General features: G+C 37.3%; 88 protein-coding genes and 1 tRNA gene. 48 read left to right on the forward strand and 41 right to left on the reverse strand.

Annotated features, from left to right (window positions below):
• Positions 1 to 279: 279 nt before the first annotated feature.
• From FNW21_RS13000 to FNW21_RS13010, 3 genes are read right to left on the reverse strand one after another with little or no spacing between them, the layout of a single operon-like run.
• Positions 280 to 1,872, reverse strand: a complete 1,593-nt coding sequence (locus FNW21_RS13000; protein ID WP_144257190.1) for a L,D-transpeptidase family protein — start codon at positions 1,870 to 1,872, stop codon at positions 280 to 282.
• A 57-nt stretch (positions 1,873 to 1,929) separates the two neighbouring features.
• Positions 1,930 to 2,199: a hypothetical protein gene (locus FNW21_RS13005; protein ID WP_144257191.1), complete on the reverse strand. Its 270-nt coding sequence runs from the start codon at positions 2,197 to 2,199 to the stop codon at positions 1,930 to 1,932.
• Positions 2,196 to 2,981, reverse strand: coding sequence for an HNH endonuclease (locus FNW21_RS13010; protein WP_144257192.1), 786 nt, complete (start codon positions 2,979 to 2,981; stop codon positions 2,196 to 2,198). The genes FNW21_RS13005 and FNW21_RS13010 overlap by 4 nt, the downstream gene beginning before the upstream one ends.
• Positions 2,982 to 3,110: 129 nt before the next feature.
• Here FNW21_RS13010 and trpS point away from each other — a divergent pair, with 129 nt between their 5' ends.
• The 6 genes from trpS (at position 3,111) to FNW21_RS13040 (ending at position 11,795) form a co-directional block, all read left to right on the forward strand.
• Positions 3,111 to 4,088 (forward strand): tryptophan--tRNA ligase, encoded by a 978-nt coding sequence (trpS, locus tag FNW21_RS13015; RefSeq protein WP_144257193.1) that lies wholly within the window; start codon positions 3,111 to 3,113, stop codon positions 4,086 to 4,088.
• A 319-nt stretch (positions 4,089 to 4,407) separates the two neighbouring features.
• Positions 4,408 to 4,740: a type II toxin-antitoxin system RelE/ParE family toxin gene (locus FNW21_RS13020; protein ID WP_144257194.1), complete on the forward strand. Its 333-nt coding sequence runs from the start codon at positions 4,408 to 4,410 to the stop codon at positions 4,738 to 4,740.
• An 11-nt stretch (positions 4,741 to 4,751) separates the two neighbouring features.
• Positions 4,752 to 5,843, forward strand: a complete 1,092-nt coding sequence (locus FNW21_RS13025; RefSeq protein WP_144257195.1) for an ImmA/IrrE family metallo-endopeptidase — start codon at positions 4,752 to 4,754, stop codon at positions 5,841 to 5,843.
• A 154-nt stretch (positions 5,844 to 5,997) separates the two neighbouring features.
• A complete protein-coding gene (locus FNW21_RS13030) occupies positions 5,998 to 7,215 on the forward strand; it encodes an MFS transporter (protein ID WP_144257196.1) in 1,218 nt (405 codons plus the stop codon).
• A 359-nt stretch (positions 7,216 to 7,574) separates the two neighbouring features.
• Complete coding sequence (locus FNW21_RS13035) at positions 7,575 to 10,412, forward strand: peptidase associated domain and porin domain-containing protein (RefSeq protein WP_144257197.1); 2,838 nt, start codon at positions 7,575 to 7,577, stop codon at positions 10,410 to 10,412.
• A gap of 27 nt (positions 10,413 to 10,439) precedes the next feature.
• Positions 10,440 to 11,795: a DUF5689 domain-containing protein gene (locus FNW21_RS13040; RefSeq protein WP_144257198.1), complete on the forward strand. Its 1,356-nt coding sequence runs from the start codon at positions 10,440 to 10,442 to the stop codon at positions 11,793 to 11,795.
• 65 nt (positions 11,796 to 11,860) lie between these two features.
• Here the strand turns inward: FNW21_RS13040 and FNW21_RS13045 are convergent, their stop codons facing one another.
• Both FNW21_RS13045 and FNW21_RS13050 read right to left on the reverse strand, forming a co-directional pair.
• Positions 11,861 to 12,145, reverse strand: a complete 285-nt coding sequence (locus FNW21_RS13045; protein WP_144257199.1) for a DUF2442 domain-containing protein — start codon at positions 12,143 to 12,145, stop codon at positions 11,861 to 11,863.
• 8 nt (positions 12,146 to 12,153) lie between these two features.
• The gene (locus tag FNW21_RS13050) at positions 12,154 to 12,402 is read right to left on the reverse strand and encodes a DUF4160 domain-containing protein (protein ID WP_144257200.1); all 249 of its coding nucleotides are present in this window, start codon (positions 12,400 to 12,402) and stop codon (positions 12,154 to 12,156) included.
• Between the two features lie 278 nt (positions 12,403 to 12,680).
• Here FNW21_RS13050 and hflX point away from each other — a divergent pair, with 278 nt between their 5' ends.
• Positions 12,681 to 13,907 (forward strand): GTPase HflX, encoded by a 1,227-nt coding sequence (gene hflX, locus FNW21_RS13055; protein ID WP_144257201.1) that lies wholly within the window; start codon positions 12,681 to 12,683, stop codon positions 13,905 to 13,907.
• Between the two features lie 82 nt (positions 13,908 to 13,989).
• Here the strand turns inward: hflX and FNW21_RS13060 are convergent, their stop codons facing one another.
• Together FNW21_RS13060 and gnd are read right to left on the reverse strand one after the other, a co-directional pair.
• Complete coding sequence (locus FNW21_RS13060) at positions 13,990 to 15,309, reverse strand: gluconate:H+ symporter (RefSeq protein WP_144257202.1); 1,320 nt, start codon at positions 15,307 to 15,309, stop codon at positions 13,990 to 13,992.
• Between the two features lie 33 nt (positions 15,310 to 15,342).
• A complete protein-coding gene (gnd, locus tag FNW21_RS13065; protein WP_144257203.1) occupies positions 15,343 to 16,245 on the reverse strand; it encodes a phosphogluconate dehydrogenase (NAD(+)-dependent, decarboxylating) in 903 nt (300 codons plus the stop codon).
• 565 nt (positions 16,246 to 16,810) lie between these two features.
• Between gnd and FNW21_RS13070 the strand changes: the two genes are divergently transcribed.
• The 5 genes from FNW21_RS13070 to FNW21_RS13090 all read left to right on the forward strand — a co-directional run bounded on the left by FNW21_RS13070 (position 16,811) and on the right by FNW21_RS13090 (position 20,408).
• A complete protein-coding gene (locus tag FNW21_RS13070; RefSeq protein WP_144257204.1) occupies positions 16,811 to 17,641 on the forward strand; it encodes a hypothetical protein in 831 nt (276 codons plus the stop codon).
• A gap of 161 nt (positions 17,642 to 17,802) precedes the next feature.
• The gene (locus FNW21_RS13075) at positions 17,803 to 18,732 is read left to right on the forward strand and encodes a hypothetical protein (protein ID WP_144257205.1); all 930 of its coding nucleotides are present in this window, start codon (positions 17,803 to 17,805) and stop codon (positions 18,730 to 18,732) included.
• Positions 18,733 to 18,937: 205 nt separating this feature from the next.
• Entirely contained in the window at positions 18,938 to 19,183 is a 246-nt protein-coding gene (locus tag FNW21_RS13080) for an AbrB/MazE/SpoVT family DNA-binding domain-containing protein (RefSeq protein ID WP_144257206.1), read from the forward strand.
• Positions 19,174 to 19,497, forward strand: coding sequence for a type II toxin-antitoxin system PemK/MazF family toxin (locus FNW21_RS13085; protein WP_144257207.1), 324 nt, complete (start codon positions 19,174 to 19,176; stop codon positions 19,495 to 19,497). Before FNW21_RS13080 ends, FNW21_RS13085 begins: the two co-directional genes overlap by 10 nt.
• Positions 19,498 to 19,700: 203 nt before the next feature.
• Positions 19,701 to 20,408, forward strand: coding sequence for a porin family protein (locus FNW21_RS13090; RefSeq protein WP_144257208.1), 708 nt, complete (start codon positions 19,701 to 19,703; stop codon positions 20,406 to 20,408).
• On the opposite strand, the gene FNW21_RS13095 is transcribed toward FNW21_RS13090, so the two are convergent.
• Positions 20,403 to 21,008, reverse strand: a complete 606-nt coding sequence (locus tag FNW21_RS13095; RefSeq protein ID WP_144257272.1) for a hypothetical protein — start codon at positions 21,006 to 21,008, stop codon at positions 20,403 to 20,405. The genes FNW21_RS13090 and FNW21_RS13095 overlap by 6 nt on opposite strands.
• 228 nt (positions 21,009 to 21,236) lie before the next feature.
• Between FNW21_RS13095 and FNW21_RS13100 the strand changes: the two genes are divergently transcribed.
• The 5 genes from FNW21_RS13100 (at position 21,237) to FNW21_RS13120 (ending at position 28,172) form a co-directional block, all read left to right on the forward strand.
• Positions 21,237 to 23,678, forward strand: a complete 2,442-nt coding sequence (locus FNW21_RS13100; protein WP_144257209.1) for a bifunctional UDP-N-acetylmuramoyl-tripeptide:D-alanyl-D-alanine ligase/alanine racemase — start codon at positions 21,237 to 21,239, stop codon at positions 23,676 to 23,678.
• A gap of 78 nt (positions 23,679 to 23,756) precedes the next feature.
• Positions 23,757 to 24,185: a large-conductance mechanosensitive channel protein MscL gene (gene mscL, locus FNW21_RS13105; protein ID WP_144257210.1), complete on the forward strand. Its 429-nt coding sequence runs from the start codon at positions 23,757 to 23,759 to the stop codon at positions 24,183 to 24,185.
• A 179-nt stretch (positions 24,186 to 24,364) separates the two neighbouring features.
• Positions 24,365 to 25,354: an aspartate-semialdehyde dehydrogenase gene (locus tag FNW21_RS13110; RefSeq protein ID WP_144257211.1), complete on the forward strand. Its 990-nt coding sequence runs from the start codon at positions 24,365 to 24,367 to the stop codon at positions 25,352 to 25,354.
• 101 nt (positions 25,355 to 25,455) lie between these two features.
• Positions 25,456 to 25,803, forward strand: coding sequence for a hypothetical protein (locus FNW21_RS13115; RefSeq protein WP_144257273.1), 348 nt, complete (start codon positions 25,456 to 25,458; stop codon positions 25,801 to 25,803).
• A gap of 161 nt (positions 25,804 to 25,964) precedes the next feature.
• Positions 25,965 to 28,172: a TonB-dependent receptor gene (locus FNW21_RS13120; protein ID WP_144257274.1), complete on the forward strand. Its 2,208-nt coding sequence runs from the start codon at positions 25,965 to 25,967 to the stop codon at positions 28,170 to 28,172.
• Between the two features lie 234 nt (positions 28,173 to 28,406).
• Here FNW21_RS13120 and FNW21_RS13125 read toward each other — a convergent pair whose 3' ends face one another.
• Positions 28,407 to 28,949 (reverse strand): porin family protein, encoded by a 543-nt coding sequence (locus FNW21_RS13125; RefSeq protein WP_185963933.1) that lies wholly within the window; start codon positions 28,947 to 28,949, stop codon positions 28,407 to 28,409.
• Positions 28,950 to 29,186: 237 nt separating this feature from the next.
• On the opposite strand from FNW21_RS13125, the gene FNW21_RS13130 reads away from it, so the two are divergent.
• The 6 genes from FNW21_RS13130 (at position 29,187) to FNW21_RS13155 (ending at position 35,094) form a co-directional block, all read left to right on the forward strand.
• Entirely contained in the window at positions 29,187 to 31,649 is a 2,463-nt protein-coding gene (locus tag FNW21_RS13130) for an AsmA family protein (protein WP_144257213.1), read from the forward strand.
• Between the two features lie 106 nt (positions 31,650 to 31,755).
• Positions 31,756 to 32,433, forward strand: coding sequence for a tRNA (guanosine(46)-N7)-methyltransferase TrmB (trmB, locus tag FNW21_RS13135; RefSeq protein WP_144257214.1), 678 nt, complete (start codon positions 31,756 to 31,758; stop codon positions 32,431 to 32,433).
• A gap of 31 nt (positions 32,434 to 32,464) precedes the next feature.
• Positions 32,465 to 33,100, forward strand: coding sequence for a LysE family transporter (locus FNW21_RS13140; protein ID WP_144257215.1), 636 nt, complete (start codon positions 32,465 to 32,467; stop codon positions 33,098 to 33,100).
• Between the two features lie 29 nt (positions 33,101 to 33,129).
• Entirely contained in the window at positions 33,130 to 33,456 is a 327-nt protein-coding gene (locus FNW21_RS13145; protein ID WP_144257216.1) for an MGMT family protein, read from the forward strand.
• A 237-nt stretch (positions 33,457 to 33,693) separates the two neighbouring features.
• Positions 33,694 to 34,821 (forward strand): Mrp/NBP35 family ATP-binding protein, encoded by a 1,128-nt coding sequence (locus tag FNW21_RS13150; protein WP_144257217.1) that lies wholly within the window; start codon positions 33,694 to 33,696, stop codon positions 34,819 to 34,821.
• 33 nt (positions 34,822 to 34,854) lie between these two features.
• Complete coding sequence (locus FNW21_RS13155) at positions 34,855 to 35,094, forward strand: NifU family protein (RefSeq protein WP_144257218.1); 240 nt, start codon at positions 34,855 to 34,857, stop codon at positions 35,092 to 35,094.
• Between the two features lie 17 nt (positions 35,095 to 35,111).
• Here the strand turns inward: FNW21_RS13155 and FNW21_RS13160 are convergent, their stop codons facing one another.
• Positions 35,112 to 35,294 (reverse strand): hypothetical protein, encoded by a 183-nt coding sequence (locus tag FNW21_RS13160; RefSeq protein ID WP_144257219.1) that lies wholly within the window; start codon positions 35,292 to 35,294, stop codon positions 35,112 to 35,114.
• On the opposite strand from FNW21_RS13160, the gene FNW21_RS13165 reads away from it, so the two are divergent.
• Entirely contained in the window at positions 35,281 to 35,598 is a 318-nt protein-coding gene (locus FNW21_RS13165; protein WP_144257220.1) for a 2Fe-2S iron-sulfur cluster-binding family protein, read from the forward strand. The genes FNW21_RS13160 and FNW21_RS13165 overlap by 14 nt on opposite strands.
• A 285-nt stretch (positions 35,599 to 35,883) precedes the next feature.
• Here the strand turns inward: FNW21_RS13165 and FNW21_RS13170 are convergent, their stop codons facing one another.
• The 6 genes from FNW21_RS13170 to FNW21_RS13195 all read right to left on the reverse strand — a co-directional run bounded on the left by FNW21_RS13170 (position 35,884) and on the right by FNW21_RS13195 (position 41,529).
• Positions 35,884 to 36,921, reverse strand: coding sequence for an aldo/keto reductase (locus FNW21_RS13170; RefSeq protein WP_144257221.1), 1,038 nt, complete (start codon positions 36,919 to 36,921; stop codon positions 35,884 to 35,886).
• A 142-nt stretch (positions 36,922 to 37,063) separates the two neighbouring features.
• Positions 37,064 to 38,494 carry a pyruvate kinase gene (gene pyk, locus FNW21_RS13175; RefSeq protein ID WP_144257222.1) on the reverse strand — a complete coding sequence of 477 codons (1,431 nt, stop codon included), beginning with the start codon at positions 38,492 to 38,494 and terminating at the stop codon, positions 37,064 to 37,066.
• 5 nt (positions 38,495 to 38,499) lie between these two features.
• Positions 38,500 to 38,988: an IPExxxVDY family protein gene (locus FNW21_RS13180; protein WP_144257223.1), complete on the reverse strand. Its 489-nt coding sequence runs from the start codon at positions 38,986 to 38,988 to the stop codon at positions 38,500 to 38,502.
• A gap of 113 nt (positions 38,989 to 39,101) precedes the next feature.
• The gene (locus FNW21_RS13185) at positions 39,102 to 39,842 is read right to left on the reverse strand and encodes a ribonuclease III family protein (RefSeq protein ID WP_144257224.1); all 741 of its coding nucleotides are present in this window, start codon (positions 39,840 to 39,842) and stop codon (positions 39,102 to 39,104) included.
• Positions 39,843 to 39,846: 4 nt separating this feature from the next.
• Positions 39,847 to 41,100 (reverse strand): beta-ketoacyl-ACP synthase II, encoded by a 1,254-nt coding sequence (gene fabF, locus FNW21_RS13190; protein WP_144257225.1) that lies wholly within the window; start codon positions 41,098 to 41,100, stop codon positions 39,847 to 39,849.
• Positions 41,101 to 41,292: 192 nt separating this feature from the next.
• Positions 41,293 to 41,529, reverse strand: coding sequence for an acyl carrier protein (locus FNW21_RS13195; protein WP_007137004.1), 237 nt, complete (start codon positions 41,527 to 41,529; stop codon positions 41,293 to 41,295).
• 176 nt (positions 41,530 to 41,705) lie between these two features.
• Between FNW21_RS13195 and purN the strand changes: the two genes are divergently transcribed.
• The 5 genes from purN to FNW21_RS13220 all read left to right on the forward strand — a co-directional run bounded on the left by purN (position 41,706) and on the right by FNW21_RS13220 (position 46,340).
• Positions 41,706 to 42,266 (forward strand): phosphoribosylglycinamide formyltransferase, encoded by a 561-nt coding sequence (purN, locus tag FNW21_RS13200; RefSeq protein WP_144257226.1) that lies wholly within the window; start codon positions 41,706 to 41,708, stop codon positions 42,264 to 42,266.
• Between the two features lie 4 nt (positions 42,267 to 42,270).
• Complete coding sequence (locus FNW21_RS13205; RefSeq protein ID WP_144257227.1) at positions 42,271 to 42,873, forward strand: hypothetical protein; 603 nt, start codon at positions 42,271 to 42,273, stop codon at positions 42,871 to 42,873.
• 5 nt (positions 42,874 to 42,878) lie between these two features.
• Positions 42,879 to 43,361 (forward strand): ribonuclease HI, encoded by a 483-nt coding sequence (gene rnhA / locus FNW21_RS13210; protein WP_144257228.1) that lies wholly within the window; start codon positions 42,879 to 42,881, stop codon positions 43,359 to 43,361.
• Between the two features lie 75 nt (positions 43,362 to 43,436).
• Positions 43,437 to 44,360 (forward strand): PfkB family carbohydrate kinase, encoded by a 924-nt coding sequence (locus FNW21_RS13215; protein ID WP_144257229.1) that lies wholly within the window; start codon positions 43,437 to 43,439, stop codon positions 44,358 to 44,360.
• Positions 44,361 to 44,441: 81 nt separating this feature from the next.
• A complete protein-coding gene (locus tag FNW21_RS13220; protein ID WP_144257230.1) occupies positions 44,442 to 46,340 on the forward strand; it encodes an amidophosphoribosyltransferase in 1,899 nt (632 codons plus the stop codon).
• A 236-nt stretch (positions 46,341 to 46,576) separates the two neighbouring features.
• Here FNW21_RS13220 and FNW21_RS13225 read toward each other — a convergent pair whose 3' ends face one another.
• Both FNW21_RS13225 and FNW21_RS13230 read right to left on the reverse strand, forming a co-directional pair.
• Entirely contained in the window at positions 46,577 to 47,185 is a 609-nt protein-coding gene (locus FNW21_RS13225; RefSeq protein ID WP_144257231.1) for a superoxide dismutase, read from the reverse strand.
• A gap of 113 nt (positions 47,186 to 47,298) precedes the next feature.
• Positions 47,299 to 47,982: a ComF family protein gene (locus tag FNW21_RS13230; RefSeq protein WP_144257232.1), complete on the reverse strand. Its 684-nt coding sequence runs from the start codon at positions 47,980 to 47,982 to the stop codon at positions 47,299 to 47,301.
• A gap of 97 nt (positions 47,983 to 48,079) precedes the next feature.
• Between FNW21_RS13230 and FNW21_RS13235 the strand changes: the two genes are divergently transcribed.
• Positions 48,080 to 49,621 (forward strand): glycine--tRNA ligase, encoded by a 1,542-nt coding sequence (locus FNW21_RS13235; RefSeq protein ID WP_144257233.1) that lies wholly within the window; start codon positions 48,080 to 48,082, stop codon positions 49,619 to 49,621.
• Between the two features lie 57 nt (positions 49,622 to 49,678).
• On the opposite strand, the gene FNW21_RS13240 is transcribed toward FNW21_RS13235, so the two are convergent.
• The 10 genes from FNW21_RS13240 to FNW21_RS13285 all read right to left on the reverse strand — a co-directional run bounded on the left by FNW21_RS13240 (position 49,679) and on the right by FNW21_RS13285 (position 57,198).
• Entirely contained in the window at positions 49,679 to 50,209 is a 531-nt protein-coding gene (locus tag FNW21_RS13240; RefSeq protein WP_144257234.1) for a DUF3575 domain-containing protein, read from the reverse strand.
• Positions 50,210 to 50,288: 79 nt separating this feature from the next.
• Positions 50,289 to 51,602 carry a Fe-S cluster assembly protein SufD gene (gene sufD, locus FNW21_RS13245; RefSeq protein WP_144257235.1) on the reverse strand — a complete coding sequence of 438 codons (1,314 nt, stop codon included), beginning with the start codon at positions 51,600 to 51,602 and terminating at the stop codon, positions 50,289 to 50,291.
• Between the two features lie 6 nt (positions 51,603 to 51,608).
• A complete protein-coding gene (locus tag FNW21_RS13250) occupies positions 51,609 to 52,481 on the reverse strand; it encodes a Bpu10I family restriction endonuclease (RefSeq protein ID WP_144257236.1) in 873 nt (290 codons plus the stop codon).
• Positions 52,474 to 53,667 (reverse strand): DNA cytosine methyltransferase, encoded by a 1,194-nt coding sequence (locus tag FNW21_RS13255; RefSeq protein WP_144257237.1) that lies wholly within the window; start codon positions 53,665 to 53,667, stop codon positions 52,474 to 52,476. The genes FNW21_RS13250 and FNW21_RS13255 overlap by 8 nt, the downstream gene beginning before the upstream one ends.
• Before the next feature lie 18 nt (positions 53,668 to 53,685).
• On the reverse strand, positions 53,686 to 54,432 hold the full coding sequence (gene sufC, locus FNW21_RS13260; RefSeq protein WP_144257238.1) for a Fe-S cluster assembly ATPase SufC: 747 nt from the start codon (positions 54,430 to 54,432) through the stop codon (positions 53,686 to 53,688).
• A gap of 13 nt (positions 54,433 to 54,445) precedes the next feature.
• Positions 54,446 to 54,718, reverse strand: coding sequence for a Txe/YoeB family addiction module toxin (locus FNW21_RS13265; RefSeq protein WP_144257239.1), 273 nt, complete (start codon positions 54,716 to 54,718; stop codon positions 54,446 to 54,448).
• Complete coding sequence (locus FNW21_RS13270) at positions 54,709 to 54,912, reverse strand: DUF2683 family protein (protein ID WP_144257240.1); 204 nt, start codon at positions 54,910 to 54,912, stop codon at positions 54,709 to 54,711. The genes FNW21_RS13265 and FNW21_RS13270 overlap by 10 nt, the downstream gene beginning before the upstream one ends.
• 41 nt (positions 54,913 to 54,953) lie before the next feature.
• On the reverse strand, positions 54,954 to 56,402 hold the full coding sequence (gene sufB, locus FNW21_RS13275) for a Fe-S cluster assembly protein SufB (RefSeq protein WP_144257241.1): 1,449 nt from the start codon (positions 56,400 to 56,402) through the stop codon (positions 54,954 to 54,956).
• A gap of 213 nt (positions 56,403 to 56,615) precedes the next feature.
• Complete coding sequence (locus FNW21_RS13280; RefSeq protein ID WP_144257242.1) at positions 56,616 to 56,831, reverse strand: four helix bundle protein; 216 nt, start codon at positions 56,829 to 56,831, stop codon at positions 56,616 to 56,618.
• A gap of 37 nt (positions 56,832 to 56,868) precedes the next feature.
• Positions 56,869 to 57,198: a HesB/IscA family protein gene (locus tag FNW21_RS13285; RefSeq protein ID WP_144257243.1), complete on the reverse strand. Its 330-nt coding sequence runs from the start codon at positions 57,196 to 57,198 to the stop codon at positions 56,869 to 56,871.
• A 161-nt stretch (positions 57,199 to 57,359) separates the two neighbouring features.
• On the opposite strand from FNW21_RS13285, the gene FNW21_RS13290 reads away from it, so the two are divergent.
• Entirely contained in the window at positions 57,360 to 58,226 is an 867-nt protein-coding gene (locus FNW21_RS13290; protein WP_144257244.1) for an MBL fold metallo-hydrolase, read from the forward strand.
• Between the two features lie 116 nt (positions 58,227 to 58,342).
• A complete protein-coding gene (locus tag FNW21_RS13295) occupies positions 58,343 to 60,214 on the forward strand; it encodes a M1 family metallopeptidase (RefSeq protein ID WP_144257245.1) in 1,872 nt (623 codons plus the stop codon).
• A 107-nt stretch (positions 60,215 to 60,321) separates the two neighbouring features.
• Here the strand turns inward: FNW21_RS13295 and FNW21_RS13300 are convergent, their stop codons facing one another.
• Both FNW21_RS13300 and FNW21_RS13305 read right to left on the reverse strand, forming a co-directional pair.
• Positions 60,322 to 61,485 carry an iron-containing alcohol dehydrogenase gene (locus FNW21_RS13300; RefSeq protein ID WP_144257246.1) on the reverse strand — a complete coding sequence of 388 codons (1,164 nt, stop codon included), beginning with the start codon at positions 61,483 to 61,485 and terminating at the stop codon, positions 60,322 to 60,324.
• 4 nt (positions 61,486 to 61,489) lie between these two features.
• Positions 61,490 to 62,176: a type 1 glutamine amidotransferase domain-containing protein gene (locus FNW21_RS13305; RefSeq protein ID WP_144257247.1), complete on the reverse strand. Its 687-nt coding sequence runs from the start codon at positions 62,174 to 62,176 to the stop codon at positions 61,490 to 61,492.
• A gap of 160 nt (positions 62,177 to 62,336) precedes the next feature.
• On the opposite strand from FNW21_RS13305, the gene FNW21_RS13310 reads away from it, so the two are divergent.
• Positions 62,337 to 63,233, forward strand: coding sequence for a LysR family transcriptional regulator (locus FNW21_RS13310; protein WP_144257248.1), 897 nt, complete (start codon positions 62,337 to 62,339; stop codon positions 63,231 to 63,233).
• A gap of 126 nt (positions 63,234 to 63,359) precedes the next feature.
• Here FNW21_RS13310 and nadD read toward each other — a convergent pair whose 3' ends face one another.
• From nadD to FNW21_RS13335, 5 genes are all read right to left on the reverse strand, one after another.
• Positions 63,360 to 63,959 (reverse strand): nicotinate (nicotinamide) nucleotide adenylyltransferase, encoded by a 600-nt coding sequence (nadD, locus tag FNW21_RS13315; RefSeq protein WP_144257249.1) that lies wholly within the window; start codon positions 63,957 to 63,959, stop codon positions 63,360 to 63,362.
• A 61-nt stretch (positions 63,960 to 64,020) separates the two neighbouring features.
• The gene (gmk, locus tag FNW21_RS13320) at positions 64,021 to 64,593 is read right to left on the reverse strand and encodes a guanylate kinase (RefSeq protein WP_144257250.1); all 573 of its coding nucleotides are present in this window, start codon (positions 64,591 to 64,593) and stop codon (positions 64,021 to 64,023) included.
• Positions 64,590 to 65,105: a MepB family protein gene (locus tag FNW21_RS13325; RefSeq protein ID WP_144257251.1), complete on the reverse strand. Its 516-nt coding sequence runs from the start codon at positions 65,103 to 65,105 to the stop codon at positions 64,590 to 64,592. The genes gmk and FNW21_RS13325 overlap by 4 nt, the downstream gene beginning before the upstream one ends.
• Before the next feature lie 27 nt (positions 65,106 to 65,132).
• Complete coding sequence (locus FNW21_RS13330) at positions 65,133 to 65,993, reverse strand: YicC/YloC family endoribonuclease (protein ID WP_144257252.1); 861 nt, start codon at positions 65,991 to 65,993, stop codon at positions 65,133 to 65,135.
• Between the two features lie 62 nt (positions 65,994 to 66,055).
• Entirely contained in the window at positions 66,056 to 66,412 is a 357-nt protein-coding gene (locus FNW21_RS13335; protein WP_144257253.1) for an arsenate reductase family protein, read from the reverse strand.
• Positions 66,413 to 66,485: 73 nt separating this feature from the next.
• On the opposite strand from FNW21_RS13335, the gene FNW21_RS13340 reads away from it, so the two are divergent.
• On the forward strand, positions 66,486 to 66,941 hold the full coding sequence (locus FNW21_RS13340; RefSeq protein ID WP_144257254.1) for a DinB family protein: 456 nt from the start codon (positions 66,486 to 66,488) through the stop codon (positions 66,939 to 66,941).
• A 105-nt stretch (positions 66,942 to 67,046) separates the two neighbouring features.
• Here FNW21_RS13340 and FNW21_RS13345 read toward each other — a convergent pair whose 3' ends face one another.
• Positions 67,047 to 71,834: a T9SS sorting signal type C domain-containing protein gene (locus FNW21_RS13345; RefSeq protein ID WP_144257255.1), complete on the reverse strand. Its 4,788-nt coding sequence runs from the start codon at positions 71,832 to 71,834 to the stop codon at positions 67,047 to 67,049.
• Positions 71,835 to 72,280: 446 nt separating this feature from the next.
• Between FNW21_RS13345 and metG the strand changes: the two genes are divergently transcribed.
• The 4 genes from metG to FNW21_RS13365 all read left to right on the forward strand — a co-directional run bounded on the left by metG (position 72,281) and on the right by FNW21_RS13365 (position 76,429).
• Positions 72,281 to 74,365, forward strand: coding sequence for a methionine--tRNA ligase (metG, locus tag FNW21_RS13350; protein ID WP_144257256.1), 2,085 nt, complete (start codon positions 72,281 to 72,283; stop codon positions 74,363 to 74,365).
• Between the two features lie 93 nt (positions 74,366 to 74,458).
• On the forward strand, positions 74,459 to 75,073 hold the full coding sequence (locus FNW21_RS13355; protein ID WP_144257257.1) for a transposase: 615 nt from the start codon (positions 74,459 to 74,461) through the stop codon (positions 75,071 to 75,073).
• 40 nt (positions 75,074 to 75,113) lie between these two features.
• The gene (locus FNW21_RS13360) at positions 75,114 to 75,803 is read left to right on the forward strand and encodes an HAD family hydrolase (RefSeq protein WP_144257258.1); all 690 of its coding nucleotides are present in this window, start codon (positions 75,114 to 75,116) and stop codon (positions 75,801 to 75,803) included.
• Entirely contained in the window at positions 75,800 to 76,429 is a 630-nt protein-coding gene (locus FNW21_RS13365) for a chloramphenicol acetyltransferase (protein ID WP_144257259.1), read from the forward strand. The genes FNW21_RS13360 and FNW21_RS13365 overlap by 4 nt, the downstream gene beginning before the upstream one ends.
• Positions 76,430 to 76,617: 188 nt before the next feature.
• Here FNW21_RS13365 and FNW21_RS13370 read toward each other — a convergent pair whose 3' ends face one another.
• Positions 76,618 to 76,950 (reverse strand): single-stranded DNA-binding protein, encoded by a 333-nt coding sequence (locus FNW21_RS13370; protein ID WP_144257260.1) that lies wholly within the window; start codon positions 76,948 to 76,950, stop codon positions 76,618 to 76,620.
• 341 nt (positions 76,951 to 77,291) lie between these two features.
• Between FNW21_RS13370 and FNW21_RS13375 the strand changes: the two genes are divergently transcribed.
• The 6 genes from FNW21_RS13375 to FNW21_RS13400 all read left to right on the forward strand — a co-directional run bounded on the left by FNW21_RS13375 (position 77,292) and on the right by FNW21_RS13400 (position 83,849).
• Entirely contained in the window at positions 77,292 to 77,972 is a 681-nt protein-coding gene (locus tag FNW21_RS13375) for a 2'-5' RNA ligase family protein (RefSeq protein WP_144257261.1), read from the forward strand.
• 294 nt (positions 77,973 to 78,266) lie between these two features.
• Complete coding sequence (locus FNW21_RS13380) at positions 78,267 to 78,614, forward strand: hypothetical protein (RefSeq protein ID WP_144257275.1); 348 nt, start codon at positions 78,267 to 78,269, stop codon at positions 78,612 to 78,614.
• 24 nt (positions 78,615 to 78,638) lie between these two features.
• Entirely contained in the window at positions 78,639 to 81,008 is a 2,370-nt protein-coding gene (locus tag FNW21_RS13385; RefSeq protein ID WP_144257262.1) for a M28 family peptidase, read from the forward strand.
• Positions 81,009 to 81,130: 122 nt separating this feature from the next.
• The gene (locus tag FNW21_RS13390) at positions 81,131 to 81,991 is read left to right on the forward strand and encodes a L,D-transpeptidase (RefSeq protein ID WP_144257263.1); all 861 of its coding nucleotides are present in this window, start codon (positions 81,131 to 81,133) and stop codon (positions 81,989 to 81,991) included.
• A gap of 105 nt (positions 81,992 to 82,096) precedes the next feature.
• A complete protein-coding gene (locus FNW21_RS13395) occupies positions 82,097 to 82,924 on the forward strand; it encodes a Rossmann-fold NAD(P)-binding domain-containing protein (protein ID WP_144257276.1) in 828 nt (275 codons plus the stop codon).
• Between the two features lies 1 nt (position 82,925).
• A complete protein-coding gene (locus tag FNW21_RS13400; protein WP_144257264.1) occupies positions 82,926 to 83,849 on the forward strand; it encodes a DMT family transporter in 924 nt (307 codons plus the stop codon).
• Between the two features lie 463 nt (positions 83,850 to 84,312).
• Here the strand turns inward: FNW21_RS13400 and FNW21_RS13405 are convergent, their stop codons facing one another.
• Positions 84,313 to 86,376: a M13 family metallopeptidase gene (locus FNW21_RS13405; protein WP_144257265.1), complete on the reverse strand. Its 2,064-nt coding sequence runs from the start codon at positions 86,374 to 86,376 to the stop codon at positions 84,313 to 84,315.
• A gap of 221 nt (positions 86,377 to 86,597) precedes the next feature.
• On the opposite strand from FNW21_RS13405, the gene FNW21_RS13410 reads away from it, so the two are divergent.
• From FNW21_RS13410 to FNW21_RS13425, 4 genes are all read left to right on the forward strand, one after another.
• Positions 86,598 to 87,263, forward strand: a complete 666-nt coding sequence (locus FNW21_RS13410; RefSeq protein ID WP_144257266.1) for an SCO family protein — start codon at positions 86,598 to 86,600, stop codon at positions 87,261 to 87,263.
• A 121-nt stretch (positions 87,264 to 87,384) separates the two neighbouring features.
• Positions 87,385 to 87,618 carry a FeoA family protein gene (locus FNW21_RS13415; protein ID WP_144257267.1) on the forward strand — a complete coding sequence of 78 codons (234 nt, stop codon included), beginning with the start codon at positions 87,385 to 87,387 and terminating at the stop codon, positions 87,616 to 87,618.
• Between the two features lie 6 nt (positions 87,619 to 87,624).
• Entirely contained in the window at positions 87,625 to 89,724 is a 2,100-nt protein-coding gene (feoB, locus tag FNW21_RS13420; RefSeq protein ID WP_144257268.1) for a ferrous iron transport protein B, read from the forward strand.
• 6 nt (positions 89,725 to 89,730) lie between these two features.
• Entirely contained in the window at positions 89,731 to 89,856 is a 126-nt protein-coding gene (locus FNW21_RS13425; RefSeq protein WP_144257269.1) for a FeoB-associated Cys-rich membrane protein, read from the forward strand.
• Between the two features lie 331 nt (positions 89,857 to 90,187).
• On the opposite strand, the gene FNW21_RS13430 is transcribed toward FNW21_RS13425, so the two are convergent.
• From FNW21_RS13430 to trxA, 3 genes are all read right to left on the reverse strand, one after another.
• Positions 90,188 to 90,261, reverse strand: a tRNA-Asp gene (locus FNW21_RS13430).
• A 131-nt stretch (positions 90,262 to 90,392) separates the two neighbouring features.
• Positions 90,393 to 91,319 (reverse strand): DUF58 domain-containing protein, encoded by a 927-nt coding sequence (locus tag FNW21_RS13435; RefSeq protein ID WP_144257270.1) that lies wholly within the window; start codon positions 91,317 to 91,319, stop codon positions 90,393 to 90,395.
• Positions 91,320 to 91,459: 140 nt separating this feature from the next.
• Positions 91,460 to 91,777 carry a thioredoxin gene (trxA, locus tag FNW21_RS13440; protein ID WP_144257271.1) on the reverse strand — a complete coding sequence of 106 codons (318 nt, stop codon included), beginning with the start codon at positions 91,775 to 91,777 and terminating at the stop codon, positions 91,460 to 91,462.
• Positions 91,778 to 92,370: the final 593 nt, after the last annotated feature.

A 92,370-nucleotide genomic window follows, 5' to 3' on the forward strand; every position in this document is an offset into this window, starting at 1 on the left:
AACCAAAGTAAAAAATCTGTTTTTGTCCGTGTTTTTGCCAAAGCAAATCCGTTTCATCAGCGTCCCATTTTACCGCAGATTCGCTAATTTTTTTTCAACCAAAGTAAAAAATCCGTTTTTATTCGTGTTTTTGCCAAAGCAAATCCGTTTCATCAGCGTCCTATTTTACCGCAGATTCGCTAATTTTTTTTCAACCAAAGTAAAAAATCTGTTTTTGTCCGTGTTTTTGCCAAAGCAAATCCGTTTCATCAGCGTCCCATTTGAAGGCATAAAAACGATTTAATTGGGAAGAAACAGTAGTTTAGCCAAGCGTTCGTCCCGGTTGTACACATCATCATAAAAATGAATCCCATCATTTTCGTCTACCCAAGTGGTAAAATACCCAATGTAAACTGGGATTTTGTTTTGTAGCGAGGCGGTCGTTTCTTTGCCCGCATTCATCGCAGCAAGAATTTTGGCTTGAGGCCATTTTTTGTCATTTTTCAAAATTTCAAAAGCCAATTCCTTGGGTTTCTCCACCCGAATACAGCCATGACTAAAAGCCCTGTTTTCGCGGTCAAACAAACTTTTTGAAGGCGTGTCGTGCAAATAAATGCTATGCGAATTGGGAAACATAAACTTGACCAAACCTAACGAATTGTTTTTGCCAGGTTTCTGGCGGACTTGACCATTATTCCATTCCATATGGTGCGAATCGAGGTAGTTTTTGTTCTTTGCCATCCCCGGTTTCACCTCTTTATTGATGATGCTTGTGGGCACATTCCAATACGGACTAAACACAATGTAACTCATTTTACCACTAAAAATAACCGTTTTGGTCATTGCAGTTCCCACCACCACATTCGATCGCAACACCGTTTGGTTGTTCTTGACAAAATACAACTGATACGACGGAATATTGATCATAATATAAGCTGGTGCGTCAAGAACACTGGGCGAAATCCAGCGGCAACGTTCCATATTGACCATGATTTGTTTGATGCGAGCTGCAACAGGAATATTGAGATTTTTGATGAGTTTAGGCGTAATAACCGCCTCGGGTTTATTGCCGTTTCGGACTTGGTATTTTTGAACAGCTTGTTCCAAAACAGCGTCGTAAACGGTACTTTTGGAATCTGTTGGGAGGTCGTTTGTGGCAAAAAGCCGACTTCTAATTTGTGCAATCGCTTGTGCCGAATCGCCTCGTTTATAGGTTCTAAAATAAGGGGCAAGCTCAATCGTTTTCCAACCACCTTGTTGCTCAATGGCACGGTATTTTGCCAGTACGGCTCGCAATTTATAATACTGCTTGAGGACTACTTTTTCGTTTTTTTCCACGGCTTTTGGTTGCGTCATGATGGAGTCGAGTACGCTTGCATACGAGATCGCTTTGCGTGGTAGGAGCCACCCTATTCCTTTGGTAGTTGCCTCGTCAATTCCCTTGTAGACTTTGGCGGCATAGAACAAATAGAGGTTGGTTATCATCAATTCCGTATCGGTTGTGGATAAGTTGTTGTCTTGCGTTTCCAGAAAAATCGCGTCCAACTCCTGCTCGTACGGAAAGGATACCAAAACGCCTTCTTTATCCAAGTCTTTGCTTTTACTGTACAGTGTATTTCCAAATTCAATGATTCCTTTTTCGTCCATCCAAATGGCGTCAAAATGCTGTTTTTGGTACAGTTTTGTCGCCTCCTTTTGGTACACTGCTAATTTAGGATACTGCGCATAAAACTGTTGTAAAGCCAAACTGTCTATCGTAATTTTTGGAGTTGCTTGCGGTGCTACAACGGCAATTTTTGCTTCAACAGGAGCTGTTTTGTCTTTAGAGTTACACGAACTCGTTGCCAACGGCAATCCCAGTAAAATGAGAAGCAGGAGAATATAATTTTTCATGGGAGGTGAGGGTTTTTATGGACTAAAATGCAGTCCCATTGGGGGGGGTGGTTTTTATTAATTGGGATTCAGATAATAATGAATAAAATCACTTTCTGTTTCTGATTGGGAATCGAATTTTAAAACGAAATGAGAAAGCAAATTATCAATAAAATCCTGAATTTGCTCCTCGGATTCCAATGGCTTTAAAAACTCGAATTGTGTATTTTGAATCGAAAAATCTTCATCAAAAAACATACTAATATCCGCTTTAAATATATCCGAATAGTTTGTTTCAGGTTGATTGAGAACATTTTCCAAAAATTTTATTTTTTGGTGTAAAGTCATAACTGTTGTTGTTTATCAAAAATAGTGTCCAAATGATATTCTAAAAACTCTTTTCTGGGCAAATATTTTATGGCAGCTACAATTTTTTGATTCTCGATCGAACCAAAATGATTGCTATAAAAAGCGGTGTCTTTTTTACTTTTTATAGCGCAAGAAAGTACGACTTGATAGTTTGGACTAATACCAATTAATCCTTTATCAAAAGCTTTGTCATATAGAGCCGAAAGGCACTGACCGTTTTCTGGATTTAATCTTTCTTTTTCGTTTTTTGACCACGGAATAATGTGGCTTGCAATTAATAATTCAGGAATATCAATACCTGTTATACTGCATTTTGAAGCATAATTGGTTAAGACCATCTGTCTAAAAACAGACTGATTTACTCTCGCTTTTATTTCTCGGATAACTGTTTCTCCTTTTAAATCCTTTAAATCAAAAAGAATATTCTGATATTTATTTGCAATAGAAGTGTTTTCTTTTTCTGCTAAAATTTGTTCACTCAAAAAAACTAATTCTTCTTGATTGTCAAAGAATTCGTCCCAAATGGGTTGTACCGTTTTTTTGCCCGCATCCATTCCTTTGACACCTCTTGCGGTTAAAGCAGGGTCGACACTCGCAAAGTTTACTAATCTAATAGCAATTGAACTGGGTGTTCTGCCAACTAGATTTGCCAAACGAATAACGTCTTTATTTGTACTGTGCATTTTTACAAGAGGAATTTTTAAGTACAAATTAAAGGCAACAATTAATTCTTCTCGTGTCCAAAGATTTCTTGGAGGCATAATTTTAGCTAAAATTTTCAACTAAAATAAACATTTAAACACAAATAATTCCTCCTTACCAAAAAACTTCAAAAACCTTGCAATAAACAAGTCGAACTTTGCGAACTTTGCGGTTCAGAAAAAAACACAATGGCAAAAATACTTACAGGTGTACAAAGCACCGGAACTCCACATTTAGGCAACTTATTAGGTGCTATTATTCCTGCAATTGCATTATCGAACCAACCCGAAAACGAATCCTTTCTTTTCATCGCCGATTTGCATTCGATCACTCAAATAAAAAATGGGGAAACCTTAAGAGCCAACACCTACAGCACCGCTGCCGCCTGGTTAGCCTGCGGTCTTGATGTAAACAAAGTGGTTTTTTACCGCCAGTCCGATGTGCCTCAAACTGCCGAATTATCCTGGTATTTGAGCTGTTTTTTTCCGTTTCAACGCTTGACTTTGGCGCATTCCTTCAAGGATAAAGCCGATAGATTGGAGGATGTAAATGCAGGCTTGTTTTCCTATCCCATGCTCATGGCCGCCGATATTTTATTGTACGACGCCGAGTTTGTGCCCGTAGGCAAGGATCAATTGCAACACCTTGAAATTACCCGTGATGTTGCCTCTCGTTTCAACCATCAAATGGGCGAAACCTTTGTAATCCCCGAAGCAAGAATCCAACAAGACAGCATGCTTATTCCAGGAACCAATGGCGGTAAAATGAGCAAATCTGCCAATAATTTTATCAATATCTTCCTAGATGACAAAGCCTTGCGCAAGCAAATCATGAGCATTGAAACCGATAGCACACCACTCGAAGAGCCTAAAAATCCTGCTACCTGCAACGCCTTTGCACTCTATAAATTACTCGCTTCCGAAAGTCAATTAGCCACAATGACTGCCAATTATCTTGGCGGAAATTATGGCTACGGTCATGCCAAACAAGCCTTGTTTGAACTCATCCTAGAAAATTTTAAAACCGAAAGAGAAAAATACAAGTACTACATGAATAACCTCCCAGAAGTAGATGCTTTATTAAAAATTGGAGCGGCAAAAGCTACTGGAATTGCCACAGGTGTACTAGCGAGAGTACGTGAGAAATTAGGTTTTGAAGTGGCATAAATAGGTTTGTAATACCAACTCTAGGGTAGTTGCATTTTAAAAGTTTATCAAAAAATTGTACCTAGACCAAAGGTTCTATTACAAAAGGAACTTGGTGTCGGGTTTTATTGAAATAGTCAGCGGTGTTGGTGCTATAGATTAGCACAGATACTGTTTTTGATATAAAATATTTCAGCTATTAATTTAGGGATAAGCTGGACATTCTTTGTAAAATCAATATTTTATCTAACTTAAATCAATATTTTTTTTAAAGGATTGAATCAGCATCAAAAAAAATAATTTTAATTAACACTAGGTATTAATAAAAACATATCTTTGCATGAAAATTACGTTTGATGATAACAAGTTACGAAAGTATGCTAATGATGATCGATTAGCAGAAAATAAACTTGGAAAACGAGAAGCTGGACTCTTTAAACAGCGACTTGATGATTTAACAGCAGCGCAAACTTTAGAAGATGTTAGATATTTACCGGGCAATTACCATGAATTAGTTGGGAACAGAAAAGGACAATGGGCTTGTAATTTAGTTCATCCTTATCGATTGATCTTTGAGCCTCACGAAGACCCAATCCCTACCAATATGGACGGTCAATATCTCTGGATAGCCATAATAGGTGTTGAAATAATTGAAATTGAAGATTATCACTAACAAAAAAACAAATGGCAACAATTACCCAATATTACCCTCAAACAGTTTCACATCCCGGTACTACTTTAGCTGAAATTTTAGCCGAAAAAGAAATGGGATCAAAAGAATTTGCCGTGAGAACTGGAAAACCTGAAAAAACAATTTCAGATGTTTTGAATGGAAAAAGTGGAATTACTCCCGAAATGGGAATTTTATTTGAACAAGTATTAAAAATCCCATCCCATTTCTGGGTTAATAGACAAACTACTTACGATGAATATTTAGCAAGAGTTGAATATCAAAAAACAATAGAAGAAGGAATTGAATGGTCAAAAATTTTTCCTTTTGCCAAAATGGCTTCGTTGGGCTGGGTTGCGCCAACCACAAAAAAAGAGGAAAAGGTTACTTATTTATTTGAATATTTTGAAGTTGCCAATACTAAAGGATATTACGATTTTTATCACAATCAAAAACTTTTAGTCAACTTTAGAATTTCATTAAAAAAGAATGAAAATGCTGGAGCTATTGCCGCTTGGTTAAGACAAGGTGAAATTCAAGCAAATGCTTTTACTATTCCTGAATTTGACAAAAAAAAATTGAATAAAATTTTACCAAAGTTAAAAACGATTATGGCATTGCAACCCAATGATTTTTTTAGTCAGATACAAACGTTATGCAATTATGCAGGCGTAAAGGTTGTGCATACACCTTGTTTGCCCAAAGCACCAATTCACGGCTCTACAAGATGGTTAAACGACGTGCCATTGGTACAGTTAAGTGGCCGTTATAAGAGAAATGATATATTTTGGTTTACCTTTTTTCACGAAATTGGACATATTTTACTACACGGTAAAAAATACATTTCAATTGAAAATATGGAATATGATGGTGAAAATCAAGTCTATGAAAATGAAGCGAATGAATTTTCTGCAGAGCTGTTGTTGAATAAAGAACAAGAACAAGAAATTACTAATAATCACACCTTAACAGAAATAGATGTTGTTAAGTATGCCAATAAATTCAAAACTCACCCAGCTGTTATAATTGGAAGATTACAACATTTAAAACTCCTACCTTTTGGAATGGGCAATAGTTTATGTAAACCAATTGATTTTTGCTCTTAATTGAAATTATTTTTTCAAATCAAATCACTCTAGATTCCACCATTTTTTTCCAATTCATAAGGCAGTACTTATGAACAATAACGTTGTAATTGCATTTCTATCAAGTATTTAAAAAACCTTTTGTATTTTTGCATTCAATCCTAAACTATTCCTTTTGATAGATCTACACTTTTTAGGCCGTTTTAGAGCCAAAGGAAAATACAAGAAAACCTATCGTGATGCCAAAGCGTCTTATTTAATCCGGATACGTTGGGCGGTATCGTTCTTTTATTTCGGGATGGGATTGTGTTTTGCCACTTGGGCAAGCCGCATTCCTGATATCAAAACAGCCTTGCAGTTAACGGACGGTCATTTAGGAACCATATTATTTGCCGTTCCTATGGGACAACTCGTGATTATGCCTTTTTCGGGAAAATTAGTTACCAAGTACGGCAGCCATCGCGTGCTAATAATTGCCTTGTTGTGCTACATAGTGAGTTTGACCAATCTGGGTTTGGCGACCAAGGCGTGGGAATTGTCACTAGGATTGTTCGTTTTTGGAATTTTTGGAAATTTGGCTAACATAGCCGTAAACACACAAGGCGTTTACACCGAAGTGCTTTTCAAAAAAACAATTATGTCCTCCTTTCACGGCATGTGGAGTTTGGCAGGATTCACGGGCGCGCTAGTAGGATTGGGCATGCTCGCCTTGAAGCTCACGCCTTATGAACATTTTCTTGTGGTGGCGGTTATCGTTGTATTGATGCTTGTATTCAATTATAAATTATTGATCAAAGCCAAAGAAAAAGTCCAAACCGAAAACAAAAAATTATTTACAAAACCAGACAGCGCCTTAATTTGGCTTGGAGTTATAGGTTTTTGCTGCATGGCCAGCGAGGGTGTTATGTTCGATTGGAGCGGCGTCTATTTCAAGGATGTCATTCAGGCGCCGGGATCATTAGTCATTTTGGGCTACACTTCCTTTATGATTATGATGGCGGGCGGTCGTTTTTTTGGCGACAGTCTCGTGCATAAATTTGGTATGAAATCCGTCCTTAAAATAGGAGGCATTCTCATTTCGATGGGATTGTTTACAGCCGTATTTTTTCCGTATATTATTCCGGCTACTATCGCTTTTATGTTTGTTGGTCTAGGTGTTTCGACCATTGTGCCAACTTTGTATAGTATCGCCGGCAAAAACCCAACCGTTCCTCCCGGCGAAGCTCTGACAATAGTTTCCAGTGTTAGTTTCCTAGGTTTTTTGATGGGACCACCCGTGATTGGATACATTGCAGAACTGTCGAGTTTGCGATTTTCGTTTGCTTTTATAGGTATTTTTGGATTCATGATAGTCTTTATGGTATCCCGAATCAAAGTTGGTGTACAAAATTAAAAAATCAGTGCAAATTAGCTAAAATCCGTATCATTCGTGGCGTAATTAAGCCCTTTTGCAAAAAATAATCCCCTTGTCAACCCAGCTTTTACGCCAAATTTCACAGGCGATGATAATTCTTCCAAAAAAAGCGCAATAAAAAAATCGACTTAATAGTTTTTTTATTACATTTATAAAACAAAAATCAAACCCCGCTAGCATTATAATTCCAAATACCACATTAGGAACAGCAATTTTTGATTTTGTACTACTTTTCCAAAAACAAGTTTAATTTTTTTTAGCTGGATTCCACCTCAAGTTTCTGCGAGTGGAGTACAATTCGTTGTCTTTTCTTTTCCTATAAAAAACATCAATTGCTTATGAGAATTATCATTACTTTGTTTTTATTGCTAGTACAAAACTCCCTTTCTTTGGCACAAAATCAAGCTGCGCTTTATGGTAAAGTCATCGATTCCAAAAGTCAAATTCCCCTAGAGCATGTTGTCATTAGCATTCAAAATAGCTCCTTGATGCAACTCACTTCTCGTGACGGCACCTTTCGTTTTGATGTGATAAAACTGGGCAAAAACTTGGTTTTAATCCACAGCCAAGGCTACAAAGATCAATTAATTCCCATTGAAATACGAGAAGGAATTTTTCTAGATTTAGGCACCATCGCATTAGAAGAAGCTCAAACTTTCGAACAAGAATCAGGCGTAATCCTACTATCCGAAAGCGATTTGAGCGACGATAACAGCAACTCCGAAAGCACCTCTGGATTGTTGCAGTCCGCCAAAGATGCTTTTCAGCAAGCAGCCGCATTCAATTGGGGACAAGCTAGATTTAGAATTCGAGGATTAGACAGCGAGAACGCTACCACACTCATTAATGGTGTTGCCATGAACAAAGTGTATGATGGGCGACCACAATGGGGCGATTGGGGTGGCCTCAATGACGCCACTAGAAATCAGGAGTTTTCTATAGGAACTGCTCCTTCGGATTATACTTTTGGAGGCATTCTAGGAACACAGGAAATCAACACCCGAGCCTCGGCTTATAGAACGGGAACCCGAATCACTTTTTCAGGAACTAATACCAATTATAACTGGCGTATGATGGCAACGTATGCTTCTGGAAGGAATGCTCAAGGCTGGTCTTACGTTGTTTCGGCTGGAAAACGATTGGGTCTCGACGGCTATTTTGACGGAACAACTTATGATGGGAATTCCGCTTTCATTAGTGTTGAAAAGAAAATAAACGAACAGCATTCGCTTAATTTTACAGGGTTTTATACCCCAAATACACGAGGGAAAAATTCCCCAAACACCACCGAAGTAACACAATTAACTAACGCTACATACAATTCCTACTGGGGTTTTCAAGAGGGTAAAAAACGAAACGCACGAACCAAAACCGTTGATGAACCTATAATAATGCTCAATCATTATTTCAAAATCAATGACAAAACTACGTTGAATTCCAGCGTCATGTATCAATTTGGTAAAATTGCCAACACCAACATCGATTATCAAAACGCCAACAGTCCAGATCCCACCTATTACCGCAAAATGCCTAGTTATTACAGTGCGCTTTATGCCAGTGATAACGGCGAATTTTCAGGCGCATTTACCCCAGATTTTGACAACGCCGAGAAAAGTAAACAAGCTTTTTTGACGCATTTTCAGATAGATTGGAACGCTTTGTATGCTGCCAACCAGCATGCTATTGTGGATGCGAACGGGATTATTTCGGGCTATGAACCTGCCAAAAGTAACTACGTTTTGTACGAAGATCGTACGGATGACCAAACGCTGTCTCTGGCTTCTACCTTCAATACGCAACTTACAGAGCACGTGATGTTGACAGCGGGTGGGGCTTTCAAGAAATTGAAATCGCATAATTATCAAAATCTTTTGGACTTGCTTGGTGGTACTTATTTTGATGATATTGATGTTTATTATAACGGCAATCAAGCCCAATCGGATTTGAATAATCCCAACCGTCAAGTAAAAGTAGGCGAGCAGTATGGGTACAATTACAACTATTTTGTCACAACACTTGACGCTTTTACACAATTCAAATTTACGTACAACAAAGTCGATTTTTACTTGGCTCAAAGCTTTGCAAGTGCCACTTATCAGCGAGAAGGATTATACAAAAATGGGATTTATGAAACCAATTCTTTCGGGAAAAGCAACCCGATTACATTCGAGAACTTTGGTTTCAAAGGCGGTTTAACCTATAAAATATCTGGAAAACAAGCCTTGCTTTTTAATGCCGCACATTTGACCAAAGCACCCACCTTGCGCAACACTTTCCCAAATGCTCGATTGAATAATGCGGTTGTTGAAGGGATTCAAAATGAAAACATAAGCAGTTTGGACGCAAGTTATGTTTTTCGTTCGCCAAAACTAAAAGCGAGGATCACAGGATATTATACGCTCATAAAGGACGCTACCCAAACGTCTTTTTTCTACGCCGAAGGCATTTTTGACGATGGTGCTGGCTATGCCAAAACCGATGCTTTTGTGAGTCAAACGCTCACCCATTTGAACAAGAAAAATGTAGGTGGAGAATTGAGTCTAGAATACCCAATTAACCCAACACTCAAAACTACAGTAGCTGTCGCTTTGGGGAACTACACTTATGCTAGCAATCCCAATGTGTCGATTACCAATGATGCCAATGCCTCGCTAGAAAATCCCAATCCTGTCTTTGATTTTGGCACTGCAACTCTAAAAAACTATAAGCAACCTGGTTCACCGCAACAGGCTTTTGCCCTTGGACTCGAATATCGGGATCCTAAATATTGGTGGATTGGAGCCAATATCAACTACCTCACGAATGCGTATATCGATGTGTCGCCTATTGCCAGAACAGCTATTTTTTATAAAAATCCGGCCAGCGGTTTCGCCTTCCCCGAAGCGACCGAGGAACGGGCAAACGTACTCCTACAGCAAGAAAAATTTGACCCAACAACGTTGCTAAACCTCACTGGCGGAAAATCATGGCGCGTTTATGGGAAAAATGTTGCCGTGTTCATCAGTGTCAATAATGTGCTGGATGCCACCTATAAAACGGGTGGTTATGAGCAAGCCCGAAATGCCAATTTTAGGCAACGAGATCAAGATGTATCTAGCGGAACGCCCAATTTTGACAACAAATATTTTTACGGATATGGGAGAACCTATTTTGTGAATATATCCTTCAATTTATAAAAAGTCTAACCGTATAAAAAGTGCATTATGAAATCTATTTTTAACCAATTCCTTTTATTCACCTTAATCGCAACCCTATTTTCTAGTTGTGTAAAGGACGATTTTGCTATTCCTAAACTCACTTGTACCCAACCAGATTTGACGGTAAATCGTTCCGTTGCCGAGGTGCGTGCCAATGCCAACGCCATTGTAGCGCAATACACCTTTGACGATATTATCGAAGCGTATGTGGTTTCGAGCGATGAATCGGGTAATTTTTTCAAGACGATTTCCTTTCAAACTTTGGCCACAGCCACAACGCCAGCCATAGGTTTTAGCGTTCCTGTAGATGCCAGCAATTTGTATATTGATTATCGATTGGGTAATAAAGTGTATCTCAAGCTCAAAAACCAGTACACGGATATTAATTCTGGAAGCCTTCGTATTGGGAGTATTTATGTCAACTCTTACAACGAAGGTGGCGTGGGACGGCTTTCGCAAAATGACTACAAGAATGTCCTTAACGCTTCTTGTACAACACTCGACGAATCGTTGCTCACCAAATCCGTTTCCTTGCCTGATTTGTTGCACGATACTCATTTGAATACACTCGTTGAAATAGCCGATGTACAATTTACACCAGCCGCAAACGGGCGGCATTACTACGAAGCTACCAAGGATATTGGTGGCGGAACCAACTGGAATTTGATCGATAAATTGGGCAATCAAGTCATTTTTAGAACGAGTAGTTATGCTGACTTTGCTAGTAATGTAGTTCCCAACGGCAGCGGAAAAGTAAAAGGAATTCTAACTAAATTTGGCTCCGATTATCAACTGGTTGCCCGATCAGAAAAGGATGTTTCCTTAACGGGAATAAGAACGGAGCCGTTTTTTTCGCAAGACTTTGAAACCGTTGTTGACAAAACTAATTTGAGTCTTCCGGGTTGGACAAATGTGGCTCAAAAAGGCACGCCAGTCTGGAAAGGTACCGTATATTCTGGAAATGGTTATGCCGAATTTGCCATATCAGGGACTAAAGTTCTCTCGAATATTGCGTGGTTGATTTCGCCAAAAATCGATATGGATGTCCATAAAAACGAAGTCCTCACCTTTAGAACAGCCCAACACCATCTGGATGTGGATTCGCCTTTGAACGCACTAGAAGTTTATGTTTCCAATGATTTTGATGGCTTAAATGTTACCAAAGCGACTTGGATACCGCTACATGTAATTTTGCCTACACAAGCCACGCCTTGGTATCAATTTGTGGGGTCTGGCGGGGTGGATTTATCTGGATTTACTGGAAAAATCAATATTGGTTTTAAGTACATTGGTTCTGGCAAAAATGCTGCTTTGGACGGTGCTTTTCAAGTAGATGATGTGCAGGTTTTTGGAGAAAAATAAATCTTTAATATAGGTTTAAAAAAGGAAGATGTAGTACATTTTGTTTTAGCTAAAAATCAGGGAAACTAGGAATCGATTGTAATTCCGTTGTGGAAAATAAACTCTGGCGAAATATCATAATCCCATTTTTCATTATTTGAAGTCGTGATTATATTTTTCCAAAAAAGCTCTCCCATATCACCAATTGCAACACTTTCGAAAGTAGCTTTGTTTTTTAATTGATCAATGCCCTGAAAATTAGCATGTTTTTCTAGGAGAGGTAAAATGTCTAATTTCTTTAAAATACCATTATTCAATTCACAAACGATTGAATAGGGTGTTACTGTTATTATTTTTTTTACTTTGAACATATCTTAATCTATTTTAGAGGGGCAACTTTATGAAATTCTTTAGAATTCCACATTTTCAAAAGTTCGTCTTTATGAATTTCAGCCCAAGCTTGAACTAATTTCAATTTGCTTATTGGTAAATCACCATTCAATAAATTACCACTTTCTATTAAAATATTAGCTTCAAATTCTCCGTATTTTACTTTAAAATGAGGAGGGTTATGGTCGTTAAAAAACATGTAAATTATTATTCCATAAAAACGACTTATTTCGGGCATATCTTTTTATTTTTCACAAAGTTAGGAATATTTATGTTGCGTTGCGTTTATAATGAAACTAACTTGACGAATAGGCTCTTTTATTTTCGTTAAAGTGTAAAACCCTCATTAAAAGCAACGTAATTTTAACACCTTGAATTTCCTAGTTGATCACCCAGGTAAAAGATAGTATTGGTTAAAGTGTCAAAGTTATTTGTACTGCTTTTAATTCTAATTTATAAAGCCATAACTCCATAAGTACAAAGCAAATCAGTAAATTTGTAGTCTTATTTAAAGACATGTTAGAAAAAGAAGTACTAAATTTCGAAAAAACAGCTATTGTTGGGATTGTAACCCAAAATCAAAGCGAAGAGAAATTAAATGAATACCTAGACGAATTAGAATTTTTGACTTTTACTGCAGGTGGTCAAGTGGTCAAACGCTTTTCGCAAAAAATGGAACGCCCCAATCCCAAAACGTTTGTTGGGACAGGAAAAATTGAAGAAATTAATCTTTTTGTAAAAGAAAATGACATTTCAACCTTGGTGTTCGATGATGAATTATCGCCTTCACAGCAAAAAAATATTTCTAAAATAATCGATTGCAAAATTCTCGATAGAACCCATTTAATTCTTGATATTTTTGCCCAACGCGCCGAAACTTCTTATGCAAGAACGCAAGTAGAATTAGCACAATGCCAGTATTTATTACCGCGACTTTCTGGAATGTGGACCCACTTGGAACGTCAAAAAGGAGGTATTGGGATGCGTGGCCCAGGGGAAACCGAAATCGAAACAGACAGGCGTATCGTGCGAGATAGAATCGCTTTGTTAAAAGAAAAAATAAAAACCATCGACAAGCAAATGGGCGTGCAACGCAGCAATCGTGGGGCAATGGTTCGAGTAGCTCTAGTAGGATATACCAATGTGGGTAAATCGACCTTGATGAATGCCGTGGGCAAAAGCGATGTTTTTGTCGAGAACAAACTCTTTGCAACCCTTGACACGACCGTACGTAAAGTAGTGATTAAAAACTTACCGTTTTTACTTTCGGATACGGTTGGTTTCATCCGAAAATTGCCAACACAATTGGTCGATTCGTTCAAAAGCACCCTTGATGAGGTTCGCGAGGCGGATTTATTACTGCACGTTGTAGACATTTCGCATCCTGAATTCGAGAGTCATATAGAGTCCGTGAATCAAACATTGCTGGACATTAAAGCCAATGACAAACCCGTAATAATGGTTTTTAATAAAATCGATGCTTACCAACATTTAACCATCGACGAGGATGATTTAATGACCGAAAAAACACCGAGACATTTCACACTAGAGGAATGGAAACAAACATGGATGAGTAGAGTTGGGGAGCAAAACGCATTGTTTATTTCGGCTACAAATAAAGAAAATTTCGAAGAGTTTAGAGAGCGTGTGTACGAATCCGTTCGTCAAATTCACATTACGCGTTTCCCCTACAATAAGTTTTTGTATCCAGATTATAAAGACGCTATCGAGAAAGAAGAATAATTTTGAATGACCCGCTGTTGCGGGTCTTTTTTATGCATAACTATTGAATTCAAAACGTATTGGTATCAAGAATTAAAAGGCGTTATCGCACCACTACATTTAGGATTAAAACCCCAATCAATCCCATAATTCCAATAATGGTCTCCATGAGTGTCCAAGTCTTAAAAGTGTCTTTTAGGCTGGTGCCAAAGTATTCTTTAAACATCCAAAACCCTGTATCATTGACATGCGAGCACATTAAGCTTCCTGCACCAATAGAAAGCACCATTAATTCTGGACTTATTCCTGAACGTACAACAAGTGGTTGAACGATTCCTGCCGCAGTCAATCCAGCCACAGTTGCTGATCCCAAAGCAATCCGGATAATAGTGGCAATTAACCAGCCTAAAAACAAGGGCGAAAGTGTGGAATTCTCGAAAAAAACGGCCAAATCTGACCCAATACCACTATCCACAAGTACCTGTTTGAAGGCGCCACCAGCTGCTATAATTAGAATAATCATGGTAACCGCTCCAAGTGCGCTGCTGGATTGATCCATAAGTTCTTGCATTTTTTTACCTCGTTTTAAGCCTAAAAACACCATGGCAAACAGCACCGCAACTAGCATGGATGTGGTTGGATTGCCAATGAATCCCAGTAGGTTTCGCAGCGTTGTGCCCTCGGTCAAGGTCAATTCGCTAATGGTTGCTACCGCCATTAACGAAACGGGAATCATGGCCGTAAGCAAACTAATTGCGAACGAGGGCATTTCGGATTCAGGAAGCGAGCTGCTTTCAAACAATCCTTTGGGCGGATTTGCTTGTATTTTTTTCAAAAATTCAGGAAAAATAATCCCGGCAACAAGTAACGCTGGAATTGCAACCAGAAGTCCATACAGTAATGTTTTGCCAATATCGGCTTTGAAAATCACAGCAATTGCGGTAGGTCCAGGATGAGGTGGCAAAAAACCATGCGCAATAGAAAGTGCCGACGCCATGGCAATTCCCAAATAAATAAGCGGTTGTTGCGTGCTTCTAGAAACGGCAAAAACCATGGGAATTAAAATAATAAATCCTGCATTATAAAACATCGAAATCCCTACAGCAAAAGCCGTTATAGCCATTGCCCATTTTATGTTTTTGACACCAAAAGAGCGAATCATAACCATACTTATGCGTTGCGCCGCACCACTTTGCGAAAGAAGGCTTCCTAGAATCACTCCAAAAGCCACAATCAAAAGCAGGGATCCTAGCGTGCTCCCAATGCCTTGTTGCATGGAATTGAGCACCTCTGACAGCGGCATCCCTTTGGTAATACCAACAAATAAAGCCGCCAAAACCAAGGCGATAAACGCATTTAATTTGGCAGCAGCTATCAAAACAAGGAGTAGTAAAATACTCAAAACTAAAATCAGTATGGACATAGTAGGAAACGAGATAAGGTCAGGAATTAGTTTTTAGTCGTCGCTTTTTTCAACGGCGTGTCCGCCAAATTCATTCCGAAGTGCCGCCACCACTTTTCCAGAAAACGTATCTTGCATTTGCGAACGGTAGCGCATCATGATCGAAAGGGCAATTACGGGAGTGGGAACGCCTAAATCCAGAGCGGTTTCGAGTGTCCATTTCCCTTCGCCAGAGGAGTGCATGATGCCTTTGATGCTGTCTAGTTTTGGGTCTTTGGCAAAAGCATTTTCGGTTAATTCCATCAGCCAACTGCGCACTACGGAACCGTGATTGAATAATTTAGCCGTTTTTTGGAAATCAATAGCATAACCTGATTGCTCAAAAACCTCAAAGCCCTCCGCAATGGATTGCATCATTCCGTATTCGATGCCGTTATGAACCATTTTGGTAAAATGTCCGCTTCCTGCTGCGCCAGTGTACAAACAGCCGTTTTCGACCGAAATACTTTTGAAAACAGCCGCAACCACCTCAAAAACGTCTGGATCACCACCAATCATAGTGCAAGCCCCATCCAAGGCACCCGATGTCCCGCCCGATGTCCCGCAGTCCAAAAACCCAATGCCTACTGCTTTTAGTGCTTCGTACCTGCGTTTAGAATCTTTATAATTCGAATTTCCGCCATCAATCAGGATGGTATCTTTGGGCAAAAAAGGAAGTAAGGAGTCAATAACTCCATCTACAATTTCGCCAGCGGGAACCATTAACCAAATCACTTTTTGGTCTTCTAATTGCTCACATAATGCCTCTATCGTGTGCGCTGTGCGAATGCCTTCGTTGCTTATTTGTGCCACAAAATCAGCATTTATATCATGTGCAATGACTTCGTAACCGTTGCGTTTTAAATTCAAGGCCAAGTTGTAGCCCATTTTTCCTAATCCTATAATTCCAATTTGCATTTTTGATTTTTTTTAAGAGAGGTGGTAAGTAACAATCATCGTATGATGTCGTGTTTTAAAAATTAGACAAAATGGAGTAATAGATTGATTTTGAACTAGTATTCACAATATTGCTTCTTTTGACTTTACAACATTAAAACTTTCGACTTACTTATTTATTCGTTTTCAAAGTAAAAATATTGTTTTTAATGATTCAAAATGAATTTTTGAATATAAAATGCAGTTATTCGTAGTGAGGCACTATTCTATAGGGATAATTTTAGGGTTATAAAGAATAAGCAATTGGATAAAATGGAGACCGCATACAAACAAGCGCACCACCGCACAAGATACAATAACGGAACTCTTTTTTTTGGGATTCGATAGGATGCAGCGCAGTCTTATACACGACAAAGTACGAAAAGGTTGTAATTTAGAAAACCCTTTTCGGATGATTTATGAAATAAATATCCTATATTTGAAAAGAAATAAAGGCTTATGCTTGTCAGGTAAAGCCACTCTGTTTGGGATTGATAAGTAGGATAGGGTAAGGGATATATACAAGTTGTGCGATATTTTAGAAAAAATGACGGAAATAGAAGAAAAATTTAATTTAGAAATTTTAAAAAGGGATTTATTTACTTGCGTTTTTTGCGGTGTAAAATCTCCTGAAAATCTTCTGTTTGTCTTTAGAATTAGTGAAAACAAAAATAATCTTCCAGTATTTGTAACAAGTTGTTATTCTTGTAGTGAAATTGAAAATAACAAAATAATTTACAACGATTTAATTTTTGAAAAGCACATAAAAAAATCTGAAAGAGTAAAAGAATCTAGAAAACAATTAGAACAACAATTAGAATGGATAAAAGATTTACCAAACTTTGAAACCGAGAAAATTGAGTTAATTGTTAATTATGTAAACGGAAAAATAAAACCTGTTTTTTTACAAGATGATGGAAAAAAAATTATTGCAGAATGGGAAACAAAATATGGAATTGAAAAATTAATTAACGCCATCGATATTTCTACAAAGTCATACTTATTTGATAGTTTAAGCGAGCATAGATTGAATGTTGTCGCACTCTTTTTTGATAAAATTGGAGGAATTCTTTATAATATGAGCCTTGCTCCTATCCAAAATAAAATAGCAAATATTAGAGCTATTGGGAGAAATAAACACTCATCTTGGGATAACAGAATTGCAAACATTATTTTAAAAAATTATGTTGGTGAATTAGAGAAGCATCTAACTGAAAATGAAATTATAGAAGATTTAGAAACAGAAGTTATGCAAATAACAAAAAAAGCAAAAAATTGGTTTGATTGGAAAAACATATTAGAAAAATGGACAACCGACATTCAAGATTGGAAAAAAGAAGGAGTTACTGAAATTGTTAAAAAAAGTAGAAAAAAATAAAAACATCGCACAACACACGTTTTGCGAGATTGCGAATTATGTGGTAAATTCACGTTTATCTTTCGCAAGAAATTTAGTAGTAACCGAAAATACTCGGTTACGAAGCTCGCAACCTCGCAAAGCGCGGGAACGTTGGCAGTAATTATCCAAAACAGAACAAAATGTATCTCGAAGATTATAGACATAATGATTATCAACTACTGTTTTTAAGAGTTTTAAGTTATTCTGATAAACCACAAATTGAGTTAACATACAACGAATATTCAAATCACGGTTTTTCGAATACAATGTTTGACATTAAAGATTTAGAAAATCAAGATAATTTTATAAACAATGGACGAAGAAATACACTAAGTATTTCTATGTGGTTTTTAGCTCTAGAAGCTTATATCAATGCTTTATGTAAAGTTACCGCCATTATTAAACAAATTAGCGTAGATGAAATAATTAAAAAAGAAATTTCAGGCCGAATTGCTTTTCTTATCGAAGAACTCGGATACAATAAAATGAAGATTAAAAAAACTGGAGTTTTTAATAGAGTTAATGAATTTCGTAGATTTAGAAATGAGATTTTTCACGATCGACATTCGGGAGAAGAACTCAAATTTGAAAAGACTTTATTTTCGTCAATACCAATTAGAAGCGGTCAAGTTGATGTATTTCAATCTTTACAAATATTTCTCGAAGTCACATCATTATTTCGATTTGCTATTCCAGGATTGGATTTAATGCCAAACATTGCAGTCGGTAATGAAGCTGAATTGAAGTTCGAAAAATTAGATACGATTTATAGTAGATTTCTTGCTCCATTCTTTCAAAGAGTTTTAATTAAAAGAAAATTGGAAATTGAATTAGAACTTTCATTTACTCTCTATCAATTAGATCCAAGCGCAATTTTTAAAGTTGGTGAGATAATTCCAATTACAAAAATCCTCCAAGATGAAAAATATAATATTTCAAACTTACCAAAAACTAACTTAGGAGAAGAATTATACAATTTAATTCTAAATTCCAACGAAAGCACGACTGGACTGAACTTTATAAAAGACTTTGAAGATTTAAGATTGTCCAAATTAGAAATGAGAGGATAATAATAACTACTGCCAAACACGCTACAAGCAATTTGGGTATTTGGCTTAATTGAAAAATGGTCTTGTATTTGGGATGATTTGGCTTAATTTAGTCCCAAACTGCTTGTAGCGCAAGAACGCTACCAGCCATTGATAAAAAAATCTGCTGAAAATTAGACTTTCTTAAAAATTGTAATAACTTTGTACATACAAAAAAATAAAAGTTATGGACATTTCAGTTATTCCAATTGGAAATTCAAAAGGAATTCGTTTATCGAAAACCTTACTCGAAAAATATAATATCACAGATAAAGTTGAACTCATTCTTGAAAAAGACTATATAATTTTAAAACCCAAATCTGAACCAAGAAATGGCTGGGAAAAATCATTTAAAAAAATGCACGAAAACGGCGAAGACAAATTGCTGATTAACGATATGTTTGAAGATGAAAATTTTGAAGAATGGAGTTAAGACAATATCAAATCGTTTTAGTCAATCTTGATCCAACGATTGGAAGTGAAATCAAAAAAACACGACCTTGTGTTATCATTTCTCCTAACGAAATGAATAAATATTTACAGACAATCGTTGTCGCTCCAATGACTAGTAGTTCAGAATCTTATCCTACAAGAGTTGAAATTTCACACAACGATACCAAAGGTCAAATTGCATTGGACCAAATCAGAACTGTTGACAGACAAAGAATAACAAAAGTATTTGGGAATTTGGCTGAAAAAGAAGTTTCAAAAGTAAAAGAAGTTCTTAAAGAAACTTATGTAGATTAAAGTCAACGGCTACCAACACTTGCAACAAGCAATTTAGGCATTTGGCTTTTTGTATTTGGGATGATTTACTTCGTCTGTTCGCTTGGATGGCAAATCCAAAAACACTTGTTTTCAGAATTTGCAAACGGCTAGAAGCGAAAGAATGGTATATTTGTAAATCATAATACAAATCTAAACTAGGGATTACGCTAAAAACAACAAAAATGAATAGACAAATACTACGGGCTTGTTTTTTTATGCTAACGGCGTGTACTGCTTTTTCGCAAGAAAAAATAGTGTCAGAAACAGACACAAAAGTCAAAATTGATTCGTTGTATCGGGAAGATCAGTTTTATTTTAGCTTTACCTATAACAGCCTAAAAAATACGCCAAAAGACTATTCTAAAAATAAATTTTCAACCGGTTTTTCGGGTGGATTTCTTCGTGATATGCCTATTAATAAAAAACGCACATTCGCTTTTGCCACAGGAATTGGCTTGACATACAACAATTATGTTCAAAATATGGCGATTACCGGAACGAGCAATTTGCCTAGTTATGCTATAATCGAGTCGACTACTAGTTATAGCAAAAATCAGTTTTCGCAACTTTTGATCGACCTGCCGCTGGAGTTAAGATGGCGAACATCTACGTATGAAAGCACTAAATTTTGGCGTATTTATGGCGGTATTAAATGCAGTTATTTGGTTAGTGATAAATCCATTTACAAAAGCGATTTGGTCAATACCACCATAAAAAACAATAAAGATTTCAACCCATTTCAATACGGTGTTTATCTCGCGTCTGGCTACAATACCTTGAATGTGTATGCCTATTATGGTTTGAATTCACTGTTTAAATCGGGGCAAATTGCTGGCGAATCGCTTCAAATGAAGGCGTTTAATCTAGGAGTTGTTTTTTATATTTTATAGCCAGAGACGCAACAGCAACAACTGCGGAATCATTCCCAAAAGCAATCCAATACCCAATTCTTTTGGCGTGTGGGCTTCCATTTCGAGACGAGAAGAGGCCACAAAACCATTGATAAGCACCAAAAAAATCAGCACATAAATCCCACCTATTTGATGGTACACGCTTAACCCAAAAGCAAAAACCGTTAGCGAACTAATGGCGAGTTGGTGCAAACTGGCTTTTACTTTAAAAAAAACCAACACAAGAGCCAATAGCGTGCTCATAAGTGCTCCCAAAAAGAAAAAATGGAGTTCAAAATACCGCTCGATGGTAATGTTTTGACGCAGTAAAACAATAAGCAAAAAGGATTGCAGCAACAGTGGGACTTTGCGTTGCGAAACTTCAAAGGCCATTACCGAATCTATTTTTTTTAAGGAACGCAGCAATAAGTAGAACAAAACGGGAAGGCAAACGGTCATAATGGTAATTTGCAAGAGCACAAAAAACTGTTCTTTGCTCGAAAAATAATTCCCATTAAAATAAAGGTATAACATTCCCGCATACACCGAAATAAAAACAGGATGAAACAGGTACGAGAATAAAGGCAGGATTTTTTTCAAGGCATCGGGTGTTAATGTGGAATTTCCGCTCTTTTGCCGCAAAGGCGCAAAGCTGTTTTAAGGTGCTAATTTATTGAAAAAAGTGGCACGGCAAATGCAATTTATTATTCTTTGTGACTTTGTGTATTGGTGGCTATTAAGTTTGCCTTTTTATTTGAAAAGAAGTGCTATTTTTGATGTGGCTTTTCGAAACGTATTCGATTAACGCCAGCAAACGGATTTTACACCATGAAATTAAACATACACACTATTTCGGAGCAGTTACAGGCTGATTTTTCGGGCAATACAACTGCCGAAATCGAAACCGTTTCCATCGACAGTCGTTCGTTACAAAACGGTGTTTCGACCTTATTTTTTGCTTTGGTTGGTCCTAACAACGATGCTCACAGTTATATTAATGAACTGATTGTAAATGGAGTACGTAATTTTGTGGTCGCCCATATTCCCGAAAACTGTGTAGGGAAAGCCACTTTCTTGGTGGTACAAAACACTACTGTTGCCTTGCAACACTTGGCGCAGTATTACCGCAGCCTTTTTGTTTTTCCTGTCATAGGAATTACCGGCAGCAACGGCAAAACCATTGTAAAAGAATGGCTTAATTTCCTCTTAAGTCCCGAGTTTACCATTATCCGTAGTCCTAAAAGTTACAATTCGCAAGTGGGCGTTCCGCTGTCGATTTTGTCCATAAATGAGCAACACAATCTTGGAATTTTTGAAGCGGGAATTTCAACCGTAGCCGAAATGGTTCATCTCGAACGCATTATGAAACCCACGATTGGTATCCTAACCAACATTGGTTCTGCACACGATGAGGGTTTTGCTACTATTGGCGAAAAAATAAAAGAAAAATTAGTGCTTTTTAAAGAAGCCCAAATCATCATTTACCATAAGAACAAAACTATAGACACGTTTTTGAATCCCAACATAAAAACCTTTTCTTGGAGTTGCAAAGACCCCAATGCCGATGTTTTTATTGTCAAGAAAACGGTTTTAGACAAAACCCTTTTAACCCTCAAAAAAGGCACAACCACTTTTGACCTTAAAATCCCTTTTCAAGACGACGCCTCTATAGAAAATGCCATTCAGTGCCTCATGGTACTCTTGCATTTTGGGTACGATCAGGACACGATCGAACATCGAATGGAGTTATTATATCCGGTTGAAATGCGGTTGAAAGTCAAAAACGGGATTCATAATTCGAGTTTGATTGATGATAGTTACAGCTCTGATTTTCAATCGTTAAAAATTGCATTGGATTTTTTAGAAAGTCAAAAACAGTACCCCAAGAAAACGGTCATACTGTCTGATATTTTTCAAAGTGGTTTGTCTAATGAGGAATTGTATTCCAAAGTTTCGCAACTCATTACCTCTAACAAAATCAACCGTGTTATTGGGATTGGCGCAACGATTTCGGAATTCAAAAACAAGTTTATCAATTGCAGTACCTTCCCGGATACCGATGCTTTTTTGGCACAAATAGACCATTTGCATTTTGGGAACGAAACCATTTTGATCAAAGGTGCACGAACCTTTCAATTTGAGCAAATTGTAGCTACATTGGCCGAGAAAACCCATGAAACGGTTCTCGAAATTAATTTGAATGCCATAAGTCATAATTTTAATTTCTTTAAATCCAAACTCAAACCAACTACCAAAATGATGGTTATGGTCAAAGCTTTTGGGTATGGAAATGGCGGTTTCGAAATCGCTAAATTACTCGAACACCACAAAGCCGATTATCTAGGTGTGGCTTTCGCCGATGAAGGAATGGCGTTAAAAAATGCGGGAATCAAACTCCCAATTATGGTTTTGAATCCAGAAACAACCAGTTTTTTGGCCATTATTCAAAACCAATTGGAACCTGAAATCTACAGTTTAAAAGGCTTACACGCTTTTTTGAAAATTGCCAAACAAAAAAATTTAAAACAATTCCCCATTCACATCAAACTCGATACGGGCATGCACCGCTTGGGTTTTGAAGAAAATACCCTAACGGATTTGATTGCTGTTTTAAAAGGCAATACGACCGTTTTTATAAAAAGTATTTTGTCGCACATGGCCACCAGCGATGCGCCAGAACACCAAGAATTTGCAGCGGAACAAATTCAGTTATTCGAAAAATTAAGCACCAAACTCATGATGGAGTTGAGTATAAAACCCATTCGGCATATTTTGAATACGTCTGGAATTAGCAATTTTCCTAGCGCACAATACGACATGGTTCGTTTGGGAATAGGACTTTACGGTGTTTCTAATGATTATGAAGAACAAAAAAACCTGGAAAACGTGAGTACACTCAAATCGATAATTTCGCAAATTAGAACGATATCGGCTGGCGAAAGTGTGGGCTACGGCAGAAGATTTATAGCGACAAAACCCACCAAGATTGCAACAATTCCTATTGGGTACGCTGACGGAATTTCGAGACATTGGGGAAATGGAGTGGGTTATGTTATGATAAAAAACAAAAAAGCAGCTATTGTAGGCAGCGTTTGCATGGATATGTTGATGGTAGACTGCAGCGAAATCGAGTGTTCCGAAGGGGACTCGGTAATTATTTTTGGTACCACTCCAACTGTTTCTGAAATTGCCAAAAAATTAGACACGATTTCCTATGAAATTCTAACTAGTGTTTCGCAGCGGGTAAAAAGAGTTTTTTATCGAGAATAATTTTTTTTAACATAAAATAAAGAATATCGCAATTTTTTTATAAATTCGTCTTCTTAATTAATTTAAAAAGTACAAAATATGGGATTTGTAAGTGATTTTAAAGCCTTTTTGATGAAAGGCGAAATTGTAAATTTGGCTACAGCCGTAATAGTAGGTGGTGCTTTTGGCAAAATTGTAACTTCTTTTACAAATGATGTTTTGATGCCACCAATAGGATTATTACTAGGAAAAGTAGATTTCAAAAACTTAAAAGTGGTACTCCAAGACGGAATTCCTGCTGTAATGGAAAACGGTACCGAAAAAGTGCCTGCAGTTGCAGAAGTAGCGCTAAACTATGGAGCGTTTATTCAAACTATTTTTGATTTTGTAATCATTGGTTTTTGTATTTTCATGGTTTTAAAAGCCTACGAAAAAACCAAGAAAAAAGAAATTGAGGCTCCTGCCGCTCCCGCTGGACCAACACAAGAGGAATTGTTGATTCAAATCAGGGATTTACTAAAAAAATAACACCGCTGCATTTATATATTCTAACCAAACCGCTTCTGTCAAGAAGCGGTTTTTCTTTAGAAAACGACATTTTGTTATAAATATAACATTTTGTTATTTTTTGTGAACACCCTTGTTTTAATTTGAATATTACTTACTTTTGTGCTTCAAATAGAAAGTCAATACAAAAAAAATATACAATGAGAATAGCAGTAGTAGGCGCTACCGGAATGGTTGGCGAAATCATGTTGAAAGTATTAGCAGAACGAAATTTCCCTGTAACCGAATTAATTCCTGTAGCATCAGAGAAATCTATTGGAAAAGAAATCGAATTCAACGGAAAAAAATACAAAGTAGTAGGCTTGCAAACGGCTGTAGATAGTAAAGCGGATATTGCTTTGTTCTCGGCAGGTGGCGAAACATCATTAGAATGGGCACCCAAATTTGCTGCTGCTGGAACAACCGTTATCGATAATTCTTCGGCTTGGAGAATGGATCCTACCAAAAAATTAGTAGTTCCTGAAATCAATGCCGGTGAATTAACCGCTGCCGATAAAATTATTGCCAACCCAAACTGTTCGACTATTCAAATGGTATTGGCTTTGGCACCTTTACATAAAAAATACACGATCAAACGAGTGATTGTTTCTACCTACCAATCGATCACAGGAACTGGGGTAAAGGCAGTGCAACAATTTGAAAATGAATGTGCTGGCATCGAAGGTGATATGGTTTATAAATATAAAATAAACCGCAATTGTATTCCACAATGTGATAGTTTTGAGGCAAACGGATACACCAAAGAAGAAATGAAATTGGTAAACGAAACCAAAAAAATATTGAGTGATAACAGCATAAAAGTTACCGCAACAGCCGTTCGTGTTCCCGTTGTAGGCGGCCATAGCGAAGCCGTTAATGTGGAATTTGCCCATGATTTTGACGTGAGTGAGGTGCGAAATATTTTACATCATACTGACGGCATCACTGTTCAAGACAACTTGGACACTTATACATACCCAATGCCACGCTATGCCGAAGGTAAAAACGATGTTTTTGTAGGTAGAATTCGTAGAGACGAGAGCCAACAGAACACTTTAAATATGTGGATTGTAGCGGATAATTTGCGAAAAGGAGCAGCAACAAACACGATTCAAATTGCCGAATATCTTATTGAAGCAAAATTGGTGTAAATCAGATTTGTTTTGATTAAAAAAAAACCATTTGTTTTGGCAAAATAATTTTGCTGTAACAAATGGTTTTCTTTTTTCAAGAAGCCTTACCTTTGGCATTCATGAAAAAGAAACAACTCATAGCGAATCTTTTCTTTGCGATTATACTATTGTTTTCGATAGTGTTTCAATCGTTTCATGGTTATGAGCACCACGAAAAACAGCTTTCGCAAAAAATATGCTACCATAAACAGTCTCAAAAAGCGGAGCTAACCCACCAACACAAAGGATTTGACCATTGTTTTGTTTGCGAATTCACTTTTGGAAGCTACCTTTTGCCCGATGTTTTTTCATACCCAGTTGCCACAACATCCCATAAAACTCCTTATTTTTTTGCCACCAAGGAAGCGGTTCTTTCGTTTTCGGGCAGTTTATATTCCCTTCGTGGACCACCAGAAAGTAGTATTTAACAAACACTCCACACTCTTTGCGAAGTATTAGGACAAATTGAAAGTTGCAAAATACAATTTGTCAGGAACGCATTTTGAGTCTTCCCTTTATTCAAAAAACAATTCCACTTGGACTTTTTTCTAAAAAGAAAATGGCAAGTTGGACTACTACTTTTTACACCATGAAAAAAATAATTATAGCCCTATTTTTAGGAATTTCTGCATTGGTTCAGGCACAAAATACGGTTTCGGGAATCGTAACCAATTTAAAAAATGAACCACTCAAAGGCGTTTCGGTATATGTACCCGAACTGCATAAAAGCACCGTTACTGACGAGAATGGTGCCTATAATCTAACTAATTTACCACAAGGAAATTTAAAAGTGCAGTTTGTTTTTGTAGGCTTTGCTACCCAAAACAAACTCGTTTCGTCGCTCGCAAAAACAACAACGCTACACATCGTTCTTGAAGAAACCATTTTTCAAATGGATGAGGTAATTGTATCTACGGCTTTCAACAAAATACAATCGCAAAACGTAATGAAAGTCGAGCACGAAAGCATTAAAAGCCTGCAACGAAAAGGTACCGCAACACTCATCGAAGGATTGGCAACCATTCCTGGTGTAGCACAAATCTCGACAGGAACATCCATAGGAAAACCCGTGATTAGAGGGTTAAGTGGGAATCGAGTTTTAGTGTATTCGCAAGGTGTTCGTATGGAAAACCAACAGTTTGGCGACGAGCACGGATTGGGTTTGAATGATGCCGGAATAGAAAGTGTAGAGGTAATCAAAGGCCCCGCTTCGTTACTGTATGGCTCGGATGCCTTGGGCGGCGTTTTGTATTTTAACCCCGAAAAGTTCGCCGAAGCCCATGCGTTCAAAACTAATTTTAGTCAAAAATATTTTAGCAATACACAAGGAAGCAATACCAGTTTGGGCGTTAAAACATCAACCGAAAATTGGAAATTTCTCGCTCGTGGAAGCTACAACACCCATGCTGATTATAGTATTTCGGGTGGCGATCGTGTAACCAATACGCGCTACAACGAAACCGATTTTAAAACTGGAATTGGATACAGCAATGCGACATTTTCGAGTGTTTTGCGCTACAATTATAACAAACTGGATTTAGGAATACCCGAGGAAGGCATTGCAAATCAAACTATAAGCAAACATACGGCGTTTCCTAAACAAGGTGTTTTTAATCATTTGTTGAGTTTAAATACCGTTTTCTTTTTCGAAAAATCAAAACTCGATGTAGACCTAGGCTATATTGCCAATGACCGAAGTGAATTTCCTGAAACCACCATTGCAGGCTTGCACATGAAACTAAAAACGGTTAATTACGATGTCAAATACCACTTGCCTACCATTGGTAAATTGGAATCTATTTTTGGCATTCAAGGCATGCACCAAACCAATCGCAACTCTGGAACCGAGTACTTAATTCCAGATGCGACCACTACAGATTTTGGCGTTTTTGGAACAATTAATCACGAATGGAAATCCAGTGTTTTGCAAGCAGGTTTGCGTTTTGATAACCGTAAAATAACCACAACCGCACAAGGAATTTCAGGCGAAGAAGGTTCTTTTCAAGCTATTGATAAATCCTTTGACAGCTTTAATGCTTCTTTGGGTTACAAAACCAATTTGGCAACCAATATGACTTTGCGACTGAATCTTGCTTCGGGTTTTAGAGCTCCCAATTTAGCCGAGTTAACCTCAAACGGTGTTCATGAAGGCACCAATCGCTATGAAGTGGGAAACAGCAATTTGAAAACCGAGCAAAACATACAAACCGATTTGAATTTAGAATATAAAAACGGTCATTTTGAGTTTTTTGCCAATGGTTTTTACAACCACATCAATCATTATATTTACACTTCGCCTACAGGAACTGTAATTGCTGACAATGCTGTTTTTGACTATATTCAAAACAACGCCAAGTTGTACGGCGGCGAAATTGGACTGCATTTTCATCCGCATCCGCTAGATTGGTTGCATTATGAAACCAGTTTTGAAAGCGTAACAGGTCAAAAACAAAATGGGGATTACTTGCCCTTAATTCCAGCAAACAATTGGAATAATACGCTTCGTGGCGAGTTTAAGATCAAGAATTGGTTAGCAGATGGATTTGCAGCCTTAACGGTTTCAACCACTTTTAATCAAAAAAAGGTAAGCGGTTTCGAAACCCAATCTAATGGTTATACGCTGCTGAATTTGGGTCTTGGTGGCAATGTAAAACTGGGCAAAACCGCATTTGATGTGAGTCTAAATGGCAACAACCTTTTGGACAAAAAATACATAGCACACCTTTCTAGATTAAAAACGGATGGAATCCCAAACATAGGTCGGAATATTATTTTGGGAGTGAATTTCAATTTGTAAAAACCCCGTTAAAAAACAAAAACTACCAAAAAGTTCGTCTTCTTGGTAGTTTTTTTATGAAGTGATTTAGACTTTTTGCATTTAAGCGAAAATTTAGGATTTTGTGCCCAATTTTAGTCTTTTTTAAGATGCATAGCTGGGCTACGGAACGAAAAAAAGGCTGAAATTGGGTGCAAAAGACAAATTTTTTAGCAAATGGAAAAAGTCTAAATCACTTCTATGAAAAAAAGGAGCTTAAAATGTAAAACTAGCGCCTAATTGAATAACTTGACTTTTATGACTATCGTATTTTATCACATCTGTAAAACTGGTAATGTATCGTGCATTTATAGCTAATCCCATAGGAAAGTTAAATGAAAAGCCACCAGCCCAAGCGGTATCAAAGGTGTTAAAATCAGGATTATTATTAGAGCCACTAACTTTATCACTGATTTTAAATCCAAATTGGGGTCCCGTTTCAAAGCTTACCACTTTGGCTAAATACACCTTGGCCAAAACAGGAACTTGGATGTAATCGAGATCAAAATCAGTCGTTTTGGTATTAAATCCTTGTTTAGAAAATTGGACTTCGGGTTGAATAAACAATAGTTTTGAGATAATGGTCATTTCTTTGTAAACACCAAGATACCCTCCAGTGCGTATGTCGGTTTTTCCAAAACTTCCATTGGATGCCGAGGCTAAATTTACACCCGCTCGTACGCCCCAACCTTGGGCAGTAGCCACATTAGCAGCTAATAAAAAAAGGATTGCAATCAAAAATGGTTTTGCTAGTTTCATAATCTTCATTTTTAGAATTAATAATTCGCTTGAGTTAAAATTGCTTTGTAAAAATACTAATTATAGCCGTTCGATTCAAAAATCATTTCAATAAAACAACGATGGGATCTTCCTGTATTAGTAACGTCGATATTTCAAAAATAGTTTCTTTCACTCCAGTTTAATGCTAAATCCAATAAAAAAAGCAGTAAATTCTTTTGTTTTAACTATCTTTATTTCAAACTAAAAGCAAAGAGAATGAGTCAATTTTATGCTACTATTAAAAAAAAATTAAGTGGGCTACAGGTAAAAAAAATTGCCAAAAAAATTGCTTTTTTCGCATTAGGAATACTTGCGCTAGTACTTGTTATTGCCGGAGGTTTGGCGGTTTATGTGAACCAAAATAAGCCTAAAATAATGGCGGCATTGCATGCACAAATCAATGATAATATTATAGGGAAAGTGAGTATTGGCGACATTCAATATAAGTTTTTGGTTGGTTTTCCTAATGTTACCATCGCTATCAAGGACGTTGCTATCAAGGACAGTTTGTGGGCGCAACATCATCATACTTTTTTTAAAGCCAAAGAAATCGAGGTGCGATTGAATGTTTTGAAATTAATAGATCATCAAGTAATCATTCATAAAATTGTAATGAATCAAGCTACGGTTGACATTTTTAAAGCTAAAAACGGACTTACCAATACCGCTATTTTCAAACCAAAATCAAGTCAAATCAAACCCAAAAGTGATACGAAAATCGAAATTAACGAAATCAGTTGCAACGAAGTAGTTTTTATTTCCGAAAACCAACAACGGCACAAGCTTTTTCATTTTGAAGTCGCTTCCTTGTACGCCAAGATGGACTATTTGCAGGATCACATCAAAACCAATTTGTCCCTGACTACTTTGGCCAAACAAATGGCATTCAACCAACTGCATGGAAGCTTTATAAAAGATAAAATTGTACAAGGAAACTTACTGGTTGATTACGCCAAAAAGGAAGATCTAATAAGCGTTTTGTCCCAAAATTTCACCATTGGAAATAATCCTTTTGACATTTCAGGACATTTTAATTTGGGCAAAAAAAATGCCAACTACGACCTCGATATCAAGACCAAAATCCTGTGGCGAGAAGCTTCGGGATTACTGGCAAACAACATTAGCTCTAGACTCAATCTTTTTGATTTCAAAGCACCGCTTCAAGCGCGATGCACCATAAAAGGCGACATGAACGCAGAGGGTGATCCTGAAATTATTGCCACCGCTCTCCTTCGGGACAACGAACTCAAAGCGCCAGATGGTACCATAACCAATTGCAATTTTGACGGCAAATACACGAATAACTTTGTAAATGGAAAAGGCAATGACGATGCCAATTCGGCTATTGTTATCAACGCTTTTTCAGGGAAATTTCAAGGTATTCCGGTTGCCATTCCGCTAGCCAGAATCACTAATTTTGATAAACCATTGGCAACGGGAAAATTTACTGCTGCTTTTAAAATGGCACAATTGAACGAATTTGTCAACAAAGATTTTGTGCTTTTTTCTAACGGAAATGCAAAAGTAAACCTAGATTTTGCGGTAGATATTGTAAATTATAAAATCAATAAACCTCATTTTACTGGAAATGTTACGGTCAATGATGCCACCATAAAATACGTGAACAAAAACATTACGCTAACCCGCACAGCGATTCAAATGGATTTTACGGATACCGCTTTGCACATTCAAAAAATAATTTTCAAAGACCGGTACAATACCGTTTTTATGAAATGTGACATTGCTAATTTCCTGAATCTGTATTACAATGATCCCGAAAAAATGATCATCAATTGGAGAATTTATGCACCTTATATCAACGCAAAACAATTTCTTGCCATTTTATCGAGCAAGCAACAAGCCCGAACAGCTCCAGCCAAAAAAGCAGGTAGTTTTTCTAACTCTCTTCGGGAGGTGTTAGGAAAATGCAAAGTTACAGTCGACTTGAAAGCCGATAAAATAAAATATGAAAAATTGCTTGCAACCCATGCCAAAGCGACTATTGTAATAAACAACAGCCATCTAGACATTAACAACGGATTTTTGCAAACTGCAGGAGGAACAATAGCGTATAATGCCCAGCTTACGCCAAAAAATGCCAACTACTATGTCCAATCACAAGCCAAAGTCAACCAGGTCGAAATAGGGCCTTTCCTTGCTTATTTTGATAATTTTGGGGTTACCTCCTTCAATCCCAAAAGTATTAAAGGGCGTTTAAACCTAACAGCAAATTTAGCCGTAGCACTTAATCCTGCTGGGGATTTAATCAAAAACTCGTTGAACGGAACGGTAAATTTCAAAGTCAATAATGGTGCTTTGGTGGATTTTGCACCTATCAAAAAAGGCTGGAAATTCCTTTTTCCGTTTAGAGATTTGGATAACATTACTTTTAGCGATTTATCTGCCAACTTAAACGTCAACAACCGCAAAGTGTTCATCAACGATTTTAAAATTAGTTCTAGCGTACTCAATTTTGATGTTAACGGAGTGTATGCTTTGGAAAAAGGTACTAATTTAAAAATGGATATTCCACTCCGAAATCCCAAAGATGACCTTAAAATCACGGACAAAAAGGAAAGAGCCGAAAAAAGGAACAGAGGAATTGTTTTGCATCTATTAGCCACCGATGATGATCAAGGCGGTGTAAAAATAAAGCTAATAAAGGGCGACAAAAACTAAAAATAATGGAATGAACTTGTAACGAGAAGGATAATTTTCATTTTTTGTTTACCAAAGCCTCCGTTTGTTTATAATTGTTTAATTTTGCCCTAAATTCAATACTATCGTGGGAAGCAAAAATAAATTAAAAAGATTCAAAGAAAACGAAACATTCAACAATGTTTTTCAACCAACAAGAGAGGAAGTCGTGGGGGATTTATTTCCGTTAAAAGGGAAATGGAACACTGATTTTTTTAAAAATGAAAATCCTTTGGTTCTAGAACTAGGCTGTGGAAAAGGAGAATATTCCGTAGGTTTAGCCGAAAAATATCCCAATAAAAATTTTGTAGGTATCGATATTAAGGGCGCTCGTTTTTGGCGCGGAGCCAAGACTGCTGTAGAAACAGGATTGCATAACGTAGCCTTTATCCGGACTCAAATCGAGTTAATTAACCATATTTTTGCCCAAAACGAAGTAGACGAAATTTGGATTACTTTTCCAGATCCGCAAATTAAATACAAGCGTACCAAACACCGCATGACGAATTCGGAGTTTTTGCAATTGTATAAAAAAATCCTCAAAAAAGACGGTGTTGTCAATCTAAAAACCGATTCGGAGTTCATGCACGGTTATACTTTAGGGCTTTTGCATGGCGAAGGGCACGAGGTTTTATATGCCAATCATAATGTGTACGTAAACGAAGGAAGTCCCGAGGAAGTAACTGCTTTTCAAACTTTTTACGAAAAACAATATTTAGAAATAAACAAAGCAATTACATACATTCGATTTAAGATTAAAGAATAAATTTGCGCCCAAAAAACGGTTTTACAACGATATGACATTTATTTTATCCTTTTTACTAGGTTTTGCAACCGCTTTTATAGGTATTTCTCCGCCAGGATTAATCAATATGACTGCAGTGAAAATAAATTTGAAAGAAGGAAAACGAACCGCATTGTGGTTTGTTCTAGGTGCTGTTCTAGTTATTTTTTTTCAAACCACGGTAGCTATTTTTTTTGCCCGAGTAATCGATGGAAAACCAGCTTTAATCCTTTTACTTCGTGAAATAGGTTGTGTTGTTTTTGCTTTTTTGACCGTTTATTTCCTGTGGATTGCCAAAAAACCAAAACGAAAAAAAGGAAAAATAAAAAAATACAGCAAAAGTTCTCGCTTTTTTCTGGGCATGCTCTTGTCAACACTCAATTTGTTTCCCATTCCTTATTATGTTTTGGTAAGCATTACTTTGGCTTCTTACAGCTTATTTTCGTTTGATTTATTTTCAATTCTAATCTTTGTAAGCGGTGTGGTAACAGGTTCTTTTTTAGTGTTTTATTGCTACGTCTCTTTTTTTGAAAGAATAGAATCCAAAGCCGATTATATCGTTCGCAACATGAATACCATAATAGGAAGCATAACGGGAATCATTACGCTGATAACACTTTGGAACATTAGCACCTATTATCTAGGGTAATTCTCGTTACTTTAATTTAAAAAACAAAGATGTCAAACGACAATTTTTTTGAGCGTGTGTACGCCATTGCAAGGCAAATTCCTTACGGAAAGGTGACTTCGTACGGAGCCATCGCAAAAGCATTGGGAACGGCTCGATCAGCCCGAATGGTGGGCTGGGCAATGAATGCTTCACATGCCATGGAGGATGTACCTGCACATAGAGTGGTCAACCGTAAGGGATTATTGACGGGTAAACTTCATTTTGACGGCAGCAATCTCATGCAGCAATTACTAGAAAACGAAGGAATTACCGTTGTAGATAACCAAATTATAGATTTCGAAAACCATTTTTGGCAACCAGAAATTACAGTTTAGGGCTTTGCTTTTTTCGTTCTAAAAAGCAAAAATTACGAATAAAAAACACTTTTTTGCATTCGCAATACAACCCAATGCAATAGGAGTTTGCCAATAATTTACAGCAATCCCAAAATCAATAAATCCAATCCAAATCCTTTATAATAAGAACTTAATCCGTTATCTTTGCAATCTAAATTTAGTTTAAATAAACAGCGTCTTTTGCGAAAGCGAGACCCATTACTGCAAACTCTTACAATGAAATTAGATAGAAAAGAAATCCTCAAAGCATTAGAAACAATTACTATTGCCGGCGAAGGAAAAAATATGGTCGAAAGTGGTGCTATTGCTAATGTAGTCACTTTTGGCGACGAAGTAGTAGTCGATTTGCTCTTGCATACACCTGCCATGCACATCAAAAAAAGAGCCGAAGACGACATTAGAAAAACGATTTTAGAACTCGTTTCGCCCGAGGCAAAAATCAAAATCAACAGCAAAGTCGAGGTGCCAGACAAGCCCGAAATAAAAGGAAAATCAATACCTGGAATCAAAAACATCATTGCCGTCGCATCTGGAAAAGGAGGCGTAGGCAAGTCAACAGTTACCGCTAACCTAGCCGTAACACTAGCCAAAATGGGATTTAATGTAGGCGTTCTCGATGCCGATATTTACGGTCCATCCATGCCTATCATGTTTGATGTAGAAAACGAAAAACCAATCTCGGTACTCGTTGACGGAAAATCAAAAATGAAACCCGTAGAAAGTTATGAAGTAAAAATGCTTTCTATAGGATTTTTTACCTCACCCAGTCAAGCCGTAATTTGGCGTGGTCCAATGGCCTCAAAAGCCTTAAACCAAATGATTTTTGATGCGGATTGGGGCGAACTCGATTTCATGCTTATCGATTTGCCACCTGGAACGGGAGATATCCACCTTTCGATCATGCAATCGCTACCCGTAACCGGTGCCGTTGTAGTGAGTACACCACAAGCCGTTGCCCTTGCCGATGCCAAAAAAGGCGTTTCCATGTTCTTGTCAGATGCTATTAATGTTCCCGTACTCGGAATTATTGAGAATATGGCCTATTTTACCCCCGAAGAACTGCCTGAAAACAAATACTATATCTTTGGCAAAGAAGGCGCAAGAGATTTAGCAGCTGATTTGCAAGTACCCTTTCTAGGCGAAGTACCTATTGTACAATCCATTCGCGAAGCAGGAGATTACGGTCGCCCAGCAGCCTTGCAAACAGGATCCGTTATCGAAACCGTTTTTCAAGAAATAACCCGCAACGTCGTGCAAGAAGTAGTGAACCGAAACCAAAGTTTACCCGCTACCGAAGCCATAAAAATTACAACAATGGCAGGATGTTCTGCCGTCAAAAAATAAGCAACTCACCCGAGTAACAAAGCCATAAGCAGTATGACAACAGAAGAATTAACCACCAACGTCCTTAAAGCACTAGAGGAAATAAGACCATTCTTGAATTCCGATGGCGGCGACATCACGCTCATCTCCATCGAGGAGGACAAACACGTCAAAGTACGTCTCGAAGGCGCATGCACCAGTTGCAGCGTCAACCAAATGACCTTGAGAGCAGGCGTAGAAACCACCATCAAAAAATTCGCTCCACAAATCGAAACCGTTGTCAACATTCTATAAAGGACACTATGCTTGATTCAAGGCAACAGTATTTGGGCGTGACCACCTATAGAAAAAAGGCTATTCTCGTAACTGTTGAGTCGCCTTTTTTCTATAAGCGGTCGGGCACTACGCGCTACTTCGGTAGCTAGCTTCGATCCCTCACGCAAAACCATAAACACAAAAACACTTTCCAAAACGCAAACAATGGATGTACTCATAAAAATCAAAGACCGTGAAGGAATCGTTCACGAACTACAAGCCCCAACGGATATGGCCATGAACATCATGGAATTATGCAAAGCCTACGAACTTCCTGTAGAAGGAACCTGTGGCGGTATGGCCATGTGCGCCTCCTGTCAATGTTATGTTCTTAACGACGTAGCCCTACCAGAAATGGGAGATGACGAAGAGGCTATGCTATCCGAAGCTTTCTATGTCAAACCAAACAGCCGTTTAGGCTGCCAAATTCCCATCACCGAGAGCCTTGAAGGACTAGAACTTGAACTCGCTCCAGAGAATTAAGTGCCATTTGAGTTTCAAACAAAAAAAGAGGCTGTTCAATAGGAACAGCCTCTTTTTTTGGTCTAATCTGCTAATACAATTAAGGTATTGTTTTTGACTTCAAAAGCTCATGAAGTATTGGTAATTCTGTATTTGATAAACATTTTGTAACAGTTGTAATTTTGTATAACGGTCAAAAATAGTTGGTAAAACGTTGATTAGATTGATAAATACACTTTTTTATTTTATCAAAAACTAAAAAATCTGCGATACAACTCGAATCCTTTTAACAAAACAAACTTAAAATCAGGGTGCTGGATCAGGAATGCGGGCATGAACGGCATCGATAGCTTGCAGGACATCGTCAGTAAGAGTTGTTTTGATAGTGGCTATGTTCTCTTGGAGCTGTTCCTGCGTAGTTGCGCCAATGATAGTGCTGGTAACAAAGGATTGCTGCTCTACAAAAGCCAATGCCAGTTGTGTTAAAGTCAAGCCGTTTTGAGTAGCAATTTCTTGGTACAAACGGGTGGCTTCTGTTGATTGTGGGCTGTTGTATCTTGAGAATTGTGGAAACAAAGTAATGCGCGCTTTTGGATGGCTTTCGCCAGTTAAAAACTTACCGGATAATACCCCAAAAGCCATTGGGGAATACGCCAATAAACCCACGTTTTCACGCAAACAAACTTCGGAAGAACCATTCTCGAAGAGTCTATTGAGTAACGAATAAGGATTTTGAATGGTTTTTATTAACGGCAAATTGTGGTATTTGCTTTCTTCCAAAAAACGCATCATCCCCCAAGGTGTCTCGTTCGAAAGACCTATGTGTTTTATTTTTCCCTGTTGGATACAGTTTTGTAACGTTTCTAGGACCGCTTGGATATTGTCCTCCCAAGCATCATCTTGCATTTTGAAACCACGTTGTCCAAAAAAATTAGTTTTGCGTTCTGGCCAATGCAGTTGATACAAATCGATATAATCAGTTTGAAGGCGTTGTAAGCTTTGGTCCAATGCGTATTGTATGCTTGATGGTGAGAAATCGTTTTTCTCTCTCATGTAGGTGAAATTGGGGTTGGGTCCAGCAATTTTGGAAGCCAAAACAATTTGGTCTCTCTTGCCTGTTTCTTGCAACCAAGTTCCAATTATTTTTTCGGTACTTCCGTAGGTGTCTTTATTGGCTGGAACCGAATACATCTCGGCAGTATCAAAAAAATTAACGCCTTGTTCGAGGGCATAATTCATTTGAGCATGTCCTTCGGCTTGCGTGTTTTGTTGTCCAAAAGTCATCGTGCCAAGGCAAATTTTGCTGACTTTTATAGTTGTATTGGGGAGTGTAGTATACTTCATAAGGGTTTTTTATATAAACAAAGATAGCGGGAGTTGCTTATTTATGAAAGAGGTTAACAAAAAATTTCGAACTGTTTATGCTAAACCAAAAAATCCGCCTTGCACTGCAAGACGGATTTGATTATTTTTAGACAGTCAAAAACTATTCTATTTCCGAAACTCTTAAGGTGTTTACCATTCCTTTATCTTTAATTGGCATAGCCGCAAGATTGATAAGGAAATCTCCTTTTTTGACAAATCCTTTTTGTTTTACAATTTCGTTGACATCTGTAACGGTATCATCCGTACTTTCTTCTTTGTCGTATAGGAATGATTTTACTCCCCACAATAAATTAAGTTGAGTAAGGATTCTTTTATTAGAAGTAAATACCAAAATGTGTGCGTTAGGTCTCCAAGCCGAAATTTGAAAAGCAGTATACCCACTATTAGTCAAGGTACAAATTGCTTTTGCTTTGATCACATTGGCCATCATAGCAGCGTGATGACAAATAGTTTTGGTAATAAAACGATTGGTCTTGATTTGTGGTGAGTTTTGTGGCACTTGAATAAGCGGAGAATCCTCAACTGCTTCAATAATTTGAGTCATTTTTTGAATAACTTGTACTGGGTAATTTCCAGTAGCCGTTTCTCCAGAAAGCATCACGGCATCTGCACCATCCATTACCGAGTTGGCAACGTCATTTACTTCGGCACGAGTTGGCGTTAAACTTGTAATCATGGTTTCCATCATTTGAGTGGCAACAATTACAGGAATACGAGCCGTTTTAGCTCTGCGAATCAATTCTTTTTGAACCAATGGTACTTCATGAGCAGGAAGTTCTACACCCAAGTCACCACGAGCAACCATTAAAGCATCACAGAAAGCAACGATTTTGTCAATGTTTTCTAATGCTTCTGGCATTTCGATTTTGGCGATAATTGGAATTTTAAATTCAGAGTGTTTTGCAATTAATTCTTGCAAATCTTGCAAATCTCTTGGTGTTTTTACAAAGGATAATGCAATCCAATCTAGTTTTTGTTCGATAGCAAAAATTGCATCGGCAATATCTTTCTCGGTCATTGCGGGTAAAGATATTTTGGTATTAGGAAGGTTTACTCCTTTTTTAGATTTTAGTTCACCACCTTGAATAACTCTAGCAATAACTTCTGTTTTTTTGTCAGTTTCAACAATTTCAAAAAGTAGTTTTCCGTCGTCAAGAAGGATTCTTTCGCCAGGATTTACATCATTTGGAAAGTTTTGGTACTTCATAAAAACTTTTTGAGCAGTTCCTATGATGTCTTCGGCTGTTGTAAATGTAATTAAATCACCATCGTTTACCACTACGCCATCTTGCATAACTCCAACACGAAGTTTAGGGCCTTGTAAATCTCCAAGGATTGCAGTTGTGTAGCCAAACTCTTCGTTTAGTCCACGGATAATGCTAATTTTTTCTTTTACATCATTGTAATCGGCATGAGAGAAATTTACTCTAAACACATTTACACCTGCGTCAATCATGTCCTTGATGATCGCTCTTGTACTACATGCAGGCCCAAGTGTGGCTACAATTTTGGTTTTTTTGTTTGTAAGCATTTGTATTAAAAAATTAAATTGTTTTTAGATTTTATTTTGTCCTTGTCAACTGCATAAACGGTCGAAATACTTTCTATCGTATTTAATAAGGATTGTATTTTTGACATTTTTATCGTGTCGTGACTATTTTCTATTTTCAAAAAATAATCGGTTTTTTTAAATTCTGGAAGCAAATATACTTTTGTTGCTACTTCCATTAGTATGTTCGAAAAAAGGTTTTGATTGCCTCCTTTTTGATTTTGAATTACTTCATTTTTATTTTGAATCAAATGCCAAGTGGTTTCTTTTTTTAAATCGTTATAAAAAAATCTAGAAAAATAACCTTCGCCTTCTTTTATATTTATTTGAATAGCTGTTTGATTTTTATTCAAATTTATACCCAGCCTTTGGTTGATAAAATACGCTAATCGGTAATCTTCTAATGAGGTATGAATAGCAATAAGCAAATAATCTATTTCTTCAAATTCGTCAAGACTCAATTTATGAATAGCCATTTCCAAAAAAATAAGTTGTAAATATAGTATTTCTATTGGTGTATAAATATCCGTCTAGAGTATGTTTTTGTTAAATTATGAACGAAAACGATATAGTTTTAGGAATTTTGGTGTTATTTTTTGTCCATTTTTTCCTGAAAAGCAAAATAAGCTCTTTGCGAGGCTTTTTCTTCGGCTTTCTTCTTTGAGGTGGCTCTTGCTTTTGCAATTACTTTGTCGTCAATACTCAATCGAACACCAAATAATCGTTGCCCATCAATGCCGTTATCGTCAAAAATATCGTAATGAAATAGCCTCTTTTCTTTTTGACACCATTCGATGACCAAACTTTTATAACTAATTACCTTTCCTTCCAGTCGCGCAATATCTACGTAAGGGACAATAACTCTTTTTTGAATGAATTTTTCGCAATAAACATAGCCTCTGTCGAGGTAAATCGCTCCTACTAATGATTCAAAAACGTTTCCGTGAATGTTATCCCCAAAATGGTGCACGGGAACTTTGCTTTCTATAAATTGTATTAAGTTTAAATCTTTTCCTAATTCATTTAAGTGTTCGCGGCTCACAATTTTAGAACGCATTTTGGTCAAATACCCTTCGTCGCCATAAGGGGCTTTCCCAAATAAATACCCAGCAATTACGGCACTCAACATGGCATCGCCAAGGAATTCTAAACGTTCGTAATTAATAGAATTTCCGTTTTCATCCGTCTTGTTTGAGGAGCGGTGCGTAAAGGCTTTTCTATAAATGTCTAGTGTAATGGGTGCAAAACCAAGGATTTTTTCGATAGTATCAAAAAAAATCCCGTCTTCTGGAGAACGGGATTTTGTAAATATTTTTCTAATTAGACGCATGCAATTACAACTCTAATTTTTTTACCAAAACACAGGCATTGTGTCCACCAAAACCAAAGGTGTTGCTCATTAATACTTTTACATCTCTCTTTTGAGCCACATTAAAAGTAAAATTAAGTTTTGGATCAATGTTTTCATCGTCCGTAAAATGGTTAATAGTAGGAGGGATAATTCCGTATTGTAAGGATAATATAGACGAAATAGTTTCAATTGCACCTGCAGCTCCCAGTAAGTGACCGGTCATGGACTTGGTAGAATTCAAATTCATGGTGTAGGCGTGGGCACCAAAAACATGTTCAATCGCTTTAGATTCGGCTAAATCACCCAGCGGTGTCGAAGTTCCGTGCATATTTACCCCGTCAACATCAGTAGGTTTTAAACCAGCATCGCGCAAACAATTCAACATTACATTTTTAGCTCCCAATCCTTCTGGATGAGGTGCCGTAATATGATGTGCATCTGCGGACATACCGCCACCCCCAATTTCGCAATAAATTTTGGCACCACGAGAAATAGCATGTTCGTATTCTTCTAGGATTAAAGCTCCTGCTCCTTCGCCAAGTACAAACCCATCACGGTCTTTGTCCATAGGTCTTGAAGCTGTTTTTGGGTCATCATTTCTGGTTGATAAAGCGTGCATGGCATTAAATCCGCCCATGCCAGCAATGGTTACAGCGGCTTCGGAACCACCAGTCACCATAATATCAGCATGCCCTAAACGAATGTAATTGAAGGCATCAATAATAGCATTAGTAGAGGAAGCACAAGCAGAAACGGTACCAAAATTAGGACCTCTAAAACCATATTTTATAGAAATATGACCACAAGCAATATCGCCAATCATTTTAGGAATAAAAAAAGGATTGAATTTTGGGGTTCCATCGCCTGCGGCAAAATTTAAAACCTCGATTTGAAACGTTTCTAAACCTCCAATTCCAGATCCCCAAATCACACCAGCTCGATCTTTGTCAATTGTTTCCAAGTCAAAGTTGGCATCGTTCATTGCTTCTTCAGAGGAAACCATGGCATATTGTGCATAGCGATCCATTTTTCGGGCTTCTTTACGGTCAAGAAAATTTTCGACATTAAAATTTTTCAATTCGCAAGCAAATTGCGTTTTAAACTTTGAAGCATCAAAATAGGTTATTGGAGCAGCTCCACTAACTCCTGTAATGAGTCCATTCCAATATTCTTGAATGTTATTTCCAATAGGAGTAAGAGCACCTAAACCTGTTACAACAACTCGCCTTAATTCCATAACGTATACTTTTATCTTTAAACAAATAAAACCCACGCTTTTTTTACTGTAAAAAATAGTACAAAAGAGACATGGGTATTAAATTATAAATATCTTTTGGATTGAAAATCAACCGCTAATTTAATTTTTTAAAAAAAATAATAACACCCGATTTTAAAGAAATTATTTTCTAAAAAATCGGGTGTGAATTTATTATTTTTTTGCTTCCTCGATGTAAGAGATAGCTTGACCTACAGTAGCAATATTTTCTGCTTGATCGTCTGGAATTTGAATATCGAATTCTTTTTCGAATTCCATAATAAGCTCAACAGTGTCTAATGAGTCAGCTCCTAAATCATTAGTGAAGCTCGCTTCTGTTACAACTTCGTTTTCGTCAACGCCTAATTTGTCTACGATAATCGCTTTTACTCTTGATGCAATGTCTGACATAATCTTTAATTTTAGAATTTAATTTGATGGCAAAAATAAAAAACTTTATTTTAAAACCACTATTTAGTTAATAAATGTGACAACTAAATTATGACTTTTATTTTAATAAAGCGGCTTGAATGTTATTTATTTTCATTTTTTATCCCTTTTTTTGCAAAATCAAAACCCTGTACATTATGAAAAAAATTGTAATTTTTGCCTCTGGATCGGGTACAAATGCTGAAAATATTATAAAATATTTTCAATCTTCGAGTCTTGGAACCGTTGTAAGCGTGTTTACCAATAACGCAAATGCCAAAGTTATTGATAAGGCGAAAAATCTTTTGGTACCCGTTGAAATTTTTTCAAAACAAGAATTAAATGAAAGCAAAGTATTACATTCAATTCAAGATTTGCAACCCGATCTCATCGTTTTAGCTGGTTTTTTGTTGAAATTCCCCGATAATTTGACAGCTGCGTATCCTAATAAAATTATAAACATACATCCAGCACTATTACCTAAATATGGAGGAAAAGGAATGTATGGCATGAATATTCATCAAGAAATTATCAAAAATCAGGAAAATGAAACGGGGATTACCATTCATTATGTCAACGAAAATTATGATGAAGGCGAAATTATTTTTCAACAAAGCGTATCCGTTTTGGACTGTCAAAGTGCCGAAGACGTAGCGGTAAAAATTCACGAATTGGAACAAAAACATTTTCCAGAAGTGATTGAGCAACTTTTAACTTAAAAAAATGAAAAAATATTTGCTTGTTTCTCTGATGGTACTGGGTTTTTTTGAAGGATTTTGTCAAGATAGATTTGAAGTTAAAAAAATGGGTTTTTCTATTGCAGTACCAAAAAATTGGATTCCAATGGAGAATGAAGCTGTTTTGAAAAATATAAGGGAATACGACTTTACAGAAAAGCAACTCAAAGAGCTATTAAAATCTAATAATTCTTCGGTAAATCTTGTTTCCTTTTCTAAATATGACCCCAAAAAAGTGAGTGGAATAATACCAACCATTAAAATCAGGACATACGATAATGAAACGAATACTATTACAGATTTTTTGAATCAAGTTAATAAATCTACTACAAATTTAAAAAAAGCTTTAACAGATTTTAATTTTATTGATTATCCAGTTATCACAGAAATTTCAAATCAAAAAGTCATTAAGTTTACTGCACAATTTACTCTTAAAAATGAAGACGTTGCATATAAAATTAGAAGCAGTAGTTATTATATTCCAAAAAAAGGGTATTTTATCTCTTTAAATTTTATTGAGGAAATAGGGAAAGAAGACAATACTTTATTATTTGAAGAATTAGTAAAAAGCATACAATTAACATTATAATTATTTTGAAAACACACCAAGTTCACATTTATACGGATGGCGCTGCCAAAGGAAACCCCGGCAATGGCGGCTATGGTGTAGTAATGGAGTTAGTGGGAACCCCACACAAAAAAGAGTTTTACGAAGGGTTCCGGCACACAACGAACAACAGAATGGAATTGTTGGGCGTGATTGTAGGTTTAGAAAAATTAAAAAATCCCAAAATGAGCGTGCTGGTCATTTCCGATTCGAAATATGTGGTCGACTCGGTGGTAAAAAAATGGGTTTTTGGCTGGGAAAAAAAAGGATTTGCAGGCAAGAAAAACCCCGATTTATGGAAACGTTTTTTGATCATTTACAGGCAACACCAAGTCGATTTTAAATGGATAAAAGGCCATAACAATCATCCTCAAAACGAACGTTGCGATGAATTGGCGGTGTATGCCTCTGGTTTGAAAAATCTCTCGATTGATACTTTTTATGAAAAGGAAGAAGGGAAACTTTTGTGAAAACTTTGAGACAAGCAAACTTTGCAACTATAAAACTTATAAACTATCTTTGCACCTTAATTCGAAACTCACAAAATGAATAAACTATTAATAGTAGGAAGTGTCGCTTTCGATGCCATTGAAACTCCTTTTGGTAAAACTGATAAAATATTAGGTGGTGCTGCGCCTTACATAGGACTTTCGGCATCCCATTTTGACATTCAAACCGCTATTGTTTCGGTAGTTGGCGAAGATTTTCCTCAAGACTATTTGGATTTATTGACAGCAAGAAATATCGATATTTCGGCACTTGAAATCGTAAAGGGTGGCAAAACATTTTTTTGGAGTGGTTTGTACCACAATGACTTGAATTCTAGAGATACTCTGGCTACGGAGCTTAATGTATTGGGCGATTTTCAGCCTAAAGTTCCCGAAAATTTTAAAGATGCTGATGTGGTAATGCTTGGCAATTTGCACCCTTTGGTACAAAATAGCGTTATTGATCAAATGGCGGTACAACCCAAACTAATCGTTCTAGATACGATGAATTTTTGGATGGATTGTGCCTTGCCAGAATTACTTGCGGTGATGAAAAAAATAGACGTGATTACCATCAATGATGAAGAAGCAAGACAACTTTCGGGGGAGTATTCCTTGGTAAAAGCTGCCGCCAAAATTCAAACTATGGGTCCTAAATACGTGGTGATTAAAAAAGGAGAACACGGGGCTTTATTGTTTCATAATACAGAAGTTTTCTTTGCCCCAGCCTTACCATTAGAAGAAGTTTTTGATCCAACAGGAGCTGGAGATACTTTTGCAGGAGGCTTTGCTGGATTTATAACACAAAGCGAAAACATTTCTTTCGAGAATATGAAAAATGCAGTGATTTATGGTTCTAATTTGGCTTCGTTTTCTGTAGAAAAATTTGGAACCGAAAGAATGGTCAGTCTTACTCAAGAAGAAGTAAAAGCGAGATTAAAACAATTCAAATTGTTAACCCAATTTGATATAGAAATATAATGTCTTGAAGCCTCGGAAACGGGGCTTTTTTGATAAAAAAATGACACGCACAACAACAATAACACAACAAACAACAATACCATGAGCGACGCTTTGCAACACGAATGTGGAATAGCTTTAATTAGACTTTTGAAACCGCTTGAATTCTATAAAGAGAAATATGGAACGGCTTTTTATGGCATCCAAAAAATGTATCTCCTTATGGAAAAGCAGCACAATCGCGGTCAAGATGGTGCTGGTTTTGCCAGTATAAAAATGGATGTTGAACCCGGGGAACGCTACATTAGCAGGGTGCGCTCCAATCATGCGCAACCCATTCAAGACGTTTTTGCCCAGATCAACGATCGTATCAACGAGGAAATGACGGCTCATCCTGAATATGCTGATGATGTCGCTTCGCAAAAAAAGAACATTCCCTATTTAGGTGAATTGTTTTTGGGTCATGTGCGTTACGGAACCTTTGGAAAAAACAGCATCGAAAGTGTACACCCATTTTTGCGTCAAAGCAATTGGATGCACCGCAATTTGATATTGGCTGGAAATTTTAATATGACCAATGTAAAAGAACTTTTTCAAAACCTTGTGGAGCTTGGACAACACCCAAAAGAAATGGCCGATACCGTTACAGTAATGGAAAAAATAGGTCATTTTCTAGACAAAGAAGTCATGCAGTTGTACCAAGATTGCAAAATCGAAGGGTACTCCAAGCGAGAAGCTTCTCCCGTAATTGCGGAACGATTGGATATTGCCAAAATCCTAACCCGTTCCTCTAAAAATTTAGATGGTGGGTATGCTATGGCAGGACTTTTAGGCCACGGTGACGCATTTGTATTTAGAGATCCTGCAGGAATTAGACCCGCTTATTTTTATCAAGATGATGAGATTGTCGTAGTAGCCTCGGAACGTCCCGTGATTCAAACGGTCTTTAATGTTCCCTTTGATAAAGTGCAAGAAGTGGAACCAGGTTGTGCTTTGATAATAAAGAAAAACGGAACGGTTTCTATGCAAGAAATCTTGCCGCCAACGGTAAAAAAAGCCTGTTCCTTTGAACGAATTTATTTTTCAAGAGGAAGTGATGCCGAAATTTATCAAGAACGAAAAATGCTAGGAAAGCTTATTTTACCTGCAGTTTTAGAATCAATAGACGAAGATACGGACAATACTGTTTTCTCATATATTCCCAATACGGCCGAAACTTCTTTTTATGGATTGGTCGAAGCGGCTCAAGATTTTTTGAACCAAAGAAAAAACAACTACATCCTAGAAAACCGAAATACCCTGACCAAGGATTCCTTGCAAGAACTATTAGCAGTTAAAATACGTACCGAAAAAGTAGCCATAAAAGATGCCAAACTCCGCACCTTTATTACCGAGGATAGCAGCCGAGACGATTTAGTAGCGCACGTATATGATGTGACTTATGGGGTGATTAAACCAACGGATAATTTGGTGATTATTGACGATAGTATCGTTCGGGGTACAACACTCAAAATGAGTATTATCAAAATGATGGATCGTTTGAATCCAAAGCGAATTGTAATCGTTTCTTCGGCACCACAAATTAGATATCCGGATTGTTACGGAATTGATATGGCTAAACTTGAGGGTTTGGTAGCCTTTAGAGCAGCATTAGAACTTTTAAAAGAGAGAGATTTATACCACATAGTTGATGAGGTGTATGCCAAATGTAAAGCGCAAGAAAGCTATATAGACAGTAAAGTTATCAATTATGTTACGGCTATTTACGAGCCATTTTCGCCACAAGAAATTTCAGATAAAATTGCCGAAATGTTAAGCTCTCCACAAATAAAAGCCGAGGTGAAAATCATTTTTCAAACCGTAGCCGATTTGCATATTGCGTGTCCTAAAAATTTAGGCGATTGGTATTTTACGGGTGATTATCCTACTCCTGGAGGAAATCGTGTAGTCAATCGTGCCTTTATGAATTTCTACGAAGGAAAAGATGCCAGAGCCTATTAATTTAGAATAGGTATTTTGTCGGTTTTATTGGTTAGTTGTCTTTAAAATTTGGCAACAAGATACAACTAGTATACATTAGTGCCACCATAATATTAGTAGGTTAAGTTTATGGTAGATTTGGGGCAAAAAGGGTGGAAGTGATTCCACCTTTTTTATTGGAATAATGTGAAAGCAAAAAAAGAGACGAATGAACCCATAGGTTATTCGTCTCTTTTTTATTTAAAGCGGATTCCGTTTTATTTCTCTAAAGCGAATCGTCTGCTTACTTCTGTCCAGTTAATTACACTAAAAAAAGCTTCAATATAATCAGGCCTTCTGTTTTGATAATGAAGATAATAAGCGTGTTCCCAAACATCCATTCCTAAAATTGGAGTTCCCCCACAACCTATTTCTGGCATTAACGGATTGTCTTGGTTTGGAGTACCGCAAACGTCTAATTTGCCTCCTTTATGAACGCACAACCAAGCCCAACCGGATCCAAATTGAGTGGCTCCTGCTTTGGCAAATTTAGCTTTAAATTCTTCAAAAGTTCCAAAAGCAGCTTCGATAGCGTCTAGCAAATCGCCACTTGGCAATCCACCACCATCAGGAGACATTACTGTCCAGAATAAATTATGATTGTAATACCCGCCACCATTGTTGCGAACTGCAGCATTGGTTTTGTCAAGATTTATCAAAATATTTTCGATTGTTTTTCCTTCCAAATCCGTTCCTGCGATAGCCGCATTTAGGTTTGTAGTGTAGGCGTTATGATGTTTAGAATGGTGAATTTCCATTGTGCGCGCATCAATATATGGTTCTAATGCGTCGTACGCATACGGTAATTGTGGTAATTCAAAAGCCATAATAGTTTTTTTTAATGATTTATAATTAGTCAAATTTATACATTTAACTTTATACTTGGAAACACTATTTTGTTATAATTTCAATAAAGGTGTAAATTTTATAATTTTTCGTTTTAGGAATGTGCCATTGCCATACAAACAATACTGATTTTGGCGCCCGGAATTTTGAGTAAGGCTTTGGAACACACTTCGAGAGTGGCTCCTGTAGTAATCACATCGTCGATTAACAAGAAATGTTTGTTGTGGTCTTTTTCGGTGTACGAAACATCAAAAACGGCATCGATTCCTTCGGTTCTTCCCAGCAGATTTTTTTTGGATTGGGTTTTCGAATAGATTTTTCGGTGCAAAAGGGTTGGATTGTAGGGGATTTCTAAATTTTGTGACAATGCGAGACCAAAAGTCGTCACTTGATTATAGCCTCTTTCTCGCCATCTTTTTTTGTGAATAGGCACAGGAATAACCTCCTGTACGGTTTGCAAGGTGTTGCTATTTTTTAAATCTTGGGCAAACCATTCGCCTAAAATAGTTCCAATTTCTTCATGCCCACGGTATTTTAAACTGTGAATCATTTCTTGAACAATTCCTTTTTTATGAAAATACGCCAAAGCCGAAACATGCTCCACAGGAATCCGACCGTAAAATTTTTTGAAAGCTTCGTTCTCCCGATTCAAATGGTGGTTGGTTAGTGGCATTTCGTGTCGGCAAACGGTACAAATTACCATTTCGTTAGACCCTAAAAAGGCTTTGCAACCCGAACAAACAGGTGGGAAAAAGAGATTGATAAGGCTTTTAATCATCTAATCAGGGATTTATTTATAAAAATAAGGAAATCATTGCTTCAAACTTCAAAAATGTTTCTTTTTTTAAGTTCACTTTTTATATTTTTGCACCACTATGGCAAAACAAGAAGATTTATTTAAGAATGTAATTTCGCACGCAAAGGAATACGGATATATTTTTCCGTCAAGCGAAATTTACGATGGTTTAAGTGCAGTCTATGATTATGCACAAAACGGAGTAGAATTAAAAAAGAACATACGCGAATATTGGTGGAAAGCAATGGTTCAAATGAACGATAATATCGTTGGATTGGATGCGGCAATATTGATGCACCCAACTACTTGGAAAGCATCGGGTCACGTTGATGCTTTCAACGATCCATTAATTGACAACAAAGATTCTAAAAAAAGATACCGAGCTGACGTTTTGATTGAAGATTATGCCGAAAAGCTAAATCTAAAAGCCAAAAAAGAAATCGAAAAAGCAAAAGCTCGTTTTGGTGATGCTTTTAACGAGCAAGAATTTATTACAACCAACGCTAGAGTGGTCGAATATTTGGCCAAAGAAAGAGAAATTCTAGAAAGAATGGCTCGTTCTTTAGGTTCAGGCGATTTAGAAGATGTAAAAGCATTAATCGAAGAACTGGAAATTGCTTGTCCCGATTCGGGTTCTCGTAATTGGACCGAAGTGCGTCAATTCAACTTGATGTTCGGCACCAAATTAGGAGCTTCTGCGGATACAGCAATGGATTTATATTTGCGTCCAGAAACGGCTCAAGGTATTTTTGTCAACTTCTTGAATGTTCAAAAATCAGGAAGAATGAAAGTTCCTTTTGGAATTGCCCAAACCGGAAAAGCGTTTAGAAATGAAATCGTTGCCAGACAGTTCATCTTCCGTATGCGTGAATTCGAACAAATGGAAATGCAGTTTTTTGTACGTCCGGGAGAAGAAATGCAATGGTACGAACATTGGAAATCAGCTCGTTTGAATTGGCATTTGTCTTTAGGTTTAGGAAAGGAAAATTACCGTTTTCACGATCACGAAAAATTAGCACATTATGCTAATGCTGCTGCCGATATTGAGTTTAATTTCCCTTTTGGATTCAAAGAATTAGAAGGAATTCACTCTAGAACTGATTTCGATTTGAAAGCACATGAACAATTTTCGGGTAGAAAATTACAGTATTTTGATGCGGAACTGAATCAAAATTATGTTCCTTATGTGGTAGAAACTTCGGTAGGTTTAGACAGAATGTTCTTGGCAGTTTTTGCAACTTCTTTGAAAGAAGAAACGTTAGAAGACGGCTCAACCAGAACAGTTCTAAAATTGCCTTCAGTTTTAGCTCCAACAAAAGCAGCTATTTTACCATTAGTTAAAAAGGACGGATTACCAGAAATCGCACATAAAATCATCGAAGATTTACGTTGGGATTTCAATGTAGCTTATGATGAAAAAGATGCTGTAGGAAGACGTTATAGAAGACAAGATGCGTTGGGAACTCCGTTCTGTATCACAGTGGATCACCAAACTATCGAAGACCAAACGGTAACCATTCGTCATAGAGATACGATGAAACAAGATCGTGTAGCGATTGCAGATTTGAAATCAATTATCGAAAATGAGGTTTCGATGAAAAATTGGTTGATGAAAATGTAATCACACATTCATTTATACGATAAAGGCTTCTCAATTGAGAAGCCTTTATTATTTGATTTAAAACCGATATCCTAATGTTATTCCGCCACGTCCCACTACTTCGGGGCTATTGCTACTGAATAAATTACGACCTATTCCTGCGTTGATTTCAAAAACGAATCCTCTTTTATGCACCCATTTTGAACCTATACCAAAACCTAGTGCCAAATCCGAATATTTTTTTCCTGCTACATCATAATCCGAATTTGTGGTCGAATTATACTCTGAATAACTACCGTTTTTACCTGTACTAATCATACTGAAACCTTCAACAAAGAAACCTGCTGCTGGTTTTTTTCCAAAATAAGCGCGATAATAAGGGCTTAAACTAAAATTGGTGTCAAAGTCTTCCTCGTTTATAAAAAACATAGAAATACCCAATCCAGAATCGTCATTGATGAGTCTTTCATAACTGATTTCGCCAGCTCCAAGTACTAGGAATAAGGCATTGCCTTTTAATTCATTTTTTTTGGATAGTGCTGTTTCGTTTTCTTGAGAAAAAGCATGTGAACCAACAACAAATAATGTGAGTAGAATTATTTTTTTCATAAGTTTTTTTTCAAATGTAGGAAAAAACTATTCAGATAAAAACAAAAAAGCTGTCAATTTTTTTGACATACTTTTTTATTTACAAATCAAATCCTATTTTAACGCCTAATTTAGTGGCGATAATAGCTGTAATTCGTTGTTTCAATTCTGGTATTTTGATGCTTTCGATTACGGCATTCGAGAAGGCGTACATCAATAAAGCTTTGGCTTCTTTTTGTGGGATTCCGCGTTGTTGCATGTAGAACATGGCGCTGTCGTCGAGTTGTCCTATGGTGCAGCCGTGCGAACATTTTACGTCATCGGCAAAAATTTCTAATTGCGGTTTGGCGTTTATAGTGGCTTTGTCACTCAATAGAATGTTATTGCTTTTTTGGAAAGCATTGGTTTTTTGGGCTTCTTTTTCTACAAAAATCTTCCCATTAAAAACACCTGTTGAACGATCCGTAAAGATGCCTTTGTAATCTTGGTGACTCTCGCAATTGGGCGTGGCATGATGTACCAACGTATAATGATCTACGTGTTGTTTCTCGCCAATGATCGTAATTCCGTTGAGGTTGCTTACAATTCTTTCGCCAAAATGATAAAAGTTCAAGTTGTTGCGGGTAAGGTTTCCACCAAAACAAAAAGTGTTTACAGATACGATACTTTCTTGTTTTTGAGAAACAAAAGTATTGTCGATAAGATTGGCTTCGAGGTTGTCGTTTTGAATTTTATAGTAATCAACAATAGCGCGTTTTTGAGCAAAAATCTCGGTAACCGAATTGGTTAAAACAGGGTTTTCGTTCAAACTTTGATGGCGTTCTATAATTTGCACATGTGAATTTTCGCCCACTATAACAAGGTTTCTGGGTTGCACCAGGAGAGCGGCTTCGCTTCCTGTAGAGAAATACATGATTTCGATAGGCTTATCGGCCACTTTGCTTTTTGGTATGTTGATGTACGCTCCTTCATTGGCAAAAGCCGTATTCAAGGAAGTTAAACTCTCGTCTTTACTGGCAATTTGGTTAAAATGGCTATCCATAACCATTTTGTATTTGGGCTTATTCAATGCCGATGACATCAAGCAAACATCGATTCCATCGTGTGTAGTTGATGACAAATGCGAACTAAAAACACCGTCTACAAAAACGACTTTGTAAGTGTCGATTTCATGTAAAAAGTATTTTTTAACATCCGAATATTGTACTACGCTTTCGTTTTTAGGAAAAACGGTAAAGTCATTTTTCAAGATGGCGTTCAACGAAGTATACTTCCAGGCTTCTTCTTTTTTGGTAGGAAAGCCTTTGTTTTCAAAGTTTTTAAGAGCCGAGGTTCTTAATTTATGTAAATCCGTGTCTATTTCTACTTGGTTTTCAAGTATCATAAACGATGATATGAGTTTTTCTATTAACATTTGTAATTATATAATTTTGCCGTGATTACTTAATTTATTTTGTATATCGCTCCAATCTCTTTCTAAATGATTTTTAATTAAATTTACTAAATCTATTAAAACATCTGTATATATTGGTTGATTTGCATCTTTTCTTTTGGTTTTTCTTAAAACATAAATTTGATTTATTCTAGAATAAACAGGGTCAACTTTCAAATCTACTTCATAAGTTTCAGTAATTATTATGAAAAGAGAATATGGATTTCCAGATTTTATTTTTTCAGCAGTTGCAATCGAACCTTCTAGCATTGTTTTGTCAATATATGTTTTACATTCTATTGAAACTACCGGAATGTTAGTTGAATATGTGCCAATATCCTGTATTGAAAGATTTAAAGGTCTGTAAATTGCAAAATCTTGATCTTTTGTATTTATCCCAACACTTGGTCCGTTAATAAAATTGTTAAGATTTTTTGCGGTAAAATATAAATTTGAATATGCTTTTATTGTCCCAACTTTTAAAACATCTTTTTCGTCTTTATTTTTTATTTTTAATTCTTCAATCAAATCATTAAATAATAAATATAAAAATTCTTCAATAATTGTAGGTCTAAATTTAGATTGTGATTTAAATATATTATCATAATTATTTTCAAAAATAAAACTATAATAATTATTTAATAGAACTGTTCTTTGTTCTATAATTTCATTTGAAAATCCTTTTAATTTCAGATTTTCTTGGAGGTAATTATAGTAAATTGGTAATAAATCATCAAAAGCTTTTTTCTGTTCTGATGAAGAAGAATCATAAACTTTTAATTTTGCTAAAAAATTTGATGCGTGAATTAATTTTTTTGGATCTAATGATTTCAAAAATTCAATTATTTTTTCTCTAGTCATGATGAATTATTCTAGGCTCATTAAATTGTAAAAATGGTTCTTTTTCAAGCCCGTTTTCTATATTTCCATTCTCGAGAACTTCTTTTATTTTAAGAGCAATTTCATAAGCCAAAAGCGGCGGAACTGCATTGCCTATTTGCTGGTACTGACTCAATCCTTTTTCCCAGCTCATTTTGGTGCGCATTCCTTCAAATAGGAAATCGTCTGGAAAAGATTGCAATCGTGCGCCTTCTCGTGCTGTAAAATTGCGGTCTAAATACGGATGAATAAAATTACTTTGAAAGGAAGCCGCCACAGTTGGTGCCGGTTTATTGCCATGCAAACGCAAATTATTTTGGCTGAATTTCACCACTGATTTCACCGCGGGATTGCCTCTTTGCACAGCTCCGTGTGTGTCCCAAACATCCAACAGGTTTTTGCCCGGTTGAATGGCTTGAAAACGGGCAATTAGCCTTTCGGTATGCTTCATCGCAATATGATTGGAAACGCTTTTGGAGTTCTTTCTCATAAAGGATTGATAGGCATTTTGTTCTTTCTTGCCGTATTTTTGTTTTTCGGTGCCTTGACCGGCGGCTATAATGGGCAAATCCGAAATGGCTTCGTCCACCGTAACTTCCTTGGCGTATTTTTTTTCTGGAAATTCGGGAATCACATTCAAATCATTCCTTATCCCAATCACAATCACTCTTTCTCGGGATTGTGGTACTCCAAAATCCGACGCTTTTAGCACTTTTAACCGAACCGTATAACCTGAATTTCCTGCTTCTTCAAACTCTTTTATAATTTGTTTGATAACTTCGCCAGCTTGCATAGAAAGCAATCCTTTGACGTTTTCCATGACAAATGCTTTGGGATTGTACCAGTTTATGGTTTTTATAAACTCATAAAACAACCTATTTCTAGGATCTTCGGCAACTTTATTTCGTAATTTATTGGCAAGGCTAAATCCTTGACAAGGTGGGCCACCTATAATAATATCGACATTTTGACCGTTGACATGTTGGTCAAAATCTTCCTTCTTGAAAGTGGATAAATCGCCACATAAAAAAGGAACATTCGGGAAATTAGTGTCAAATGTTTTTTCGCAATTTTCATCAATATCCGAAGCCAAAACCGATTTAAATCCTGCCCACGTAAACCCTAGAGTCATACCGCCACAGCCAGAAAATAAGTCTAATGTATTCATTTATTGTTGTTTGTGTTTTTAGTTTTCGGCTTTAATCCAGTCGTATCCTTTTTCTTCTAGTTCCAAGGCTAGGGAAGCATCGCCTGATTTTACAATTTTACCATTGTACAATACGTGAACAAAATCAGGAACGATATAATCCAACAATCGTTGGTAATGCGTGATAACGATGATGGCATTTTTGTCGCTTTTCAATTTGTTTACGCCGTTGGCCACAATACGCAAAGCATCGATATCCAATCCCGAATCGGTTTCGTCCAGAATGGCTAGTTTAGGCTCGAGCATGGCCATTTGAAAAATCTCATTTCGTTTTTTCTCGCCACCCGAAAATCCTTCGTTTAGGGAACGAGATAAAAATTTGCGATCGATTTCTAGCAATTCGGATTTTTCACGAATTAATTTCAACATTTCGTTGGCAGGCATTTCGTCTTTTCCTTGTGCTTTTCGAGATTCGTTGATGGCGGTACGCATAAAATTGGTTACCGAAACCCCTGGAATTTCTACAGGATATTGAAACGACAAGAAAACACCTTTGTGGGCTCGTTCTTCTGGTGCCAAATCGGATAGGTCTTCGCCGTCCAAAAAGAGTTCATCCTCCGTTACTTCATAATTTTCGTTTCCAGCAATAATGGCCGAAAGGGTACTTTTTCCAGCACCGTTTGGTCCCATAATGGCGTGTATTTCTCCCGCTTTTACTTCAAGGTTGATTCCTTTAAGGATTTCTTTGTCTCCAATGGAGGCGTGTAAATTTTTTATTGATAACATTTTGTTTATTTGTTTATTCGTAATGACCTTTTAGGGAAATAATATTTAAGATTTCGATTGTGCTCTCATCAATAATTTGATAAATAATTCTATGTTCTGCATCAATTCGTCTAGCCCAGTATCCAATTAGGTCGTGTTTTAACGCTTCTGGTTTTCCAATGCCTTCAAATGGATTTATTTGAATTGCTTTAATCAATTCGGAAATCTTTTTAATAATAATTTTATTTCCTGATTTTGACCAAAAGGCTAAATCTTTTTCGGCTTTTTTAGAATATCTTACTTCCATAGATTATCTAATTCTTCCATTGAAATTTTTACGTATTTTCCTTCTCTAACTTCTTTTGCCGCCTCCAAAATCTCTTTTACAAATTCTGGGTTATACGGTTTGTGTTCTTTTTCGATTTCAAAACCCAGTGATTTTGCTAATGATTTTAAAACGGGTAAATCTTTTTTCTTAACGTTTTTTAAAATAACATCCATAACAATTTGAATTTGATATTGTTCCTCTAAATTACAAAAAATTAACCTACCGAACCTTCCAAAGAAATCTCCAACAATTTCTGTGCTTCTACCGCAAATTCCATAGGCAATTTATTCAAAACATCTTTGCTAAAACCATTTACAATCAAGGCTATCGCTTTTTCGGTTGGAATGCCTCGTTGGTTGCAATAAAAAACTTGGTCTTCGCCAATTTTACTCGTTGTGGCCTCGTGTTCTATTTTGGCCGATGGATTTTTGCTTTCGATATACGGAAAAGTATGTGCCCCACAATTGTTGCCCATTAACAAACTATCGCATTGCGAAAAATTGCGTGCATTTTCGGCATTGGGACTGATTTTTACTAGTCCTCTATAACTATTTTGCGATTTTCCTGCCGAAATTCCTTTGGATATTATGGTTGACTTCGTGTTTTTTCCCAAATGTACCATCTTGGTTCCGGTATCGGCTTGCTGGTAATTGTTGGTTACGGCTATGGAATAAAATTCGCCTACCGAGTTATCGCCTTTCAAAACCACCGATGGGTATTTCCAGGTCACGGCCGAACCTGTTTCTACTTGTGTCCACGAGATTTTGGCGTTTTTTTCGCAAATGCCACGTTTGGTTACAAAGTTAAAAACCCCTCCTTTTCCTTCCTTATTTCCTGGATACCAGTTTTGTACGGTCGAGTATTTTATTTCGGCATTGTCCATAGCTATCAGTTCTACTACAGCGGCGTGCAATTGGTTTTCGTCACGACTTGGAGCGGTACATCCCTCAAGATAAGATACATAACTGCCTTCGTCGGCAATCAAAAGGGTTCTTTCAAATTGTCCGGTTCCGGCTTGATTGATTCGGAAATAGGTTGAAAGTTCCATCGGGCAACGAACGCCTTTTGGGATATAACAAAAACTGCCATCGGAAAAAACTGCCGAATTCAAGGCGGCATAAAAGTTGTCTTTTTGAGGCACAACGGTTCCCAAATGTTTCCGAACCAGCTCGGGATGTTCCTTAATGGCTTCGGAAATACTCATAAAAATAATGCCTTTTTCGCCCAATGTTTTCTTGAAAGTGGTGGCTACCGAAACCGAATCGACCACAATATCCATCGCTACATTGTTCATCATTTTTTGCTCATCTACAGAGATGCCCAGTTTTTTGTACATTTCCAAAAGTTCAGGATCCACATCGTCCAAGGTTTTGTTGGGATCGATTGTTTTGGGTGCCGAATAATAGGATATGGCCTGAAAATCGGGTTTGGTATACTGTACATTGGCCCATTCGGGTTCAATCATTTGTTCCCAAGCTCTAAAGGCTTCGATACGCCAATCGGTCATCCATTGGGGTTCGTCTTTCTTTTTGGAAATGGCACGCACAATATCCTCGTTTAACCCAATAGGAAAGGTTTCCGATTCCAGTTCAGTATAAAATCCGTATTCATACTCTTTATTTTCTAGTTCGATTTTTAAATCGTCTTCGGTGTATTTTGACATATTTTTAATTTAAAGATTAAAAATTTAAAGATTAAAAAACCTTAAAATCTCAAATCATTTACTTATTTCTAATTTAGAATTCAAATTTTTAATAAAATTTGATATGTTTTGCGAAATTTCAATACTCATGTTATAACTTATTTGAATATTTTCTTGCTCACAAAAACCTAACTCTTTTGACAATAGCAACATGTTTCTAACTTCCGCGCAACTTCATTTGGCATATTTTAAAAATCTAATAAATTGTCGATTGTTATTATATTCTGAACCTTCAGCAATGTTATTTGTTATGGAAACAACAGCTCTTTTGATTTGATCTTTGAAACCAAATTCTGTATCAAAATTTTTACTATTTAATAATTCGAAAACTAATTTTGTTAAAAGAATATATTTTTTACAAACTTCAAATTCTTCAAACGATTTAGTCATAATCTTTCAATTATTAAATTTTTCAATCTTTAAATGATTAAAGTGAAAACGATTCCCCACACCCGCAGGTTCTACTAGCGTTTGGATTGTTGAACACAAATCCTTTTCCGTTCAATCCGCCCGAAAACTCTAGAATTGTTCCTGCGAGATAGAGGAACGATTTTTTTTCGACTGCAATTTTTATATTATTATCTTCAAAAATTTTGTCATTTTCGCCTATGGTTTTGTCAAAAGTCAAATCATACGACAACCCAGAACATCCGCCTGATTTTACGCCTACTCGAACGTAATCTTTGGCGGAATCAAAACCGTCGTCTTTCATCATGTCGACAATTTTTTTGCTTGCTGATTCAGAAACTTGTATCATTGTTATATTGATTTTGTCTAAATTAACCGCAAAGATAGTGCATAAAAATGTTTTTCCATAACGGATAACATTTTTATAAGCAATCATAAAATAGAAAAAGTCTATCTGTTTTTGATTAAAGCAAATCGATTTTCCTAAATTGCGTTTATAAAAGTATAAAAATGAAACTCTACCCAATAGAAACTGGAAATTTCAAACTCGATGGCGGTGCTATGTTTGGCGTGGTGCCAAAGACAATTTGGAACAAAACCAATCCAGCCGACCAAAACAACTTGATAGATCTCGCAGCACGATGTCTTTTGATTGAAGACGGGAATCGCTTGATTTTGATTGATACTGGAATGGGCAACAAGCAATCCGAGAAATTTTTTGGGTATTATTCCCTTTGGGGATCACATTCCTTGGACAAATCCTTGGCACAATATGGTTTCCACCGGGTGGATATTACGGATGTTTTTTTGACGCATCTGCATTTTGATCATTGTGGCGGAAGCGTGCAATGGAATGCTAATAAAACAGGGTACGAACCCGCTTTTAAAAACGCCAAATTCTGGTCCAACCAAAACCATTGGGAATGGGCAACTATGCCTAATGCTCGGGAGAAAGCTTCATTCTTGTCCGAAAACATTTTGCCCATGCAAGAAAGCGGACAGTTGCATTTTATAGAAAGAAAAAACGGGGATTTTCAAGCGGATTCAGAGTTGGGATTTGGGATTTTTTTTGCCGATGGTCACACCGAAAAAATGATGATTCCGCACATTCAATATCAAGATAAAACAATTGTTTTTTGTGCCGATTTGCTGCCTACAGCGGGTCATATTCCGTTGCCATACGTTATGGGCTATGATACAAGACCCTTATTAACCATGCCCGAAAAAGCTAAATTTCTAGATACCGCCGCCGAAAAAAGTTATTATTTGTTCTTGGAACATGACGCCTACAACGAAATTATTACAGTCGAAAAAACCGAGAAAGGGATTTGGTTAAAAGAAGTATTTACGGCAAATGAAATTATAGCAGCACGTTAAAATTTTTATTTTTATAACAAAAAAACCTAATTTAGGCGCATATTTAACTTTGTATTTTGATTTTCAAACCAATAGTCATCGTGGTATTGGAATCAAAAAACAAATAATAACTTCTTATGAAAAAAAGTATTCTTTTGGCTTGGTTGGTTTTTCCTTTGAGTAGCCTTTTGGCGCAAAGCAACACGTACTGGCAACAGCACGTGGATTATAAAATGGATGTGGTAATGAATGTAAAAACCTATCAGTACAAAGGCAAGCAGGAGTTAGTGTACACGAACAATTCCTTGGATACTTTGCGAAAGGTTTTTTACCATTTGTATCCCAATGCTTTTCAGCCGGGAAGTGAGATGGATGCCCGAATTCAAAGCATTAAAGATCCAGATGCCCGAATGATTACCAAAACCAAAGTGAATGGTGTTGATGTCAAAGAAAGTAGGATAAAAAATTTAAAACCCAATGAAATGGGGTTTTTGAAAATTCAAAATTTCCAGCAAGACGGTGTTTCTGCCACTGCCAAAGAAGTAGGAACGATTCTCGAAGTGACTTTGGCAAAGCCATTATTACCGCATGCTACGACTACTTTTACACTTGATTTTGAAGGGCAAGTTCCTATTCAAATCAGGCGTTCAGGACGAAATAATGCCGAAGGTGTCGAATTATCAATGACGCAATGGTATCCTAAAATAGCCGAATTTGATTTTGAAGGCTGGCATGCCGATCCTTATATTGCTCGGGAATTCCATGGCGTTTGGGGCAATTTTGATGTCAATATTACCATCGATAAAGACTATATTTTGGGTGGTTCAGGGTATTTGTTAAACAAAAATGAAATAGGGTATGGCTATCAAGATGCGGGTGTTGTGGTTGCAATTCCTAAAAAAACCAAAACGCTAACTTGGCATTTTAATGCGCCAATGGTTCACGATTTTGCTTGGGCTGCTGATAAAAATTACATTCATGATGTGCTAAAAGCACCCAATAATGTCGATTTGCATTTTTTATATAAAAATGACGAAAAAGTGGTGGCAACCTGGAAACAAGCCGAACCCAAAATTGTACAACTGATGACTATTTTTAATAGTAAAGTGGGAGATTATCCCTATAAACAATATTCTGTGATTCAAGGTGGCGATGGCGGAATGGAATATGCCATGTGTACGTTGATTCTTGGCAAGGGCAAACTGGATGGATTGGTAGGTTTGATAGCACACGAAATGGGGCATTCTTGGTTCCAACATGTTTTGGCTTCCAATGAATCCAAACACGGTTGGATGGACGAAGGATTTACTTCCTATTTAGAAGATTTTGGGTCGAATGAAGTGGCCGATAAAAAGACCGATAATCCTTTTGCAAATGCCTACAAAGGCTATTATAAAATGGTGGCCTCGGGCAAAGAATTACCGCAAACTACCCACGCCGATCGTTATGACGAAAACAGTTTGTATAGCACAACTTCCTACAGTAAAGGCGAGATTTTTTTGACACAATTAGCGTATTTAATTGGGAAAGAAAACCTAGATAAAACGCTAAAACGCTATTACAGCGATTTTAAATTCAAACATCCTACGCCTAACGATATTAAGCGATCTGCCGAGCGGGTTTCAGGAGCAAACCTCGATTGGTATTTGACAGATTGGACGGAAACCACCAATACTATTGATTATGGAATCAAAGAAGTAAACGCAAATCCAGAGGCAACAACTGTAACTCTAGAACGCATTGGACGCATGCCCATGCCCATTGACCTCCTTGTTGAATATACTGATGGTGCCACCGAAAGTTTTTACATTCCGTTGCGAATGATGAGTTTTGAGAAAGAAAATCAAAATCCTACAGTAAAAAGAACCGTTTTGAGCGATTGGGCGTGGGCGTATCCCACCTATACTTTTGCATTAAAAACCAATTCTAAAACCATCAAAAAAATAACCATAGATCCAAGTGAATTCATGGCCGATGTTAAACGAGAAAATAATGTTTTTATGCAGTAATGCCATAAATAAAGTGTTATTCCTGCCACTTTAAAACAGCAATAATCCGTTGTGTATAAAACGATTTCATTTTTATACACAACGGATTTTTTTTGTTTTACTTCGAGTTAATAACTTCTCTCTACTATTTCTCGAACTTTATCTGGGGTAATGTTTTGTCTTTCTCCCAAGGCTTTCCAACCTCTTTCCTCAAATCGGTTGACAATAAAATCAGCAGCTTTCTGGTAATCATCCGTACATTCGGATAATTTAGTTTTCATTCCCATGGTATGGAAAAAAGTTACCGTTTGGGCTATAGCAGCATGGGCAATTTCCTCATCGGTTCCTGTTAAATTAAAAATGCGTTTTCCGTATTGTGCTAGTTTTCCTTTTTTGGTTTCGAACATAACGGTGTAAAGACTTGGCCCAATTATAGCCAAGGTTCTAGCATGATCAATTCCGTACAAAGCCGTTAATTCGTGCCCAATCATGTGCGTTGCCCAATCCGAAGGCACTCCTTTTTGAATTAATCCGTTCAATGCCATGGTACAACTCCACATAAAATTGGAAGCCAAAGCATAATCCGTAGGGTTTTCGACCACGGCTGGACCTACTTGAATCAAGGTTTGCAGGATACTCTCGGCGATGCGATCTTGCAAATACCCGTCATGTGGATAGGTTAAATATTGCTCCAAAACATGGGTGTAGGCATCGATAACTCCATTTTGAAGTTGCCTTTTGGGCAAAGAATCAATTACCGTTGGGTCGCAAATAGAGAATTTTGGAAACATCGCTGATCCACCAAAATCAAGTTTCTCGTGAGTGGCTTCTATTGTAATTACAGCTCCCGAGTTCATTTCGCTTCCCGTTGCTGGCAAAGTCAAAACCGTTCCAAAGGGTAGTACAGTGGCACCTTCTTTGAAAAGAATTCTCTTTTTGAGAATATCAATTGGATTTCCTTCAAAAGGAACCGCCGCCGAAATAAATTTTACGCCATCAATCACACTTCCGCCACCTACGGCAAGGATAAAATCGATTTTCTCGGCTTTTATAACCGCCACCGCTTTCATCAAAGTTTCAAAATGCGGGTTGGCTTCGATTCCTCCAAATTCTACAATATCAAATCCTGCTAGACTTTGGAGCACTTGGTCGTGAATACCATTCTTAAAAATACTTCCACCGCCATACGCCAGCATAATTTTGGCATTTGCCGGAACCAGCGTTGGTAATTTTTCTATTTGTTCTTTTCCAAAAATGATTTTGGTAGGATTGTACAATTCAAAATTGAGCATGATTTTATTTTTTTGAATTTAATTGCGCCAATAATTTTTCGGCAACCAGTTTAGACGAAGCTGGATTTTGACCCGTAATAAGCAATCCATCCTCTACAGCATACGGATGCCAATCGGCTATTTTGCTGTAAATAGCACCGTTTTTTTGTAAAACGTCTTCTAGCAAGAAAGGAACAATAGTGGTTAATCCTACGGCTTCTTCTTCGGTATTAGAAAATCCTGTTACGTTTTTTCCTTTCACCAAGAAATCGCCATTTACTTTTACATCTTTCAAAACTCCGGGTGCATGGCATACAAAACCAACGGGTTTGTTGTGGGTATAAAATGCCTCGATTAACGCAATTGAAGTGGCATCTTCGGCCAAATCCCAAAGTGGTCCGTGACCTCCTGGATAAAAAACGGCATCATAATCCGCTTGATTAATGGTGGCTAATGGAAGTGTATTTTTAAGTTTTTCTAATAAAACGGTATCGGCATCAAATCGTTTGGTATCTTCGGTCGCAGCCGATGGATCCGCACTTTTTGGGTCAATTGGAGGTTGTCCGCCCAGAGGAGTTGCAATGTCAATATGCACACCTTGATCCGCAAGTGCATAATAAGGTGCTGCTAATTCCTCTGTCCAAAAACCTGTTTTTTCGCCTGTGTTGCCTAGTTTATCGTGACTGGTAACAACAAATAATACTTTTTTCATTTTTTTTATTTTTGTGCAAAAGCGGTAAGCAATTTGCGGTTCGTATTCGTTTAAAAAATGCAATTGTAACTACAACTGCTTTTTGTTGATACAAATTTAGGGCTATTATGTTATTTGTAAAAATAATTTAAGTTATGTTTGTGATAAATATAATTATATCATGGTCAATCTCGAATGGTACCGAACATTCAAATCGGTGTATAAAAACGGCAATTTTTCTTTGGCTGCCAAAGAATTATTCATCAGTCAACCTGCTGTAAGCCAGCAAATAGCCATGCTAGAAGCACATGTGGGGTACAAATTATTTAACCGGAAATCAAAAGGCGTAGAAGCAACGGATTATGCCAAGTTGCTCAATAACTTAATTATTGACGCTTTAGACCGATTAGAGAATGTCGAGAATGGTTTTCGAGCCAAAGCTTTTAATGCCAATAGGTTAATTTCGGTTGGAATTTCTAGGCATTTAATGAGCAGTTTGGGCAGTGTACTGCTTTCAAAATTTGATTTTATCGATTTCAGCTTTCATAAAAACGAAGCTCTTTTTGAATTGGTCGACACCAAAAAAATTGATTTTGCCATCGTTACCCAGCAGTACGACACCTTTGATACCATCCAGAAAAAGGTGGGCGAAATCAAGCAAATTATTGTGAGCTCCGCTACTATTGATCTTACAGATGTAAAAAAAAATATAGAAAAGAACGACTTACTAGGTACCGAGCAGTGGTTAAACGAACAAAAATGGTTTAGTTACGATGCTAGAATTCCGCACATCAAAGTGTTTTGGTTGCATGTTTTTAACAAAAAACGTCCCTCGATGGTGCCTAATTACATCATTCCCTCCGAATATGAAATGTTAGAAATTCTTTCTAAAAACACGGGAATTGCGGTGGCTTGGAATGTAAACGCCACAACATTTATTGCAAACAAAAAACTGCAATTGGTCTGGAATAGTCCGCAAATGCCAGCTACGGATGTGTTTTTATTATCAGGAAAAAACAACAATTTGAGTGCAATTTTTGAAAGTATCGCTTTAGAATTGATGGCGGTTTTAGGGTAATTAAGTAAGTCTAAAGTTTAAATGTCGTAAAGTCGAAAGACCTAAAATTACGTAAAATCACTAGATATTAGTCGGTTATATCATTTCGTTAGATTTTAAAACACGACATTAAATTATGCTTATTACTTACTTCCTATAAAAATTATTATGGTCAATATAATCCCAAACTTTTGCGGGTAAAAGTGGCTGCACGTTTTTGCTTTTTTTGATGTTTTCCCGAATAAAGGTCGCTGATATTTCGACCACGGGAGCGTCTATCATGTGAATTTTTGGATGGTTTTTTAGCGCATTATTTTGATTTTCCAGTTCGTTTTTAGGGTCGGATGAAATGCGCGGGTAGACATAAATCTCATAGTTTTCCAGAATCGCTTCGTAGTTTTTCCATTTGTGCAACGATTTCAAATTGTCCTCGCCCATAATTAATGAAAAAACGTAATTGGGATGTTTTTCCTGCAAGTGAACCAGCGTATTTACCGTATAATTGGGTTGCGCTAACTTGAACTCTATATCGGATGGTTTTATTTTAGGGAAATCCTCGGTGGTAAGGTGCACCATTTGTAAACGGTGGTAATCGTCGAGTAAAGTGCTTTTCTTTTTGAGCGGATTGTGTGGGGTTACCACCATCCAAACTTGATCTAAATCAGCATGTTCTGCCATGTGATTGGCAATGATGAGGTGTCCAACATGAATGGGGTTAAAGGTCCCAAAATAAAGTCCTATTTTCATTGTGCTATAGCTAAAGAATCTAAAAAATGGAAAACGCTAAAAAAAGTTAAGGTGTTAGAGTTTATTCTTTCACAAAATCCTTTACTAATTGATAGGCTTCCTCGAGGGCGATATTCAAATCATAATTTTTGATAACGACATCAAATTGTGGTGCAGTAGCCAATTCAACGTGGGCTTTGGCAATGCGCATGTTGATTTTTTCGTCGGTTTCGGTGGAGCGTTCCTTTAGTCTTCGTTTGAGTTCGTCCACGCTGGGTGGTTTTACAAAAACAGCCAAGGTTTCCTCGGGAAATTTATGCTTGATGCGCAAACCTCCGGCGACATCAATGTCAAAAATAACGTTTTTTCCAAGAGCCCATATACGTTCTACTTCACTTTTTAAGGTGCCGTAAAAATTATCTCTATAGACTTCTTCCCACTCGACAAAATGGTCGTTTTTGATGTGGTTTTTAAAATCAGAAAGCGACATAAAGTAATAATCTTTGCCACTTATTTCTTCGCCACGCGCCTCACGTGTAGCCGCCGAGATGGAGAACTCTAAATTCAAGTCTTCCTTGCTTAACAAATGCCTAACAATAGTGGTTTTCCCTGAACCCGATGGTGCTGAAAATACAATTAATTTTCCTTTTTTCATTGTGTATTAATGCTGTTTTTTGAATAAAGTAATTTCGCTCTACTGCTATCTAAAATTCCTGTTATTGGTATTTCTAAAAAATAATCTAATTGCCATTTCTGTGTTTTTTGAGCTTGTTTGTTTTCTACCAAATCCCAAATTGTATATACTCGAATCGCTCTTTTGCCCTCTTTTTTATGGGAAACAATTCCTTTTTCAACAAGCACCGCTTTAGGGAATACAAATTGTCCAAAATTGCTTTTGGTTTTTACATTTATCACAAACAAGTCAATATCGTCTGAAATTTCGAAGGGTTCAATTGGGCTTTTCTTGGTTTTTCGTTTCCACAAAGTAACGAATTGTCCTGTTTTTGTAGGTGTTATTTTTGCCTGACGAAGAACAATTTTTAAACCATTTACCCCTAACCGATGTGCCCCATAGTCCGAACTTTCTTTCTCTACAACAACATTCGATAGTTCAAAACCGCAACTGTCGAAAAGAATTTTTTTGGTTTCAGTTAAAATGGAATCCATCTTTACTTTTCTCTTTTTTCTAAAATCTTACAACACATTCAAAACTTGCTCCTTAATCTTCTCTAATTCATCCTTCATCATCACGACCAATTTTTGCATTTGGGCATGATTCGATTTGGATCCCATGGTGTTGATTTCGCGTCCCATTTCTTGGGTAATGAAGCCTAGTTTTCTTCCATTGGCCTCCGTTCCGTTGATGGTTTCTAGGAAATAATCGAGGTGGTTGGTCAAGCGTACTTTCTCCTCGGTAATATCCAGTTTTTCCAAGTAATAAATGAGTTCTTGCTCGAAACGGTTTTCGTCTACATTGACTTTTAGCTCGGCAATGGCGGTTTGCAAGCGGTCTTTTATGGCTTGAACACGTTCTGGATCCAACGCCAAAGCGTCATTCATGTATTGGCGAATATTTCCAATTCTTAATTGGAATTCTTTTTCTAGGGATTGTCCTTCGTCTTTTCTGAAAGTCAAGATATTTTGCAACGCCTCTTCGATAACAGTTTGGATTTGAACCCAGTCATTTTCGTCTATTTCGTCACGCTCAATTTTCATGGTATCGGGCATGCGGACGGCCATTTTCATCAACTCGGTTTCGTCGGCATTGGCATAGACTTCTCGCAATTGATTGATGTACGCTTTTACAATGGGAACATTTACTCTGGTTGAGGTTTGCTCTGCGGTACTTTCGATAAAAATAGAAAAATCTACTTTACCTCTTTCTAGTTTCAAGGCAATTTGATTGCGTAAACCCAGCTCCATTTCGCGGTAAAGCGACGGCATTCTAACACTTAAGTCCAAGCCTTTGCTGTTTAAGGATTTTACTTCAACTGTAATTTTTCTGGTTGGTAATTGCAAAGTGGCTTTACCAAAACCGGTCATCGATTGTATCATATTTTTTTCTAAAAGTGGTCAAAGATAAGGAAAAAGTGGTCATTAATATAGGGTTTGACGTCCTACTCCTTATTTAAAGCCTTCATCACCTGCAGCATGTTTTGTTGCGTGTTGCCAATGTAAATTTTGCCATCAATGATAAAAATGGGACGACTCAAAAAAGTGTAGTGTTCCAAGATGTATTTTTTATAATCGGCTTCGGTGAGGGATTTGTTTTTTAAATCCATCGATTTGTACAATTGTGCTTTTTTGCTAAACAATGCTTCGTAACTCCCTGAAAGTTCGTGCATTTTCTCGAGTTCTGCTACCGTTATGGGGTCTTGCTTGATGTCATGAAAAGCTAAATTATGGTCTTTTGGAAGTGATTTTATAATTTTTCGGCAGGTGTCGCAAGAGGCGAGGTAGTATATGGTGTTCATTTTTTTTGGATTTCTAAATACAAAGAAAACCATTTGATGGTTAAAATGATTAATTTTATGCAAAAAAATAACCATGCAACACACATTTGAAATTAATAGAATAAGTAGAAAATGGGCGACTCAATTTCTAGAGAACTACACCTTGGAACAACTCAATAAAATCCCCGAGGGTTTTAGCAATAATTTGATTTGGAATATTGGTCATATTCTGGTTACCCAGCAAGTATTGGTGTATAAATTATCGGGTTTGCCTATGTTGGTTTCCGAAGAATTGATTGATAAATATCGAAAAGGAACCAAGCCAGAACACGACGTCACTCAAGCCGAAGTCGATGAAATTAAGACGGTATTGCTACCAACAATTGACAAAATGGAACTAGATTATAATGAAAAACTGTTTCAAAATTTTGTCGAATATCCTACTTCTACGGGTTTTGTTTTAAAATCTACCGAGGATGCCATGCTTTTTAATGCTTTTCACGAAGGATTACATGTGGGGATTATGATGAGTATTCGAAAGTTCGTTTAACCACTTTTATCCCTTAAAAACAGGAATGCCCCAAAATAGTAATTGACTTTTTGGGGCATTCTAAAACAATATTGAATTGTATTTTGAAAAGGACTTTGGTATTTGCTAGAAAGCTACTTTTTTGGTGAGTATTTTTCCGTCTTCCAAAGTTACTTTTACAATCGCAATTTGGTTACTTAAAGATATTGTGCTAGTCTTAAATTCGTTAGCGTTGATTTCTTTTTTGTCAAAAATACTTCGGCCTAAAACATCAAATACGGCAATTTGTTTGATTGCAGCAACGGTTGATGTGATCTTTAATTCTTTTTTATCTTTAGAAACTAGCACCGATTTGTTCAAAGCATTAAAATCAGTTGTTCCTAAAGCTGCGGTATAACGCAACACGAAACGGTCATTGAAGGTTCCAACCTCGGATGTGAACATATACGGATCTGATTTTAAATCCCATATTACATTCGTTAGTTTGTCCTCCAGATAAATTCCTTGATCATCAAGAAACAATCCATCTACGTGGTCAATTGCTATAGTTGCATCGCCAGCAAGGTTGATAGAATATCCTAAAGGCACCATGTCCGAATCTGTAAAAGGTAATGCTCTGCCTTGAATAACTAACTTGTCAGTTCCTAAAAGACTAAACAAAGCAAATGGTTGTAAATCATTGTAAACCAAACCGTCATAACCAGGGTCAAAATCATTAGTAGCATTGGTTATATAGGTTACTAAAGTTTGGCTTCCTGAAACGCCGTTGGTTAAATTGAGCCATATTCTATCGGTTTCACTCAAGACACTTTTAGATTTTTTGGTTGAACCTGTTTTGTAAAAATTAGTATTTGTATTATTAATATCTCGCATTGTATTGTCAAATACCACATCACCAGGAGCATCTACTTCAACAAAAAAGCCCTGACCTGATGGAATGAATTGTGTTGGAGCCGATATATTAGCACTCCCCGTTAATACTCCAGCTCCGCCAGCTTTGGTATACGTAGCATAATCAGCGTCTAAATAATTATTGCCAACTGGTCTACTGTTGTGTGTCCAGAAATACAATGTTCCCGAGATGGTTTGTGTTCCTGTTCCCGTAGTAATATTTGCGTCTATAAATGCATCCGCATCAATTGCAGATGGATATGGATTGCCTATTAATCGTTCTCCTAACGAGTCTGATGGTCGTACAGTAACGGGAATGGTAATTGTACCGTTATTAGGAACTCCTTGAAATGCGGAGGAGGTGTCAACAGTTGGTATGCTTGAGCTTGTTCCTTGTGCCGCTCGAATAACGTAGCCAATTCCTGGGTCAAAAACAGTTGTGTAAGGACTTATATTAATATAATCATTATCATATATATAAAATTTATCTCCTAATGAATTTGGTGCAAAATTATTCAAAGTTTGTGTTCCGCTAGTTGGTGACGCCCAGAAGGTAAAGTCATATTCGAGTAATGGGGAGGTATTTCTTTTTACAATTATATCCCCAACATTAGCTCCTGTAAAAGTCGTTTGTACCAAGCTAGCATTGTTTTCAATAGTCAATGTTCCAGGATTAGTAACAGTAACGGCATCGCCTACAGTCAAGGCAAAACCGTCTTGAAGCGTAACGCCACCATTTGTAATTGTGAGCGTATTTGCTACATCAACATCACTTGCCATCGTGTAAACACCTCCAGCACCAGTAAACAAAAGTTTAAAATAATCACCCGCGGTTACCGTTTGGGTTGCTCCATAATACTCGACTGTTCCTGACGAAAAGGGCGTGCCATTAGTAATCCCAGAGAAACGAACTTTCCCGTCCATTGAGGGTGCAGTTGTGTAGAGTAATGTACCGCCTCGCATATCCAAAACCGAATTTGGTGCTACTACATTCAAAGCATTGGTGGTCAAATTAAAACCATTCATATCAAAAATGGGCGTTCCTCCATTATTAATATTTAATTGCCCACCTGTCACGATGTTGCCCGATGCTGTTTGAGTTCCTGAAGTATTGTCTAATTCCAAAGCTGGCGTACCATTATACGTTCCCGCTACAACCGTTTGTCCTCCTGTTGCACTCGAAAAAATTACGGTGTTATTCCATGTTTTACCTGTTGGGATTGGCGTGCTAGCCGTATTGGCTGTTTTGAGTTGTCCTATCCCAGTAGTAGAAAAGCTTCCACCAGCTGTTAAAACAAAAGTACTCATATCCAAAACCGATGCTATATTAGCAATATCCAAGACGGCATTTACAGTAATTCCTCTAGTAGCTGTAACCGCAGCACTAGTATTGGCAATGGCTAAATTATTAAAAGTTGTAGCATTTGAGCCGCCAATAGTTTGCGCCGTGGTACCATTAAAACTCACGGTACTTGTATTGGGTACAAAACTTCCGTTGTTCGTCCAGTTGCCGCTTACGGTCAAGGTATTGGAACCTGACACAGTCAAAGTAGCTCCAGTAATAATAGTAATGTTTCGGCATAAACCTCCTGATGCCCCAACGATGGGTTGATTAGCGGCAGTTCCAATAGTAACATCCGTAGACGCTGTTGGAATGCTTCCGCCACACCAGTTTCCAACGGTATTCCAATCAGTATTGGTGAGTCCAATCCAAGTTCCTGCCAAGCAGGAAGTCAATACATTTACAATTCCTGTAGTGGTGCTTCCAAACCAAGTTGCATTTTGATTGGTTGCTGGTGAGATCGTTCCTCCATAAGATCCCAAAGTGGTTTGTAACACTCCCGCAAAGGTTAATGTTCCAGCTGTTGAGGTGCTTCCGTTAAGCAGCAATGCTACAGCTGTACCGCTAATACCTAATTCGCCCGTAATAGTTGTTGCTCCCGCAAATGTTTTATTACCTGAATTGCTCAAAAGCAAAATTCCGTAGCTTTTTACAGCAACTGTTTGCGCCGTTCCGCTATAGTTTACGGTACTGGTTGTGCTTAAAGAGGTAGTTGTAAAAACAGGAAAAACACTCGTTCCACTTACTTTTAAAGTTCCTAAATTAGAAACCGTTAGCGTAGAAGCTCCCGAAATGGCAAATCCACCGTTGTCCAAAGTAGCTCCTCCAGCTATTATCAATCCAGATGTAGCATTTATTGTTTTGATACCGTTAGCAGTTACAATTCCAGTATTTATAATACTTACACCTCCTGTTGCAACAAATGTCGCAATCCATTCCAGACCTGAAACTTGCGCAACCGATCTATTGTATTGCAATGTGGCATTGGCACCATAAGTTGGGGCTGCTGATACCGTTGCTGTTCCCTCCATCGATAGGGTACCGTTTACCGTTGGTACACCCGTAAGTGTTTTTGTCCCTGAACCAGAAAAAATCAGTTTATTAAATATCGAGGCTGTCGCCAAAGTTTGCCCTGCCCCACCAAAATTAACTGTTCCTGTTCCGCAACTAAAATTTGATCCTGTTCCAGCCCAAGCCGTTCCTGTAAAAGTAGCATTCAAGGTACTAGAACCTCCGTTCAAAGTTCCGCTAGTTAAGGTTATAGCTCCTGTAAAGGCATGGGTTAAACTAATACCTAAATTTAATGTTCCTGCACCAGTAAGGGTCAGTCCTGCACCACTTATATTACCACCAAAAGTTGCTGTACCGGATGTTTTGGTCATGGTAACCAGTCCCGTTGTAGTAAAACCAGCAATACTTTGAGTTGCCATAGTATTGGTAATATCAATGGACGAACTTCCGGCGGTTAGTGTGCCACTATTTACAAAATTTCCACCAAAAGTCAGTCCGAGATCTGCTGTTGCTAATTTCCCTACACTAGTAATAGTAAGCGGACTGGATACTCCCATAACTTTGGCAGTATTGAGTGTAATAATTTGTGTGCCATTAATAACAATTCCGCCCAAGGCGTTGAAAGGAGTTACCCATTCTTCGGAAGTGGCAGTTCTGATATTGGTGGTGTCGTATTGCAAGGTCGCATTGGCACCATAAGTAACCACTCCTGTTGTTACTACTACAGTAGCTGTTCCTCCTAGAGTAAGTTTCCCGTTAACAGTAGGTGTGGTTGCAAAAGTTTTAATTCCCGATCCCGAAAGTGTTAAATTGTTATACGCTAGTACAGCTGCCGTTTGATTTCCTGCTCTATAATATTCTACCGTTCCTGTTCCTGGAATAAAGGTGCCACCAGTACCAGAAACACTAGTTCCTATTTTTAGTAAACTCGAGCCACAATTGAGTGTCCCAGCTGTTCTTGTCCATGTTTTTGTAAAAGTATGTGTCCCAGAAACTAAACTCAACGTTCCTCCAGTCCCGTTAATGGTCAAACCTCCACCAGTTATATTCCCAGTAAACGTTGCTGTTCCTCCTGTTTTGAGCATGCTAACTGTACCCGTTGTAGTAAAACTTTGAATCGATTGATTGGCTGTTCCTGTAAATTGAACTAATGCCGATAAAAGCGTAACCGTTCCCGCATTCGAATAATTTCCACCCAAAAGCAATCTTCCCGCTCCGGTATAGGTAACAGTTCCAGTACTTGTGTTCGAGAAATTACCTGTTGCAATAGTAAGTCTTCCTGTACTCAAGGTAAAACTACCTGAATTGGTAAAATTTCCTGTAAGTGCTACTACTCCAGTTGTTCCCGTTACCGAACCATTATTTGTAAAAAATCCTGTTGTTGTAAGTGTTCTATTGGCAATATTCAACGTAGCCGCTGAATTGACAGTAACATTAACAATACTTGTACCTCCGCCCAATGTAACGCTATTACCAGCTGTTGTGGCAATAATAACGGTATCCGTAGCAGCAGGAGCAACTCCTCCTAACCAAGAAGTTCCTACTGACCAAGTTCCACCGGTAGCGGTACTGGTTATTGTAGCCGCATGGGCAAATGAAACGACCAATAACATAAAAAGCACTAATAAAAACGAATTTTTTGTGCTTCTAAAAAGTATATTTTTCTTCATAACATATTGATTTAAAATAAATTTACAACCCTAATATTGCAAATATAGCCGTTTTAAAAACGCTTTAAAAATAAAAAATCACTTTTATGTTAAAACAAAAGCACTATCAGTAATTAATTGGCAAGTACTTAAATTATCCGCAAATAGTTTTTACGTTCAACTATTCTCTATCGAAGAAAATATTTTTGGTTATAGTTTTTAGTATTTGGATAAAAATGTCTCATAAAGACAACTTTTCAAGCTCTTGATGATGGTAAAACCACTTTTTGCGATATCGGGCTTTAAATAACAAAAATTCCTTGCTAATATCTTAAATCCGTATTATCTGTGGGCAAATTTTATATCGTGCAAATATTTGGGGTTAAAAGCCATTGCTCTGGACTAGTCGTGACTTGTCTCCATACTATCATAAAAAATCTTATTTTTGCACTCAATAAAATTGAATCATGATACAGAATCCAAAAAGATATACCATTACAGCGGCATTGCCTTATACGAACGGACCTATTCACATTGGGCATTTGGCGGGGGTTTACGTGCCTTCGGACATATATTCCCGCTATTTGCGTTTGCAGGGAAGAGACGTTTTATTTGTTTGCGGAAGCGATGAACACGGCGTTGCTATTTCGATGAAAGCCAAGAAAGAAGGCATAACGCCACAAGAAGTAATTGATAAATACGATGGAATTATTCGTAAATCGTTCTCGGATTTCGGTATTTCATTTGATAATTATTCGAGGACTTCGGCAAAAATTCATCACGATACCGCTTCGGAATTTTTCAAGAAATTGTACGAACAAGGCGATTTTATTGAGGAAGTAACCGAGCAATTGTATGATGCCAAAGCCAATCAGTTTTTGGCCGACCGTTTTGTGGTGGGAACGTGTCCAAAATGTGGCAACGAAGAAGCCTATGGTGACCAATGCGAAAAATGTGGATCGACTTTGAACGCTACGGATTTGATTAATCCAAAATCAACCATTACGGGAGAAACGCCTGTTTTAAAATCTACAAAACACTGGTTTTTGCCTTTGGATCGTTATGAAGATTTCTTGAAAGAATGGATTCTCGTTGGGCATAAAAACGACTGGAAACCCAATGTGTACGGACAAGTAAAATCGTGGATTGACGGAGGATTAGAACCTCGTGCCGTAACTCGTGACTTGGATTGGGGAATTGACGTTCCGGTTGCAGGTGCCGAAGGAAAAAAATTATACGTGTGGTTTGATGCGCCAATTGGCTATATTTCGTCTACCAAAGAATGGGCTGCGAGAGAAGGAAAAGACTGGGAACCCTATTGGAAAGATGCCGAAACCAAATTGGTTCACTTCATCGGGAAAGACAATATTGTTTTTCACTGTGTAATTTTCCCTGCGATGCTAAAAGCCGAAGGAAGTTACATTTTGCCAGACAATGTGCCTGCCAATGAATTCTTGAATTTAGAAGGCAACAAATTGTCGACGTCCAAAAACTGGGCGGTTTGGTTGCACGAATATTTGGAAGATTTTCCAAACCAGCAAGATGTTTTGCGTTATGCACTAACTTCGAATGCTCCCGAAACCAAAGACAATGATTTTACCTGGAAAGATTTTCAGGCGAGAAATAACAACGAATTGGTTGCGATTTATGGCAATTTCATTAATCGTGTGGTAGTTTTAACCAACAAATATTACGAAGGAATTGTACCTCAACCAAATGAACTGTCAGAAGTTGACGAAGCGACTTTGACCGAATTGAAAGCGTATCCAGCAGTGATTTCGAGTTCATTAGAACGATACAGATTCCGTGAAGCTTTAGGCGAAATGATGAATGTGGCAAGACTTGGAAACAAATATTTGGCCGACGAAGAGCCTTGGAAAATGATCAAAACAGATCCTGCCCGTGTGCAAACCCAAATGTATGTAGCCTTGCAAATTGCAGCAGCGTTACAGGTTTTGTGTGAACCGTTTTTACCGTTTACAGCAACGAAATTATCCAGAATTTTGGGTGTAGAGACCTTGCACTGCAACGTCTCTACGACGAAAATAACCTGGAATACTGTTGCTACAAATTCTGATTTACTACCTGCGGGTCACCAAATTGGAGAAGCCGAATTATTATTTTCTAAAATTGAGGACGAAGAAATCCAAAAACAAATAGACAAACTAGAAGCCACTAAAACCGCCAACAAAGCCGAAAATAAAGTGGTCGAACCTCAAAAAGATTTAATCCAGTTTGAAGATTTTGGCAAAATGGACATCCGTGTGGGAACCATCCTAGAAGCCGAAAAAATGCCGAAAGCCAACAAGCTTTTGATTTTGAAAGTAGATACCGGAATTGACGTTCGCACAATCGTTTCCGGGATTGCCGAAAGTTTTAAACCAGAAGATATCATTGGGAAACGCGTAACGGTTCTTGTAAATCTAGCGCCTAGAAACCTGCGTGGCGTAGAAAGCCAAGGTATGATTTTGATGACCAATTTGCCCGACGGTAAATTGGCATTCGTAAACCCAGATGTGGATGGAGTTGGGAATGGGGAAGGGATTTCGTAAATGCGTTTGGGTTTTGTAGAGACGTTGCACTGCAACGTCTCTACAAGAACGCAACGTATTTACCCGGGGAATATTCATAATAAATCATAACTAATGACAAACAAATTCAAAAATAAATACCGCATTTCGTCCACCCGATTAAAAAATTGGGATTATGGAAACAATGGTGCTTATTTTATTACGATTTGTACTGGAAACAGAGAACATTTTTTTGGAAAAATCGTTTGTGTTTATGGTGAGAACGAAATGCAATTCAATGAAAATGGGGAATTGGCAAATAAATTTTGGGAAGAAATCCCCAAACATTTTCCATTTGTAGAATTAGGAAATTATCAGGTAATACCCAATCACGTTCACGGAATATTGATAATCGACAAATCGAATATTGTGGATGATTCTGTTTTAGAAACGTTGCGTGTAGAGACGTTGCACTGCAACGTCTCTACGAACAATACGAACAATACGAACAATACGAATAATACAAACAAAAAAATGTCGAAAATTTCGCCAAAACCAGGTACGATTTCCACCATTATACGTTCCTACAAATCGGTTGTATCCAAACACGCACATTATATCTATGCTGATTTTGGATGGCAAGAACGTTTTTTTGATAACATTATCTGGGATTCAAAATCGTTTAACCGAATCCAGAATTATATAGAAAAAAACGTTGTGAATTGGAAAGAAGATAAATTTTATAGTTAATTTCGGTAAAACGTTTAATAACAAAATCCAAATAATCCAAATGAACCTAAAAGTAATTGCCTTCGACGCTGATGACACCTTATTTATCAATGAAACCTACTTTGACGAAACCGAGAAAAAATTCTGTGGATTGATGGAAGATTATTTGTCGCATCAAGGCATTTCGAAGGAGTTATTCAAGATAGAAATTGGCAATCTCAAATTGTACGGTTACGGCATCAAAGGGTATATTCTCTCGATGATTGAGGCAGCAATAACCATTTCGAACCACACCATTCCCATTGAAGTTGTCGAAAAAATCATTCAATACGGAAAAGAATTACTCGAAAAACCAATCGTTTTATTAGCGGGTGTCGAGGAAACCTTGGCGGCTTTGCAAGGCAAATACAAATTAGTAGTTGCCACCAAAGGCGATTTGCTCGACCAACGCCGCAAACTACACAATTCCGGTTTAGGGCATTATTTTCACCACATCGAAGTCATGTCAGACAAGCAGGAAACCGATTATTTGGATCTCATCAAACGGTTAGAAATTCAGCCAGAGGAATTTTTTATGATTGGCAATTCCTTAAAATCGGATGTTTTACCGGTTTTGGCCATTGGCGGACACGCCGTTCATATTCCGTTTCACACGACTTGGGCACACGAAAAAATTGATCATACGGTGGTGCATGCTAATTTTCATGCTTTTGCAACCATCCAAGAAGTTTTAACGGTTATTACCTTATGAAAACACGTTTAGACCTAGAAAATTGGAACCGAAAAGAGCATTTTTTGTTCTTTAAACAAATGGAGGAACCCTTTTTTGGGGTTACTGTACGGGTAGATTGCACCAAAGGATACGCCAAAGCCAAGGAATTGGGGACTTCGTTTTTTATATACTATTTGCATAAAACATTGGTGGCAGTAAATGCGATTGAGAATTTCAAATACCGCATTTCAGTTGAGGCTATTGATGTCAATCAACAAATTGATGGTTCTGCAACCATAGGCAGAGCCGACGGTACTTTTGGGTTTTCATTAATAGAATACCACCCTGATTTTGAAGTTTTTGAGAAAATTGCACTAACCGAAATGGAACGAATTCAAAACACTACGGGACTTTTTACAAGAACTTTTGACCAGGACAATGTCATTCATTTTTCGGCGATTCCGTGGTTGGATTTTACGTCGCTTTCGCATGCTCGAAGTTATCGTTTTCCGGATAGTTGTCCCAAGATTTCGTTTGGTAAAATGACTATTTCAGAGGATGGAAAAAAATCCATGCCTATGTCCGTTCACGTGCACCACGGGTTGATGGATGGTTGGCATGTGGGACAATTTGTGGATTATTTTCAGGAATTGATGAATGAATAAAGCGCAAATTGGAATGCTGCTGAAACGAATTGTTATTCCAAAACGCAGATAAAAACTAATTTTTTTCTATTTTAGATTTTTTCAAAGATACCGCTGGATTTAGCTTGCTTTCAAGTTATAAAATAAAAAAATCGCAGTTCACAATCGAAATACGATTGTCAACTGCGACTTATTGTTGCAAGCGGAATTTATTTCCCTAAAAGCATTACTTCATTTATTACAACCTCCGTAATATAGCGTTTTTCGCCATTTTTGTCGTCGTAGCTGCGGTGGGTTAATTTGCCGTCAATGGCCACTTGAAGTCCTTTTGTCACGTATTTTTCGATGATTTCGGCAGTTTTTCCCCAAGCGGTTAATCGGTGCCATTCGGTTTGTTCTACTTTCTCGCCTTTGTCGTTTTTATAACTGTCTTTGGTTGCGAGGGTAAAATTGGCTAGTTTTTTTCCTCCGTCTAAATTTTTAATTTCTGGATCGTTTCCTACGTTCCCAATCAATTGTACTCTGTTTTTCATGTTGTTCATGGCGTGTAAATTTTAAAGTGTTAGTGTGTATATTTTTTGTAATTGAAATAAACAGTGCAATTGCGTTGTTTGATTCCGACTTGGCAAAGATGCGGTGGGTTGGGGATAGTAGTCGGTTGCTAACTGCTTACTTTCGGTTGTAACTATTTGTAACCGTTTGTAAATGGAAATTTTTTAGTATATTTGGTTGATTGTTAAACCACTCGCTAGGAAATCATGGCTTGGGATTGTTGGATATAGCGTTGTGGGATATTTGTACCGAAATGGTACTGAAGAAAATAATCGATAAGTTGGCAGACATTATCAAAAAAAATCGGAATAATTAAAATAATCTGTGGTAAATGAATCTAGAAAATCATTATAAAAAACTTTATGAAGAATCGATAAGTAAAATTTCTTCTGACAATTATGAAATTGACAATTTAATCGATTCTGAAAAAGATAAAAGGTTTGGACTAACACTTTTAATAAGACCTTCTAATGAAATTAAAAAAGAGATTCATAAATTTCTCAAAAAAATTAAAAAAATAGAGCCAAATCAATATTATTATCCAAATTCTGATATTCACATTACAGTAATGTCGATAATTTCATGTTACAACGGTTTTGATATGTCAAAAATTGATATTCAAAAATATATTGAATTGACTAAAAAATGTCTTTTAGAAGGAGTGGACTTAAATATTAGTTTCAAAGGAATCACGGCTTCACCTTCTGGAGTTATGATACAAGGATTTATGGATAATAACGAACTAAATGACATTAGGGATAGGTTGAGAAAAGAATTTAAAAACTCTAATTTAGAACAAAGTTTAGATAAAAGATATTCGATACAAACAGCGCATTCTACAATTATTCGATTTAAAACAGAATTAAGTCAAAAAGAAAAATTTTTGAAATTTTTGAATAAAAATATTAATTATGATTTTGGAACTTTTAAAGTAAATAAATTTGAGCTTGTTTATAACGATTGGTATCAAAGAGAACAATACGTGAAAAAAATATATGAATTTGTCACATAAAATTTTGTCGCTTAACATACGCAAGAAACAATTTGGGTATTAGGCTTAATAGAAAGGCGGTTTTGTATTTGAAATAATTTGTTCAAATCCCAAAAGCAACGACACCTAATTTTTGATTCTAAAACAACTAAAAAACCATAAAACCTAAAATAGCCCTGATGGAAGGGAAAATCCTTTTTTGGGGCGTTTTTCACGCAACAAAAAAGATTGGAATGACAGCAGGAATCCATACCGGCTGAAAAACCAAATCATTCGCTCCTGAACAAGCCAACAATTTGATATAAAAACAAGATGATGAAAACCTGCCTAGAATGCGCTGAAAAAATTGTGGGTCGCGAGGACAAAAAGTTTTGTAGTGACGGCTGTCGAAATGCTTACAACAACAAAATTAACAAGGACAGCACGAATTATATGCGGAATATTAACAACAAATTGCGCAAAAATTACCGTATTTTGTGTGACCTGAATGGGGATGGAAAAACCAAAACAACACGTGCCAAGCTGTTGAGTAAAGGTTTTGACTTTGAGTTTTTCACGAATATTTTGAATACCAAAACGGGAAATACCTACTATTTCCTGTACGACCAAGGCTACTTGGTATTGGATTCGGATTATTATATGCTTGTTAAAAAAGATATTTAAAATACCACAAATCTACAAAATAGCATGAAAAAAGAATACAGTTCGATAGGTTCACTGCTGCTGCTCCTATCGGTTTTAGGAATTGTTTTTGCAGCGATGAAACCGCAATCGCATGAGGATGGAGGAAAATCACTTTCGGAATTTTCGACCAAAAGGGCTTTTGCACATATTGAGGCAATGACCCAAAAACCGCATTATGTGGGATCTCTTAACCATGATGTGGTGGCCAATTATGTGGTTCAGGAACTCCAGAAACTGGGACTTGAAACGACTACGCAGGTCGGTTTTACGTTGAGTGATGGGGGAAATCTAGTGCAATCCAAAAATGTTTTGGCTCGTATAAAAGGAACCGATAGTGCCAAGAAAGCATTGCTCTTGCTCTCGCATTATGATAGCGCACCGCATTCCTACTCGCATGGCGCTAGCGATGATGCTTCTGGAGTGGCAACGATTCTTGAGAGTGTCCGGGCGTTTTTGCATTCGAAAAAAGCGCATCAAAACGATGTTATCATTCTCTTTACAGATGCCGAAGAGTTGGGTTTGAATGGCGCAGCACTGTTTGTAACACAGCACGCTTGGGCAAAACAGGTGGGATTAGTACTCAATTTTGAAGCCCGAGGTTCTTCTGGACCTAGTTATATGCTCATGGAAACCAATGCAGGAAATGCGGGCTTGGTCAAGGAGTTTGCTGCTGCAAATGCTACGTATCCGGTTTCGAATTCGTTGATGTACAGCATTTATAAAATGTTGCCTAATGATACGGATTTAACGGTTTTTAGACAACAAGGCAACATTCAAGGCTACAATTTTGCTTTTATAGACGACCATTTTAATTACCATACGGCGCAGGACGATGCCCAACATTTAGACCAAAACACTCTGGCGCATCAGGGAACGTACTTGATGCCGTTGCTGAATTATTTTTCGAATGCGAATTTGGCTGCTACAAAAGCTACTGTTGATTATGCCTATTTTACGATTCCGTTTGCGTTTATTAGCTATCCGTTTAGTTGGATTTGGCCTATGGCGATTGTGGCTCTTGCGATTTTTATTTTCCTTGTTTTTCTGGGCAAAGCCAAACGAATTATAACGTTTAGGGAAGTGGGTCGCGGTTTTTTTCCGTTTGTGGGTTCCTTGCTAGTGGCGGGTTTGGTAACGTATTTTGGCTGGAAAGGGCTGTTGTTAGTCTATCCGCAATACGGTGATTTGCTCAATGGTTTTACCTATAATGGTCATGCGTATATAGCGGCTTTTGTATTGTTGAGTTTGGCAATTTGTTTCTTGTTTTATAGTCTTTTTTCGTTCAAGAAGGTGACTATGAATCATTATGTACTGCCACTTTTGATCTGGATTAGTATCAATTTTCTTGTGGCGGTGTATTTGCCTGGAGCGGGATTCTTGATTATTCCAGTATTTTTTGGGTTGTTTGCTTTTGGTGCCTTTGTGCTAACGCAAAAATCAAATTGGATTTTTAATGTCCTTTGTGGGATTCCAACATTGCTTATTGTTGCGCCGTTTATCCAGATGTTTCCGGTTGGTTTGGGACTCAAAGTGCTTTTTGGAAGTGCAATTCTTACCGTTTTGGCATTTGGGTTATTGCTTCCTATTTTTGGGGCGTATGCCAAAAAGGGAATCTTGGCATTGCTGTTTTTTGGAGCGGCAGTTGGCTTTTTTGCCAAAGCACACCTAGCATCTGGTTACGAATCTGGGAAAGCCAAATCCAATAGCTTACTCTACGTGTATAACGCCGATACGGATAAGGCCAATTGGGTCACGTATGACACCAATCTCGATTCTTGGACAAAAACGTATTTGGGTGAAGTTCCAAAAAAGGTTCAAAAAACAGACGATTTGCCGTTGTTTAGCAAATATAATTCGGTTTTTACCTATACCGCTCAAGCACCCAAAATAAACGTACAGCAACCTACCATTGCGTTCTTGAGAGATAGTGTGGTGGGCAATGTGCGGTATCTTAAAATAAAAATCACACCCAATAGAGCAGTGAATAGGTATGATATTTTTGCCAATGAAAAAATGGATTTACATCTCTTTAAAGCCAATGGCGCAACAGTTATTGGTCAAAAAGACACGCAATTAGTCCGAAAAGGAAAGAAAATTTTGAGCTATTATGTGGTCAATAACGAACCGCTAGAACTGCAATTTAGAATCAATAGCAGCACCGTTTTTGACATGGATTTGATGGAAAGTTCCTTTGACTTGGTTACCAATCCATTGCTTAACCTCAAAAAAAGAGAGTCTTGGATGATGCCAACCCCTTTTGTCTTGAATGATGCGGTGGTGATTCGCAAAAAAATAAAACCAACTCCAGTAGTGGCTGCTCCTTTGGTCATTCCCGCAGTGTTACAACCCATTGCAAAGGATAGTTTGAAGTAAGTAGTATTGGTTTTAGTTCCCAAATGCTGTCGTTTCAAAACCGTAAATACTATAATTAGTTTCCATAATTATGTAACAATTTGCGGCTGTAATTCCGTCATTTTTACATAAAGAAATTCGTTATGAAAAAATGTATAGCATTACTTGGAATTATATTAGCGCTTACTACTTTGTCCTGCAAACAAGCGGAAGCCGAAAATAGTCCAAAAACGGTTAAAATTGTCCAAAAAAAGCCTGTTCGAAAAGCCCCAAAAGCAGTTTCCTATACTTTTCAAAATCCTAAAAAGTGGTTGAAAACAAACCAAAGTACGGCTAATTTGGAAATTGCTTTGGCAGTAAATCGCACTGATAAAGCGTTTTTTGTCAAAATGGATTCCGTGATTATCCCAACAGATATGACTGGCGATATGGCTTTTTATTTGCCTTTTCCTATGCAGGTTCCTTATTTAGAGCAGGTAGAAAAAATCATTTTCTTTTCCTATCCAACGCAAACTTTTGCGGCTTATGAAAATGGAATCTTGGTTTATACTGGACCAACAAATATGGGTAGAAAAAAAGATCCTACGCCCACAGGATTGTTTTTTACGAACTGGAAAGCCGAGGAAACAACGAGTACCTTTGATGATGAATGGAAATTGCTTTGGAATTTTAACATCGAAAACAAAAAAGGAATTGGGTTCCACCAATATGATTTGCCCGGTTATCCTGCCTCGCATTCGTGCTTGCGATTGCACGAAAAAGATGCTAAATCGCTATACGAATGGGCAGATCAATGGGTTTTAATCAACGACGAAAATGTGAAATTTAAGGGAACTCCGGTAATCGTTTTTGGAAGTTATGATTTTGATGCGCCAAAACCGTGGTTGCAATTGGTTCAAAATCCAAAAGCATTAACAATCACTACAACTGAAATTGAAAAAATCACTTCGCCCTATCTACAAACCATTTTGATGGAACAAGAAAAAAAGAAAAATAGTAAGTAATACACGATATTCGATTTAAAAATAAATTCGTGTTCATTGGTATAGCTACTACAACTTTCAAATGGTTTGAATTTAAACTACTTTTGAGCAATTATTTTTTTTATGATGACTCAAATTAGTATTCTTGGTTGCGGTTGGTTGGGTTTGCCTTTGGCGAAAGCCTTATTAGAAAAGGGATGCGTTGTAAAAGGATCTACGACATCGCCAGAGAAACTTTCGATGTTAGAAAACTCCGGTATTCAACCCTATCTAATCGCTCTTTCCGAAGAGGAAATAGCCGGAAATTGTGACGGATTTCTTGAAAATTCTAAAATTTTGATTATCGATGTCCCGCCAAAACTCCGTGGGTCAAATACAAATGCTATGACTTCGACACGGAAGACATTTGTAGAAAAGATAAAAAACACACTGCCTTTTATAGAAAAATCGAGTATCGAATGCGTGCTTTTTATTAGTTCCACATCGGTGTATGGAGATGGAAATCAATGTACTGTGACTGAAGAAACTAAAACGGGTCCCGATACAGAAGGAGGGAAGCAACTAGTTGAAGTAGAGCAACTTTTGCAAAAAAATACTGCTTTCAAAACTACGATTCTCCGTTTTGGGGGCTTGATTGGCGAAGACCGAAATCCTGTAAAATTCTTGGCAGGTCGAGAAAATATCGAAAATCCAACGGCTCCTATAAACCTTATTCATCAAGACGATTGCATTGGGATTGTCCTTAAAATTCTGGAAACTAATTCTTGGGGAAATACCTTTAATGCGGTGTCGCCTTTTCATCCCACACGTGAGGCATATTATACTCAAAAAGCGATTGCTATGGATTTGGCTTTGCCAAAATTTAATCATTCCCAGCCCTCGGTTGGAAAAACAATTGGGAGCGACAAAGTGAGTTCGGTTTTAAAGTATACCTTTGTGCAAACAACTTTATAACTTGAAAAATAGCATAAAATCGGCTTTTTTATCCAAAATAAATGCCATTGGTTTACCCATTTTAGCCTTGTGTTGGGTGAGTTTTATTTGGGGAACCACTTGGTTGGCCTCAAAGGAAGGAGTGAAACACATGCCCGCTTTGCAACTAGCCGCCATCAGACAATTTATAGGTGGCGCGCTGTATCTTGGCTTTTTTTGGTACAAAAAAACTCCTTGGCCAAAGGGAAAACAATGGAAATCAATCCTGATTTTGAGTATTCTTAATTTTGTATTGAGCAATGGGTTGAGTACTTGGGGCGTAAAATATATTAGTAGTGGTTTGGGTGCTATTATTGGGGCTTTGGTTCCTTTGTGGGTTGTTATTATTAGCTTTTTTAAAGGCGAACGATTAGCACGATTATCGGTTTTGGGGCTGGTCATTAGTTTTGGTGGCGTGTGTGTTATTTTTTACGACCACCTCACTGATTTCTTGAAACCCGACTTCCGATTTGGTATTTTAATATCCATAATTTCGACAGTGACTTGGGCTTTTGGTACGTTGTATACCAAGAAAAAAGCAGCCTGTTTTAATCCCTATTTTAGTTTAGGATTGCAAATGTTTATTTCCAGTATTTTACTGTTTGCTTTTGTTGGTGCCACAGGAACATCCGTTAGTTTGAGTGCAATTCCTATGATTTCGTGGGTATCCATTGGGTATTTAGTCGTGTTTGGCTCGGTGCTTACATTTATTGCGTTTATCTATGCGTTGCAACATTTGCCCGCTTCCATCAATAGTATTTATGCGTATATCAACCCCATTGTTGCGGTACTTATTGGGGCTTTTATAGCCCATGAACCGCTTAATAGTGCCATTGCTATTGGCGGTGCAGTAACTTTGGGCGGATTGTATTTAGTCAATTATGGCATACGGAAAGCAAGGAAGTAGTTTCAAATTATTTTTAAATAGATTCCTTTTCTCTAGTATATTATATAGTTCTACCACTAATTGAATGGATTTTAAAATTGAATTATACGAATCCAATAATCATTAGAATTTGTGCAATTCAATTTTAAAAATTGTGTTAATTCGTGAAATTGCTTCGCCTATTCTATCGCTCGGGCAATGTCATTAAGTTAAGGAAGGAATTATAAAATTAGCACGCAGATTCAGCAGATTCGGCAGATTTTTTCCTCTTTTTTCTGCGTAAATCTGCGAAATCTGCTTGAAAATAAAAAGAGTAATTTCTTAACTTAATGACATTGATCACTCGGGTTGTGGTAGATTTTTTTTGCCCACACAATTCATAGTAAACTTTTATAAACAGTATTGGTATTACTTTCTTCACCACAAAAAAATGCCAACTTATTGCAAAATAAGTTGGCGTTTTTAATTTTAAAAAAAAGGTAAACTACCAGATTTTCACTCGTTTTTCGGGTGTGATGTACATGCCGTCTCCTGTTTTTATAGAAAAGGCATTGTAGAAAGCATCGATGTTTTGTACGGGTACATACGCGCGGTACATGCCTGGCGAATGCGGGTCTGTTTTGACTTGACTTTTGATGGCTTCGTCTCTCATTTTGGTTCTCCAAACGGTAGCCCAAGAAATAAAGAAGCGTTGCTCTGGCGTATAGCCATCGATTAGACCTGGATTGCCGTTTTCTTTTAGGTACATTTGCAACCCATCATAAGCGGCATTTACACCACCTAAATCGCCTATGTTTTCGCCTAGTGTAAATTTACCATCTACATGAATGCCAGGCAAAGGTTCCAAGGCACTGTATTGATCTGCGAGTGCGGTGCCTAAGGCTGTAAATTGTTTTAAATCTTCGGCGGTCCACCAGTCTACTAGATTGCCATCGGCGTTGTAGCGTGCGCCTGAATCGTCAAATCCATGCGAAATTTCGTGTCCTATTACAGCTCCTATTCCGCCATAATTCACGGCTTCATCGGCGTTGTAATTGTAAAAAGGAGGTTGCAATATAGCAGCTGGAAATACAATTTCGTTATAGGATGGGTTGTAATAGGCATTGACCGTTTGTGGTGACATGCCCCATTCTGTTTTGTCTACTGGTTTGGGTAATTTATCGGCATCTTCTTGAAAGGTCCAACGAGAAAGATTGTGCATGTTTTCGAAATAGCTTCCTCCTTCGGTAGGACTTTTTATGGTTAACGCCGAGTAGTCTTTCCATTTATCAGGATACCCAATTTTGATGGTTATTTTGTTCAGTTTTTCGATGGCTTTTACTTTGGTTTCTGGAGACATCCAAGGCAAATTATTAATTCGAATTTCGTAAGCACGAATCACGTTTTTAATCATTTTTTCGGCTTTGACTTTGGCTTCAGCCGGAAACATTTTCTCTACATACAATTTCCCTAAAGCTTCGCCAATCATGGCATTTACGGTTTGCAAGGCTTTGTCTTCACGAGGACGTTGCTTGATGGCACCCGTCAATGTTTTGCCATAAAAGTCAAAATTAGCGGCTTCGATAGTGGTTGTTAAGCGACCTGTATTGGCGTTTAAAAGTGTCCAACGGAGGTATGATTTCCAATCGGCAATTTTATTTTGGGCAAAAATAGTTTGCAACGCCTTCATGTATCTAGGTTCCGAAACGATAATTGTATCTAATTTTTGTAATCCAAGACCATTAAAATAAGCTTCCCAATTGATGGCTGGCGTCATTTTTTGCAAATCGGCAATGGTCATTGGGTTGTATTGCAAGCGGCTGTCTCTGCGTTCTACACGATTCAATCTTGGATTTGAAAGCGCGGTTTCTACAGCCAAAACTTGGTGTGCACTTGCAGTAGCTTGTGCTGGTTTTTCGCCAATAAAAGCAAACATTCGTGCTACATGCAGTTCGTATTTGGCTCTTTTTTCTTTAGAATCTTTATCGTCTGCGGAGTAGTAATCTTTGTCAGACAATCCGAGTTTTCCTGGCCCAAGATTTACCGAGTTTTTGATGCTATTTTTGTCATCGGCACCAATATAAATACCAAAAAAACCAATGCCACCAATGGGTTCCATCTCTATCAAAAGTTTTTGAAGGTCTTGAATGGTTTTGATCTTATCAATTTTGGCTAAATACGGTTTCAAAGGCGCAATTCCTTGCTTGTTTCTCGCAACAGTGTCGAGAATTGATTTGAAAAGATTGACGGCTTTTCCTTGATCCGTATTGGATTTATAAACAGGATTTTTGGCCGCTTCTTTCAGGATTGCTAGGGCATCTTTGTCGGTTTTTTTTAATAACTCATTAAAACTTCCCCAAGAGGTTCGGTCACTTGGAATTTCGGTTTTATCCAACCAAGTTCCGTTTACAAAACGAAAGAAATTATCGTTTGGCTTGACGGATTTATCCATAAATGTAACATTAAGCCCAGGTTCTGTTGGTTTTGCAACGGTTTGAGCCTGCGTTTCTGAAAGCCCAATAATTAGTGGAATCACAAAAATAAAGGGGTTAGCGAAGATTTTTTTCATTTTTCAAAATGGTTTAGACGTTATTACAAACATATTAATACTATTTTTAATAAAATGTTAATTTTAAATATAATTTCAATACGTTAAATATTTCGTTACCAAAGCTTCGTTTTGTATTTTTGTGGCGCACTTTTTTGAAAAAGGAAAAACCCAGTAGTTGCATTCTAGATTTTGTGTTTTTTTTGATTTTTTCAACCCAAAAAATAATTTTAAAACGCCTCATGAAGTCACTTTTTTATAAATACCGAAAATTTTTTGCCGTTTTGTTCGTCTTTTCTAGCATTACCATTTACTTGTTTTATAGCGCTTTGAAACCTGCGAAAACCTTGCCTATTTATAATCCATCCGATGTTAATCCAGAATTAGTCGATAGTACGATGCAATATATTAGCAAAGACCACCAGATTGCTGATTTTAAGTTTGTCAACCAAAACGGAAAAACCATTACCCAAAAAGATTACGAAGGCAAAATATATGTTGCTGATTTTTTCTTCACCACTTGCGGTTCAATTTGTCCAAAAATGACAACCAATCTTGCCGAAGTACAAAAAGCCATCAAAAACAATCCAAAAGTGATGCTACTTTCGCACACCGTTTTTCCAGAAATTGATAGTATTCCTGTGCTAAAAGCCTATGCTTTGAAAAACGGCGTTATCGATAGCAAATGGAACTTGGTTACGGGCGATAAAAAAGAAATTTATACGCTGGCCAGAAAGTCCTATCTTGCCGTAAAACTAGGAAAGCCAGAACAATTATACGATATGGTACACACTGAAAACTTTGTTTTGGTGGATCAAAAAAGACGGGTTCGTGGGTTTTATGACGGCACCAAAAAAGAGGATATGACCCGCTTGATTGAGGATATTAATTTTTTGTGTACACAATAAGTAAGCAACTCCTATTGGCATTCTTTATTTTTGCTTAAGATTTGGTACAAAACTGATAATTATCATTTGGGTTTGTATTAAAAGATGTATTTTTGCAATCTTAATTCAATCTAAATAAGGCTTGCAAACAACGATACATTCTCTCAAAAAAGGCGAAAAAGCCATTATCAAAGATTTTGATATTGATGCCGTGCCTTTAAAATTATTAGAAATGGGTTGTTTACCTGGGAACCAAGTCGAATTATTACAAATTGCCCCTTTTGGAGATCCGTTGTATTTGAACGTAAATGGCTCACACGTAGCCATCAGGATTGAAACTGCCCGCCAAATCGAAGTTGAAAAAATCAAAAGATAACCGGTAATGAGCCTCAAAAATATAAATGTTGCTCTTATAGGCAATCCCAATGTAGGTAAAACTTCGGTTTTTAATCAACTCACAGGATTGAACCAGCAAGTGGGAAATTATCCCGGAATTACTGTAGAAAAAAAGATTGGTTTTTGTAAATTACCTACCAATATCAAAGCCAATATCCTAGATTTACCGGGTACTTACAGCCTAAATGCTAGTTCTATTGACGAAAGTGTGGTGATTGAACTTTTGCTAAACAAAAAAGATCGCTTGTATCCTGATGTCGCTCTTGTGGTGACCGATGTTGAAAATCTTAAAAGAAATTTACTCCTTTTTACCCAAATAAAAGATTTAGAAATTCCCACCATTCTAGTCATTAATATGGCGGATCGAATGAAGCACAAAGGAATTTCGCTTGATATTCCGTATCTTGAGGAACATTTGAAAACAAAAATTGCCTTGATTAGTTCCCGAAAAGGCTACGGAATTGAAGAATTAAAAAAATTAATTGTCACCTACAAATCGATTTCGAGTGAGCCGTGTTTGAACGCTTCGAGCATCGATCCCGAGTATTTTGATGGCTTGCGTGCTACTTTTCCAAACCAGTTGTTGTACAAATTGTGGTTGGTAATTACCCAAGATGTGAATTTTTTGAATCTAGAACGAAAGGAAATTAAAAATTCATATACTAAATCCCACTCGGATTTGAAGCGGTTGCAGCAAAAAGAAACTATCAAACGCTACCAGTTTATAAACGATGTGCTCAAGCAAGGACTTCAAGTTGATGCCTCGATAGCCAAGGATTTCCGCAGCGTTCTAGACCGAATACTCACTCATAAAATATGGGGTTATGTGATTTTCTTTGTCATATTATTTGGTATTTTCCAATCTATTTTTGTGTGGTCAAAAGTACCAATGGATTTTATAGACACGACTTTTGCTTCCTTAAGTTCCTTGGCTAGCCAGAAATTACCAGCAGGAGTTTTGACGAATTTAATTGCCCAAGGAATTATTCCTGGTATTGGGGGGATTTTGATTTTTATACCACAAATCGCCTTTTTGTTTCTCTTTATTTCTATTCTCGAAGAAAGCGGTTATATGAGCCGAGTGGTTTTTTTGATGGACAAAATCATGCGTAAATTTGGACTTTCGGGCAAGAGTGTCGTTCCTTTAATTTCGGGGACAGCCTGTGCTATTCCTGCAATTATGGCCACCAGAAATATCGAAAACTGGAAAGAAAGACTCATTACCATTCTCGTTACTCCGTTTACCACCTGTTCCGCTCGATTACCCGTTTATGCGATCATTATTGCTCTAGTGATTCCTGATGAACGCCTTTTTGGGATTATCAATATGCAAGGATTAACGCTTATGTTGTTGTATCTTTTGGGTTTTGGAATGGCTATTTTCTCGGCTTATATTTTGAATAAAATTCTAGAAATCAAAGGTAAAACATACTTTATTGTAGAAATGCCTAATTATAAATTACCGCTTTTTAAGAATGTAGCCATCAATGTTATCGAGAAAACCAAAGCGTTTATTTTTGGTGCGGGCAAAATCATTTTGGCCATATCTATCGTTTTGTGGTTTTTGGCTTCGTATGGACCAGGCAAACAGTTCAAGAATGCCGAAACTATTATTATTGAAAAAACCAAAAGTAATCCGTTGTCCAAAACAGCACTTGATAACGCTATCGCTTCGCAAAAACTAGAAAATTCGTACATTGGAATAATGGGAAAAGCGATTGAACCAGCTATTTCGCCTTTGGGTTATGACTGGAAAATAGGTATTGCCATCATCAGTTCGTTTGCAGCAAGAGAAGTATTTGTAGGTACCTTGGCAACGATTTATAGCGTGGGCGACTCGGATAACGAGAACACGATTAAAAACAAAATGCAAGCCGAAATAAATCCCGAAACAGGCGCCAAAATATTCAATTTTGCCTCGGGAATATCACTACTTTTATTCTATGCTTTTGCCATGCAATGTGCCAGTACACTTGCTATCACCAAGAAAGAAACCAATACTTGGAAATGGCCTTTAGGACAACTTATTTTTATGAGTGGCTTGGCGTATCTTGTAGCTTTAATTGCCTATCAACTTCTTAAATAAAGCCGTATGATTCAGGAAATTATTGCTTTTGGAATATTGGTCTTGGCACTTTTTTACCTCCTAAAAAAGTACTTTTGGAAGAAAAAAAATTCCGATAAAAATTGCGGCAGTGGTGATTGCGGCTGCAGCTAATTCGCTTTCACAAAGTAATCACTAATAATTTCATCTAAAATCGTTAATTCGCAATTACCACTTTTATTTTGTTAGACAAATCAAAGGCTTCTTCGGTAAAAATTAAATTTTGGAGGAATCTATACAGGTTTGATTATAGGTTTTGGGAATGATTCTGGGTTTGCCCTAAAATGCAAAAAAGCCATTCACAATAAAGTGAAAAGCTTTTCATTGGTCTAACTACTAAACCGCGCTACGAGTTACAAATTCGTAGCAAACAACACAACTAGCTTTCGATACTAAATTTGGGCAAAAAAGCCTTTCAGTTACGAAAGGCTTTCCCCAATATGAGCGGTCTGGACGGGACTCGAACCCGCGACCCCATGCGTGACAGGCATGTATTCTAACCAACTGAACTACCAAACCTCTACTTTACTACTTCACTATCGCCTTATTTTTATAGGGTTTCAGTGAACTTGTTTGCGGTGGCAAATATACAATAGATTTCTGTTTATGCAAGCGTTTTTATGAAAAAAAATCAATAAATTTTGGGCTCGCTATCCAAAGTTTTGTTTTTCAATTAAATAGGTGGTCATTATTTTTTCAAAACTTTCGTGAACGCCTACAGGAATGTACTTTATCTTGTTTTGAGCACAGGTTAATGCTAGCTTTTTGAAGTAGTTTTCGACTTGTTTTTCGTATTCTTGTTTGATAGTATCGGCAAAAACGGCTATTTCTTCTCCTGTTTCTACATCAATAAATTTCCTTGGTGCATTGTCAAAGTCAAAAATAACCTCGGTTTTATGATCAACAACATGAAACAAAACCACTTTATGCTTGTTGTGTTTTAAATGTTGCAAGGCGGTAAACAACTTTTCATCGCTACCCAAATGAAACATATCGGCAAACAGGATTACCATCGAACGGCGGTGTAATTTCTCGGCTATTTGATGCAAAAACGGAATCGCATCCGTTGTTTTTGGAGTTTTCGAAGCTGTCAATACGCCTTCAAGCGCATTCAAAATCATGCGGTGGTGGCGATCACTACCCTTTTCGGGCGCATAATACTCATACCTATCCGAATACACACTTAAACCCACGGCATCTCGTTGTTTTTTTAACAAATTCATTACAACTGCCGCTGCCAGAACCGAAAATCCAATTTTGTTTTCATAAAACAACTGATTCGGTTTCAAAACAGGATAGTGCATCGAGGACGAATTATCAATGATGATGTGACACCTCATATTGGTTTCCTCCTCATACCTTTTGGTGTACAACCTATCAGTCTTGGCAAATAATTTCCAGTCGATGTGCTTGGTACTCTCGCCGGCATTATACTCTTTATGTTCTGCAAACTCTGCCGAAAATCCATGATAAGGACTCTTGTGCATTCCGGAAATAAAGCCTTCTACGACTTGATTGGCCAGCAGTTCTAAATGGTCAAAACGAGTTATTTCGGCTAGTTGCGATTCGATTTTCATAATTCAAATGTATGAAAAGATGGACTGAATTAAAAACAAAATTGATGCTTCATTCATTTTTTGACCAATAAAAAAAGGCTTGACTTTCGCCAAACCTTTATATCTCATTACTTGCTCAAAAACGAGAGCGAAAGTGTTTATTACAACAATGCGTCTAAACTATCCGCGTAAGTTTGTTTTGGAGCAACACCTACTTGTTTTCCTACTACTTCGCCGTTATGAAAAACCAACACCGTTGGAATGTTTCTCACACCATATTTTGCAGCAAATTCTTGGTTTGCATCAACATCTACTTTCCCAATTACGACTTTTCCTTCGTATTCCGTACTCAATTCGTCAATGATTGGTCCCACCATGCGACAAGGCCCACACCATGCTGCCCAAAAATCTACCATAACTGGTTTTGTTGACTTCAAAACTACTTCTTCAAAAGTAGCATCTGTTATTGCTAATGCCATAATATCTGTATTTAAATTAATGCTTAATTGTTTAAAATTTCAAATTAGAGTACAAATTTAGAAATTAAAAACCATTCCAATGCTATTCCTAAATTAGTTTTGGTTATGCGTGCATTACCGTTTGTTATTTTTATACATTTTAATGCCATTTTAAGTTAAAATTTGCGGTAAAGAAAAAATGAACATTTTATATTGCTGTAAATTCTAACTTAAAATGGTATGAGGAGCACAACAACCCGTTTTATAACAAGACTCGTCCTGCTGTTCGTTCTATCTTTCCTGCCGAACCCCGGCAGGAAAGGATGCCACTTCCATCAGGGCTAAACGAAAAATACTATTGGGAAAAAGTAATTTTAGTTGTAATTTTTAATTTTTACGTTTTACCGTCATTATTTGTTCATGATTTTTTTTGGAAAAATCTGGATTTCTTTCCCCATTAAATTCCAAATCATTAAAAACTCATTTTCAGTTATTGGTTTAATTACTCCAGAAATTCTTCCTATTTCTTTATTTTCTTTTGATTGTCCGCAATTACCCATAACACAATAAAAAGCCTTATATTTGATAAAAAAAAACGATGAATCTATTCAATT

It is taken from the genome of Flavobacterium restrictum, assembly GCF_007097245.1.
Classification (GTDB): Bacteria; Bacteroidota; Bacteroidia; order Flavobacteriales; family Flavobacteriaceae; genus Flavobacterium; species Flavobacterium restrictum.

Bases quoted from the DNA above. Each gene is read 5' to 3' on its own strand.
- FNW21_RS13025 (WP_144257195.1), top strand. From the start codon at position 4,752: ATGGCAACAATTACCCAATATTACCCTCAAACAGTTTCACATCCCGGT.
- sufC (WP_144257238.1), bottom strand. From the start codon at position 54,432: ATGTTATCAATAAAAAATTTACACGCCTCCATTGGAGACAAAGAAATC.
- FNW21_RS13170 (WP_144257221.1), bottom strand. From the start codon at position 36,921: ATGAAGTATACTACACTCCCCAATACAACTATAAAAGTCAGCAAAATT.
- FNW21_RS13085 (WP_144257207.1), top strand. From the start codon at position 19,174: ATGGAGTTAAGACAATATCAAATCGTTTTAGTCAATCTTGATCCAACG.
- FNW21_RS13000 (WP_144257190.1), bottom strand. From the start codon at position 1,872: ATGAAAAATTATATTCTCCTGCTTCTCATTTTACTGGGATTGCCGTTG.
- FNW21_RS13155 (WP_144257218.1), top strand. From the start codon at position 34,855: ATGACAACAGAAGAATTAACCACCAACGTCCTTAAAGCACTAGAGGAA.
- FNW21_RS13390 (WP_144257263.1), top strand. From the start codon at position 81,131: ATGAAAAAATGTATAGCATTACTTGGAATTATATTAGCGCTTACTACT.
- FNW21_RS13220 (WP_144257230.1), top strand. From the start codon at position 44,442: ATGAGCGACGCTTTGCAACACGAATGTGGAATAGCTTTAATTAGACTT.
- FNW21_RS13195 (WP_007137004.1), bottom strand. From the start codon at position 41,529: ATGTCAGACATTGCATCAAGAGTAAAAGCGATTATCGTAGACAAATTA.
- FNW21_RS13050 (WP_144257200.1), bottom strand. From the start codon at position 12,402: ATGCCCGAAATAAGTCGTTTTTATGGAATAATAATTTACATGTTTTTT.
- FNW21_RS13020 (WP_144257194.1), top strand. From the start codon at position 4,408: ATGAAAATTACGTTTGATGATAACAAGTTACGAAAGTATGCTAATGAT.
- hflX (WP_144257201.1), top strand. From the start codon at position 12,681: ATGTTAGAAAAAGAAGTACTAAATTTCGAAAAAACAGCTATTGTTGGG.
- FNW21_RS13060 (WP_144257202.1), bottom strand. From the start codon at position 15,309: ATGTCCATACTGATTTTAGTTTTGAGTATTTTACTACTCCTTGTTTTG.
- FNW21_RS13070 (WP_144257204.1), top strand. From the start codon at position 16,811: ATGACGGAAATAGAAGAAAAATTTAATTTAGAAATTTTAAAAAGGGAT.
- FNW21_RS13290 (WP_144257244.1), top strand. From the start codon at position 57,360: ATGAAACTCTACCCAATAGAAACTGGAAATTTCAAACTCGATGGCGGT.
- purN (WP_144257226.1), top strand. From the start codon at position 41,706: ATGAAAAAAATTGTAATTTTTGCCTCTGGATCGGGTACAAATGCTGAA.
- FNW21_RS13225 (WP_144257231.1), bottom strand. From the start codon at position 47,185: ATGGCTTTTGAATTACCACAATTACCGTATGCGTACGACGCATTAGAA.
- FNW21_RS13285 (WP_144257243.1), bottom strand. From the start codon at position 57,198: ATGATACAAGTTTCTGAATCAGCAAGCAAAAAAATTGTCGACATGATG.
- FNW21_RS13215 (WP_144257229.1), top strand. From the start codon at position 43,437: ATGAATAAACTATTAATAGTAGGAAGTGTCGCTTTCGATGCCATTGAA.
- FNW21_RS13235 (WP_144257233.1), top strand. From the start codon at position 48,080: ATGGCAAAACAAGAAGATTTATTTAAGAATGTAATTTCGCACGCAAAG.
- nadD (WP_144257249.1), bottom strand. From the start codon at position 63,959: ATGAAAATAGGACTTTATTTTGGGACCTTTAACCCCATTCATGTTGGA.
- gmk (WP_144257250.1), bottom strand. From the start codon at position 64,593: ATGAAAAAAGGAAAATTAATTGTATTTTCAGCACCATCGGGTTCAGGG.
- trxA (WP_144257271.1), bottom strand. From the start codon at position 91,777: ATGGCATTAGCAATAACAGATGCTACTTTTGAAGAAGTAGTTTTGAAG.
- FNW21_RS13435 (WP_144257270.1), bottom strand. From the start codon at position 91,319: ATGAAAATCGAATCGCAACTAGCCGAAATAACTCGTTTTGACCATTTA.
- FNW21_RS13380 (WP_144257275.1), top strand. From the start codon at position 78,267: ATGAAAACCTGCCTAGAATGCGCTGAAAAAATTGTGGGTCGCGAGGAC.
- pyk (WP_144257222.1), bottom strand. From the start codon at position 38,494: ATGCTTACAAACAAAAAAACCAAAATTGTAGCCACACTTGGGCCTGCA.
- FNW21_RS13100 (WP_144257209.1), top strand. From the start codon at position 21,237: ATGAAATTAAACATACACACTATTTCGGAGCAGTTACAGGCTGATTTT.
- FNW21_RS13130 (WP_144257213.1), top strand. From the start codon at position 29,187: ATGAGTCAATTTTATGCTACTATTAAAAAAAAATTAAGTGGGCTACAG.
- FNW21_RS13405 (WP_144257265.1), bottom strand. From the start codon at position 86,376: ATGAAAAAAATCTTCGCTAACCCCTTTATTTTTGTGATTCCACTAATT.
- FNW21_RS13375 (WP_144257261.1), top strand. From the start codon at position 77,292: ATGAATCTAGAAAATCATTATAAAAAACTTTATGAAGAATCGATAAGT.
- FNW21_RS13250 (WP_144257236.1), bottom strand. From the start codon at position 52,481: ATGACTAGAGAAAAAATAATTGAATTTTTGAAATCATTAGATCCAAAA.
- FNW21_RS13115 (WP_144257273.1), top strand. From the start codon at position 25,456: ATGAAAAAGAAACAACTCATAGCGAATCTTTTCTTTGCGATTATACTA.
- FNW21_RS13265 (WP_144257239.1), bottom strand. From the start codon at position 54,718: ATGGAAGTAAGATATTCTAAAAAAGCCGAAAAAGATTTAGCCTTTTGG.
- FNW21_RS13270 (WP_144257240.1), bottom strand. From the start codon at position 54,912: ATGGATGTTATTTTAAAAAACGTTAAGAAAAAAGATTTACCCGTTTTA.
- FNW21_RS13205 (WP_144257227.1), top strand. From the start codon at position 42,271: ATGAAAAAATATTTGCTTGTTTCTCTGATGGTACTGGGTTTTTTTGAA.
- FNW21_RS13355 (WP_144257257.1), top strand. From the start codon at position 74,459: ATGACAAACAAATTCAAAAATAAATACCGCATTTCGTCCACCCGATTA.
- FNW21_RS13165 (WP_144257220.1), top strand. From the start codon at position 35,281: ATGGATGTACTCATAAAAATCAAAGACCGTGAAGGAATCGTTCACGAA.
- FNW21_RS13360 (WP_144257258.1), top strand. From the start codon at position 75,114: ATGAACCTAAAAGTAATTGCCTTCGACGCTGATGACACCTTATTTATC.
- FNW21_RS13310 (WP_144257248.1), top strand. From the start codon at position 62,337: ATGGTCAATCTCGAATGGTACCGAACATTCAAATCGGTGTATAAAAAC.
- FNW21_RS13280 (WP_144257242.1), bottom strand. From the start codon at position 56,831: ATGACTAAATCGTTTGAAGAATTTGAAGTTTGTAAAAAATATATTCTT.
- FNW21_RS13010 (WP_144257192.1), bottom strand. From the start codon at position 2,981: ATGCCTCCAAGAAATCTTTGGACACGAGAAGAATTAATTGTTGCCTTT.
- FNW21_RS13120 (WP_144257274.1), top strand. From the start codon at position 25,965: ATGAAAAAAATAATTATAGCCCTATTTTTAGGAATTTCTGCATTGGTT.
- FNW21_RS13425 (WP_144257269.1), top strand. From the start codon at position 89,731: ATGATTCAGGAAATTATTGCTTTTGGAATATTGGTCTTGGCACTTTTT.
- FNW21_RS13185 (WP_144257224.1), bottom strand. From the start codon at position 39,842: ATGCGTCTAATTAGAAAAATATTTACAAAATCCCGTTCTCCAGAAGAC.
- FNW21_RS13300 (WP_144257246.1), bottom strand. From the start codon at position 61,485: ATGCTCAATTTTGAATTGTACAATCCTACCAAAATCATTTTTGGAAAA.
- FNW21_RS13395 (WP_144257276.1), top strand. From the start codon at position 82,097: ATGACTCAAATTAGTATTCTTGGTTGCGGTTGGTTGGGTTTGCCTTTG.
- FNW21_RS13385 (WP_144257262.1), top strand. From the start codon at position 78,639: ATGAAAAAAGAATACAGTTCGATAGGTTCACTGCTGCTGCTCCTATCG.
- sufD (WP_144257235.1), bottom strand. From the start codon at position 51,602: ATGTTAATAGAAAAACTCATATCATCGTTTATGATACTTGAAAACCAA.
- FNW21_RS13240 (WP_144257234.1), bottom strand. From the start codon at position 50,209: ATGAAAAAAATAATTCTACTCACATTATTTGTTGTTGGTTCACATGCT.
- gnd (WP_144257203.1), bottom strand. From the start codon at position 16,245: ATGCAAATTGGAATTATAGGATTAGGAAAAATGGGCTACAACTTGGCC.
- FNW21_RS13325 (WP_144257251.1), bottom strand. From the start codon at position 65,105: ATGGATTCCATTTTAACTGAAACCAAAAAAATTCTTTTCGACAGTTGC.
- FNW21_RS13125 (WP_185963933.1), bottom strand. From the start codon at position 28,949: ATGAAACTAGCAAAACCATTTTTGATTGCAATCCTTTTTTTATTAGCT.
- mscL (WP_144257210.1), top strand. From the start codon at position 23,757: ATGGGATTTGTAAGTGATTTTAAAGCCTTTTTGATGAAAGGCGAAATT.
- FNW21_RS13035 (WP_144257197.1), top strand. From the start codon at position 7,575: ATGAGAATTATCATTACTTTGTTTTTATTGCTAGTACAAAACTCCCTT.
- FNW21_RS13140 (WP_144257215.1), top strand. From the start codon at position 32,465: ATGACATTTATTTTATCCTTTTTACTAGGTTTTGCAACCGCTTTTATA.
- metG (WP_144257256.1), top strand. From the start codon at position 72,281: ATGATACAGAATCCAAAAAGATATACCATTACAGCGGCATTGCCTTAT.
- FNW21_RS13335 (WP_144257253.1), bottom strand. From the start codon at position 66,412: ATGAACACCATATACTACCTCGCCTCTTGCGACACCTGCCGAAAAATT.
- FNW21_RS13345 (WP_144257255.1), bottom strand. From the start codon at position 71,834: ATGAAGAAAAATATACTTTTTAGAAGCACAAAAAATTCGTTTTTATTA.
- FNW21_RS13305 (WP_144257247.1), bottom strand. From the start codon at position 62,176: ATGAAAAAAGTATTATTTGTTGTTACCAGTCACGATAAACTAGGCAAC.
- FNW21_RS13145 (WP_144257216.1), top strand. From the start codon at position 33,130: ATGTCAAACGACAATTTTTTTGAGCGTGTGTACGCCATTGCAAGGCAA.
- FNW21_RS13110 (WP_144257211.1), top strand. From the start codon at position 24,365: ATGAGAATAGCAGTAGTAGGCGCTACCGGAATGGTTGGCGAAATCATG.
- FNW21_RS13075 (WP_144257205.1), top strand. From the start codon at position 17,803: ATGTATCTCGAAGATTATAGACATAATGATTATCAACTACTGTTTTTA.
- feoB (WP_144257268.1), top strand. From the start codon at position 87,625: ATGAGCCTCAAAAATATAAATGTTGCTCTTATAGGCAATCCCAATGTA.
- FNW21_RS13340 (WP_144257254.1), top strand. From the start codon at position 66,486: ATGCAACACACATTTGAAATTAATAGAATAAGTAGAAAATGGGCGACT.
- FNW21_RS13090 (WP_144257208.1), top strand. From the start codon at position 19,701: ATGAATAGACAAATACTACGGGCTTGTTTTTTTATGCTAACGGCGTGT.
- FNW21_RS13255 (WP_144257237.1), bottom strand. From the start codon at position 53,667: ATGAATACATTAGACTTATTTTCTGGCTGTGGCGGTATGACTCTAGGG.
- sufB (WP_144257241.1), bottom strand. From the start codon at position 56,402: ATGTCAAAATACACCGAAGACGATTTAAAAATCGAACTAGAAAATAAA.
- FNW21_RS13040 (WP_144257198.1), top strand. From the start codon at position 10,440: ATGAAATCTATTTTTAACCAATTCCTTTTATTCACCTTAATCGCAACC.
- FNW21_RS13230 (WP_144257232.1), bottom strand. From the start codon at position 47,982: ATGATTAAAAGCCTTATCAATCTCTTTTTCCCACCTGTTTGTTCGGGT.
- FNW21_RS13160 (WP_144257219.1), bottom strand. From the start codon at position 35,294: ATGAGTACATCCATTGTTTGCGTTTTGGAAAGTGTTTTTGTGTTTATG.
- FNW21_RS13045 (WP_144257199.1), bottom strand. From the start codon at position 12,145: ATGTTCAAAGTAAAAAAAATAATAACAGTAACACCCTATTCAATCGTT.
- FNW21_RS13180 (WP_144257223.1), bottom strand. From the start codon at position 38,988: ATGGCTATTCATAAATTGAGTCTTGACGAATTTGAAGAAATAGATTAT.
- trpS (WP_144257193.1), top strand. From the start codon at position 3,111: ATGGCAAAAATACTTACAGGTGTACAAAGCACCGGAACTCCACATTTA.
- FNW21_RS13295 (WP_144257245.1), top strand. From the start codon at position 58,343: ATGAAAAAAAGTATTCTTTTGGCTTGGTTGGTTTTTCCTTTGAGTAGC.
- FNW21_RS13150 (WP_144257217.1), top strand. From the start codon at position 33,694: ATGAAATTAGATAGAAAAGAAATCCTCAAAGCATTAGAAACAATTACT.
- fabF (WP_144257225.1), bottom strand. From the start codon at position 41,100: ATGGAATTAAGGCGAGTTGTTGTAACAGGTTTAGGTGCTCTTACTCCT.
- FNW21_RS13410 (WP_144257266.1), top strand. From the start codon at position 86,598: ATGAAGTCACTTTTTTATAAATACCGAAAATTTTTTGCCGTTTTGTTC.
- FNW21_RS13005 (WP_144257191.1), bottom strand. From the start codon at position 2,199: ATGACTTTACACCAAAAAATAAAATTTTTGGAAAATGTTCTCAATCAA.
- FNW21_RS13365 (WP_144257259.1), top strand. From the start codon at position 75,800: ATGAAAACACGTTTAGACCTAGAAAATTGGAACCGAAAAGAGCATTTT.
- FNW21_RS13080 (WP_144257206.1), top strand. From the start codon at position 18,938: ATGGACATTTCAGTTATTCCAATTGGAAATTCAAAAGGAATTCGTTTA.
- FNW21_RS13370 (WP_144257260.1), bottom strand. From the start codon at position 76,950: ATGAACAACATGAAAAACAGAGTACAATTGATTGGGAACGTAGGAAAC.
- FNW21_RS13330 (WP_144257252.1), bottom strand. From the start codon at position 65,993: ATGATACAATCGATGACCGGTTTTGGTAAAGCCACTTTGCAATTACCA.